The 114997-nt window shown below is 59.6% G+C and carries 102 protein-coding genes, 1 pseudogene and 1 riboswitch (2 of these 104 running past the window's edge); of the genes and pseudogenes, 52 read left to right on the top strand and 51 right to left on the bottom strand.

Features of this window, described 5'->3' with window-relative positions; genetic code table 11:
• Positions 1–6531, top strand: partial view of a type I polyketide synthase gene (locus tag CHH27_RS04190; protein WP_208988544.1) — the 3' portion only. The gene continues 1092 nt to the left of window position 1, outside the view; 6531 of the gene's 7623 nt are visible here — the last part of the coding sequence; the start codon falls outside the window, past its left edge; its stop codon occupies positions 6529–6531.
• A 26-nt stretch (positions 6532–6557) separates the two neighbouring features.
• Entirely contained in the window at positions 6558–7916 is a 1359-nt protein-coding gene (locus CHH27_RS04185; RefSeq protein WP_094070463.1) for an aminotransferase class I/II-fold pyridoxal phosphate-dependent enzyme, read from the top strand.
• Positions 7917–7968: 52 nt separating this feature from the next.
• Here CHH27_RS04185 and CHH27_RS04180 read toward each other — a convergent pair whose 3' ends face one another.
• The 5 genes from CHH27_RS04180 to CHH27_RS04160 form a co-directional block, all read right to left on the bottom strand.
• The gene (locus CHH27_RS04180) at positions 7969–8778 is read right to left on the bottom strand and encodes an SDR family oxidoreductase (protein WP_094070462.1); all 810 of its coding nucleotides are present in this window, start codon (positions 8776–8778) and stop codon (positions 7969–7971) included.
• A gap of 18 nt (positions 8779–8796) precedes the next feature.
• Positions 8797–10437: a hypothetical protein gene (locus CHH27_RS04175; RefSeq protein WP_157738675.1), complete on the bottom strand. Its 1641-nt coding sequence runs from the start codon at positions 10435–10437 to the stop codon at positions 8797–8799.
• Positions 10438–10532: 95 nt separating this feature from the next.
• Positions 10533–11855: a capsule biosynthesis protein gene (locus tag CHH27_RS04170; RefSeq protein ID WP_094070460.1), complete on the bottom strand. Its 1323-nt coding sequence runs from the start codon at positions 11853–11855 to the stop codon at positions 10533–10535.
• Positions 11839–13188, bottom strand: a complete 1350-nt coding sequence (locus CHH27_RS04165) for a capsule biosynthesis protein (RefSeq protein WP_208988542.1) — start codon at positions 13186–13188, stop codon at positions 11839–11841. Before CHH27_RS04165 ends, CHH27_RS04170 begins: the two co-directional genes overlap by 17 nt.
• A gap of 76 nt (positions 13189–13264) precedes the next feature.
• Positions 13265–14395: a polysaccharide biosynthesis/export family protein gene (locus tag CHH27_RS04160; RefSeq protein ID WP_094070458.1), complete on the bottom strand. Its 1131-nt coding sequence runs from the start codon at positions 14393–14395 to the stop codon at positions 13265–13267.
• A 237-nt stretch (positions 14396–14632) separates the two neighbouring features.
• Between CHH27_RS04160 and CHH27_RS04155 the strand changes: the two genes are divergently transcribed.
• From CHH27_RS04155 to CHH27_RS04130, 6 genes are all read left to right on the top strand, one after another.
• The gene (locus tag CHH27_RS04155) at positions 14633–15817 is read left to right on the top strand and encodes an AGE family epimerase/isomerase (protein WP_094070457.1); all 1185 of its coding nucleotides are present in this window, start codon (positions 14633–14635) and stop codon (positions 15815–15817) included.
• Between the two features lie 126 nt (positions 15818–15943).
• Positions 15944–16855: a bifunctional methylenetetrahydrofolate dehydrogenase/methenyltetrahydrofolate cyclohydrolase FolD gene (gene folD / locus CHH27_RS04150; RefSeq protein ID WP_094070456.1), complete on the top strand. Its 912-nt coding sequence runs from the start codon at positions 15944–15946 to the stop codon at positions 16853–16855.
• A 227-nt stretch (positions 16856–17082) separates the two neighbouring features.
• Complete coding sequence (locus CHH27_RS04145; RefSeq protein ID WP_208988540.1) at positions 17083–19065, top strand: autotransporter assembly complex family protein; 1983 nt, start codon at positions 17083–17085, stop codon at positions 19063–19065.
• A gap of 5 nt (positions 19066–19070) precedes the next feature.
• Positions 19071–23417 carry a translocation/assembly module TamB domain-containing protein gene (locus CHH27_RS04140; RefSeq protein ID WP_094070455.1) on the top strand — a complete coding sequence of 1449 codons (4347 nt, stop codon included), beginning with the start codon at positions 19071–19073 and terminating at the stop codon, positions 23415–23417.
• Positions 23418–23647: 230 nt separating this feature from the next.
• Positions 23648–24001: a helix-turn-helix domain-containing protein gene (locus tag CHH27_RS04135; protein ID WP_208988532.1), complete on the top strand. Its 354-nt coding sequence runs from the start codon at positions 23648–23650 to the stop codon at positions 23999–24001.
• Between the two features lie 241 nt (positions 24002–24242).
• On the top strand, positions 24243–25700 hold the full coding sequence (locus CHH27_RS04130; RefSeq protein ID WP_094070454.1) for an NAD-dependent succinate-semialdehyde dehydrogenase: 1458 nt from the start codon (positions 24243–24245) through the stop codon (positions 25698–25700).
• Positions 25701–25827: 127 nt separating this feature from the next.
• Here the strand turns inward: CHH27_RS04130 and CHH27_RS04125 are convergent, their stop codons facing one another.
• From CHH27_RS04125 to CHH27_RS04110, 4 genes are all read right to left on the bottom strand, one after another.
• The gene (locus CHH27_RS04125) at positions 25828–28593 is read right to left on the bottom strand and encodes an EAL domain-containing protein (protein WP_208988530.1); all 2766 of its coding nucleotides are present in this window, start codon (positions 28591–28593) and stop codon (positions 25828–25830) included.
• 74 nt (positions 28594–28667) lie between these two features.
• The gene (locus tag CHH27_RS04120; RefSeq protein ID WP_094070453.1) at positions 28668–29627 is read right to left on the bottom strand and encodes a FecR family protein; all 960 of its coding nucleotides are present in this window, start codon (positions 29625–29627) and stop codon (positions 28668–28670) included.
• 393 nt (positions 29628–30020) lie between these two features.
• Positions 30021–30824, bottom strand: coding sequence for a FecR domain-containing protein (locus CHH27_RS04115; RefSeq protein WP_198338347.1), 804 nt, complete (start codon positions 30822–30824; stop codon positions 30021–30023).
• 597 nt (positions 30825–31421) lie between these two features.
• Positions 31422–32141, bottom strand: a complete 720-nt coding sequence (locus CHH27_RS04110) for a glycerophosphodiester phosphodiesterase family protein (RefSeq protein ID WP_094070451.1) — start codon at positions 32139–32141, stop codon at positions 31422–31424.
• A 426-nt stretch (positions 32142–32567) separates the two neighbouring features.
• Here CHH27_RS04110 and CHH27_RS04105 point away from each other — a divergent pair, with 426 nt between their 5' ends.
• From CHH27_RS04105 to CHH27_RS04085, 5 genes are all read left to right on the top strand, one after another.
• Positions 32568–33152 carry a YceI family protein gene (locus CHH27_RS04105; protein WP_094070450.1) on the top strand — a complete coding sequence of 195 codons (585 nt, stop codon included), beginning with the start codon at positions 32568–32570 and terminating at the stop codon, positions 33150–33152.
• A gap of 50 nt (positions 33153–33202) precedes the next feature.
• Positions 33203–33787 carry a cytochrome b gene (locus CHH27_RS04100; protein ID WP_094070449.1) on the top strand — a complete coding sequence of 195 codons (585 nt, stop codon included), beginning with the start codon at positions 33203–33205 and terminating at the stop codon, positions 33785–33787.
• Positions 33788–33811: 24 nt separating this feature from the next.
• Positions 33812–34369 carry a YceI family protein gene (locus tag CHH27_RS04095; protein ID WP_094070448.1) on the top strand — a complete coding sequence of 186 codons (558 nt, stop codon included), beginning with the start codon at positions 33812–33814 and terminating at the stop codon, positions 34367–34369.
• 140 nt (positions 34370–34509) lie between these two features.
• Positions 34510–36147, top strand: a complete 1638-nt coding sequence (locus tag CHH27_RS04090; RefSeq protein WP_094074511.1) for a fumarate hydratase — start codon at positions 34510–34512, stop codon at positions 36145–36147.
• Between the two features lie 366 nt (positions 36148–36513).
• Positions 36514–37107 (top strand): L,D-transpeptidase, encoded by a 594-nt coding sequence (locus CHH27_RS04085; protein WP_094074510.1) that lies wholly within the window; start codon positions 36514–36516, stop codon positions 37105–37107.
• A 47-nt stretch (positions 37108–37154) separates the two neighbouring features.
• On the opposite strand, the gene CHH27_RS04080 is transcribed toward CHH27_RS04085, so the two are convergent.
• The 6 genes from CHH27_RS04080 to CHH27_RS04055 all read right to left on the bottom strand — a co-directional run bounded on the left by CHH27_RS04080 (position 37155) and on the right by CHH27_RS04055 (position 41258).
• Positions 37155–37877, bottom strand: coding sequence for a DNA helicase (locus CHH27_RS04080; protein ID WP_094070447.1), 723 nt, complete (start codon positions 37875–37877; stop codon positions 37155–37157).
• Between the two features lie 190 nt (positions 37878–38067).
• The gene (locus CHH27_RS04075) at positions 38068–38436 is read right to left on the bottom strand and encodes a gamma-butyrobetaine hydroxylase-like domain-containing protein (RefSeq protein WP_094070446.1); all 369 of its coding nucleotides are present in this window, start codon (positions 38434–38436) and stop codon (positions 38068–38070) included.
• A 70-nt stretch (positions 38437–38506) separates the two neighbouring features.
• Positions 38507–39943, bottom strand: coding sequence for a deoxyribodipyrimidine photo-lyase (locus CHH27_RS04070; protein ID WP_094070445.1), 1437 nt, complete (start codon positions 39941–39943; stop codon positions 38507–38509).
• A gap of 99 nt (positions 39944–40042) precedes the next feature.
• A complete protein-coding gene (locus CHH27_RS04065; protein ID WP_094070444.1) occupies positions 40043–40477 on the bottom strand; it encodes an SRPBCC domain-containing protein in 435 nt (144 codons plus the stop codon).
• Positions 40474–40815, bottom strand: coding sequence for a helix-turn-helix transcriptional regulator (locus tag CHH27_RS04060; RefSeq protein ID WP_094070443.1), 342 nt, complete (start codon positions 40813–40815; stop codon positions 40474–40476). The genes CHH27_RS04065 and CHH27_RS04060 overlap by 4 nt, the downstream gene beginning before the upstream one ends.
• Complete coding sequence (locus CHH27_RS04055; RefSeq protein ID WP_094070442.1) at positions 40812–41258, bottom strand: cupin domain-containing protein; 447 nt, start codon at positions 41256–41258, stop codon at positions 40812–40814. The genes CHH27_RS04060 and CHH27_RS04055 overlap by 4 nt, the downstream gene beginning before the upstream one ends.
• 148 nt (positions 41259–41406) lie before the next feature.
• Here CHH27_RS04055 and CHH27_RS04050 point away from each other — a divergent pair, with 148 nt between their 5' ends.
• The 3 genes from CHH27_RS04050 to moaA all read left to right on the top strand — a co-directional run bounded on the left by CHH27_RS04050 (position 41407) and on the right by moaA (position 44183).
• A complete protein-coding gene (locus tag CHH27_RS04050; protein WP_094070441.1) occupies positions 41407–42513 on the top strand; it encodes a twin-arginine translocation pathway signal protein in 1107 nt (368 codons plus the stop codon).
• Positions 42506–42952 (top strand): MarR family winged helix-turn-helix transcriptional regulator, encoded by a 447-nt coding sequence (locus CHH27_RS04045; RefSeq protein ID WP_094070440.1) that lies wholly within the window; start codon positions 42506–42508, stop codon positions 42950–42952. The genes CHH27_RS04050 and CHH27_RS04045 overlap by 8 nt, the downstream gene beginning before the upstream one ends.
• A 241-nt stretch (positions 42953–43193) precedes the next feature.
• A complete protein-coding gene (moaA, locus tag CHH27_RS04040) occupies positions 43194–44183 on the top strand; it encodes a GTP 3',8-cyclase MoaA (RefSeq protein ID WP_208988889.1) in 990 nt (329 codons plus the stop codon).
• Between the two features lie 62 nt (positions 44184–44245).
• Here moaA and CHH27_RS04035 read toward each other — a convergent pair whose 3' ends face one another.
• Positions 44246–45484: a multidrug effflux MFS transporter gene (locus tag CHH27_RS04035; protein ID WP_094070439.1), complete on the bottom strand. Its 1239-nt coding sequence runs from the start codon at positions 45482–45484 to the stop codon at positions 44246–44248.
• 471 nt (positions 45485–45955) lie between these two features.
• On the bottom strand, positions 45956–47098 hold the full coding sequence (locus CHH27_RS04030; protein ID WP_094070438.1) for an Mrp/NBP35 family ATP-binding protein: 1143 nt from the start codon (positions 47096–47098) through the stop codon (positions 45956–45958).
• A 322-nt stretch (positions 47099–47420) separates the two neighbouring features.
• Between CHH27_RS04030 and CHH27_RS04020 the strand changes: the two genes are divergently transcribed.
• The 7 genes from CHH27_RS04020 (at position 47421) to glp (ending at position 53532) form a co-directional block, all read left to right on the top strand.
• Positions 47421–48101, top strand: coding sequence for an SDR family oxidoreductase (locus CHH27_RS04020; protein ID WP_094074508.1), 681 nt, complete (start codon positions 47421–47423; stop codon positions 48099–48101).
• Between the two features lie 284 nt (positions 48102–48385).
• Positions 48386–48844, top strand: a complete 459-nt coding sequence (locus tag CHH27_RS04015) for a BLUF domain-containing protein (RefSeq protein WP_094074507.1) — start codon at positions 48386–48388, stop codon at positions 48842–48844.
• Between the two features lie 130 nt (positions 48845–48974).
• On the top strand, positions 48975–50144 hold the full coding sequence (locus tag CHH27_RS04010) for a benzoate/H(+) symporter BenE family transporter (protein WP_198338346.1): 1170 nt from the start codon (positions 48975–48977) through the stop codon (positions 50142–50144).
• Between the two features lie 67 nt (positions 50145–50211).
• Complete coding sequence (gene fdhD, locus CHH27_RS04005) at positions 50212–51090, top strand: formate dehydrogenase accessory sulfurtransferase FdhD (RefSeq protein ID WP_094070435.1); 879 nt, start codon at positions 50212–50214, stop codon at positions 51088–51090.
• Positions 51087–51740 (top strand): molybdenum cofactor guanylyltransferase MobA, encoded by a 654-nt coding sequence (gene mobA, locus CHH27_RS04000; RefSeq protein ID WP_094070434.1) that lies wholly within the window; start codon positions 51087–51089, stop codon positions 51738–51740. The genes fdhD and mobA overlap by 4 nt, the downstream gene beginning before the upstream one ends.
• On the top strand, positions 51737–52258 hold the full coding sequence (gene mobB, locus CHH27_RS03995) for a molybdopterin-guanine dinucleotide biosynthesis protein B (RefSeq protein WP_094070433.1): 522 nt from the start codon (positions 51737–51739) through the stop codon (positions 52256–52258). Before mobA ends, mobB begins: the two co-directional genes overlap by 4 nt.
• A complete protein-coding gene (glp, locus tag CHH27_RS03990) occupies positions 52255–53532 on the top strand; it encodes a gephyrin-like molybdotransferase Glp (RefSeq protein ID WP_094070432.1) in 1278 nt (425 codons plus the stop codon). Before mobB ends, glp begins: the two co-directional genes overlap by 4 nt.
• Before the next feature lie 37 nt (positions 53533–53569).
• Here the strand turns inward: glp and CHH27_RS03985 are convergent, their stop codons facing one another.
• A complete protein-coding gene (locus tag CHH27_RS03985) occupies positions 53570–54565 on the bottom strand; it encodes an MBL fold metallo-hydrolase (RefSeq protein WP_094070431.1) in 996 nt (331 codons plus the stop codon).
• Between the two features lie 183 nt (positions 54566–54748).
• Here CHH27_RS03985 and CHH27_RS03980 point away from each other — a divergent pair, with 183 nt between their 5' ends.
• Positions 54749–55654, top strand: a complete 906-nt coding sequence (locus tag CHH27_RS03980; RefSeq protein ID WP_094070430.1) for a LysR family transcriptional regulator — start codon at positions 54749–54751, stop codon at positions 55652–55654.
• A gap of 62 nt (positions 55655–55716) precedes the next feature.
• On the opposite strand, the gene CHH27_RS03975 is transcribed toward CHH27_RS03980, so the two are convergent.
• Positions 55717–56364: a glutathione S-transferase family protein gene (locus CHH27_RS03975; protein ID WP_094070429.1), complete on the bottom strand. Its 648-nt coding sequence runs from the start codon at positions 56362–56364 to the stop codon at positions 55717–55719.
• Between the two features lie 188 nt (positions 56365–56552).
• Here CHH27_RS03975 and CHH27_RS03970 point away from each other — a divergent pair, with 188 nt between their 5' ends.
• From CHH27_RS03970 to CHH27_RS03950, 5 genes are all read left to right on the top strand, one after another.
• Complete coding sequence (locus tag CHH27_RS03970; RefSeq protein ID WP_157738674.1) at positions 56553–56960, top strand: hypothetical protein; 408 nt, start codon at positions 56553–56555, stop codon at positions 56958–56960.
• A 227-nt stretch (positions 56961–57187) separates the two neighbouring features.
• Positions 57188–57964, top strand: coding sequence for an ABC transporter substrate-binding protein (locus CHH27_RS03965; RefSeq protein WP_094070427.1), 777 nt, complete (start codon positions 57188–57190; stop codon positions 57962–57964).
• 128 nt (positions 57965–58092) lie between these two features.
• Positions 58093–58806: an ABC transporter permease gene (locus CHH27_RS03960; RefSeq protein WP_094074506.1), complete on the top strand. Its 714-nt coding sequence runs from the start codon at positions 58093–58095 to the stop codon at positions 58804–58806.
• On the top strand, positions 58803–59630 hold the full coding sequence (locus CHH27_RS03955) for an ABC transporter permease (RefSeq protein WP_094070426.1): 828 nt from the start codon (positions 58803–58805) through the stop codon (positions 59628–59630). The genes CHH27_RS03960 and CHH27_RS03955 overlap by 4 nt, the downstream gene beginning before the upstream one ends.
• Positions 59631–59685: 55 nt before the next feature.
• Positions 59686–60852 carry a PLP-dependent aspartate aminotransferase family protein gene (locus CHH27_RS03950; RefSeq protein ID WP_094070425.1) on the top strand — a complete coding sequence of 389 codons (1167 nt, stop codon included), beginning with the start codon at positions 59686–59688 and terminating at the stop codon, positions 60850–60852.
• A gap of 33 nt (positions 60853–60885) precedes the next feature.
• Here the strand turns inward: CHH27_RS03950 and CHH27_RS03945 are convergent, their stop codons facing one another.
• Positions 60886–61773 (bottom strand): LysR substrate-binding domain-containing protein, encoded by an 888-nt coding sequence (locus CHH27_RS03945; RefSeq protein ID WP_094070424.1) that lies wholly within the window; start codon positions 61771–61773, stop codon positions 60886–60888.
• Between the two features lie 100 nt (positions 61774–61873).
• On the opposite strand from CHH27_RS03945, the gene CHH27_RS27535 reads away from it, so the two are divergent.
• From CHH27_RS27535 to CHH27_RS03935, 3 genes are all read left to right on the top strand, one after another.
• Positions 61874–62026: a hypothetical protein gene (locus CHH27_RS27535; protein WP_157738673.1), complete on the top strand. Its 153-nt coding sequence runs from the start codon at positions 61874–61876 to the stop codon at positions 62024–62026.
• Between the two features lie 123 nt (positions 62027–62149).
• Positions 62150–63028, top strand: coding sequence for an NAD(P)-dependent oxidoreductase (locus CHH27_RS03940; protein WP_094070423.1), 879 nt, complete (start codon positions 62150–62152; stop codon positions 63026–63028).
• Positions 63029–63043: 15 nt separating this feature from the next.
• Positions 63044–63748, top strand: coding sequence for a DNA alkylation repair protein (locus CHH27_RS03935; protein ID WP_094070422.1), 705 nt, complete (start codon positions 63044–63046; stop codon positions 63746–63748).
• A 9-nt stretch (positions 63749–63757) separates the two neighbouring features.
• Here the strand turns inward: CHH27_RS03935 and CHH27_RS03930 are convergent, their stop codons facing one another.
• From CHH27_RS03930 to CHH27_RS03910, 5 genes are all read right to left on the bottom strand, one after another.
• Positions 63758–64258: a DUF302 domain-containing protein gene (locus tag CHH27_RS03930; RefSeq protein ID WP_094074505.1), complete on the bottom strand. Its 501-nt coding sequence runs from the start codon at positions 64256–64258 to the stop codon at positions 63758–63760.
• A gap of 95 nt (positions 64259–64353) precedes the next feature.
• Positions 64354–66351 carry a bifunctional diguanylate cyclase/phosphodiesterase gene (locus tag CHH27_RS03925; RefSeq protein ID WP_094070421.1) on the bottom strand — a complete coding sequence of 666 codons (1998 nt, stop codon included), beginning with the start codon at positions 66349–66351 and terminating at the stop codon, positions 64354–64356.
• Positions 66352–66533: 182 nt separating this feature from the next.
• Complete coding sequence (locus CHH27_RS03920; RefSeq protein WP_094070420.1) at positions 66534–67607, bottom strand: hybrid-cluster NAD(P)-dependent oxidoreductase; 1074 nt, start codon at positions 67605–67607, stop codon at positions 66534–66536.
• Between the two features lie 4 nt (positions 67608–67611).
• Complete coding sequence (locus tag CHH27_RS03915; protein WP_094070419.1) at positions 67612–68847, bottom strand: aromatic ring-hydroxylating dioxygenase subunit alpha; 1236 nt, start codon at positions 68845–68847, stop codon at positions 67612–67614.
• A gap of 148 nt (positions 68848–68995) precedes the next feature.
• On the bottom strand, positions 68996–71032 hold the full coding sequence (locus CHH27_RS03910) for an NADH:flavin oxidoreductase (protein WP_094070418.1): 2037 nt from the start codon (positions 71030–71032) through the stop codon (positions 68996–68998).
• Positions 71033–71200: 168 nt separating this feature from the next.
• Between CHH27_RS03910 and CHH27_RS03905 the strand changes: the two genes are divergently transcribed.
• Together CHH27_RS03905 and CHH27_RS03900 are read left to right on the top strand one after the other, a co-directional pair.
• Positions 71201–71851: a TetR/AcrR family transcriptional regulator gene (locus CHH27_RS03905; protein WP_094070417.1), complete on the top strand. Its 651-nt coding sequence runs from the start codon at positions 71201–71203 to the stop codon at positions 71849–71851.
• Positions 71733–72005, top strand: coding sequence for a VOC family protein (locus CHH27_RS03900; protein WP_247646188.1), 273 nt, complete (start codon positions 71733–71735; stop codon positions 72003–72005). Before CHH27_RS03905 ends, CHH27_RS03900 begins: the two co-directional genes overlap by 119 nt.
• A 21-nt stretch (positions 72006–72026) precedes the next feature.
• On the opposite strand, the gene CHH27_RS03895 is transcribed toward CHH27_RS03900, so the two are convergent.
• Positions 72027–72515: an Lrp/AsnC family transcriptional regulator gene (locus tag CHH27_RS03895; protein WP_208988887.1), complete on the bottom strand. Its 489-nt coding sequence runs from the start codon at positions 72513–72515 to the stop codon at positions 72027–72029.
• Between the two features lie 116 nt (positions 72516–72631).
• A complete protein-coding gene (locus tag CHH27_RS03890) occupies positions 72632–73306 on the bottom strand; it encodes a uracil-DNA glycosylase family protein (RefSeq protein ID WP_094070415.1) in 675 nt (224 codons plus the stop codon).
• Between the two features lie 143 nt (positions 73307–73449).
• Between CHH27_RS03890 and CHH27_RS03885 the strand changes: the two genes are divergently transcribed.
• Positions 73450–74994, top strand: a complete 1545-nt coding sequence (locus tag CHH27_RS03885; RefSeq protein WP_094070414.1) for a HAMP domain-containing sensor histidine kinase — start codon at positions 73450–73452, stop codon at positions 74992–74994.
• Between the two features lie 17 nt (positions 74995–75011).
• Here CHH27_RS03885 and cobT read toward each other — a convergent pair whose 3' ends face one another.
• A complete protein-coding gene (gene cobT / locus CHH27_RS03880) occupies positions 75012–76037 on the bottom strand; it encodes a nicotinate-nucleotide--dimethylbenzimidazole phosphoribosyltransferase (RefSeq protein WP_094070413.1) in 1026 nt (341 codons plus the stop codon).
• 104 nt (positions 76038–76141) lie between these two features.
• Between cobT and CHH27_RS03875 the strand changes: the two genes are divergently transcribed.
• The 4 genes from CHH27_RS03875 (at position 76142) to CHH27_RS03860 (ending at position 79221) form a co-directional block, all read left to right on the top strand.
• Positions 76142–77017 carry an adenosylcobinamide-GDP ribazoletransferase gene (locus CHH27_RS03875; protein ID WP_094070412.1) on the top strand — a complete coding sequence of 292 codons (876 nt, stop codon included), beginning with the start codon at positions 76142–76144 and terminating at the stop codon, positions 77015–77017.
• Positions 77018–77047: 30 nt separating this feature from the next.
• Positions 77048–78253 (top strand): alpha/beta hydrolase, encoded by a 1206-nt coding sequence (locus CHH27_RS03870; RefSeq protein ID WP_208988526.1) that lies wholly within the window; start codon positions 77048–77050, stop codon positions 78251–78253.
• Between the two features lie 75 nt (positions 78254–78328).
• Positions 78329–78511 carry a DUF1289 domain-containing protein gene (locus CHH27_RS03865; protein ID WP_198338345.1) on the top strand — a complete coding sequence of 61 codons (183 nt, stop codon included), beginning with the start codon at positions 78329–78331 and terminating at the stop codon, positions 78509–78511.
• The gene (locus CHH27_RS03860; RefSeq protein WP_094070409.1) at positions 78508–79221 is read left to right on the top strand and encodes a TIGR02281 family clan AA aspartic protease; all 714 of its coding nucleotides are present in this window, start codon (positions 78508–78510) and stop codon (positions 79219–79221) included. Before CHH27_RS03865 ends, CHH27_RS03860 begins: the two co-directional genes overlap by 4 nt.
• A gap of 57 nt (positions 79222–79278) precedes the next feature.
• Here the strand turns inward: CHH27_RS03860 and dusA are convergent, their stop codons facing one another.
• Both dusA and CHH27_RS03850 read right to left on the bottom strand, forming a co-directional pair.
• The gene (gene dusA, locus CHH27_RS03855) at positions 79279–80298 is read right to left on the bottom strand and encodes a tRNA dihydrouridine(20/20a) synthase DusA (RefSeq protein WP_094074503.1); all 1020 of its coding nucleotides are present in this window, start codon (positions 80296–80298) and stop codon (positions 79279–79281) included.
• Positions 80299–80373: 75 nt separating this feature from the next.
• A complete protein-coding gene (locus CHH27_RS03850) occupies positions 80374–81132 on the bottom strand; it encodes an ABC transporter substrate-binding protein (protein ID WP_157738672.1) in 759 nt (252 codons plus the stop codon).
• Between the two features lie 156 nt (positions 81133–81288).
• On the opposite strand from CHH27_RS03850, the gene CHH27_RS03845 reads away from it, so the two are divergent.
• Positions 81289–82170, top strand: coding sequence for a DMT family transporter (locus tag CHH27_RS03845; protein ID WP_094070407.1), 882 nt, complete (start codon positions 81289–81291; stop codon positions 82168–82170).
• 49 nt (positions 82171–82219) lie between these two features.
• On the opposite strand, the gene CHH27_RS27530 is transcribed toward CHH27_RS03845, so the two are convergent.
• The 4 genes from CHH27_RS27530 to CHH27_RS03825 form a co-directional block, all read right to left on the bottom strand.
• Positions 82220–83035 (bottom strand): hypothetical protein, encoded by an 816-nt coding sequence (locus CHH27_RS27530; protein WP_157738671.1) that lies wholly within the window; start codon positions 83033–83035, stop codon positions 82220–82222.
• A gap of 135 nt (positions 83036–83170) precedes the next feature.
• Positions 83171–84235: a TRAP transporter substrate-binding protein gene (locus CHH27_RS03835; protein ID WP_094070405.1), complete on the bottom strand. Its 1065-nt coding sequence runs from the start codon at positions 84233–84235 to the stop codon at positions 83171–83173.
• A 19-nt stretch (positions 84236–84254) separates the two neighbouring features.
• Positions 84255–85811, bottom strand: a complete 1557-nt coding sequence (locus CHH27_RS03830) for a TRAP transporter large permease subunit (protein WP_094070404.1) — start codon at positions 85809–85811, stop codon at positions 84255–84257.
• Positions 85808–86281, bottom strand: coding sequence for a TRAP transporter small permease subunit (locus CHH27_RS03825; RefSeq protein WP_208988524.1), 474 nt, complete (start codon positions 86279–86281; stop codon positions 85808–85810). The genes CHH27_RS03830 and CHH27_RS03825 overlap by 4 nt, the downstream gene beginning before the upstream one ends.
• A 381-nt stretch (positions 86282–86662) precedes the next feature.
• Between CHH27_RS03825 and CHH27_RS03820 the strand changes: the two genes are divergently transcribed.
• Positions 86663–87205, top strand: a complete 543-nt coding sequence (locus CHH27_RS03820) for a peroxiredoxin (protein WP_094070402.1) — start codon at positions 86663–86665, stop codon at positions 87203–87205.
• A 61-nt stretch (positions 87206–87266) separates the two neighbouring features.
• Here CHH27_RS03820 and CHH27_RS03815 read toward each other — a convergent pair whose 3' ends face one another.
• On the bottom strand, positions 87267–88274 hold the full coding sequence (locus CHH27_RS03815; protein ID WP_157738670.1) for a BMP family protein: 1008 nt from the start codon (positions 88272–88274) through the stop codon (positions 87267–87269).
• A gap of 305 nt (positions 88275–88579) precedes the next feature.
• On the opposite strand from CHH27_RS03815, the gene guaD reads away from it, so the two are divergent.
• A complete protein-coding gene (guaD, locus tag CHH27_RS03810; RefSeq protein WP_094074502.1) occupies positions 88580–89938 on the top strand; it encodes a guanine deaminase in 1359 nt (452 codons plus the stop codon).
• Positions 89939–89950: 12 nt separating this feature from the next.
• On the top strand, positions 89951–90895 hold the full coding sequence (locus CHH27_RS03805) for an antibiotic biosynthesis monooxygenase (protein WP_094070400.1): 945 nt from the start codon (positions 89951–89953) through the stop codon (positions 90893–90895).
• Between the two features lie 118 nt (positions 90896–91013).
• Here the strand turns inward: CHH27_RS03805 and cydX are convergent, their stop codons facing one another.
• The 5 genes from cydX to cydD all read right to left on the bottom strand — a co-directional run bounded on the left by cydX (position 91014) and on the right by cydD (position 97653).
• The gene (gene cydX / locus CHH27_RS03800; RefSeq protein WP_094070399.1) at positions 91014–91130 is read right to left on the bottom strand and encodes a cytochrome bd-I oxidase subunit CydX; all 117 of its coding nucleotides are present in this window, start codon (positions 91128–91130) and stop codon (positions 91014–91016) included.
• 12 nt (positions 91131–91142) lie between these two features.
• Positions 91143–92300 (bottom strand): cytochrome d ubiquinol oxidase subunit II, encoded by a 1158-nt coding sequence (cydB, locus tag CHH27_RS03795; RefSeq protein WP_094070398.1) that lies wholly within the window; start codon positions 92298–92300, stop codon positions 91143–91145.
• 6 nt (positions 92301–92306) lie between these two features.
• Positions 92307–93914: a cytochrome ubiquinol oxidase subunit I gene (locus CHH27_RS03790; RefSeq protein ID WP_094070397.1), complete on the bottom strand. Its 1608-nt coding sequence runs from the start codon at positions 93912–93914 to the stop codon at positions 92307–92309.
• 284 nt (positions 93915–94198) lie between these two features.
• On the bottom strand, positions 94199–95857 hold the full coding sequence (gene cydC, locus CHH27_RS03785; RefSeq protein ID WP_094070396.1) for a thiol reductant ABC exporter subunit CydC: 1659 nt from the start codon (positions 95855–95857) through the stop codon (positions 94199–94201).
• Positions 95854–97653, bottom strand: a complete 1800-nt coding sequence (gene cydD, locus CHH27_RS03780) for a thiol reductant ABC exporter subunit CydD (RefSeq protein WP_094070395.1) — start codon at positions 97651–97653, stop codon at positions 95854–95856. The genes cydC and cydD overlap by 4 nt, the downstream gene beginning before the upstream one ends.
• 164 nt (positions 97654–97817) lie before the next feature.
• Between cydD and CHH27_RS03775 the strand changes: the two genes are divergently transcribed.
• Entirely contained in the window at positions 97818–98135 is a 318-nt protein-coding gene (locus CHH27_RS03775; RefSeq protein ID WP_094070394.1) for a hypothetical protein, read from the top strand.
• A gap of 129 nt (positions 98136–98264) precedes the next feature.
• A complete protein-coding gene (locus CHH27_RS03770) occupies positions 98265–98600 on the top strand; it encodes a hypothetical protein (protein WP_157738669.1) in 336 nt (111 codons plus the stop codon).
• 101 nt (positions 98601–98701) lie between these two features.
• Here CHH27_RS03770 and CHH27_RS03765 read toward each other — a convergent pair whose 3' ends face one another.
• Positions 98702–100201, bottom strand: a complete 1500-nt coding sequence (locus CHH27_RS03765; RefSeq protein ID WP_094074501.1) for a CoA-acylating methylmalonate-semialdehyde dehydrogenase — start codon at positions 100199–100201, stop codon at positions 98702–98704.
• Positions 100202–100532: 331 nt separating this feature from the next.
• Between CHH27_RS03765 and CHH27_RS03760 the strand changes: the two genes are divergently transcribed.
• Positions 100533–101414, top strand: coding sequence for a LysR family transcriptional regulator (locus CHH27_RS03760; protein ID WP_094070392.1), 882 nt, complete (start codon positions 100533–100535; stop codon positions 101412–101414).
• Positions 101415–101438: 24 nt separating this feature from the next.
• On the opposite strand, the gene CHH27_RS03755 is transcribed toward CHH27_RS03760, so the two are convergent.
• The 5 genes from CHH27_RS03755 to CHH27_RS03735 form a co-directional block, all read right to left on the bottom strand.
• A complete protein-coding gene (locus CHH27_RS03755) occupies positions 101439–102044 on the bottom strand; it encodes a thiamine phosphate synthase (RefSeq protein WP_094070391.1) in 606 nt (201 codons plus the stop codon).
• A complete protein-coding gene (locus tag CHH27_RS03750; RefSeq protein ID WP_094070390.1) occupies positions 102041–102814 on the bottom strand; it encodes a thiazole synthase in 774 nt (257 codons plus the stop codon). The genes CHH27_RS03755 and CHH27_RS03750 overlap by 4 nt, the downstream gene beginning before the upstream one ends.
• A gap of 5 nt (positions 102815–102819) precedes the next feature.
• Positions 102820–103017, bottom strand: coding sequence for a sulfur carrier protein ThiS (gene thiS, locus CHH27_RS03745; RefSeq protein WP_094070389.1), 198 nt, complete (start codon positions 103015–103017; stop codon positions 102820–102822).
• A complete protein-coding gene (thiO, locus tag CHH27_RS03740) occupies positions 103001–103978 on the bottom strand; it encodes a glycine oxidase ThiO (protein WP_094070388.1) in 978 nt (325 codons plus the stop codon). Before thiO ends, thiS begins: the two co-directional genes overlap by 17 nt.
• 155 nt (positions 103979–104133) lie before the next feature.
• Positions 104134–104253, bottom strand: a riboswitch (TPP riboswitch).
• Positions 104254–104294: 41 nt separating this feature from the next.
• Positions 104295–104822, bottom strand: coding sequence for an AAA family ATPase (locus CHH27_RS03735; RefSeq protein WP_094070387.1), 528 nt, complete (start codon positions 104820–104822; stop codon positions 104295–104297).
• A 146-nt stretch (positions 104823–104968) separates the two neighbouring features.
• Between CHH27_RS03735 and CHH27_RS03730 the strand changes: the two genes are divergently transcribed.
• On the top strand, positions 104969–105904 hold the full coding sequence (locus tag CHH27_RS03730) for a pirin family protein (protein ID WP_094070386.1): 936 nt from the start codon (positions 104969–104971) through the stop codon (positions 105902–105904).
• Here the strand turns inward: CHH27_RS03730 and CHH27_RS03725 are convergent.
• On the bottom strand, positions 105873–106775 hold the full coding sequence (locus CHH27_RS03725) for a DUF6030 family protein (RefSeq protein WP_094070385.1): 903 nt from the start codon (positions 106773–106775) through the stop codon (positions 105873–105875). The two genes, CHH27_RS03730 and CHH27_RS03725, sit on opposite strands and share 32 nt — an antisense overlap.
• A 252-nt stretch (positions 106776–107027) precedes the next feature.
• On the opposite strand from CHH27_RS03725, the pseudogene CHH27_RS03720 reads away from it, so the two are divergent.
• Both CHH27_RS03720 and CHH27_RS03715 read left to right on the top strand, forming a co-directional pair.
• Positions 107028–107734 (top strand): annotated as a pseudogene (locus tag CHH27_RS03720) (class II aldolase/adducin family protein).
• Between the two features lies 1 nt (position 107735).
• The gene (locus CHH27_RS03715) at positions 107736–108629 is read left to right on the top strand and encodes an ROK family protein (RefSeq protein WP_094070384.1); all 894 of its coding nucleotides are present in this window, start codon (positions 107736–107738) and stop codon (positions 108627–108629) included.
• On the opposite strand, the gene CHH27_RS03710 is transcribed toward CHH27_RS03715, so the two are convergent.
• Complete coding sequence (locus CHH27_RS03710) at positions 108581–109525, bottom strand: class I SAM-dependent methyltransferase (RefSeq protein WP_094070383.1); 945 nt, start codon at positions 109523–109525, stop codon at positions 108581–108583. The two genes, CHH27_RS03715 and CHH27_RS03710, sit on opposite strands and share 49 nt — an antisense overlap.
• Positions 109526–109664: 139 nt before the next feature.
• Positions 109665–110654 (bottom strand): DMT family transporter, encoded by a 990-nt coding sequence (locus tag CHH27_RS03705; RefSeq protein ID WP_208988522.1) that lies wholly within the window; start codon positions 110652–110654, stop codon positions 109665–109667.
• 229 nt (positions 110655–110883) lie between these two features.
• Between CHH27_RS03705 and CHH27_RS03700 the strand changes: the two genes are divergently transcribed.
• Positions 110884–111459: a MarR family winged helix-turn-helix transcriptional regulator gene (locus CHH27_RS03700; RefSeq protein WP_094070382.1), complete on the top strand. Its 576-nt coding sequence runs from the start codon at positions 110884–110886 to the stop codon at positions 111457–111459.
• Positions 111460–111509: 50 nt separating this feature from the next.
• Here CHH27_RS03700 and CHH27_RS03695 read toward each other — a convergent pair whose 3' ends face one another.
• On the bottom strand, positions 111510–112376 hold the full coding sequence (locus tag CHH27_RS03695) for a LysR family transcriptional regulator (RefSeq protein ID WP_094070381.1): 867 nt from the start codon (positions 112374–112376) through the stop codon (positions 111510–111512).
• A gap of 96 nt (positions 112377–112472) precedes the next feature.
• Here CHH27_RS03695 and CHH27_RS03690 point away from each other — a divergent pair, with 96 nt between their 5' ends.
• Both CHH27_RS03690 and CHH27_RS03685 read left to right on the top strand, forming a co-directional pair.
• Complete coding sequence (locus CHH27_RS03690) at positions 112473–113615, top strand: TauD/TfdA family dioxygenase (RefSeq protein WP_094070380.1); 1143 nt, start codon at positions 112473–112475, stop codon at positions 113613–113615.
• Positions 113612–114202, top strand: a complete 591-nt coding sequence (locus CHH27_RS03685) for an HD domain-containing protein (protein ID WP_094070379.1) — start codon at positions 113612–113614, stop codon at positions 114200–114202. The genes CHH27_RS03690 and CHH27_RS03685 overlap by 4 nt, the downstream gene beginning before the upstream one ends.
• An 83-nt stretch (positions 114203–114285) precedes the next feature.
• Here CHH27_RS03685 and CHH27_RS03680 read toward each other — a convergent pair whose 3' ends face one another.
• Positions 114286–114997 carry the 3' portion of a M23 family metallopeptidase gene (locus tag CHH27_RS03680; protein WP_094070378.1) on the bottom strand. 308 nt of this gene lie beyond the right edge of the window, so only the last 712 of its 1020 coding nucleotides appear in the window; the start codon falls outside the window, past its right edge; it ends in the stop codon at positions 114286–114288.

Raw genomic sequence — 114997 nt, 5'->3', positions numbered from 1 at the left:
GCATTGCGTGAGGACCTGCTGCCAGAATCGCTGCATTTCCGGACACCCAATCCGGACATTCCCTTTGAGGACCTCAACCTGAAGGTCGCAGGTGAGGCGATGCCGCTTCAGCGCGACGACAAACGCCGTCTGGCCGGCATCAACTCCTTCGGCTTTGGCGGCACCAACGCACACGCCGTTATCGGCGATCCTGATCCGGTAACCACACCCGCCTCAAATGCACGGGACTCGGCACCCCTTGTCCTGAGCGCTCGATCTGCCGAAGCCCTCAAGGACCTCGCAGCGCGCTTCGCCAACCGGCTGGACAGCGCTTCCGACGAGGAAGCCGGCGCCGTGATTGCCTCGAGCGCGCACAGCCGGGACCTTCTGTCCGAACGCCTTGTGGTGCTCGGCAAGACCAGGGAAGAGAAACTGGAAGCCCTGCGCGGCTTCTCCGAGGATGGTGAAGACCGGTCGGACCTTGTCTCCGGAAGCATCATCAAGCCGGACGCGAAGGTCGGGTTTGTGTTTTCCGGCAACGGGTCGCAATGGGCGGGCATGGGTCAGGAGGCCTATCAGGCCGACACTGTGTTCCGCACAGCTTTCGACAAGGTCGACAAGATTTTCATGGGCCTGAGTGGCTGGTCGTTGGTAACCACGCTGTTTGCCGACGACCTGGAAGCGGACCTGGAACGCTCCGAAGTCGCACAACCGCTGCTCTTTGCCATTCAGGTCGGCATTGTTGAATCCCTGCGCGAGCGCGGCATCACAGCAGATGGAACCGCTGGACACTCTGTCGGCGAAGTTGCTGCCGCCTGGTGCGCAGGCGCTCTCGATCTGGAACAGGCTGTCCGCGTTATCCGCGCGCGCTCCAGCGAGCAGGAAGTTGTCCGCGATCTCGGTTCCATGGCCGCACTCCTGCTACCCGCCGAGCAAGCTGTTGCCGCCATCGAGGAAAGCGGGTTGCCGCGGCTTGAACTGGCCGCTGACAACAGCCCGCGCAGCGTGACCATTTCTGGCGACAGTGACAGCCTGGATGCCTTTGCAAAATTTGCGCGCAAGAAAAAGTGGGCAATGCGCAGGCTCAACCTCGCATACCCGTATCACAGCGCACTGGTGGATCTCATCGAGGAACCGCTTCTTGACGCTCTGAAAGGGCTTTCGCCCAAAACCGCCAGCCTTCCGTTCTATTCGACGGTTACGCCGGATGAAACCGACGTTCAGGTCTCTGCCGACTACTGGTGGCGCAACGTGCGCCGGCCTGTCCGGTTCGCAGCCGCCATGGAAAACATGGCCGCAGACGATTTTGCGGTTCTTGTTGAAATCGGCCCCAAACCGGTACTCGGGACCTATATCAACGATGTTCTTCGCGCGAAGGGCAAGAAGGCCAAGGTTCTGGAAACGCTGAAGGAACCGCCGAAGAAGCAAACGGCGGCCCCGAAAGGGAACCCGCTTGAGCGTATTGCCGCATCGGTGCTTGCCAATGGCGGTGTTACGGATCTGACCCAATATGTCGGGCCGAAACCTGCGAGCCTCGTTTCGCTGCCGTCCTACCCCTGGCAAAATACCGCCTACAAGCCGGAAAGCAGCCCGGAACGAGTGGACTTCATGTTCGGCCAGACCTGGCCCCTGCTGGGCCACAGGCTGCGCCAGGACGCCGCGGAGTGGTTCAACCACATCGACAGCGGCTCGTTGCCTTTCCTGCAGGACCACAAGGTCGAAGACAGCGTCGTTTTCCCGGCCGCGGGCTACATTGAAATGTGCCTGAGGGCGGCTTTGCGCTGGACACGGGCCGATCAGATCGAATTGTGCGACCTGGACATTATCCGCCCCCTCGTTATCGAAGGGGACGAAGTCTGGGAGACACAGGTCCGTATCTCGTCCGACGACCATGTCGTGGAGGTGCTGTCGCGTCCGCGCCTGTCCGACAATGACTGGTCACTGAATGCAAGAGGCACTTTCCAGACGCCGTCCACTCCGTCGCGTTCGCCGTGGTTGCGGGGCAGCGAAGAAATGGTGTCGGAACTGGATCACCAGGCGCTTTACGAGCTCACAAAAACCTTTGGCTTGAACTACGGACCGGCATTCCGGAGAGCCGACCGCGTGATCAAGCACTCGCAGACGAGCGCAACAGTAACGCTTCTCGAACGCGACGAATCCGTCAGTTCCCATTCGTTTGCGCTCTGTCCAACGCTGGTTGATTCCGGATTCCACGGTCTCTTTGCCCTTCTTGATGAAGTTGAGGACGTGCCGCAAAACACGTCCTTCCTGCCGATCCGCCTGGGCACTCTCCGCTTGCTCGCGCCGGAAATTCATCCGACATCGGTCAGAATTGAGGTCACCAAGGCGTCTCCCCGCTCGATCGAGGCCGGTTTCGAGTTTCTGGACGGTGACGGACAGGTGGTCGCCCGGTTGAGCAAGACACGTTTCAAGGCGGTTACGCTTGGACAAGAGACGCGGCCGGACGATCTGGTCTATCGCCAGATCGCGACGATCCTGCCGGAACGCAATCGCGTTTCACCGCTTGAGGCAATTTTCCCCGGGCTTGACGAGCTTGCACAAAAGCTCGACCTGGCGGGATCGGAAGACCAGGAGCTGGAAGACAGCAGGGTTTTGATTGAGGCTCTGGGCCGCTCCGTGGTTCATCAGACCCTCTTTGATCTTTATGGCGCACGAACCGTCGCCCTGGCTGACCTTGTTGCAGCTGAAGAACTTCATGAAACAGCAGCCCCCTTGGCAGCCAGCATGTTTGCCTGGCTGGTGGAAAGCGAACTCTGCGTCGAGAGCGACGAAGGATATGCCCTGACGGATCCGGCCGGACTTCCTTCGGCCGGAGATCTGCTGCAAGCCCTCACCGACGGCGGCGGCGAACATATCGCGGAGGCCGCTCTGCTGGCGCGGCTCTGGACCGGACTGAAGGAAATCCTTCAGGACGGTCTTCTTGAGACCGCTGGCCAGGAGTATTCATCCAGCCTGTTCGACGCCTACCGGTCCTCGGCACCTGCGCGCACGGAGCTTTCCGCCTCCTTGCGCAAGATTTGCCAGGACCTCGTCACTCAGTGGCCGTCGGACCAGGCCTTGCGCATTCTTCTCGTCGGGGCCAATGGCGGTTTGGCGTCGTGGATCGACAAGAAACTCGACCCAACCAACATGGCTCTCGTCGTAACGGACGCAACCGCTGCTGCGGTCGGTCGTGGCGAACGCCTCTGGCAAGGCAGCGCTGCTACGGAGTTTGTCGAGCCGACAGACGCAGAATTCACATTCGAGCGACACTTCGACCTCCTGCTGTTCGATACGTCGCTGTCGGAATTCGATGCTGAAACGCTGAAGCGTCTTGTGCAGGCTCTTGTCCCTGGCGGGATGGCTGTAAGCGCCGAAGCCCTGCCAAATCCGCTTGCCGACCTGATCATGGGTGTCGGGTCGGACTGGTGGCAAGAAAGCGCAAGTGTCGAATTCCCGGTGTCCAGACAACAGTCGGACTGGACCAAGGCTCTGGAAGCCGCCGGTTTGCGTTCCGTGGAAACGCTGCCGCTGAAAAGTTCGCTTGTTGAGGCTGATCTCGTCTGCGCGCGTGCTGTCGAGGTGCAGGAGGATGCCCCCACCGTTGAGGAAGCCGAGGCTTCCGATGCAGACCAGTCGGTTGCCGAGCAGAAATCCTATTTGCTCCTGACCGATGCCGACGGCCCCTCGCATCGTCTGGCCGAGGGGTTAAAAGCGTGCCTGGAACGCAACGGTCACGCTGCGACCCTGCTCGTGCCAGGTGGTGTCACCGAACAACTCGACGACAACACCTGGAGCGCCGCGCTGGAGGCCGAACAGGAGGCCGACACGCCGGATCAGGCTCTGTCCGACCTTCTGACCAGCCACGATGGGCGCGTCGTTCATCTTCTGGGTGCCTATGCGAAATCGGACGATGCCCTGGCCTCGGTCGACACGAGAGCCCACAGCCTGATGGTGATCCTGAAGGCCCTTGGCGCCAATACCGGCGACATCGCCCTGCTCGCTCCAGCTGGCGCACAGGATATCGCGGGAGGGCGCTCTGCCGCTCCGGACCAGGCAGGCTTCTGGGCCTTTGGCCGGGTCGTGATGAACGAATATCCCGACGCCAACCTCAAGCTGATCGACGTCTCTCCCGACCTGGAGCCGGGGATCGCCGCTGCGCGTGTCGCCGATGAAATCCTGGTCTCGAACGGGGAACGGGAAATTGTTCTGGACAGCGAAACCCGCTCCGGCATACGCCTGCTCAAGGGCGGTGTCCTGTCCGACACGCGTCTTGCCGAGGATGCCGATCCGGCAATGCGGCTGGACATCCTGCGTCAGGGGTCGCTCGACCAGCTCTCGTGGCAAACCGTTGAACGCAAACAGCTGACTGGCAAAGATGTCGAAATCGCGGTTGAAGCCAGCGGCCTGAACTTCCGGGATGTCATGTGGGCCCTCGGTCTCTTGCCGGAAGAAGCGCTGGAAGACGGTTTTGCCGGCCCGACCCTGGGCATGGAGTGCTGCGGGCGTGTTGTCAATGTCGGACCGGATGTGACCCGCTTCCAGCCAGGTGACAAGGTCATAACCTTTGCGCCGGCCTGTTTTGCGACGCATGTCACCGTTGACGAGAGCGGCTGCGCGCCGATGCCGTCAACTGTCTCGGCCGAGGAAGCGGCAACCATTCCGGTGACCTTCCTGACCGCCTATTACGCGCTGGTGCATCTCGCCGCCCTGTCGGAAGGCGAAACGGTTCTGATCCACGGTGGCGCTGGTGGTGTCGGTCTGGCCGCTCTCCAGATCGCCAAGTGGCGCGGCGCGAAGATCATCGCAACGGCCGGCTCGGAAGACAAGCGCAACACGCTGAGCCTGCTCGGCGCCGATGTCGTCCTCGATTCCAGAAGCCTTGCCTTCGTCGATGCCGTGATGGAGGAGACTGCAGGCGAAGGCGTTGATGTAGTCCTGAACTCGCTCTTTGGCGAGGCCATGGAGCGCAGCATTGATGTCCTGAAGCCATTTGGCCGTTTCCTGGAGCTCGGTAAGCGCGACTATTACGGCAACACACGCATCGGCTTGCGTCCGTTCCGTCAGAACCTGACCTATTTCGGCATTGATGCCGATCAGCTGCTGACCCGGCAGCCCAAGCTGGCCGTGGATCTCTTCGTCAAGCTGGTCGAACTCTTCGAGAACGGTACACTTCGTCCGCTTCCGCACCGGGTCTTCGAGGCGGCCGACGTCGTGGACGCGTTCCGCCTGATGCAGCAGGCGGGTCACATCGGCAAGATCGTCATTCGTCCTCCAGAGGTTCCCGCTGCGCAACCGGCTGTCAGGGACATCGCGTTTGACGGCGACGCCGTATATCTCGTGGCCGGCGGGTTTGGCGGGTTTGGCGCTGCGCTGCTGCATCGCCTTGCAGATCATGGTGCCAGGTCTCTTGCGGTTCTCAGCCGGCGCGGCGACGCCAGCGAAGAAGCTCAGGAGGTCATCTCCCAACTGGCCGAGCGTGGTGTCGACGTCAAGGGATACGCCTGCGACATCACCGACGAAGACGCGGTAAAGAGGGTCCTGACCGACATCCGCGCCGATGGAAAACCGCTCAAGGGCATCTTCCATACGGCGATGGTTCTCAATGACGTGCTGATCGCAAACATGGATCATGAGGGGCTGACCAGGGTCCTGGCACCCAAGGTGCGCGGCGCGGAGTTGCTTGATCGTCTGACCCTCGACGACCCTCTTGATCATTTCGTGCTCTACTCGTCGGCGACCACGCTGGTCGGCAATCCTGGACAGGCAAACTATGTCGCGGCCAACGGCTACCTGGAAGGTCTTGCGCGCAAACGGCGCCTGGAAGGACGTCCGGGTCTGGCTGTCGCATGGGGTGCGATTTCCGATGCCGGCTATCTTGCCCGCAACGAAGACGTCAACGAAATGCTGTCGCGCAAACTCGGACGCCATGCCCTCACGGCAAAAGAGGCTCTCGACGGCCTGATGAGCCTGATGGCGCAGGACAACGGGCAAGACGCAAGACTTGCATCTCTCGGTTATGCCCGTATCGACTGGCAGGCAGCCCGCAAGGATCTCGCGCTTGTCGGCACGCCGCTTGTCTCGCTGCTCGGCCTCGGTGACGAGGATGACGCCGGCGGTGACGGGATGATCGATCTAGCCGCCATGCTGGAGGGGATGGACCAGGTGACGGCTGCCCAAACGGTTGCCAAGCTCCTGGCCGCGGAGATCGGAAAGATCCTGCGCATTGCTCCTGAAGAAATTGATCCACACAAGCCCTTGTCCGATATCGGCATGGATTCACTGATGGCCCTGGAGCTGCGCATGAGTGCAGAACGGCAGCTCGGCATCGACATTCCATTGATGTCACTTGCAAATGGCGCCACTTTGATCGATCTTTCAGGGCGTGTTGCCAATCGCGTGCTCGGAGAGGAAAATGCCTCTGGTATCTCCGACGAGACGCAGCAGCTTGCAAGCCTTCACATGGACGACAAACGGCCCGAAGACGAAGACCTTTCGGATGTGGCGGCCGAAGTTGAAAACAAGAGCCGGGAACTCGGATCCTTCCTGTAACCGGCACCAGGTAAGGAATATTGGGAATGGGCGCAGATGATCGCGCCAAGCTGATGGACAGCTTGAAAGCCAATCGTCGCTCCGCGCGTGGACGGACCGCCTCGGCGGCTTCCCGTCCCGCGGCTGCAGCGCCGAAGCGCAAGGTTTATGACTTCAAGGAGTTGCCCCAGGTCAAACAGCTGCAGATGCACCGCGCTGCAGCTGACATGATGGGCATCGAGAACCCGTTTTTCAGGCCCCATGACGGCCTGGCTGCGGGAACAAGCGTGATCGAAGGCAACAACTACGACAATTTCGCTTCATACAACTACCTTGGCCTGAACGGTCATCCGCAAGTCAGCGCGGCTGCAAAGGCCTTTGTCGACCGCTACGGCACCAGTGTTTCGGCGAGCCGCATCGTGGCAGGGGAACGCCCCTTCCATGGTGAACTGGAAGCGGCGCTGGCGAAAATTCATGGCGTTGAATCTTCCATCGTCATGGTCTCGGGCCACGCGACGAACGTCACCACGATCGGCCACTTGATGCATAAAGGCGATCTGGTTCTCACCGATTCCTTCGTGCACAATTCCATCGCCGAAGGTGTCAGGCTGTCTGGCGCCACGCGCATGAATTTTCCGCATGACGATCTGGACGCCCTGGAAAAAATGCTTGCGGACCATCGGCATAAGTTCGAGCGGGTGCTGGTGATTGTCGAGGGCCTCTATTCCATGGACGGCGACTTTCCGGACCTGCGCCGGATCGTCAAGCTGAAACAGGCCTATGATGCCTGGCTGATGGTCGACGAGGCCCACTCGATCGGTGTACTTGGCAAAACCGGACGCGGAATTGCGGAACATTTCGATGTCGATCCAAACGAGGTCGAGATCTGGATGGGTACGCTCAGCAAGACTTTCTCCTCCTGTGGCGGCTACATCGCGGGATCCAAGGTTCTGTGTGATTACCTGAGGGTCACAGCGCCAGGATTCGTGTTTTCCGTTGGCCTGTCTGCGGCGCTGGCGGGAGCGGCAATCGCCTCCGCTGAGCTTCTCGAACAGGAACCGGAGCGGGTCGAACGCCTGCAGAAAAACGGTGCCCTTTTCCTGAAGCTGGCGAAGGAAGCCGGGTTGGATACAGGGCCGAGTGCAGGCTATGCGGTGGTTCCAGTGATCGTCGGCGATTCCGCCGGTGCGGCAACCCTGTCCAACCGACTGCTTGCAAAAGGCATCAATGCGCTGCCGATTATTTTTCCTGCCGTTCCGGAAAAATCGGCAAGGATCCGTTTTTTCATTACCAGCGAGCATACGGAAGAACAGATTGCCAATGCGGTCGCTGTCACCGCGGCAGAGCTGGACGACATGCGCACCGAAGGCAACGCGGTCGATCGTCTGATCAAGGCAGCCAGGTAGTTCGTGAAATGTCTCTGACAAGGAACCGGGCCAGGCGCCCGGTTTTTTTTCGTCAGGATTTGTCCTGATCCCGGTATCGCGGGTCCTGTTCGATCTCCGCGTCGAATCCCCCCATGAACAGGTCCCCGATGCTTGGTGGCAGCAGGTTCTGCAGGCGGATGCCGGTGGCCAGCAGGAACGGGAACGCGTAGAACGCCTTCTTCTTCATGATTGCGCGGTGCATCCAGCGCGCAGCGCGTTCTGCCGACACTTCGAACGGTTTTGCTCCCTTGTGGCGGGCGGACATGGGAGAGGTGACGAAGCCTGGACAAATGATGGTCACGGAGACCCCAAAAGGTTTCAGCCAGCCACGGAGCGAATGGCCATATGCAATCACTGCCGCCTTGCTGGCGCTGTAACTTGGCATGTCAGGCAGGGCTCGCATTCCGGCCAGAGAGGAAATCAAAACTATCTGACCATGGCGGCGCTGCTGCATGAAGTCGACGGCACCGGTCACCGTATTCACGACGCCGCGGTAATTCACGTCAATCTGCCGATCGCTGTCGGCGTCGGCTTCGCGGCTCCTGTTCGGACCGAGTCCCGCCGTCACGCCTGCATTGGCAATGACCAGATCAATCGCCTGGCGATGATCGAGATCCTTCAGATAGGCATGCAAAGGTGCGCGGTCGCGAAGGTCGATCGCGCGGATCTCGCCGTCGGCCCCTTTTTGCCTGAGTTCGTCAAGCAACGGGCGCAGGCGGTCTTCGTCCCTCGCAATCAGTGCAAAATAGACACCCTCCCGGGCGATTTCCCGCACCAGTGCCTGACCGATCCCGCCGCTGGCACCTGTCAGAACGATGACTTTCCTTGTTTCGCCCGCCATTCTCAGTCCTGCGCTCCGTTACAGTCCCAACTTCCTGCCAAGCCAGGAAGCATGCCGTTTTGCAGCTGTTACCAAAAGGTGCTTCCGGTCGTTTCGCTGTTCAGTCAGCCTCGATATCAGAAATTCCGGCGTACACGGTAGCAGTGTCACCGGATCTATGGTCCGGGCATAGACGACCAGAGACAGATAGACCAGCTCCGCCAGGCTGCGCCGACGTCCCCTGCCCTCCAGAGGTGTCAGATCTTCACAAAGCCCCCACCCGGCGTAGAAGGGGGCGCCGTGCACGGCGACGGACTTGCCCCGAAGCAAAGCCTCATAACCAGACAAGGAGGAAAAAGTCTCTACAGCGTCAACGGCCTCGATCAGATCGATGATGTTTGCGTCTTCCGCGACAGCATCCACGAAACCGAGCGCTGTTTCTCTTGCAACCTTGCCTTTGCGCAGGCCCGTCTCCACGTCCGGATGGGGCTTGAACACCAGGAAGGCATCCGGATGGCGTTCGCGTGCCAGCCGCAAGAGATCCAGGTTTACATTGGGCGTGTTGGCACAATCGATGGTCGCTGATCGCGATTTGCGGATTGCGGCATCATCGGCAACCTGCCCGGGGACGAGAATCTTCTTTCGACCAGTGGGAAAGTCATAGGTCCGGGACTTGCCGAAATTGTATTTCGAAACCCTGGCTCTCTGCAGCCGGTCAACCAGGTACTCACCGCGCTTCCGCTCGTCAGGCAACAGGTCGCGATCCCGCAGCAGTACCTCAAGCCGGCTGGGGCGTGAAGGGTCGTAATAGATCCCTAGATCATCGACGGCCAGCATTGCGCCGCGGGCCAGGCCGGCCCCCAAACCGACAGACCGCAAGAAGCCGTCCTCAATGCGTAGCAGCGGCGTGCCGGTCTTGCTGCATTCCGCCTCGAGCTCTCTGCTTGTGCGGCCGGCCCAGGACAGAACCCGGCCACGGCTTGCGCTCGCAGCCGCCAGCGTTTCTGCCTCGGTTTCGTGAAACTGCACACTGCCCCCCCGGCCAGAAAAAGTGGCTCTGATCGAAGGATGGTTCCAATACTGCGCCCCGAAACAATGGGCAGGCTGATCGTTCTCCTGCCAGTGCTCATGCATGATCGCAAAGATGGCGGCAGCGTCAGCCGGCAATATGGGCTCACCGTTATAGGGCGAAAACCAGAGCGTGTGCTTCGACAAAATGTGGTTGACCAAACGCGTTTGGTCGAGGGCTTGTGTCTCACATTGCCGATGAACGGCCCCCCAGAAGGGATCCATCGACGACATGTCCGGATGTCCGGTCAGAAGGCGTTCAAGGGAATTGCTCGACGCTTCCCCGGGAACCTGTTCGCCGGACGCGGCGCAATTCATGTCTCTGGTTCGCCAGAGGCCGGCGAAATCCGTGTCCGTGCCGGCCGGCCTTTCCTTCGCCGATTGAACCAGCCACCGCGCGACCTCTTCCGGACCAAGACAGTCAGCTGTCTGAGGCAGAGGAACCGGCATTGCGACAAAACTTGCCGGCACGCGCTTCGCATCGACCGGAGACGGTCCGTCGAGAATGAGAAGCGGGATTGTGTCGCCGTTTCCCGGACGCGGTCCAGCCGCCATCAACGTCGATGCTCCGATAACCAGATAGTGATGACCACCGGTCGGCTGTCGAATCAAACCCGTCTTCAGGGCAGCCAAAATACGTGGACGCAGCGATCGCAGATCGGGATCTGCAAACCGTATCGGGCGAGACCATGGCCGAAGAGCAGCCGTCATAGCGGCACACCGAGCTTGCGTGCCCGCTCCAGTCTGGGCGGAGGCTCGACAAACGCGCCATGCGCGTTGAGCGTTCTTGTTGCGATACGCTCGGCGATGTTTCTGGCCGCAACGCCGACCCCGTCCCGGTTATGAATCGAACCTCTGACCTGGGTGGTGCCTGCGAGTGCCCGGACATAGGCATCCAACAGTTTCTCGTCGGGCACCTCAGGCTGCGACCAGAAGGTGTCAAGACTGCCCTGGTGCGTCAGACCGGCTATGTCGAAATGCGCCGGCACCAGTGTCTTGACGGGGACCCCAGCCTGCAAGGCTTCCAGTCCGGCTGTCGAGTTCAGCGTGACAACTCCGGCCGCTTTTTCGAACGGTTTGGCAAGCCCGCCACCATCCAGATAATGGACCCTGTCGCTCACGCCGTGTTCGGTTGCTAGGGCCCTGGCGACGCCTTCCCAGTTTTCAATTCCGACGTCGAGCGGGTGACTTTTCAAGACAAGCTCCGTGCCCTTGCCAGCGGACGAAGCAAGCGATCCAAAGACCAGCGCCAGAACGTCTTTGAAGCTGCTGAAGGGCGAATGACGCCGCAGTTGAAAGTCGCCCTCCAACTGGATGGGCAAGACAAAGTAGCGGGTGCCCTTTTCCTGCAATTGCGCCATCACCGCGTTGGCGTGTGCGTCGCGCCTGCGCTGCCGCAGCAAGCGCACGGCGCCGCGCAAATACTCCTCAACCGGCGGATAGATCGTGTGACGTTCATATCGAGGGAAAAACGGCATCAAGACCACATTTGCCAGGTTGTAGCCTACGTCAGGAGCTGTCTGAAGCCAGAAGGATGACGGGAACCGGGGTGACAGATCGATCGGTCCGACACGCTCCGCGATCTCGCAAACGCGCGCCGGATCGTCCGGAAAATGGCTCACGGTGGAAAGGCCGTTTCTTTCCAGGGTCATCCAGCCGGGCCGCAGGGCTCCCAGTTCGGTCACCGCCACATAGAGCCCCCGCCTGCGCGCGCACTCGATCGCAAGGCGGTGGTAGATCCGCTGGTCCCCGTGCAGAACCAGGTCGGTTATGCCGTAAGTGTCCAGAAAACGGTCGATGAACGCCTGCCAGTCGCCAACAGACCCTTTGTAGCTGGTGCAACCGTCCCCATGCCAATGCAGCCAGTCACCGGCACAGAAGTTGATCCGGTACACGCCCAGACCCCGGGACTTCAGGATCCCGCCCGTTTGTTTGTAAAGGGGAGAAAGCGGTCCTTGCAGGAACAGGATATTTCGCTCGCTGCGGACCGCCTCATCAACAGGACGCCCGGTCTCAACCGCGCCAGACATGCGTCCACCGCTCCGTCTTGCCCCTTGCCTTCAGCTGGTCGGCAAAAGTCGTGGTAATTCCGCGCGACACGGCCTTCTCAAGACGCGGAGGTTGATCACACAGGGCTCCTGGCAGGTTGACCGTGTTGTTCACGATGCGCTCAGCCATCCGGTCGGCAGCCGCCTCCCGCCCTTCCTTGGTGTAAAAGCAGCCCTTGACCTGGATGGACGCAGCCAGAAGCCGTTCCAGAGCATCCAGCAGATCCGGATCGGGGGCTGTTGCAAGGCGCCAGAATTCATCCAGTGTCTTCTGGCACGTCAGTCCTGGAATGTCGTAAAGCGCGATTCCCAGCACCTTGGTTGGACACCCTGCGCGCAAGGCGTGGAGACCGGTCGTGCTGTTGATGGTCAAAGACCCGGCAGCATGGCTGAGCAACTGGTTCAAATTGCCGCCATCCACCAGCAACACGCGTTTCTTGACGTCGTGTTTCTTCGCAAGCGTCCGCAAGATCCTGGACCAGGGTTCCATGCCGTTGTCGAGTGGATGGACCTTGAAAACAAGACGCGCAGCAGAAGGCGCGTGGCGCGCGAACGAAGCAATCACCTCCTCTGCGGCGTCCGCGATATGGTCGTATTGCGAGTTGAAGCGAAGCTGATAGTCGCTTTGCAGCTGCAACGGAAAGACGTAATAGGGCAGATCGGTCGAAATGATGTCGTCGATGACATGATTGGCCTTCCGCTTGCGGCCCTTGGCCAACGCAAATCGCGGAATATTGCTCAAGTAGTCGATCAATGGGTGATAGAGCTTGTCCCTTACAAATCCAGGGAACGCCAGTGCAAAAATCACATTGGCCATGTTCCAGCTGACTTCATTCACCGCTTCATTGATGAACGGATAGCCATAACGCGGCTGGCGGTCGATATCGGGAAGCGCCTGCCCCAGTTTCAGGATCAGGTCCGGATCATCCGGAAAGCGGGAATGGGCAGACATTCCGAAATGTTCCAGCGTGATCCAGTCCGGCCGAAGGTATCCATTCTCGTAGGTGAGACAGGCAAGTCCCAACTCGGAGGCAATCTCCGCCGCGGCAACGTGGTAAGGCACCCGATCCGCGTAAAAGACGATGTGCGTGACCTGGCACTCCCTGCAAAAGCGTCTCAGCCAGTCAGGCCAGTCCTCAAGCCGTCCACGATAGGATGTACACCGGCTGTCGTGCCAGTTGAGCCAGTCCCCTGCACACAGGTTGACCCGACACGTCTGAGCGCCTGCCGCTTCCAGACTGTCGGCAATCGTGCGCGCAAACACGCCAGGCGGTCCCTGTAGAAAAAGCACCACCATGGGACTGTCTGACTTCATACCACCTGGCCGATCCGCTGATCCTGGCGCCCCGCCAGCGAACGGCCGGGGCGCGTCTCGATTTGATCCTCACCAATTAATCGGTAATTCTTTGAACAGTCGAGTAATTGCTGATGAGCGGCGCAATAATCTGCAGGAACTTGCCGAGTTCCGCGGTGGGATGGTTCGAGACATACAGAATGTCCTTGTCCCGCATTTCGAAATGCTGGGAAAGGAAGAACCCGCGCGGATCCCTCAAGCTGATCTTGTAAACCAGCGGGACAGGCTGCGTGCCAACAATCTTGCTGGCGAGCTCCGGCTTGAGACTGCGCACAAGGTCAGCGTCCTCGAACCGGAACAGGAAAACGCCATTGGCATCAGCGCGTTCGTCACGCAAGCCACCAACCGTCGCAAGGGCTTCCGCCATTGTGACGCTCTTTGTCTTGAACGGGACCAACTGATTTGTTTTGACGGCGCCGAAAGCGGAGAATGTTCGCGGCCGATGCGACAACAGGATATTGTCGCTGGGCGAAATCAGGACATTGTTTTCAGGGTAGTCAATAAGGTCTTCTAGACGGGTCGTTCCGGCACGCTTGCCGCGCTTGAGCGTGACAACCGTTTCATAGGTCGCCTCCCGGGCCCCACCTGCCTGGGCGACCAGATCAAGAAGCCGGGTTGCACGCAGCGGCAGCGGATAGACACCAGGCTTTGCAACATCACCCACGACAACCGCGGTCGAGCTCAACTTGTCCCGAAGCGAGATCAGCACCTGAGGCTCGACGGCCTTACCGACAAGCTTTTGCTGCACCGACTGACGCAGGCCTTCAATGCTGAGGCCCGCTGCCCGGACCCGGCCTGCATAGGGCACGAAAATATAGCCATTTTCATCGACCACGGACGGTATCTGGCTTGATCCGCCATCGCCGCTTGAAAACAGTCCGTCCGGCGAAGCTTCCCAGATGGAGACAGTCAGAGTGTCGCCAACGCCCAGCAAGGTTGACGAGCCGCCGCCTCCAACACCACGAAACTGGTTGGCAAAGGCCAGCGGGCGATAGGAGCGAATGGTCTTGATATTGTCCGGATCAACGGTGACGACCGTGTAGTCACCCGCCTGCGCACTCGTTTCCACGTCCTGCGTGGTAATGTTGATGGCAGCTGGCCCATCACCGGGAAGAGCAGCGCATCCGAACAAAGCTGCCGCAGCCATCAATACAAACAAAATCCGCATCAGTACCCGTTCCACCCCATTTGCTGCCAGTCTGGTAGCACCCTCTTACCGTGTTGTCCAAGTCGCAACACCGCTATCCCCCGGATAAACATCGCGGCTGTGACTTTGCTGTAACACTAGACCCGCTTTTCCTAGTGAATTGATTAATTTCCGATTTGTCGCCTTCCTCGCACTGCAAACTCGGATCTAATCTGTCAATGTGAGCATTTGATCGAGCCGAAGACCGCGAGACGTTCCATGACCGCCCCAACATCCTCCATTTCAAACAATTACCTTAAAAATCTATCGTTAGATTTAACAGGCTGGCTCGTCAATCAGGCGCTCCCCGTCTGGGCGAAAGGCGGTATCGATGCCGATGGTGGAAGCTGCTACGAAGCCATTGAACTCGGCAGCTTGCTGGGGCAGTCCGTGCCGACCCGTGCCCGCGTTGTGCCGCGCCAGGTCTACTCGTTCCTCGAGGGCAAAAAGCTGGGCTGGGACGGGCCGGCAAACCGCATTGCCACTGGTCTCAACGACTGGTTCCAAAGCGCCTTCCTGCTGGAAGAGGGCTATTTTGCGGGCGCCATGGACACCCGTGGCAAGGTAAGCGACCCGACTTTCGATCTCTATAATCAGGCATTTGCGCTTTTCGGCTTTGCAAATATTGCCTCAGCGATACCGGAGCGCCGGGACGAGGCCATCGCTTCGGCCAACCGTTTACGCGGCCTGCTGCAACAATCGTACCGTCACCCTGAAGCCGGCTTTCTGGAGTCCACCGATGGTCGTCAACCGCTGCGGTCAAATCCGCATATGCATCTGTTTGAGGCCTGCCTGGCCTGGGAAAGCGTTTCCGAAGACCCTGTCTGGAGCGATATCGCCGATGAGATTGCAGAGCTTGCCCTGATGCGGTTCATTGATCCGGTTTCCGGCGGTTTGCGCGAGTTTTTCGATCTGGAATGGCAACCGTTTCCGGGAGAGGACGGCCGCATCATGGAGCCTGGCCATCAATTTGAGTGGGCCTGGCTTCTCGCCCGGTGGGGACGCAAGCGTGGTGATGCCGGCGCCCTGATTGCAGCACGTCGCCTTTACGACATCGGCTGGACCTATGGCATCGATGAAAGCCGAGGCGCAGCCTTTATGGCCCTGAACGACGATTTCACCGTCAAGGACCCACTCGCCCGCCTCTGGGCGCAGACCGAGTGGCTCAAGGCCGCCGTTGCCCTGACCGAGCTTTCCAGCGGCCCGGAACGCAACGCTTACGCATCAGACATTCCAGACGCGGTTGCCGCACTCAAGATCTACCTGAACGATGTGCCGGCGGGGCTTTGGCGCGACAAGATGTCCCCAGACGGAACGTTCGTCGAAGAACCGGCCCCGGCCAGCTCCCTTTATCACATCGTTTGCGCCATCTCCGAACTGGACCGGTTCACCCGGACGCTTTGATTACAGTTGCGGAAATGGCGAAACCAGAGCAGGAAACGACGCAAACGGCCTTTTTCAAACCGGGGCAGCATTCTATAGCTTGTCGCCAAACATACCTTGATACCGCATGACATTTCGGGAGGCCGCATGCCCCAGGCAAAAATCATAGATGGCAAAGCCGTTGCAGACTCTGTCCGGCAGGAAATTACCAACCGGGCCGCCAAACTGCTTGCGGACAGCGGGACGCGTCCCGGCCTTGCGGTCGTGCTTGTTGGTGAAGACCCGGCCAGCCAGGTGTATGTGCGCAACAAGGACCGGGCCGCGGAAGCGTGCGGGTTTCATTCCGTCAAACACACGCTTGATGCCGAAACAAGCGAAGCGGATGTGCTCGCGCTGGTCGATCAGCTGAACAATGATCCGGACATTCACGGCATCCTGGTCCAATTGCCCCTGCCCGGCCACATCGACGAAAGCAAGGTGCTGCGACTGATCCGTCCGGAAAAGGACGTCGATGGGTTTCACCCGGTCAATGTCGGCCTGCTGACCGCCGGAGAACGCAACAGCGCGCTGGTGCCCTGCACCCCGGCCGGCAGCCTTGTGCTGCTGAAGCGCACGCTCGGCGACACCTTGTCCGGACAGAACGCCGTTGTTGTCGGCCGCTCCAATATTGTCGGCAAACCCATGGCCAGCCTGCTGCTCCAGGAAAGCTGCACCGTAACCATTGCCCACAGCCGCACCCGCGACCTGCCGGATGTGGTCCGTGCGGCCGACATCGTCGTGGCTGCCGTCGGTCGCCCGGAAATGATCAAGGGCGACTGGATCAAGCCTGGCGCCACAGTGATCGATGTTGGCATCAACCGTATTCCGGCTCCTGATCTCGGCGAAGGCAAGAGCCGGTTGGTTGGCGACGTCGCGTTCAAGGAAGCGCTCGAACATGCCGGCGCCATCACGCCGGTGCCGGGTGGTGTTGGCCCGATGACCATCGCGATGCTGATGGTCAACACGCTGACCGCAGCCCGGCGCCTGCTTGGCTTGCCGGAAGAAGAGCCGCTTTTCTGACCGCCCCGCGCAACTTGCCCAGGTTCTCGCTTGCAAATTGCCCTGCCGGAGCAAACTCACGCCGGGGCTTCACCCTTGCGCTTGCCTGCGGGGCATGATCTATCGTGTTGGCATTGTCTTAACCATGGCCCCGGTAAACTTGATTACGTAGGGGCTGCAAAGCAGTGGGCCGATTTGTGACAGGGATCTGTGACAGGCGGCCCTGCCAATCCGTCAGGCGGCAGTGAGTGAAGGGTCTACCGTCCTGTGATACCGACCTTGGGGTCGAACCGCGGTCTACCGCGCATCCTTTGCTGGCAACCCGACGGGCTGCCGGCACCCTTTTGTATGTCAGAAAACCCTTCGTTCTTGGCCTCGCCTGCCTCCTTCTTGCCTCGACGACAACGACCAGCTCCGCTTTTGAGATTTTCGGCTGGAAATTCTTTGAATCCGGCGCCGAAGAAGCAGAAGCGATTCCGGATCCCACGCCCTACGAAGCCAGTCTGACAACAACCGGCGGATCGGAAGACCTGACCAAGGATCTGAAGTCCGCTTCCCTGCTGATCCAGCAACAGGACAAACCGCCGTCCGGGGAAGCCGGACTGATTGCCCGTGCCCTGTCGGACCGCGAGCGCCTGATTGCCAAGCTCTATGCCGACGGCCGGTATGGCGGCACGGTCGAGATTGTGCTTGCAGGACTGCCTCTTGACACGGCGCTGGAGCGCGCGGACCTGCCGGACACCCGTCCGCTCAAGGTGGCGATCATCGTCAACCCGGGTCCGGTCTTCAGCTTTAGCAAGGTAAGCGTTTCCACAATTGGCAGCGACCTCTCCTCCGACCCGTCCTTCTGGGGCCTGAACAGCGGTGAAGTAGCCGCCTCCGGCAAGGTCCTCGCGGCGGAGCGCCGCATTGTCAGCGTGCTGCGTGGCCGCGGATATCCGAAGGCCCGGATCGCAGAACGCCGGATCACGGCGGATCACGCAACGAACACGCTGGATGTCGCACTCGTCGCAGACACAGGCCCGCAAGCCCGGTTCGGCCAGGTTACCGTCAGTGGGACGGACGTGACCGATCCGGATTTCGTTGTCCAGCAGGCCATGCTTCCCGTGGGCGGCATCTATTCGCCTGAAGACCTGGCTCGGGCACGGAAACGGCTGAATGAACTCGGTATTTTTTCGTCTATCCGGCTTGTGGAAGGCGACATCTCCGGGCCGGACGGGTCATTACCCATCCAGATCGAGGTCAGTGAACGCAAGCGCCATGTCATCGGTGCGGGCGCTTCCTGGTCGAGCACCGAAGGTTTCGGGGTAGAGTCCTACTGGCGCAGACGCAACCTGTTCGGCCGCGGCGAACTTCTTTCGGTTGAAGGCTCCGTCGGCCGTATCGGAAACGAAAGCCTGACGGATCTGGAATACTCCGCCCGTGTTGCGTTCGAAAAACCCGGGGTCTTCGGGCCCCTGACGAGTTTTTCCACCAGCCTGGAGGCCCGCCAGGAAAACCCGGACGCCTACAAGAGCCGGACGATTACCTATGATGCCTATCTCAACCGCGAGTTTTCAGAGCAGCTGAAAGGCCGCGCTGGCGCGGAGGTCTTCTATGCGAACGAGGAAGACGCCTTTGGCGACGGCGACTATCTGCTGGTGGGCCTTCCCGCCGGCCTGACCTTTGACAATCGCGACGACAAGCTGAACCCTTCCAAGGGCGTCTTTGCGGCGCTGTTTGCCGAACCTGCCTATGACACGCTGAACTCGAATGCCATGGGATTCGTCAAGGGCACCGTGTCAAGCTACTACGCCCTGGACGAGGCCAAGCGCTTCATTCTCGCCGGACGGGTTTCGGCGGGCTCCATCCTGGCCCCGTCGGTCGAAGCCGTGCCCGCAAGCCGACGCTTTATTGCAGGTGGCGGCGGCTCGATCCGTGGCTATGCTTATCGCAATGTCGGTCCCAGGGTAAATGGTGAGGTAACCGGTGGCCGGTCGCTGGTGGAACTGTCCGGTGAAATCCGGGTCAAGGTGACGGATACCATTGGTGTGGTCGGGTTCGTTGATGCCGGCAACGCCTATGAAGACAGCCTCCCGGACTTTTCAGAAAGCCTGAAGGTGGGCGTCGGCGCTGGCCTGCGCTATTTTACTCCCATAGGCCCGCTTCGAATCGATGCGGCGGTGCCTCTGGATCCGGGACAGGATGACCCGGATTTTGCCCTTTATGTCGGTTTGAGCCAGGCGTTTTAACGCAGATGCGTTTTATCAATCTGTCCTTGCGGATCTTCGGATTCCTGATCGCAATTGCGATTGCCGTGCCGTTGCTTGTCATCGGCGCGCTGCAGGTGCAGTCCGGACGCGATCTGGTATCCGGAATTGCCAGTTCACTTGCCTCCACACCAGAGCAGTCGGTCAGGATTGAGGGGCTCTATGTCAGCTTTGGTCTCGACGCCTCGATTGAAAGCCTGGACATTTCGGACAAAAAGGGCATCTGGCTGTCCGCACAGACGATCGCGTTCGACTGGAGGCCGCTGCGGCTCCTGTCCGGTGACCTGGACATAACCGTTCTCAGCGCCCGCCAGATCGACCTGGCGCGGCCTCCCCAGCTGCCCGAGAACACCGACACGTCCGCGACGCCGGGTGCAGAAGGAACGAGCGGAGTGTCCCTGCCGGTCAACGTGTCGCTTGAGCGGCTGTCGCTTCAAGAAATCAACCTTGGCGAGGACTTGTTGGGCGCGCCCGTCTCCCTGACAGCCTCCGGCTCAGGGGCGTTTGCGCTCGACCCGGCACTTGTCACAGCGGATCTCGATGTTCGCCGGGTGGACGGGATCGACGCAGGATTGACCGCCAAGGCCCGGTTCGAACCGTCGGCCGAAACCCTGCAATTCGATGTTTCCATCTCCGAACCACGTGGCGGGTTGGCCGCACGCCTGCTTGATGTGCCGGATTTGCCTGCCCTGGACCTCCTATTGAAGGGCAGCGGGCCGCTCACCGACTGGGCTGCCGACCTGAGCGTCGCGCTTGATGGCAAATCCACGGTTACAGGCTCCGCCAGCCTGCAGGAAACCGCTTCGGAGCGCCATCTCAGCTTCGATCTTGATGGCCTTCTTGCCGACCTGGCCCCACCCGCCGCCCAGGCCTTCGTGCTCGGCACGACGGACCTCACCGGCACAGCGCGGTTTTCGTCGGATTTTGCGCCGCTTGCGGCCAATCTTTCCGCCCGGACCCAGACGCTCGCCCTCGATGCAAAGGCTGATCTCGCGAATGACAAGATGGATGTCACCGCCGGTCTGTCCGTCAATGCGGGTGGCGGGGCACTGATTGCGCTTGACGTCGGCGATCGCCGCATTGCCTTTGGACCGGTGACCAGCCAGATCAACGTCTCCGGCACACAAGGTGCCGCCGACTGGGCAGCCGATCTAGAACTTGCCTCTTTTCAGACGACAGAACTGCGCACGGACAGGGTCCAGCTGAAGGTCTCCGGCAATGGCGCGGATTTCAGCTCCGGAGCATTGACGTCCCCTTTTGCCCTGACGCTCGACGTCACGGGACTGGATGGACTAACGCAGCAGACAGCAGCGCTGTCCGGTCCGCTTTCCGTTACCGGCAGCGGATCAATCAGCTCTGGAACGCAGGACGTTCACCTGTCGGAACTCGCAGTCACGTCTTCGGCCACGACCCTCACCTTGACCGACACGACCCTGTCGCCTGACAAATTCAGCGGCAAGGGACGCATTTCTGTTCCTGACCTGGCGATCTTGTCCGAACTGGCAGGAAGAGACCTTGGCGGCGGCATCGCCGGACAATTCACAGCCGACTTGGATCCCAGCCAATTGACGGGAACAGCCACCGCGTCCCTGATCAGCAAGGATGTCTCTGTTGCCGTTCCGCAGGCGGATGCCTTGCTGGCCGGTGAAACCCGCACGGACCTGACGCTGGACCTGAGTGGCACAAGCGATATCAATCTGGAAAATCTCGCAATTGGCAACGATCAGCTGAACGTTTCCGGGAAGGCTCACTTTGCCGATGGCAACCTGACCTCCGCGCTGACGGCAAGCCTCGCCGACCTGTCAAAGGCAGACAGCCAACTTGCCGGCAGTCTGGAACTTGACGCGACAACCTCAGGGCCCATCGAGGCTCTTGAGGTAAAGGCGACCGCCGCCTCCAAACAGATCCTCCTGGCAGGAACGCCCCTCGACAATCTGACATTCTCGGCCGATGCCGTTGCAAATCGCTCGACCCCCTCGGCTAGGCTCAAGGGGGCAGCCGCGCTGAACGAGCAAGCGATAGCGGTTGATGTGGAACTGGTCAGCAAGGACGGTGGCGCGGAGCTCAGCCCCCTGTCAGTGAAACTTGCCGGAAACACGGTCTCCGGCGCATTGACCTTCGCTGACCTCAACCGCCCGGTCGAGACGCTCAAGGGCGATCTGAAGATCGACGCGCCGGACCTGGCTTCGCTCTCCCCGCTCCTGTTGACGGACATCAGCGGCCGCTTGAATGGAACTATCTCGGCAGATCCTGAGCGCAAGCAACTTGCACTCGACATCACAGGCAGCGGAATTGATGTGCCTTCGCTGAGCCTGGGCAGCCTGAAAATGAAGGCTAATCTGGCGGCGCCCTATGCCCCCGAAACAGTGTCGGCCGATATCGAAATCAACGATCTGCTGACCGACGCCACGCCCGTACACAGTGTCAACCTGCAAGCCCGGCCGGACAATGGCGGCACGTCAATCGGCGCCAGGATAGATCTTGATAGCAGCGGCAAGGACGGGCTCGCGCTACAAGCAAGGGTCAGCCAACCGGATGACGGCGGCTATCTGCTCGCGCTTTCAGAACTTGCCATGCGCTACCAGGGCCTGGCCAGCAAACTGACGGCACCAACCACGATTGCCTATACCGAGGGCACCGCCACGATCGCGCCGCTCGACCTTCAACTCGGTGACGGTTCCCTGTCCCTCTCCGGCCAGGCCGGCGAACAACTGGACCTGAAAGCCGAGTTGAAATCAGTACCACTGAACCTTGCCAACGCCTTTGCGCCGTCGCTCGGGCTCGGCGGCTCTCTCTCTGGCAATATCACGGCAACCGGCAGCGCCTCCGCACCGCAGGCAACCTGGTCGATCACCGGTACGGGGCTCACGGCAAGCGAATTGCGGAACAATGGCCTGGCAGCGCTCAGCCTGACCAGTTCCGGAGATCTGAAGGACAACCAGATTTCCCAGACAAGCAAGGTCAGCGACCCGAACGGGCTGAACCTCTCCGCCTCCGGCACTGTCGGGCTGCAACAGCCCAATGCCCTGGCCCTGACACTGGACGGCACGATCCCGACGGCGGCCCTTCGGCGGCCTCTTCTGGAGGCGGGCATTCGGGCGGAGGGCGCGATTGCCCTGAAAGGAACCGTTGGCGGATCCGCAAAAGCACCCGCCTACCAGATCACCGCGACACCGGCCGGCCTCAGGGTCACCAGCCTGTCGACCGGACTGACCGTTCAGAACATCGGCGGTACGGCTGCTGTCACACAGGATCAGGCCTCGCTCAACGGGATCACCGGCGAGTTGGCAACCGGCGGAACCCTGTCGGCCGGTGGTACAGTCGGCATGAAAAACGGTTTTCCGACGGATCTCTCGATCAAGCTGAACAAGGGCCGCTACATCGACCCCGGGCTGGTGAGCGCGGAAGTGGATGCCGATCTGAAAATCTCTGGACCGCTCGCGTCGACCTCTTCATCGGCCCTGATCGGCGGCACGGTTACCATCAACAAGGCAGATGTCTCCATTCCGGAGTATTTGCCCGGCGCAATCCCGCCTGTCGAAGTTCGGCACGTCAACGCGTCCAAGGCGGTGCGTCAGCAGGTTGCCGAGCTTGGAGGCGATACCCAGCAACGGCAGACGCAGCAGAAAACGATCCCGCCACGCCTGGACATCCTGTTGTCGGCCCCGGGCCGCATCTTCATTCGCGGCCGTGGTCTTGACGCCGAACTGCAAGGCAATCTGAAGATCGTCGGCACCACGGCTTCCCCCCAGGCGGTTGGCGCTTTCAGCCTGAAGCGGGGTCAGCTCGATATTCTAACCCGTCGTCTGGTGTTCTCGCGCGGCAGCGCCACGTTTGAAGGCTCACTGACACCGCTCCTCGATTTTGCCGCTTCCACGACGGTCAGCGACACCACCATCACGGTCACGGTGAGCGGCGAGGCCGACGACCCGCAGATCGCCTTCACTTCCTCTCCCGAATTGCCTCAGGACGAGGTGCTCGCGCTGCTCCTGTTCGGCAAGAGCGTCGGCAATCTGTCGGCAACGCAGGTTGCCCGGCTCGCGGCCGCAATCGCCACCCTGACCGGCGGCAGCGACAGTGGCCCCCTCGCCTCGATCCGGAAGTCGCTCGGGCTCGATGCGATCGACATCAATACCGACGGTGAGGATGGTCCGTCTGTCGCCGTCGGCAAATACATCAATGACAACATCTATGTCGGGGTCGAACAGGGAACCGGCAGTGGCTCCAGCCGTGTGAAGGTGGATATCGATCTTGATCGCGGTCTGAAAGTGCGCGGTGAAGTGGGGGCCGACGGGTCCTCAAAAGCAGGCATCTTTTTCGAGCGCGAATACTAGAATCGCCTGCTGCCCTCGACTGCAGCACGGCAATTTTGACAGGCAATTTGCGAGAACACGCCGCAGGCCTGCGTCATTGCGACAAATTCGCCTTGGACGGTTGCGGTGCACACATGAGACGTGCCAGTGTGCGCGCCATGAACCAAATATTCAAAAGAAACTCTCCGTCCCATCCGGAGCAGACCGTTTATCTGGCGGCGGAGTCGGCCGGAAAAAACGGGAGTGACATCATGTCCACCAGCAGCAGCGACTACACACTGGGTGAGCGGATCTGCAAGGCACGCGACGCTTCCGGTCTTTCCACGGCGCAGCTGGCCCGGCGTCTCGGCATCAAGACATCCACGCTTCACAGCTGGGAAAGCGACCGGTCCGAACCGCGCTCCAACAAGCTTGTGCTGCTGGCCGGCGTCCTGAATGTGAGCCCGACCTGGCTGCTCGTCGGTCGCGGCACACCACCGGCTGCCGATGTGCCCGCAGCGTCCGACATTGACAGCATGCGTGTTGCGCTTGACCGCGTTCAGCGGCAGGCCCAGGCGCTCGCGGATGAAATCGCCTCGCTTCAGGAGCGCCTCGAAGGCGCCTGAGCCGACCGGCACCCTTCCGGGAAACGGCCCGACCCAAGTCCGGAACCTTAAGGCTTCAGCCGACGTCGCAAGACGCCGGCTTTTGCGGTTTGAGCGCATTGATCTCTTGAGCGCGGTGCGCCCGCACAAGCCCTGACACATATCAGGGCCTTCGGAACCGTTCCGCTTCAAAAGCGCTTGCCAGAGCCTTTGTCCGCCCCCTATCACTATCCGGTCAAGTCACACGGATCGGGAAGTCTCCATGTCTTTGAATACGTCTTTGTTGAAGGAACAAGTCTTTATCGGTGGCGCCTGGCAGGACGCCGATAGCGGCCAGACGATTGGCGTGTCCAATCCGGCAACGGGCGAGACCATCGGCACGATCCCTTATTGCGGCCGTCCGGAAACGGCCCGGGCAATCGAGGCAGCTTCTGCCGCCCTGCCTGCCTGGAAAGCACTGACCGCCGAGGCCCGCGCCAATCTCATGCACAAGCTGTGCGACGCCATCATGGACCAGATCGACGACCTGGCCGTGTTGCTGACCACGGAGATGGGCAAGCCCCTTGCAGAGGCCAAGGGCGAAATCGCGCTCGGCGTCAAATACATCCGCTTCTTTGCCGAAGAGGGCAAGCGTATCTATGGCGACACCATCCCCTCGCCCTGGGCCGATCGCCGCATCCTGGTGACGAAGGAGCCTGTCGGTGTTGTCGGTTCGATCACACCCTGGAATTTTCCCAATTCCATGATCGCGCGCAAGCTCGGCGCAGCGCTTGCTGCGGGCTGCACGATGGTCCTGAAACCGGCTGAGTTCACGCCCTATTCCGCTCTGATCTATGGCGTGATGGCCGAAAAGGCCGGCCTGCCGGCCGGTGTCATAAACATCCTTACAGGTGACGCGCCTGCCATCGGCGAGGAAATGTGCGAAAACCCGGCCCTGCGCAAGCTCACCTTCACCGGGTCGACCCGTGTCGGCAAGTTGCTGGCAGCCAATGCAGGCAAGAACATGAAAAAGATCTCGATGGAGCTGGGCGGCAACGCACCGTTCATCGTGTTCGACGACGCCGATCTGGACCGTGCGGTGGAAGGTGCGATCGCCAGCAAGTTTCGCAATTCCGGTCAGACCTGTGTCTGCGCCAACCGCCTCTACGTCCAGGCCGGGGTATACGATGCCTTTGCCGACAAGCTGAAGGCCGCCATGGCCGCCCAGCTCAAGGTTGGCGACGGCCTTGCGGCCGGCACCACCCAGGGTCCGCTGATCAACGAAGCCGCGGTCGAAAAGGTTGCAGATCACGTCCAGGATGCCCTTGCCAAGGGCGGTGAGCTGGTGGCAGGCGGCCAGCGTCCGGATGCGCCGGGTTCCTTCTACGAGCCTACCCTGATCACGGGCGCCACCTCCGACATGAAAGTGGCACATGAGGAAACCTTCGGTCCGCTGGCAGCCCTCTTCAAATTCGACACCGAGGAGGAAGCCATCCAGCTGGCCAATGACACGGAATACGGCCTTGCCTGCTATTTCTATGCCCAGGACCTCGGCCGCACATTCCGCGTGATGGAACAGCTGCACTATGGCCTGGTCGGGGTGAATGAAGGCGTCATCACCACTGAAGTCGCCCCTTTTGGTGGCGTCAAAGACAGCGGCATGGGCAATGAAGGTTCGAAATACGGTCTCGACGATTATCTGAACGTCAAATACAGCTGTATCGGCGGCCTGGGGCTCTGATCAACGTCTCCGGCAGCGCGGCTTGACCTGATCGTCTGAGCCGCTGCCGGTGCAAGCAACATCCTCACTTGGTCCAAGCCGACGCGACTGCCGAAAACGTCTGATGGGCGTTACGGAGTGTTTCCAATCAGGCCGCGTTGATCAGCAGCGTTGCCAGGTTGATGGCGCTCATCGGCCTGCCGAACAGGAAGCCCTGACCGTATTCGCAGCCCAGCTCCTGCAGCTTGGACGCCTGGTCAGGCGTTTCAATCCCTTCCACGACCACTGACATCCGGTACCCTTTGGCCAAATGCAGGACGGACTCGATAACGGCAATGTCCTGTTCGCTGGAGATCGATTGGCGCACGAAGGTCCGGTCGAGCTTGATCTTGGAAAACGGATATTTCGGAATATAGCTCAATGACGAATAGCCGGTGCCGAAGTCGTCGAGAGAAAAGCTGCAGCCGAGCGCCTTGAGGGCATTCATGTGGTAGTCGAGGTCGAGACTGTCATCAATGAACAAGGACTCTGTGATTTCCAGATCCAGACGATCCGCCGGAAAACCCGTGCGATCCAGTGCCTCTTTCACGGAAGCCACCAGGTTCCCGCGGCTGAGTTGAATCGCCGAGATGTTGACAGACAGTCTGAGCGGACTTGACCAGGATAACGCTTCTTTCATGCCGCGGTTCAAGGCCCAGGCGCCGAGTTCCACGATATATCCGTTTTCCTCGGCGATCGGGACAAACTCGGCCGGAGAGATCGGCCCGAGTTCCCGGTGGTCCCAGCGCAGCAAGGCCTCCACACCAAAGATGGATTGATCGTCCAGATTAACAAGCGGCTGATAGACCATGTGCAGCTCGTCGCGCACAATCGCCTTGAACAGCTCGGTTTCGAGTGTACGGCGCCGCTGCAGGGCTGCGTCCATTTCTGGCTGAAAGCCGAGCGTTTGACCCTGGTGGTCGCGCCGCACTTTGGCCAGTGCATTGCCAGACTTCCTCAACAGACCTTCCGGTGACATGTCTCCGTCCGAGACGATGTAACCGAATTTCAACTGCACCGAGATTCGAGCGCCCTCAACCTTGTAGTCTTCGCCGACAACGTCCTTGAGCGTCTCGATCATCGCAAGGTCCTGGCCCTGCTGACAGACAAACACGCCCGCAAACACCTCGGGGGACAACGTCGCCCACTCGGCCTTCTGTGCCAGATGGTTCTTCAAGCGTGATGAGATCGCCTTTCGCACCTGATCTCCATAGGAAAAGCCGAGCGATGCAACGATCTGATCCAGATTGGTGACCGCAACCTGAATGACGCAGACTTCATGACCGGATCCGCGCGCCGTCTGCAGTGCCGTGTCGAGTTTCTCCTCAAAACCGTTGCGGTTGCTGAGGCCGGTACTTGGGTCAAAACGAGCCAGAAAGGCAAGCCGTTCCACGGCCTCTCTCTCTTCCGTCACGTCTCTGCATGTCAGGCAGGCGACCGCCTTGGTTGCCACTTTTTTTGAGTTGCCAGGACTGGCAACAGAGCGCTCGGATCGCGTTACGACATATTCAATGTAGCGCCGTGCACCGTCATTATGCAGCAGCGTCAGGACCTTTGGCACCGGCCTCTTTGTGGTCTGGGTAGCCAGCACCGAGAGAGCCTCCTCGACAAGCTCCGGCGGCAGGACATTTCTGGCCTGTTTTCCAAGCAATGCATCGGTCTGGAATAAATCACGCGCCATCTGGCTGGCGGCGGATATCTTGCCGTCGTCCTGTAACACGACGATCGCGTCAAAGCTGTCGTCAAAGACCAGGCCCAGCATGCGCTCGCTGTTCCGGCGTCGGATCGTCGCCAGGTGGGACAGCAGCTTGTAGAAGCCAAGTTCCCGAAAGACGATCCCCGCGGCTGCCACGAGCAACACAAAATGGGCGCTTGCTGTCGGGACCATCAGCGGAGCGGACTTTTGCAGCCCGAAGGCAATCAGCTCGATGGCAAGCGCCGTGAGGGCCAGGATGCTCAGCTTGATAAACCAGCCATCCGCCCTGGTGAGAAACATCAGAAAAACGATAAGAACGGCAACGCCAACGACAAGCGCTTCGCCCCTCTGTTCAAGCGCCCTGCCCTGCAGCAGGGTTTCCCCGCCAAGCGCCTGAATGATACTGCCCGGCAACATGCCGTAGACCGGAACGGGAAAGAGGTCCCGAAGTTCCTGCGCGCTCGCGCCGACGACAACTTTCTTGTCCAGGAATTGTCCTGAGGGAAAGGCGCCCTGCAGCACGTCGATCAGGGAGACACGGTCAAGCTTGTCAATCCCGATACTGTAGTCGAGCCAGAAAGCACCCTCCGTGCTGCCTGTGTGATCGCCGAGATAGGCGGCCGCAGACAGTTCCGCGGTTCCATCGATTTCAAAGCCATAGAGATTGCGCCAGATCCGGCTGTCCCGTTCCATTGGAACCATCACGACTACCGGCCAGGCCGTGTCCAGCAGTTGCTGGATAGGCTGATTGACAACCTCACCGGCATTCAGGTCGACAGATGCGGACTGGCGAAACACGGCAAGACTGACATTGCCTGCGCGCTCAAAGGCAGCGGCCAGCAAAGCATCATCTTCGGGATTGGAATTAGCACTGAAATCGACATCAAAGACGATGTCACGCGCACCGTCGGCCACCAGCTTGTCTGTCATTTCGGCAAACAACCGGCGTGGCAGCGGCCAGACCCCGAGTTCATCCAGGCTCTTGGCATCAATATCAACGACAACGATGTCGCCCGAGACAGAACGTTCGCTGGCGAGAAAACGGGTTTCCCAAAGAAATCTGTCGAGCGTGGTACCCAATCCGGTCAGACGCAGCATTGCCACGACCGCAATCACGCAGATTGAGATCAAGGCAGCGTTGAAGACACGCTTTTCAAAGACCGCCCGCCAGAAAGTCACACCCTCAGCCCATCATTTGCGCTTTCAATTGCCGACCGAAGCATCCCCCTTCGGCCAGCAGAATTCAAGAACGCTCAATTACGACCATTGCCATTGCCGTTTCCATTGGAATTTCCATTGCCGTTGCCGTTGGAATTCCCGTTGCTGTTGCCATTGGAATTGCCATTGCTGTTGCCGTTGGAATTCCCGTTGCTGTTGCCGTTGGAATTCCCGTTGCTGTTGCCGTTGGAATTGCCGTTGCTGTTGCCGTTGGAATTCCCGTTGCTGTTGCCGTTCGAATTCCCGTTGCTGTTGCCGTTCGAATTGCCGTTGCTGTTGCCGTTGGAATTCCCGTTGCTGTTGCCGTTGGAATTGCCATTGCTGTTGCCGTTGGAATTCCCGTTGCTGTTTGAGCCGGCGTTCAGAAAGTTACCCAAGCCACCGCGCCGATTGTTGGTGGGCGTGCTTGTGGGTACATTTTCCACCGGCGGCGCATTGAAGACCGGCGCCCGCTTCCGGCCTGGTCTAACCACCGGCTTCGTGCGGCCACCAACCGTAAGCCCGACCTTTCGAGAGGGCGCACTCGACGCGCTTTGACCGGCTGCAAGATCTACCCTGTCACCAGACGCGAAGTCAGCCACTTCCACCAGACCACGCTGTACCGACACGTCTGCTCGCTTCGACCGCACATCGACGCGAAAGCGCGTGCCTTTTACCACGGCAGCAAAGAACGGCGTTTCGACTGTAAAATGCGGTCGCTGCCGTTTCTGCACGTCGACCTCGATCGACCCCTTCCGCTGCAACAACGTGGTTTTGCCACCCTTGCTGCGATACTGCGAAAGCGCAAAGGTCGTATTCGGCCCCACAGAAATGGTTTCACTGCCACGCGCAATCAAAGCTCGGGCGCCGGATCGCGTTCCCAAGGTAAAGCCCTTCTCGAAGACCATACCACGTTTGACACGAAATGCGTCGACGCCAGGCGCTACAAAATAGACAATCCCAGATACGCGCTTGACGACCCAGTTCTGAGAATTCGCTTCAGCAGAGGCCGCCATGCAGAATATTAGCAAGAAGGCACAAAAAGAGGTTTTCAACCCAACTGTTGATTTCTTCAGAAGTAAATAAATCTCAGACTTGAATACCGCCCCACTAGGGCAAACTGTCTTCGCACACTTCATGTCGGGTCAACCTGTTCAAGTTCCCAGTGGACATCTGAATACTCCCAACCGCTTAACCCAAAGTGAAAATGATCTAATATTGTCATTTTCACCTAGCAGTTTTGACGATTTGCCTGAGCCTTCGATCGGTTTTTGCATTCAAATTTCTTACAAGTACTATCTGTAATCCTGACACTGACGCGCTGTCGGTCGCCAGACAATCCGAGTTGCAAGTATGCAAACGGATGTGGCCGGCGCGTGCGTCGGTATCAATCGCCGGCGGATTTAGTTTCAGCGGCCGTTGCCGTTTGAATTGCCATTGCCGTTGCCATTCGAATTGCCGTTGCTGTTGCCGTTGCCGTTGCCATTCGAATTGCCGTTGCTGTTGCCGTTCGAATTGCCATTGCTGTTGCCATTCGAATTGCCATTGCTGTTGCCGTTCGAATTGCCATTGCTGTTGCCATTCGAATTGCCGTTGCCGTTACCGTTCGAATTGCCGTTGCCGTTCGAATTGCCGTTGCTGTTGCCGTTCGAATTGCCGTTGCTGTTGCCGTTCGAATTGCCGTTGCTGTTGCTTGAAGCGTTGTTTGCGTTCAGGGCTCGCGCTTCTGCCGCCGTTGCCGGCACGTTTCTGACAATACGGGTTGCAAATGCAGGCGCGCGTTTCGGCCCCGGACGCACCACTGGCCGCGTACGTCCTCTGACAGAAAGGCCAACACGGCGCGCGGGATTGGTGAATGCAGACTGCCCGACACCGATGTCGGCACGGTCTCCAGATGCAAAATCATGCACTCCGACGACGCCTTGCCCAACATTGACCGTCGCCGTGTTCTGGGTCACCCGCACTCGGAAATCTGTCCCTTTGACGACAGCTGCCAGGAAGGGGGTTTCGACCTTGAAATGGCGAAACCATCTGCGTGTTACGTTTACGTCGAGCTGGCCCCTGTCTTGATAGACCACCATTCGCTTGATGAAGAACCCACCAGGCTGGAGCGTTACAACAGCGCCCCTGGACACGACAAATTTCTGGTCGCCGCGCCGAATGGCAACCCGGCCCTGGCCGGTCCTGACCTTCCAGCCGCGGCGCACGATCATGCCTTTTTCCGCAGTAAATGACTCTCCGGTCCTCGTCTCCACCAAAACACGGCCGGTGACGCGATCCACCTTCCAATGCCAGTTGTTTTCGGTTGCCTGATTTTCCTGCGCCAAAGCGCCCGTGACCGCGCCGAACAACAGCAGGCAGAAGAATACGGACATCGCCGTTAGCCGGAACGCGCGGTCGAAACCAGTGAGATCGACGGCTGCAACGGTTCTGCACCGGCATTCAGACCAACGTTCCAGCAGAGTGTTTTTCGACACAAGTGCCCCCAAACGCCTAAATTTATTCGAAACCAGAGGCTACGTAAGGGCACTTAACAGGATTTGAAGAAAACTTGGAAATATTGCCGATTTTCAATCCGCTAAAATTGTAATGAAAGGGGAAGGTTCCTGGTCACCATTTCTGGCAACATATCTTCCCGTTTCTGCTACCTTCGATGGAAATGCTGCACCCCTATCTCTTTCTGCCACCCAGAGTAAAGCTTTCCTGACCGTTTACCATATCGACAAATACTGCCGGCAACAGGCCGCTGCCTCTCTCATCGGCCGGCTTGCTCAGGAACGGACATGCCAAATGCAGAAACAGGTGGTGCACTACACGGGGGTGAGCAGGTCATTTTCCACCGACCGAAACACCTCAATCTGATCGATATTCATCTGCTCGACCCCGCAGCGTACGGCCCTTTCAAAGACTGCCCGATCACTACCGGCGTAAAACATCTGGGTGATCAGGCCCGCCCTTTTTGCCGCCGCGACCAGATCAGGGTCCAGATTGTCTTCGTGAAACTCAATGATCTGCGCCTCCTGTGCCACGGCGCGGTCAACCGATCCAACGTGAATGAAGAGAACCATGCGGCGCAGGTCGGGGACCTTGGCACGAGCCTCCGCGCGAATGGCCTGGTCAAAGGAAAAGGTCCAGGCCTCGCTGAGCATGCCGCGCACCGCCAGCATGTCACGAACTTCTCCGGGGTCGCCGTCCTTGATTTCCACATAAGTGGCAATCCGGCCCTTGCAGGCATCCAGGAACCGGTCCAACCGGGGCACCTGCTCGCCGGCGAAGTCCGGGCCGAACCAGATACCGGCGTCGAGCGCATCAATTTCAGCCGATGTCAGGTCCGAAATCCGGCCTGAGCCATTGGTGGTTCGATCCACTGTGGCGTCATGCATGACGTACAGAATGCCATCCCGGGACGGTCGCACGTCAAGCTCAACAGCCTCCGCGCCCATCTCGATGGCTTTCTCCAGGGACGCCAGCGTGTTTTCAGGAGCCCACAGAGACGCGCCTCGGTGACAAACAACCATCGCTTGTTTCACGTCGATTCTCCTGGTGCTCCAGACCGGTGATCTGAAGGCTTTCGGGTTCCGATTTCAGCTATACGTCAGGAAAGATGAGCCAAGAGGTGCCTGAATTTCTTGATGGAATGATGACACTGGAACTTCTTTCGAGTTATCATGCACTTACCGAGCTAAGCAACTCTTGATTGCGCCACCAAAGACACCACATGGGCACTTGCAGGCGATGCTGATTCTGAAAGGTCCGCGGTTTTCGGATAGCGAGCAGTAACAATCGACTCGGAATTTCTTATCAGGCCTTCACCAAAACAGTGTCAGAAATCGGGCTGTGATTGTTCGAAATTTCAGAACAGTCAGTCAAATTGCATGCGCCGATTTCATGCCTATCTTCCGCAATGCAGCGTTCATGGGCGAACGCTCCTGACACCATTCTTACGAGGTTTGAACATGATCCGTCTTGCAGCTCCCGCACTGGCTCTGTCCCTTTTTGCCGGCGCAGCTTCTGCCGAACCAGTCGCTTTCGACTTTGACAAGTCTCACGCCAACCTGTCGTTCACCTATAATCATCTCGGCTATTCCACGACAGACGGTCGTTTCGGCAACTGGGATGGCACACTCCTGATCGACAAGGACAGCCCCGCCAACTCCTCCATCGAATTCACCATCGACATCACCAGCCTCGATACGTTCTGGGCGGATCGTGACAAGCACCTCCTAAGCGCGGACTTCTTCGACGCCGACAAATTCCCGAAAGCGACCTTTGCCAGCACCAAGGTCGAACAGGTTGGTGAAAACCAGCTCGAGGTCACTGGCGACCTGACCATCAAGGGCGTCACCAAGCCGACAACCCTGAACGTCACGGTTACCGCGCTTGGCGAACACCCGATGGCCAAGAAGGAAGCTGCCGGATTTGCCGTTTCCACCGTCATCAAGCGGTCCGACTTTGGCATGGACATGTTTGTTCCCTATGTGGGGGATGAGGTGACCGTCACCTTCCATGCTGAAACGCTGAAGGCCGACGCCACCAACTGATCGAAAGACGCCGGGGGCCGAGCGGCCTCCGGCAACCTGAGGAGCCGGCGATGCTGCGCAACACCAAAACCGGATATGGCAGGGTCGCGATCCTGTTTCACTGGGTGATGGCCCTGATGATTGCCGGCATGCTCGCCTTCGGGCTCTATATGACCAGCCTGCCGAGCGACGATCCCGAGCTGTTCACGCTCTACCAGCTGCACAAATCCATCGGGTTTGTCGTGCTCGCGCTCGCTGCGCTGCGGCTAACCTGGCGCCTTGCCAACCCGTCGCCCAGATTGCCGGATGGCATGCATCCGCTGGAAAGGCTGGGTGCCCATCTTGGTCATATCGGCCTTTACGCCCTGCTGTTCGCGATGCCGCTCACCGGCTGGCTGATGGCCTCCGCGTCGCCATGGGGCATTCCGACAATTGTTTTCAACGTACTGCCGGTGCCGCACCTGCCGGTCCCGGAAGTCCTGGGTACGCAGGCGGAAGCGGAGAGCTTCTTCAAACTGCTCCACGCCTATGGCGCCTATCTGCTGATCGCACTGATCTTCGTGCATATCGCGGCGGCCTTCAAACACCACCTGATCGCGCGCGACGACACACTCAAGCGCATGGTGTCCACAGCTCCGGCCAGAGCCGATAACTAACAAGTTGAATCAGGAAAATCCGACATGGCATTGAAAAACAGCCTTTTTGCATTGGCATTCCTCTTCACTTCGGGACATGCCGGCGCCGCGCTGGCCGACACGTGGACCGTGGCTCAGGACCAGAGCAGCCTGGGTTTCGAAGTGAAACAGGGGGAAAACACCCTGAAGGGTCAATTCACCACCTGGGACGCAACCATCGAGTTTGACCCGGCGGCCCCGGAAAGTGCCAAGATCAAGGCGACAGTAAAACCCGCAAGCGCTTCGACCGGCAATGCTCAGTTTGACGGCACGTTGCCGGGCAAGGACTGGTTCGACGTCAGCGCCTTTCCGGATGCAGTTTTTGCCGCCGACGGCGCAACCCTCGTCGAGGGCAGCAGCTATCGCGCGGACGGCACCTTGACGATCAAGGGCGTGTCCCATCCGGTTGCGCTTGACTTCACGCTCGAGATCGATGGCGACACCGCCAGGGCAACCGGCACGGCAACCGTGGACCGGATCGCCTACAAGCTCGGCACGGGCGTCGGCACCGACACGGTCGGTGACGCGGTTACCGTCACACTGGATCTGACGGCCGCACGATAGTCACATGAGAGTGTGAGACCTTTTGATCAGGCCGCGGCTCTTGGCGCCCGCGGCCTTTTTGCCGTATGAGAACAGCACCAAACATCCAGCGCGTCCGGACAAGCATCGTCCGGAGGCAGCCAGATCAGGAAAGCCGTCCCATGAACGCTCCCGTCACGCCCCCCGCCTACCAGCACAGCGCCCTCTTCCCGCAGGGAGAAGACCAGACGCCCTACCGGAAACTGACCTCGGATTATGTCAAGACGGCCGAGTTCAACGGTGAAGAGGTGCTCATGGTCCAGCCTGAGGGGTTGCGCCTGCTGGCTGAAGAAGCCTTCAAAGACATCAACCACTACCTGCGCCCCGGCCACCTGGAGCAGCTGAAGAAGATCCTGGACGATCCGGAAGCGACCGAGAACGACAAGTTCGTCGCGTTCGATCTCCTGAAGAACGCCAATATTGCCTCTCATGGCGTGCTGCCGATGTGCCAGGACACCGGCACGGCGATCATCATGGGCAAGAAAGGCCGCCGTGTCTGGAGCGACGGCTCGGACGAAGCAGCGCTCGGCGAAGGCGCGCGCGACGCCTATTACAAGAAGAACCTGCGCTACTCGCAGCTCGCGCCGATCTCGATGTTCGAGGAGAAGAACACCAAGAGCAACATGCCGGCCCAGATCGAGCTCTATGCCGAGGGCGAGGATGCCTACAAGTTCCTGTTCATGGCCAAGGGCGGCGGGTCGGCCAACAAGACCTTCCTCTTCCAGGGTACGCCGTCCCTTCTGACGCATGACCGCATGGTGGACTTCCTGAAGGAAAAGATCCTGACGCTCGGCACCGCCGCCTGTCCGCCTTATCACCTGGCCATTGTCATTGGCGGTACGTCTGCGGAAATGAACCTGAAGACCGCGAAACTCGCATCAGCGCGCTATTTGGACGGGCTGCCGACCCAGGGCTCCGAACTTGGCCATGCCTTCCGCGACCTGGAGATGGAAGCCGAGATCCACAAGCTGACCCAGGCGACCGGTGTCGGTGCCCAGTTTGGCGGCAAGTATTTCTGCCATGATGTCCGCGTCATCCGCCTGCCACGTCACGGGGCGTCTCTACCGATCGGCCTGGCCGTTTCGTGTTCTGCTGACCGGCAGGCTGTCGGCAAGATCACCAAGGACGGCATTTTCCTGGAGCAGCTGGAAATGCATCCGGAAAAATATCTGCCGGAAGTCACCGACGACAACCTGTCGGACAACGTGGTCAAAGTCGACCTGACCCGGCCGATGCCTGAAATTCTCGGCGAACTCTCCAAGCATCCGATCAAGACACGCCTGTCGCTGACCGGGCCGCTGATCGTTGCCCGGGACCTGGCGCATTCCAAATTGCGCGACCGGCTGGAAAACGGAGAGCCCCTGCCCGACTATTTCAAGAACCATCCGATCTATTACGCCGGCCCGGCGAAAACCCCGGAAGGCATGCCCTCCGGATCGTTCGGCCCGACCACGGCCGGCCGGATGGATGCCTATGTCGACCAGTTCCAGGCCGCAGGCGGCTCCATGGTGATGCTCGCCAAGGGCAACCGCTCTGCCCAGGTTCGTCGCGCCTGCCAGGCTCATGGCGGCTTCTATCTCGGCTCCATCGGCGGTCCGGCTGCCCGGCTTGCCCAGGACTGCATCAAGAAGGTGGAAGTGGTCGAGTTCGAGGAACTGGGCATGGAAGCGATCTGGAAGATCGAGGTCGAAGATTTCCCGGCCTTCATCGTCATCGACGACAAGGGCAATGACTTCTTCAAGGAATTGAACCTGGGCTGACAATCTGCCGAGGCTTCACTCAAAGAGACCCGCTGTCGAATGCAGCGGGTCTTTTTTGTTTCCCGGTGCGTTCATGGAATCACCTCCCGGCAAATACCAAGGTGAAAATCAGACTACATTTGTGCAACAGGCCGGCCTGACAGCAACCTTGACGGGAAGCGTCAGCAAGATCTCGTAAAAAACGAAAAAACCGTTGCAATTTCGGCACAATTCAAGGAGTTGAGGGCACCTCACATCAACGTGAGATTCCTATTGAGCCCTTTTTGGGACATGATTATTAACAGTGCGGCAAGGACATTTGCGTAACGTCAATTCCTGTGACGAAGCACCCGTGTGGCGTGGGCCCGGTGCGAATGGGGGATCGAAATGAACAAGTTTTACTTCTTGGTGGTAGCGGTGATTGCCAGCGCCTTTGCGCTGACGGCACAGGCCGCGCCGCGATATGGCTTTTTTGACCACAGCACGAACACCTGGGTAACACCGAAATATCATCCGGGCGGCCCGTCTCCGGTCAAGCGCAAGCGCGTCAAGTATGACGGCCCCTACAGCCCGGGCACCATCGTCATCGACACGTCCGAGCGTCGCCTTTATCACGTCCTGCCAGGTGGCAAGGCCATGAAATACGGCGTCGGCGTTGGCAAGGAAGGCTTCCAGTGGGCCGGCACGCACCGGGTCACCCGCAAGGCCGAATGGCCGAGCTGGACCCCGCCCGCACAGATGCGTGCGCGCGAGCGCCGCAAAGGCCGCATCCTGCCGGCCTACATGCCCGGCGGCCCGAACAACCCGATGGGCGCCCGCGCGCTTTATATCGGTTCCACGCTTTACCGCATTCATGGCACGACTGAGCCGTGGACGATCGGCTCCGCCGTTTCTTCCGGCTGCATCCGGCTGGCAAATGAAGACGTCATTCACCTCTATAACAATGTGAGTGTTGGCGCGAAGATCATCGTCAAGCGTTGATCCAAACGACAGATGGGAAAAGCCGGGCAATTTGCCCGGCTTTTTTGTTACGCGGAGGCAGGCATGGGCTGAAGCAGGATTTCACCACCATGCAAAAAACAGCTCTTGGTGAACTGGCCAGGATCAAGCGGATTGGGCATCCGGACATCGTCCATCCCGGGGAGCCTGGTTTGCGCCGGGTCGAACGTCCGGCGGATCTGCGACAGGAAGACCAGAGACACTTCCCGCTCATTGGCAAAGCGCTTCAGTTGCTCGACCTGATGGCCAAGCACCGGCTCAGCCCGGTCCTGATCCATGACCTGGAGATAGTCGATCACCGCGACCGAATCGGGCACCGCGCCTGATAGAGTCGACATCAGATGCCGCGCACAGACGCTGTCTGCGAGATCAATGACCAGCTCCCTGGCCCCTTTCAGATCACCATAGCCGCTGACCGACAGGGTTCGCTGCACCTCGGCTTCGGTGCATTCGGATGAAAAGAACCAGGCGGCCCGCCCGGCCCTCGCCGCTTCGGCGGCAATCTCCAGGCCGAGGACGGTCTTGCCCTCTCCTGGCCGAGCTGCCAGCAGCAGCAGGTCACCGGGCGCAAGCGCTTCCAGAAGAGACCTAGCCGGTCGATTTGGCTGCCAGGCATTTGCCAGATGGCTCCAGCTACGAAATCCCTCCGCAATTGCAACCGCGTCGAGGGCCTGGTGCAAACGGATACGGTTTTCGCGTGAGAGTTTGCGGGCACGACTTTTCAATCGATAGATCGGGGCAGTCAGTTTCATGTGCGACCTCCATGCCACGTGCGACTGACGCAATCCCTCCTAATGCGACCGCACGGGTCTGGTCGAACCATGAAATTGAACCCTGCAGGATGTCTGCTGCTCCAGTTGGAGGGGGACGGCGCGGGTCAAGCCGTGATCAGGCTACCCGATTCGACCACCCCGTTTCCAGCTGGGCAATGCGGGACTGGTTTCAGCGGTCCCGGCTCAGGCCCTTTGCCTCCAGCTCCGCCAGATAGACACCCCAATGATCATCGGGGTTTCGGCCAAGCTGCAAAAAATAGGTCCAGGAATAGATCCCGGAATTGTGCATGTCGTCAAAGTGGATACGGACGGCATAGTTGCCCACCGGCTCTATCTTGATGATCTCGACATTGCGTTTCCCCGGAACTGTCTTTTTCTGAGAAGGCGCATGGCCCTTGACCTCGGCCGAGGGCGAACACACACGCAGATATTCTGCAGACAGTTCGTGCGCTTCACCTGAGTTGAAGGCGATGGCAAGTGACTTCCTGTCCTTGGCAACACGCAGCTCAGTTGGCCAGGGTGCTGACGGATCGGTCATGAAGGCGTCCTTTTATCCGAAGCGGCAGAGATCGATGCGGAGGGGCACGATAGCGGCGGCGGCGGCGCGGTCAAGCCGCGTTTTGTCCCGCCAGCTTGACCGCCTCGTAGCCTTCTAGGGCCGCCTGGCGCGCGGCCGCATGATTGACGACCGGGTGCGGATAGGTTTCACCCAGTTTGACCCCGGCTGCGGCAAGCGCCTCCTTCGGCGCTTCAAAGGGCGCAAAGATATGGGCGGTGTCCAGCCCCGCGAGCTCCGGAACCCAACGACGGATATAAGACGCGTGCGGATCGAATTTCTCGCCCTGCGTGATCGGGTTGAAGATACGGAAATAGGGCGCGGCATCCGCCCCGGACCCGGTTACCCACTGCCAGCTGGCCGAGTTGTTCGCAAGATCAGCGTCGAGCAGCGTGTCGCGGAACCAGGCTTCGCCGTGGTGCCAGTGAAGCCGCAGATGCTTGACCAGGAAACTCGCGACAACCATGCGAACTCGATTGTGCATGTACCCGGTTTGCCAGAGTTCGCGCATGCCGGCATCGACAATCGGATAGCCGGTTTGGCCCTTTTGCCAGCAATCCAGGTCTTCAGAAGACTCGCGCCAGGGATAGGCGTCGAATGCTGGTTTCCAGTTGCCGGAAGGAAGCTTTGGAAAGTGGTAGAGCAGATGATGGGAAAACTCGCGCCAGGCAAGTTCGGACAGAAACTTCTGCCTGTCTTTCGACAGGAAGGCATCGCTCATCATGCGCGTTTGCGTCGCGTGCCAGACCTGCCTTGGCGAGATGTCGCCAAAATGCAGATGAGGCGACAGCCGGGAGACGTTTGGCAAATCCGGCCGGTTGCGCAGATCTCCATAGCCGGCAAGGCCTTCTGCCAGAAAGTTGCTTAAACGCTCCTGCGCTCCAACTGCGCCGGGTCGCCAGAGTTTTTCCCAGCCAGCCGCCCAGTTCGGCTTTCCGGGAAGAAGATCGAGCTCGGCGAGGTCGACGCCTTCCACAGGGCTCACGAAGGTCAATTCTTCCGGAGCAGGCAACGGCGGCGTAACGTCCTGTTGCTGCGCCGTCTTCCAGAAGGGCGAATAGACCTTGAACGGACCGCCGGATTTCGTTTCCAGCTCCCAGGGCTCAAAAAGAAGCGCGGCCTTGAAGCTCCTGACCTCAAACCCGTCTTCCTTCAAGGACACTTTCAGATCCGTGTCCCGCTCGATCGCATGGGGTTCGTAACAGCGGTTCCAGAAGACAGCGTCGACATCATGAGTTCTCGCTAGGTGCGGGATCAGGTGCCGGGCGCTGCCGCGCATCAGCACAAGTCCCGGCATCTCGTCTTTCAGGGCCGCCAGGCTGTGATGCAGCCACCATTTGCTTGCGCCGCCCAGGGGATGCGTCTCTCCGGATTGTTCCGGTGTCTCGAAGATGAAGACAGGCAGAACCGGTCCCCGCCTCGATGCTTCAAGAAGCGCGGGATTGTCCTCAATACGAAGATCCTGACGAAACCAAACTAGCGTTGTCATGTTGCCCCTTTATGCAGCGTCGAGGTGAATACGCCAGGAGCCGGAAAAAAGATCAAAAAATCGGCCGGTGGAGGCACCGGCCGATCACAGGAAAGGTCTTCAAGCCGGGACCAATGCCCTCACCGCTTCGCGCAAGCGGCCGAAATGCTCGTCCCAACCGGCATCCAGCGCACTCAACATCATCAAGGCTGCTTCACCCGCCGCCTGTTCAATACCCTCGTGCTGCAGGGTCAGACGCGTTCCGCCCGCTGCCTCTTCCAGGGTCCAGCGCACCGTCGTCATGACACCGTTCAACGGTTTGACCGTGAACGTATAGACCAGGCTGCTGCAGGGACGCATTTCAAGAACCTTGCCCCAACAGATCTTCGACAGGCCGTTGTTCTGGTCCAGCAACGTGTAGTCGCTGCCTTCCTTGAGATCCTGCTCGGCCGGGTGGAACCAGCGTGCGAGCTTGTCCTTTTCCGTCAGGAACGCCCAGACAACCTCCTGAGGCGCGTTGAGGAAAACAGTCTTGGTGATTGTGGTCGCAGTCATTTTCCGGTCTCCTTGGTTTCTTCCATCTCTTTTTCGATTTCACGCTGCAAATCGGCGAGCTTGACGTCCCAGTAGCGCTCGAAGTGGCCGATCCACTCGAAGGCGGATTTCATCGGTTCCGGTGTCAGGCGGTTGCGCCGTTCGCGTCCGCTCACCTCGCTCTTGATGAGGCCGCCCTCCTCCAGGATTGCCAGGTGCTTGTTGATGGCCGTTCGGGTGATGTCGAAACGGGCCGCAATGTCGGAAATGGCCAGGTTTTCGCTGGCCAGGTGCAACAGGATCTGGCGGCGCGTCGGATCAGCAAGGGCCCGGAACACTGCCTGGGGACCAGTGTTCATTGGCCTGCCTCCGCGACCGGCAGGAAGTCAAAAGGACCATCCTGATAGAGAAAGGTGACACAGTCCTTTTTTGAGACGCACTTGCTCAGATGCGGCAACCCTGCCGGAATTTCATAGTAGTCACCGGCCTTCAGGACCTTTGCGAGCGCAGTGTCCTGCGAGCTCGGCATGTGCACCATCTCGCCCGAAACCACCAGACCATACATGCCTGCGGTCTTCACGTGGACGGGACTGACCAACCCTGCGGGCAGGCGCACCATGGCCATGTAGCTTTCTTCAAACCGGTTGCCCTTGAGAGCCGCAAACGCAACCCCTTCCGGCGTTGTTTCCCAGGTCAGGTCAGGCTGCGGCATCAGGCGGATTTCAGCCACCGTGTCTGCGTTGACGGGCCCGGCAAGAGCCATTGGCACGGCTGCCAGAAGCAGAAAGGTTTTCAACGTCATTGCGATCTCCTCGTAACACCATTTGGTGTCATTTATATATCACCTTTTGGTGTCACTTCAAGGTGTATGACAAAACTTCCTCGCAGGATTGTAACTAGTGCGACTTCGAACTATATAATTCGATATCGTACTACTTGATGAGGATGACATGACCCTGAGCCGACGCAAAACTCTCGCCCTTCTCGGAGGCGGCTTCGTTGTCGCAGCGACTGCCTCCGCCGGCACTTTTCTGGCAACGCGGACGCCGGCCCGGGCGCTGGAGCCCTGGCAGGAGGCCGGTCAATATGACGACCCGCGGCTGTTTTCGCTGTCCTATGCCCTGCTCGCACCGAACCCGCACAATCGCCAGCCATGGCTGATCGAATTGAAGGGTCAGGATTCCTTCCTGCTTCATCGGGACAAGGCGCGGAACCTGCCGCACACGGACCCCTATGACCGTCAGATCTTTGTCGGTCTCGGCTGTTTTCTGGAACTGATGTCGGTTGCCGCCACAGTGCGCGGCAGGTCAGCGCAGATTGATCTCTTTCCGGACGGAACCGATGGGCCAATCGCGCATGTCACCCTGCTGGACGGGGCCACAAGGGATCCGTTGTCCAACTTCATTCTGGAGCGGCGCTCCTGCAAGGAACCGTTCGAGGACAGATCGGTGCCGGAAAGCGCTGCAGCCGAACTTGCTGCCCATGGCACGGTGATCACCGATCCGGAGCTTGTCGCCCAGGTCAAGAAGCTTAGCTGGCAGGCCTGGCTGACGGAAATGCACACCCACAGGGCGCTGAAAGAAAGTGTCGATCTGATGCGGTTCGGCAAGGCGCAGATCAATGCCAATCCGGACGGCATTGATCTTGGAGGCCCGTTTCTGGAGAGCCTGATGCTTGCCGGTGTCCTGACCCGGGAAAGCCAGCTCGACCCGGCTTCAACAGGTTTCAGGGAAGGTGTGAAAATGTATGAAACCATGCTTCATGCAACACCTGCCTATATTGTGCTGACGACACCGCACAACACGCGGGAGGATCAGATTGCCGCCGGGCGTCGGTGGCTTCGGCTCAATCTTGACACAACACGGCTTGGCCTCGCCTTGCACCCCGTCAGCCAGGCGCTGCAGGAATATGAAGAAATGGCCCCGCACTACGAGAGCGCACACAGGATGCTTGCCAAACCGGGTGAAACCGTTCAGATGCTGGGACGCCTGGGTTTTGGACCGACACCGGCGAAGACACCACGCTGGCCGCTGGAAACACGGATCATGAATGGATAACGACACTCGGCATCTTTATTTCAGCTTCTTCAATGAAGTCGGCATCATTGCCCAGCTCAGCCGTGCGGCCATGGAAGCGCGCCTGCCGGACGGGTTGACGTTGCCGCATTTCAGTGTGGTCAATCACCTGACAAGGGTCCGCGACGGTCAAACGCCGCTGACCCTGGCCAGGGCCTTTCAGGTTCCTAAAACAACCATGACCCACACGCTGGCCGGGCTGCTGGAACACGGCCTTGTGGAAATGCGTCCCAATCCGGAAGACGGCCGCAGCAAGACGGTCTGGTTGACCGATCAGGGGCGTCAATTCCGAGAAGATGCCATTCGGTCCATAGATCCGGACATTGCCGATCTGAAGGAGGCCATACCGGCGGACCGCGTTGCCGATCTGCTCCCGCTCCTGTCTGAAATCCGTGCCTTCATGGACGCCTATCGCGATTGAGCGATGACCAACCGGGTCCATCACCAGCCGCATGACCCACCACCTCCGCAATTGACAAATTTACACTCGCCAGTTTACCTCTGACGAAATCTGGACACTCCTGGTCCGGTTTGAATTGATCTTGGCAGGATCGGCGCCATATGATCTGGCTGAGAACACATATGAGGGAGAGCGGTCCGTGACAGACGGCAAGATTGTGGTTCCGGCAGAAACGACAGAGGGCGCAACTCACTCCGCGCCGATGATCGACCCGTTCGGCCGGGCGGTGACCTACTTGCGTGTTTCCGTAACCGACCGCTGCGATTTCCGCTGTGTCTATTGCATGGCCGAGGACATGACGTTTCTGCCCAAGCGCGAAGTGCTCAGCCTTGAGGAACTGGATCGGCTCTGCACCGCCTTTATCGAGAAAGGCGTCAGGAAACTGCGCCTGACCGGCGGTGAACCCCTGGTGCGCAAGAACATCATGAGCCTGATCCGCAGCCTCGGCCGTCATCTGGACAGTGGCGCGCTTGAGGAACTGACCGTGACCACCAACGGTTCACAGCTGGCCCGGTTTGCGGACGAACTCTATGACTGCGGGGTACGCCGGATCAACGTGTCCATAGACACGCTCGATCCGGAGAAATTCAAGGCCGTGACCCGCTGGGGTGATCTCGGCAAGGTCATGGACGGCATCCGGGCCGCAACGGCAGCCGGCCTCAAGATCAAGGTCAACATGGTGGCCCTCAAGGACGTCAACGAGCATGAGATCGATGGCATGCTGGCCTGGTGCCATGATCATGGCCACGACCTGACCCTGATTGAAACCATGCCCCTGGGTGAAATCGACGGCGACCGGACAGATCAGTATCTGCCGCTCTCGACCGTGCGCCAGCGCCTGTCGGAACGGTTCACGCTGACGGAGATCTCCTACAAGACCGGCGGTCCGGCCCGGTATGTCACGATCGAGGAAACCGGCGGCCGTCTCGGCTTCATCACACCTCTGACTCATAATTTCTGCGAAAGCTGCAACCGCGTCCGCGTCACCTGCACCGGTCAGCTGTTCATGTGTCTCGGCCAGGACGACATGTCGGATCTGCGCGCACCGCTCAGGGCTTCGGAAGGCAATGACCTGTTGAATGCGGCAATTGATGAAGCCATCGGCCGAAAACCGAAGGGACATGACTTTGTCATCGACCGGGATCGGAAACAGCCGGCAGTCTCCCGCCACATGAGCGTCACCGGCGGCTGATGCCACCAGACGTATCCGACTGTTCCAGCTGAAAGCGTCGGCCTGCCCTGTTGCGTACCCGGTTATTCCGCCGGGACGAGCTTCAAGCGAGCCTCTTGGCGGCGGATCGAGAATGCCGCCACAAGACTGAGGCTCATTCCGAGCCCCATGATCATGATCATGCCCCAGGGTGTTCCGGCAAAGATGCTGTCTGCATAAAGCCAGGCAACAAGAGAACCGGCAACCGCGCCGGTGCTGACCTGCAAGGATGCGGTCAGCCCGGACGCCGCCCCGGTGAGTTCCGGGCGCACGCTGACCGCACCGGAAAGCGCGCTCGGCAGGCAGACACCATTGCCAAGCCCCAGAAGGAACATGGGCAGGAACAGGCTGGGCGCCGTGAGCGCGTCAAACTTGGCAAAGGTTGCGATGACCAGAACGCTTATCATGCCGATGACGGTGCCGCTGATGATCATGGGATACATGCCGACACGTTCCGCAAAACGGCCCGACAGATAGTTGCCCGCGATGTAACCGAGGGCAACAAACATGAAATAGAAACCCATCTCTGCCGCGCTGAGCTGCAAGAGACCGGCGGCTATGAAGGGCGCACCGCCAAGATAGGCAAAATAGGTCAGCGCACTGAAAGCAGCCGTCAGGGCGTAGCTCCAGTAGAGCGGCTCGCGGAACAGGGTTCTGTAGGAGCGCAGAACCTGTCTTGCGCCTACGGTCGTCCGCTTGTGATGGGTCTCCGGCAGACAATAGATCGACGCCAGCAAGACCCCGACGCCGAATACCAGCATCAGGAAGAACCCGCCCTGCCAGCCATAGAACTGGTCCAGCACCCCGCCCACAGCCGGTGCGATTGTCGGCATGACCGCAAGCCCCATGGTGACATAGCCGATCATGCTGGCAGCCTGCTTGGGACCGTGCAGATCGCGCACGATTGCCCGCCCGAGCACAAGACCGGTGCAGCCACCGGCGGCCTGCAATACCCGCGCGGCGATCAGCATCTCAAGGTTGGGCGCGACCAGACACAGAATGCTGCCGATCACAAAGAGTGCCATGCCGAGGATGATCACCGGGCGCCGCCCGAATTGATCCGACAAGGGCCCCCAGAAAAGTTGGCTTACGGCCACCGCAATGAAAAAGGCCGACATGGTCAGCTGGATCTCACCTGCGGTTGCAGAAAACACAATCATCATGCCAGCCAGCGACGGCAGATAAATCTGCATCGCAAGCGGGCTTATTGTCGAGATTGCGATCAGCACACCCAGCGAAGGTTTGGCTTCATAACCATGTGTTTGAGAGCGGCCAGCGGACATGCCTGGGACGGACCCTTCGTTGATCTCTCCGACTCAGAACGCCGGGTGTGGAGGTTGCAAGATACAAACCCTCCGTGATCCGGGCGTGAAAAGATCAATTGTTACAGTCGCCCGCAATTTCACGGCAATAAAATTACGCGCCTGATGGTCCGGTTTCTGCGCCGTCTCATCGCGCGTCCCCCTGGTGATCCGACGCAATTGCTTCAGAAACTCCCAGGCGTCACCGGAGGTCCTGCAGACCACTGGCCGGTGCATATGCCAGTCGTGACGGTATGCGTTCTGATCACACGAAGCCGCCACAACTTCTGAGCGAACGCCGTCTCTCAATCTGTCACTCTGTGCAAGTCTGTCTCGCGGTTGGACGGAAGCTTCAGCACATGCGGACGAGGAATTCGCCGGTGGCACTCAGATGCCGCCAGCTTCACGCTATGAAATCCGAGGAACTATCTGACCAACGTTGCGACAAGTACCTTATTCAAACACAATGGCCGGCGCTGCCCGCTCCTGACCAGCTTCTGCCGCTTCGATACCTTCAAGAACGCTGGCCGCAATCTTCTTGTAGATGCCGGCAATAGCACCTTCCGGGTCTGAAACGACAACCGGTGTGCCTGCGTCCGAGGTTTCGCGGATCGTCATCGTCAGCGGGATCTCTCCCAGGAACGGGACTCCAAGGCGGTCAGCCTCGTTGCGCGCGCCGCCATGGCCGAAAATGTCGTGACGGCCACCACAATCCGGACAGAGGAAATAGCTCATGTTTTCGACGATGCCGAGAACAGGCACATCCACGCGCCTGAACATGTTGAGACCCTTGCGCGCGTCGATCAGCGCAAGATCCTGAGGCGTCGAGACGATGACGGAGCCGGCCAGCGGAACCTGCTGCGCCATGGTCAGCTGCGCGTCACCGGTTCCCGGAGGCATATCAACGACGAGCACATCAAGATCGCCCCAGGCGACTTCACGCAGCATCTGGGTCAGCGCGGAAATCACCATCGGCCCGCGCCAGATCATCGGAGTTTCCTCCTCGACCATGAACCCCATGGACATGACCTTGACGCCATAGCCTTCAAGCGGCTTCAACATCCGGCCTTCCAGCGCTTCCGGTCTGCCGGAAACATTGAAAAGGCGCGGCACGGACGGGCCGTAGATATCGGCGTCGAGAACACCAACCTTTTTGCCGAGAGCAGCCATGGCAAGCGCAAGATTGGCCGTCGTGGTCGACTTGCCCACACCGCCCTTGCCGGAGGCAACGGCGATGATGTGTTTGATCCCCGGCACACCCGGCTTCTGGGCGCCCTGCTCTTCCGGCGCTTTTCTGGGAGCCTGGGGCGGCGCCTTCGGGGCCGTGTTGCGCGTCCCGCCGGGCCGGCGCTCCGCTGTCAGGGCAACCATAGCGGTTTCAACACCTGGAACTTCCCTCACGACCTTCTCCGCGGCCTGACGCAACGGCTCAAGCTCCTGCGCCCGCTCGGCCGGCACCGTGATGGAAAAGGCCACTCGGCCATCGGAGACGAAAACATCCGAGACCAGGCCCAGAGAAATGATGTTGCCTTTCAGGTCCGGCCCCTTGATCTGGCTGAGCCGCTCCATAACCGCGTTCTTGATGGTGTCGTTCATTACCCCGTCCCGTTGTCTTTCAATTCGGCGCCTGAAATACCGATCTTGTTAGGTCAGTATGTAGATCGCAAAGCGCCGGCCGCAATCTGCCAAACTGAAGCAGACCTGCTCTGTTCCTGTCTTACAGCTGTCATAGTTGCGAAGCAGGTTCCGGACAAGTTGCTTCGCCAGAGAAGACGGACCGTTGACGACCACCGGTCCAGCATTGTCCCCCTGTTTTGGCAGGGACAATATCCGGCTTGCGTCGCCCTTGCGTTCGATTATCGTTCTCGTCTCCCACCACATGCATTCCTTTGTTCAACACAGTTTTCAGGACCAGACCATGCCGGTATGTCTCATCACCGCTGCGAACCGCGGTATCGGATTTGAACTTGCCCGACTTGCCCTTGCCAGGGACTGGACCGTCTACGGCTCGGTTCGCACACAACCGATCGCACAGGAAACCGCAGCCCGGATGACGGGAGACTTTCGGCCGCTTGTCTTTGATGTAACGGATCACGAAGCTGTCCGGGCCGCGGCCGCGCGCCTCGACGGACACCTGGATATTCTCATCAACAACGCCGGCATTATCGGCTTTGAACGCCAGACACCGCTCGATATGGACTTTGACGGTTTTGCCGAGACGCTCAAGATCAACACACTGGCACCGCTGGCCGTGTCCCAGGCCTTTCTTCCGCATCTCAGGAACAGTGACAACGGCCGCATCCTGACCATTTCCAGCCAGATGTCCTGGATGGGCTACCGCAAGTCGGACACGCTCGCCTACCGAGCCTCAAAGGCAGCGGTAAACAAGGTCATGCAGGGACTGGCGACTGACCTGGAAGCGGAGAATATTCCCGTTGCCCTGATTGACCCCGGCTGGGTACGCACGGATATGGGCGGCCCGGAAGCCGACAACAGCCCGGTCGATGTGGCTGAAGGCGTTCTCAAGGTCGCCGAGCGACTTGCGCTTTCCGATACCGGCAAATTCTTCAAATGGTCCGGAGAAGAACGGCCCTTTTGAGCTTCAGGGGCGACCGAGTCAGCTGACGACGGAGCCGACCAAGAGACGGCTCCATTTCAAGTCCCGTTTACAATCAGCCGCACCTTATCCACACAAAGATAAGCGCAGGTTGTTTTGCACAGTTTTCTTGGAACCCGAGACATGGGTGCAAGCACACGTTCCAGGAGAAACTTGCAAGAAGTCGGTAACCATCCACGGTCTTCTTACAAATTGAATCAAATTTTAAGCAAATGTGAGGAATTGAAGCGCAGGCTGGTTTTATCGGCAAAAGGATGGGATACGCCATGGAACTCTATCGCGCTTGCTACCGCAGCAGAATCAAGTGGGACAAGATGCATCTGCCCTTGCCCGACGAGATCGACAAGACCCTCCTGCGTATCCGCCGGATCAATCGCAAGGCAGGCGTGACGGGTGCGCTGCTCCTGGTCGACCAGCACATCATCCAGATCCTGGAAGGTCAGACCGGACAGGTGCTCGATACGGTCTACTGCGTGATGAACGATCCGCGCCTGCACGACATCGAAGGCATTATTCACGAGCCGGCCGATTTCCGGCTGTTCCCCAACTCCCTGATGTTCTTCCGGGATCTGACCGACGGTCTTGCCGCCGCGCGCCACGATGTGCTGCGCCCGCTTCTTGATCATCCGGCAGAGGTCACCCGGGACGAAGCCTATCTTGCCTTCAGCCATTTCGCCAACGAACTGCAGCAGGGCCGTCTGACCAACGATATGCTGATGATCTGAGTCGCTCGCTCGGATCATTGCAGACAAGCGCTGCACGGAAACGTTTATTCGTGAGCGCTGTGACATTCATGTCCTAGTCATTTTGCCGATGGCAACGATAGGTTGCTCCCCGTCGCAGGGGAGCATCTTCGTGTCAGTCAGCCGTCCAAATCTTCAGTCTCTGTCCGCAGGCCTTCTTGCCACCATTGTCGGCTTTGCCAGTTCCTTTGCCATTGTCATTCAGGGCCTTGCCGCATCCGGTGCTTCGCCTGCCGAAGCAACTAGCGGTCTAATGGCCCTTTCCATCTCCATGGGACTGTGCGCCATAGTCGGCTCGCTCTGGACCAGGATCCCCGTCAGCATTGCCTGGTCGACGCCAGGTGCCGCGCTGCTTGTCACCGCCGGTCCTGTCGAAGGTGGTTTCGCCGCGGCCGTCGGTGCTTTCATCATATGCGGCCTGCTGATCGTTCTGGCCGGACTGATCCGCCCCTTCGGCCGGGCTGTTGCAGCCATTCCTTCCCCATTGGCCAATGCGATGCTTGCGGGCGTCTTGTTCGGGCTGTGTCTTGCCCCGGTCAAGGCGGTTGCCGAGTTGCCCGTCAGCGCCTTGATCATCATTGCCGTCTGGGCAATTGCACTGCGGTTTGCACGCCTCTTTGCCGTGCCGCTGGCCATGGCCGTTACCATCGTAATCGCGCTCTGGACCAGTGGCCCGATCGATCTTTCGTCTGCCAGCTGGGTGAGCGAACCGGTGTTGATCAAACCGGTCTTTTCCCTCGAAGCTCTTGTGAGCATCGCGCTGCCACTCTTCATCGTCACCATGGCGTCGCAGAACATCCCCGGCGTGGCCGTTTTGAAAGCCTATGGTTACGCACCGCAAAGTGGCCCGCTCTTTACCCTCTCCGGCATCTTCAGCCTGCTCTCCGCCCCCTTTGGCGGACACGCGGTCAATCTCGCCGCCATCACAGCTGCCATGTGCGCCGGAGAGGATGCTCACAAGAATCCCGGTGAGCGCTATTGGGCCGCTGCTGTTGCCGGTCTGGTCTATGTCATGTTTGGTCTTTTTGCCGGACTGGTCATGGCCTTTGTCGCCGCCACGCCCGCCATCCTGATTGAAGCGGTTGCCGGATTGGCGCTGCTCGGGGCCTTCGCCTTTTCCATCGGCGAGGCCACAAAAGCGACGGAGACACGCGACAGCGCGATCATCACGTTCATGGTGACGGCCTCCGGTGTCAGCTTTCTTGGTGTTTCCGGTGCCTTCTGGGGACTGCTTGCGGGCGGCGCCTTCATGGCACTCGCCCGTACCAAAGCCGCGAAGTAACACCTTGCCCTGCCGCCTTTGGCTCCCATAGTGTTTGGAAACACCTGAACCAAGGAGTCGTGCGGCTGTGACAGGCCCTTACCTTCTGCAACCGGACCCGCTTCATCCGGGACTTTCGACCGCGGTGACCGGCATAGACCAGAACGGCAATGCCGTTGACACCAAGGTGGTCACCGAAAAACCGCTGACGCTGTTTCTGAACGCCCAGGAAGTCGTCACCATGATGACAATCGGCGATCATCCGGACCTTCTTGCCGTCGGCTATCTGAAGAACCAGAACATGCTGGCCGATGACGATGTCATCACCGGGATCGAACATGACGACGATCTTGATGTGGTCATCGTGCGCACCGAGCGGGAAACGAATTTCGAGGAAAAACTCAAGAAGAAGGTGCGTACGTCCGGCTGCGCGCAAGGCACCGTCTTCGGCGATGTCATGGAAGGCTTTGAAACCGTTTCGCTGTCCACTGACGCCCGGCTGAAGACATCCTGGCTCTACAGCCTGACCAAGGCGATCAACACCACCCCGTCGCTTTACCTGGAGGCGGGCGCAATCCATGGCTGCGTGCTGTGCCAGGAAGACCGGCCGCTGGTCTATATGGAAGATGTCGGCCGGCACAATGCGGTCGACAAGATCGCAGGCTGGATGGTCCTGAACGATATCCCCGCACACGACAAGATGTTCTACACCACCGGCCGGCTGACCTCCGAAATGGTGATCAAGACGGTCATGATGGGCATTCCGATCCTCGTCTCGCGCTCCGGGTTCACCGCCTGGGGCGTGGAACTGGCGCGCCAGGCTGGTCTGACACTGATCGGCCGTGCCCGCGGCAAACGCTTTGTCGCACTGTCCGGTCAGGAACGGATCGACTTCGATCTTGATCCCGGATCCGTGGAGGACGAACCGCAGAAGATCCGCCGCAAAGGGAGCCTGGCTGCAAAATGAACACGACGCCGTCGCGCCTGACGAGAAACAAGCTGCTCGGCTGCGTTCTGGCGGGTGGTCAGTCGCGCCGCATGGGCGGCGGTGACAAGCCGCTCATGGACCTGGGCGGCAGGACCATGCTCGACATGATTCTTGCCAGGCTGACCCCTCAACTTGCCGATATTGTCCTCAACGCAAACGGGGACCCGGAGAGATTCGCCCGGTTTGACCTGCCCGTGGTCCCCGATCCACTGGGCGACTATGCCGGGCCGCTGGCGGGTGTCCTGGCGGGCCTTGAGTTTGCGGCCGCCCATCGTCCCGACGTAAGCCACGTGGTTTCGGTCGCAGGTGACACCCCGTTCTTTCCAACCGACCTTGTCGGCAGGTTCTGCGCGGCGGTGCCATCCGACCGGCCGGTGATCGCCCTCGCATCGTCTGCCGACAAGCTGCAGCCCGTTTTCGGTCTCTGGCCCGTGGCCCTCAAATCTGACCTGCATGACTGGCTTGACTCCGGTCAAAGCGGAAAGGTGCTCGCCTTTGTAGACCGCCACGACAGTGTTGAAGTCGCCTTTGACACCGACCCGGTTTCGGGTCTCGACCCCTTCTTCAACGCCAACCGCCCTGACGACCTCGCAACCGTACGCGACGCATTGAGCCTAACCGACAGATGAAACCCACTCCCGTATTCGGCATCACCGGATGGAAGAATTCCGGCAAAACGCAGCTCGTGACCCGTCTGGTGGCCGAGTTCACTCAACGTGGTCTCAAGGTTTCCACCGTGAAACACGCCCACCACAATTTCGACATCGACCGACCGGGGGCCGACAGCTACCGGCACCGGGAGGCAGGCGCATCGGAAGTCGCCCTCGTCTCCGGCCGCAGATGGGCCCTGATGCACGAGTTGCGGGAGGAAGACGAGCCACCTCTGGAAGAGATTCTGGCCCGTCTCGCGCCATGTGACCTGATCCTGATCGAAGGCTACAAACGCGAAGACCATCCCAAGATCGAAGCGCGGCGCACGGAAACCCGGGACCGCGGCCCCCTCGCCCCAACCGACCCGAATATTCTGGCCGTTGCGGCGGACCATCTGCTGCCGGAGGAGACGCTCCCGGTCTTCGATCTCAACGATGTGCCGGCGATGGCGGATTTCATCCAGGCGCGTCTCGACCTTGGGGGTCACGGCGCATGACCGGCAAGCGGCTTCTTGACGACTGTTTTCTGCACGACAAGGACCGGCTGCGCCATCAAGATGCCCTGGATCTGCTCAAAGACCGCGTGTCCACAATTGCCGAAGTGGAGACCATACCGCTCTCAGAGGCATCCGAGCGTGTTCTGGCACAGACCGTCGTCGCGCCGCGAAATGTGCCACTGGCCGACAATTCCGCTGTTGACGGCTATGCCTTCCGCCACTCGGACTTTGAGGAAGCCGGCGGTTTTTTCCGGATGGACCAGAGGGTCGCCGCCGGTCACGCCAGCCTGACCGACCTGGCGCCCTGGGGCGCGGCGCGGATCTTCACGGGTGCGGTCATGCCGCCGGGTGCGGACACGGTCGCCATGCAGGAAGACTGCGAACCGCATCAGCAGGATGGCCAGGACTTCGTGATCGTGCCGCAGGGCCTCAAGAAGGGGGCCAATTGCCGCCTGGCAGGAGAGGATGTTGCCGAGGGAACTCCGATCCTGGAAGCCGGACAGCGTTTGCGGCCTCAGGACGTGGCCGCGATCGCATCGACGGGGCTTGGCGAGATTTCCGTCTATCGCAAACTGAAGGTTGGTTTGCTGTCCACCGGCGACGAGTTGCGCCGGCCCGGAAGCCTGATCACCCTTGGCGATGTCTATGATTCCAATCACTTCCTGCTTCAGGGCCTCTGTTCAACCCTGCCGGTCGACGTCGAGGACCTGGGCATTTTAAAAGACGATGCAGCTCTCGTCGAAACCACCTTGAAGGAAGCAGCTGGCCGGTTTGATGTCCTGTTGACTTCAGGTGGCGCCAGCCGGGGCGAAGAAGACCATTTGCTGGCAGCGCTCGACACGCTCGGGTCACGCCACATGTGGCAACTGGCGATCAAGCCGGGCCGGCCGATGATGTTCGGCTCGATCGGGGACTGCGTGTTCCTCGGCCTGCCGGGCAATCCCGTGGCTGCCATGGTCTGTTTTCTGCTTTATGTTCGCCCGGTTCTGAGCGTGCTGGGCGGCGGCCCGTTTCTGCGTGCCAGGGGCTTCCAGGTTCCGGCCGCCTTCGAAGTGCCCAAGAAGAAACCGGACCGACGCGAATTCTATCGCGCCTATCTTGAAGAAGGACCGGATGGTGCCCCCGTTGCACAGAAATTCATGCGTGACGGGTCAGGGTTGATAACGGGCCTCAGAGAGGCCGATGGTCTGATTGAAATCCCGGAAGACGTAACATCGATCGCCAAGGGGGACCTTGTGACCTACCTGCCCTTTTCCGGCTTTGGGCTGCGCTGACCCGGCAGACTGAAGCCGCCGGGTCAGTCCGTAAATCCTAGTAGGCGTAGGGCCAGTTGGCCGCAACGAAGCGATAGCCATCGCCTTCCTTGACAACGCGTCCCATGCCCGGGAACGGAATATGGGCACCGGCAAAAAACAGCTTGTCGCCAGCGGCCTGGTCCAGGAACGCCTTGCGCGTTTCAACGGCCTTTGGGCTGTCGATGTCAAAGCCGATGCCCCAGTCCGGACGGTCGAACTGATAGGCGGTCATGTGAATGATGTCACCTGCAATTGCCAGGGTTTCCCCATTGCTGTCGAAGAGATAACCGGTGTGACCCGGCGTATGTCCGGGCAGCGCCATGGACCGGATGCCCGGGAGGACCTCCTGGTCACCTGAGATCAGCGTCTGGTTGCCCTTATAGGCCTCTGCGGCCTTGCGCGCGCCCAGGAAAAACGGCTTGAACTGTTCCGGCGCGCCGTTCATGGCCGCGTCGTCATACCAGAACGCGTTGTCGACTTCCGGAAGGATCAGCTCCGCATTGGCAAAGACCCGCTTGCCCTCGCCATCGACGACACCGAAAAGATGATCCGGGTGCATGTGGGTGATCAGGATGGCATCAACCTGATCGGCGGAAACACCCGCCGCTTCCAGAGCGGACGGCAAACGTCCCATGGTCGGGCCAAGTGCGTCTGAGGTGCCCGCATCCACCAGCACCAGACGATCGCCCGTGTTGACCAGATAGGCGTTGACCGGAATGCGCAGCGCATTGCCTTCGATCAGGGACTTGTCGCGCAGGCGCTGGCCTTCAGCCTCGTCATAGCCGACGACGACTTCAGGCGTCACGTCCAGATACCCGTCCAGCAGTGCCGTGACTTCAAAGTCACCGACCTTGTACCGCAGGGCGCCGGCCATCGGAGCGCCTGCCTTGGGAGCCGCCGCCTGGGCGGAGGATGCGATCAGCGACACACTGCCGGCTGCGGCAACCGCCCCTGCCCCGGCCGCCAGGCCAAAGAGGGATCGTCTGGAGAGTGAAAGATTTGGTTCGGTCATGAAAAGCCTCCCGGCTCAGTCAGAATAGACACTAAAGAAGGACCCGGACCGGCGAGCTCCGGTGGGCTGCCTCTAAAGTGTTTCATTCGAAAAAATTTTGAAGTGCGAGCTTCCTTATAAAACTCATTAGGTTCACTTATATATCAAGCACACAGGTCACAAATCTTGCAACCCAGGTGTGTCATGGACAAGCTCAGCGCCCTTTCCAGTTTTGTTCAATCGGTGAACCTGGGCAGTTTCTCAGCCGCCGCCAAACATCTGGGCGTGTCGCAACCGGCGGTCAGCCAGCAGATCCGCAGCCTCGAGGATGAACTTGGCACAAGGCTGCTCAACCGGACGACGCGGCAGTTGCAGCTGACCGAAGCCGGTGAGCGGTATCTTACCTATGCGCGAGATGTGCTGGAGCGGCTTGCGGAAGCCGACCGTTCGGTCCAGAGCGAGGAAGCGCAGATGACGGGGCCTCTGTCCGTCGGCCTGCCGCTGGGATTTGCCGAAACCGTGCTGTCCGACTTTCTGGTCGGTTTCAAGAAGAGCCATCCGCATATTCTTTTGGATATCTCCCTGTCGGACCAGTTTGTCGACGTCATTCAGGAAAGGCTCGACGTTGCCATTCGCATGGGAGAAATCAGGGACGACCGGCTGATCGTACGCCGGCTGGGTCATGCCAGCAGGTGCCTGGTGGCGTCACCGGACTATCTGGACAGAATGGGCCGCCCGCAACACCCGGCCGAATTGCCGGATCACGACTACCTTCTTTACAAGAACATCACCACGGGGGATCGCGTCCCGTTCCTGAGCACGATTGGGGAGAAACTTTCCATCCGGATCAACCCGACGATGATCGTCAACAATTCCGCGACCCTGCGCCGCGCCGCGCTGGCAGGGCTCGGCATCAGCCTGTCAAACCGCTGGCTGATCGATCCTTATCTGCAGTCGGGCGAGCTTGAGCTTGTGTTACCGGACTGGAAATATCCGGACCACCCGGTTCATGCGGTCTACCCGTCGAACCGATTCATCCCCCTGAAGGTTCGCCGTTTCGTCGACAGCCTGCATGCTTTCTTCGAAACGGAAGGGGCTTTTGTCTGCTGATGTGGACCTGGTGTTCTGCTGCATCCGAAGACAATCGTCTCCGGATGCCGCTTTGAACGCCCTCAGATTTCGTCGACGGCCACCGTCCAGGGCTCCTTGACCGCTTCTTCCTGCCACGCCTGCCAGGCTGACGTGCCTGTCATTACAGCGCTGTAAGCTGCAACGACCGGCGCGTCCGACAGCTGATATGTCGCAAACCGGCTGACAACAGGTGCATACATGGCGTCGGCAATCGTGAAGTCACCAAACAGGAAGGGTCCGCCGGAGCGGCCCAGGCACTCCTGCCAGATGTCAACGATCCGGGCGACATCCGCCTTGACCGCCGCGTTGACTTGAAGCGTTTCTGAAGGCCGGCGCATGTTCATCGGGCAGGCGCCCCGCAGGTCGGGAAACCCGGAATGCATTTCCGCCGAAATCGCGCGCGCCCGGGCCCGGTCAGATTGCTCCTTCGGCCAGAAGCCTGCCTCCGGAAAAAGCTCGGCTACATATTCCAGGATTGCAAGACTGTCCCAAACGGTCAGGTCGCCATCCTTGAGAACCGGCACCTTCCGGCTTGGTGAAAAGGCCTGGAATTTCGGATTGCCATTGTCAAAGTCGAACGGCACCAGGGTTTCACGAAACGGAACCTCTTTATGTGTCAACGCGATCCACGGCCGGAACGACCAGGAGGAATAGTTCTTGTTGCCGATAAAGAGTTCAAGATCTGCCATGTTGGGTCCCTTTGCTGTCGACCGGCAAACATGAACCGCATTGCCGGGCAACTCTTACCTACGTCCCAGATCGACCGGCTACAAATTGAAGGAATTCATGGGAATGATCAGGATTTTGAATGAACGGCAACTGGCGCAAGTTTTGCTTGCAAGACATAATCTTTCACCAAAGCCATTTCGAGCCCTCCATGACAACCATCTCAACGCCGACGTTTCCACCGACCGGGCCACAAACAGCCACCGCTCAGCCCCAGTCGCCGGAAAAGTCCTTCCTCGAATTTCGCAACATCCTTGCAGAGCAGTACCAGGCCTGGCGGGAACTGCCCGAAGACGAGCGTATTCGGCATCAGTATCTTGAAAAGCATGGTCTTTCGGAGATTGACCTCGACAATCTGCCGGCTCAGGATCGGGCAGACCACGAGGAAAAGATCGCCAGTCTGAACAAGGTGCCGGTTTTCGCAAAGTCCCCTTATGCGGGCACCAAGGCAGGTGATGCACTGACGCGGGCGGTGGTTACGCTGCAGTCGGTGCTCGAGACCCCGGGCCCGGAAGCAGAGGTTGCAAGCGAGCGGACGGCCCCGACCGGACGTAACTGACCCGTTGCCCGGCTCCGGACGCAGCCTTTGCAACAGGCAGGTGTGTCCGGTCCCGCGGCTTCTTCCCCAACGACACCCTTCAAAATCTGAAAATAAGCATCCTTCGCCCTGTGTTTTTTTCGCGGCCCTGCTTGAAATTTAAAGCGAAGTGTATGGAATAGGGCCCTCGGGCAAGAAGGCGGGAAGAACCCGCCTGCGCTGCGAAGATAATATATGGGGAACTTAATATGCGTGTTTTGCGTATGGCTGCGGCCGCTGTTGCAGTTCTGGCTGCTGTGGGTGGCGCTGAGGCGAAAGACTGGTCAAAGGTGCGCATCGGCACCGAAGGCGCTTACCCTCCGTTCAACTCCCTGACCGCTGACGGTCAGCTGGTCGGCTTCGACATCGACATTGCCAATGCTCTTTGCGAAGAGATGAAGGTCGAGTGCGAATTCGTCACCCAGGACTGGGACGGCATGATCCCGGCTCTGCAGGCCGGCAAGTTCGATGCCGTGATCGCGTCCATGTCGATCACCGAAGAGCGCCTGCAGAAGGTCGACTTCACCAACAAGTACTACAACACCCCGCCGGCAATTGCCGTGCCGAAGGATTCCAAGATCGCCGGTACATCCGATGCGGATCTGAAAGGTGTTGCGCTTGGAGCCCAGTCTTCCACGACCCACTCCAACTATGCCGAAGAAAAACTGCCGTCGGCTGACCTGAAGCTCTACCCGACCCCGGACGAGTACAAGCTCGACGTTGCCAGCGGCCGTGTTGACGCCGTGATCGACGACGTTGTCGTTCTGTCCGACTGGCTGGCCACCGACGACGGTGCCTGCTGCAAGCTGCTCGGCACGCTGACCCCGGATCCGGTCATCAACGGTGAAGGCGCCGGCATCGCGATCCGCAAGGACGATGGTGAACTGAAAGAGAAGTTCAACAAGGCCATCGAAGCCATCCTGGCGAACGGCAAGTACAAGGAAATCAACGACAAGTACTTCACGTTCGACGTTTACGGCGGCTAATCGCCAGCCTACGATGACACGGAATGCGGCATGCTCTGCGTGCCGCATTCGCCTGCAGGGAAAAATCCCGCAGTACGGCCGGAGGGGCGGCCGGACCAACAACAACAAACAGAAAGAAGCGCCGGCTTATGGAAGAAGCTCTGACGCTACTCTCCTTCGGGGAACAGGGCTGGGGCGACACGATCGCACTTGGGGTCCTGGTTACGGTTTCACTGGCGATCGCCACCTTGCCATTCGGACTTGTTCTCGGGTTCCTGATTGCGCTGGCAAAAAACTCAAGCGAACCCAGTCTCAAGCTCGCCGCCAACATCTACACGACAATCTTTCGTGGCTTGCCGGAACTGCTGACGCTGTTCCTTGTCTATTTCGGTGTCCAGATCGGTATCCAGCAGGGACTGAAACTGCTGGGCTTCGACACCTATATCGAAGTGAATTCCTTCGTCGCCGGCATGGTGGCGCTGGCGCTGGTTTTTTCGTCCTACGCGTCGGAAGCCTTCCTGTCCGCGTTCCGCGGCATTCCGCAGGGCCAGTATGAAGGCGGCCACGCGCTTGGCCTGTCGCGTTACCAGACCATGACCCTGATCATCCTGCCGCAGCTGATCAGGCTCGCCCTGCCCGCGCTCGGCAATCTCTGGCTGATCCTGCTGAAAGAAACCTCGCTTGTCTCCGTGATCGGCCTGGCTGACCTCGTGCGCGAAGCCGGTATCGCGGCCCGCGTGACCAAGGAACCGTTCCTGTTCTTCGGTGTCGCCTGCCTGATCTATCTGGTCCTGGCAATGATTTCGTCGACCGGCCTCGCCCGGATTGAAAAATGGTCCAAACGGGGAGAAGCCGCGCGATGACTGCCGCCAACCCCGCCACGGGCATGGCCCGCCCGCCTGCACCGCCGCGACGCTGGTCGAACACCAGGATCCTCGGCCATGTACTGATGGCCCTCTGGATCATCTCCGGCGTGTCGCTGGTCTTCTACCTCGGCTCCAACATCGCCAGTCCGTTTGTCGACAAGTACTGGTTCAACTACGTCAAGGGGTTCATCGTCACGCTGCAGATCGTCGGCGTGTCCCTCTTGATCGGCGCCCTGCTCAGTATTCCGATTGCCGTTGCACGCGCGTCCAGCTGGAAGATCTTCTCCGCACCGGCTTATGGCTATGTCTATTTTTTCCGGGGCACCCCGCTGCTCGCACAGACCTTCCTGATCTATTACGGCGCGGGAACCTTCAGGCCCGAACTGGAAGCTGTCGGACTTTGGGCCTTCTTCCGGGAAGCCTGGTATTGCGTCGTCTTTGCCTTCTCGCTGAACACGGCGGCCTATCAGGCGGAAATCCTGCGCGGAGCAATCCTGAACGTGCCGAAGGGGCAATGGGAGGGCGCCGCAGCGCTCGGCATCAGCAAACCGGTCGCCTTCTTCAAGATCATTCTGCCCCAGGCCCTGATGGTGGCGCTGCGACCGTATGGCAACGAGATCATCCTGATGATCAAAGGCTCGGCCATTGCGTCCATCGTGACCATCTACGACCTCATGGGCGAGACGCGCCGCGCCTACTCGCGGTCCTACGACTTCCAGGCCTATATCTGGGCGGCCGTTGCCTATCTCATGATTGTCGAAACCCTGCGCCGCGTCTGGGACAAGATCGAAGCACGCCTCACCCGCCATCTGAAACGGTGATCCCTCACCGTTTCATTTCTGTCCTGAATTGTGTCCCTTAACCGGATATTTCCTCATGTCCAGCGAATTGCCCAAAGCCTCCGGCCTCCATCCTGACAGTCTGCTGGCCCATGGTGGCGGTGGCCATGATGCAGCAACCGGCGCCGTTGTGCCACCGATCCCGACTGCGACGACCTTTGTGCGCGACGAGGACTATGAACCGGTCAGTCCGGGTCACATCTACAGCCGCGACGACAACGCGCTCTACAGGAGGACCGAGAACCTGATCGCTTCCCTGGAAGCTGGCGAGGACAGCCGCCTCTTTGCGTCCGGCATGGCGGCCGTTGCAGCCGTTGCCCGGCTGGTCCGGCCAGGCGGGACACTCCTGGTTCAATCGGGCATCTACTGGGGCACAACCCTGTTTCTGCGCAAGCTCTGCGCCCGCAACAACGTTGCCCTGATCGAAGCCGACGCCACGGATCTCCAGGCGTTTCTCGACGAGATTTCCGTCACGAAGCCCGCTCTTGTCTGGCTGGAGGTGCCGAGCAATCCGTTTTTGCAAGTGGCAGACATCCAGAAGATTTCTGCCCGGTGCAAACAGGCCGGCGCCGTCCTTTGCGTTGACGCAACGGCGGCGACACCCCTGATTATCAAGCCGCTTGCACTCGGCGCCGATCTGGTGATGCATTCCGCCACCAAGGCCCTCAACGGCCACTCAGACCTTCTCGGCGGTGTCGTTTCCACCGGAGATGCCGCAAGCGAGGCCTGGCAGGCAATCATCGAAGAGCGCAAACTCGCCGGCGCCGTACTCGGCTCCTTCGAGACCTGGCTTCTGCTGCGGGGTTTGAGAACACTGGCCCTTCGTGTGGAACGCATGAATACCAACGCCCAGGCCGTCGCGGACTTCCTGGACGCGCATCCGAAAGTCGAGACCGTGCTCTATCCAGGCATCGCCAGCCATCCGCAGCACGCCCTTGCCAGATCCCAGATGCAAGGCGGATTTGGATCCTTGATGTCCGTTCAGATCAAGGGTGGAAGGGATGCCGCTCTGAAGGTTGCCGGTGCGCTGGACCTGTTTCAGCGGGCAACCTCGCTTGGCGGCACCGAGAGCCTTGTCGAGCATCGCTACACCATTGAAGGCGAAGGCTCCGGCATCCCGGAAAACCTGTTGCGGCTGTCCATCGGTATTGAGCACTCGGCTGACTTGATCGGCGATCTCGACCAGGCGCTTGCCGGGATCTGAACGCACCCCTAGCAGGAATCCAGGCTCCAGACCCTAGTCGGTGTCTTCCGGCCGCATGAACCGCATCCAGTTCAAGAAGGCTTTCAGCGGCGGCCGCTTGATGCCCGGTCGGGTCACCAGGTGATAGCCCGTCCCCGGGTTGACGCCTTCTTCGAACAGCACCTGCATGCTGCCGGCAGCAACATCTGCCTCGATGAAGGTCTTTGCGGTTGCAGAGATGCCCTCACCGCGCCGCACACCTTCCAGCACCATGTATCCCGGCAAATGGGTGATGCTGAGCTTGCCCTTCGGAACCACGCCCTGCCGCTCCATCCAGATGGCCAGTTCATTGGTGCCGTATTCCTGAAGCCAGGGGAACTGAAGCAGGTCTTCCGGCTTTTCGATATTCCGGTCCCCGATCAGGCAGCTGGCGCCGACAACCGCAAAATTTGTCGCCAGAAAGAGCTCGGAATCGAAACCGGGCCAGTCACCGCTGCCAAAGCGGATGGCGAGATCCACGCCGCCGGGCCGGAGCTCGACCACCTGCGCCGTCGGATTGAGCATCAGCTCGATTTCCGGATGCTTGAGGCGGAAATCGTTGATCCGCGGCATCAGCCAGCTGATCGCAAAGGACGGCGTCATGGTGATGTTCAGCGGCCGGGCGACATCTTCCTGCAGGAGTTCGTCGACCGTGTCGCGAATGATGTCGAAGCCGCTGCTTAACCCGTCAAACAGGCGGTCGCCTTCCGGAGTAAGGGCAACACCTCTGCCCTCGCGCACGACCAGCTGAAACCCGAGAAAGGTCTCCAGACCTCGTATCTGCTGACTGACGGCAGCATGCGTGACGTTCAGTTCGCGGCCGGCCGCTGAGAAGCTCCTGGTTTCCGCAACCACGGCAAAGGCTCTCAGTGCGTTCAGAGACGGAAGTGCACGCCAGTCCATATGTAACTTCACCTTACATTTTGAAAATCTTCTTAACTGGCACTTTTCTTACTAAATCGCCATCTTCAGGCTACACCAACCGGCAAGAGGATGTAAGCCAATGTTTGATATCTATGCCCGCAGCTTTCTTGAAGCAAGCCGTTTCACACCCAACACACGCCCGGGTCCGCAGACGCAGGAGCGGCTTGAGGTGACTGACCGGAAACGCCAGCGGCATTTCTGGTTGTGGCAACGGCGTCCCTATTGGGCCTGATGGTTTGACGGAGATCTTTCCTGAGCTGACAGGCTGATGGAAATGCCCTAAAACCATGACCACTACATTTTACGAAAGGCCCGGTTCAAGACCGGGCCTTTGTCTGAGCAAGGGAGCCTCGTCATGGCAAAGGTTGCGTTCATCGGTCTGGGTGTCATGGGATACCCGATGGCGGGGTACTTGAAGACCAAGGGCGGTCACGACGTCACCGTCTATAACCGGACCACCGCCAAGGCCGAAAAATGGGCCAAGGAATATGGCGGCAGCTTCGCCACAACGCCGAAGGAAGCCGCCGAAGGCTGCGATTTCGTTTTTGCCTGCGTCGGCAATGACGACGATCTGCGCTCCGTCACGACGGGCACGGACGGTGCCTTTCACGGACTGAAGGAAGGCGCCATCTTCGTCGACAACACCACCGCTTCGGCAGAAGTTGCCCGCGAGCTTCATGCGGCCGCCAGGGACAAGGGCTGCGGCTTCATCGATGCTCCGGTTTCCGGTGGCCAGGCCGGTGCGGAAAACGGCGTTCTGACCGTCATGTGCGGCGGCGACCAGGATGTTTTCGACAAGGCCAAGCCGGTCATTGAGTGTTTCGCCAAGTTTGTCGGCCTGATGGGCGAAAGTGGCGCCGGCCAGCTGACCAAGATGGTCAACCAGATCTGCATTGCCGGCCTGGTCCAGGGCCTTTCGGAAGCCATTCACTTTGCCAAGAAGGCAGACCTCGACGTGGAGAAGGTCATCTCGGCCATTCGCGGTGGCGCCGCCCAGTCCTGGCAGATGGAAAACCGCTGGGAAACCATGAATGCCGGCAAGTTCGACTATGGTTTTGCCGTCGACTGGATGCGCAAAGATCTCGACATCTGCCTGCAGACCGCACGCGACACAGGTGCCCGGCTGCCGGTGACTGCGCTGGTCGACCAGTTCTACGCCGAAGTTCAGGCCATGGGCGGCAATCGCTGGGATACGTCCAGCCTGATCGCCCGGCTAGAGAATGCGGACAAGTAAAGCCCCGTCGCACCAATGACTTCTGCCCAGGATTGGACAGTTCACAGTGTGCTTGCCGAGTTGCGTGCAGCCGGCTCGGAAGAGAACCGGGCCGGCATGGCCCGGTTCGGTATCGACAGTTCGCGGGCCTTCGGCGTGCCGCTGTCGGTTCTACGTCCCCTCGCCCGCAAGATCGGCCGATCACCGGACCTCGTGCCATCGCTTTGGCAAAGCGGCTGGCATGAGGCGCGTCTGCTCGCCATTCTCCTGACGCCGCCCAAAGCCCTGACACCGGACCTGGCGCTGTCATGGCTGGAGGAGATCCAGTCCTGGGATCTGTGCGACCAGCTGACAAACGTACTCGCCCGGCGCGAGGGATCGGACGAACTGGTCATCATGCTGGCGGCCGATGAGCGGGAATTCGTCCGCCGGGCAGCCTTCGCCCTGATCGCGTGGCGCGCGGTCCACGCCAAGAATGCACCGGATGCCGAGTTTACGGCCTATCTGGAGCTGATCGAGCGCTATGCAGTCGATGACCGAAATTTCGTCTGGAAAGCGGTAAACTGGTCCCTGCGCCAGATCGGCAAACGATCGCTGACGCTGCACGAACCTGCCCTCGCTCTGGCCGAACGCCTTGGCGCTTCCGACGACAAGACAGCACGGAAAGTCGGCCGCACGGCCGCGAAAGAGCTGTCCTCCGAGAAGGTGCTGCTCCGCCTCAACGAACGAGCCGTTGGCTGAGACCTTGCCCTATTGGCCGGCAGCTTCCCGTGCGAGGCTATCAAGCAGCGCGTTGACGCTGGCGATTGCCGCTTTTGAGGCGTCGGACCCCGTTTCTGCAAGGTTCCGGTAGCCGACGGTGACCGTTCCGGGTTTGTCGGGCTGCTCGAACACAAAGACCGAATAGGGACAATAGGCGATGTTGATCGCATCGGCCTCCATCGCCTTGCGCGACAGGTCAGCGGAACAGAACAGCATCGACTGTGCCTGCATGTAGATCTGCTTCCCGCCGCCGACATCCTTCGCTGTCCGGTTCAGCATGTCACCGATGTGGGAAACGTAGTCGATGACGAGCCCGCGATTGACAATGGCGTTTTCCAGATCGAAGCGCACATCCTCAAATTCCGCCTCGACCTGATAGGCCGTCACGCCCTCCGGAATGGATTGCGCCGATGTAGTCGCGCTCGTTGCAATGAAAAGTGCGGTTCCCATAAAGAAAGGTGCAAACCACTTCATAGACAATTTCAACATATGCTGACCTCCCATGCTCTGCTCTACACTACCCGGTCCAGCCACAACCTCCCTTGACACATATCAATTTTTGAATGTGTCTGGCAGGACGTCGGTCAACCCGCATTCGCGTCCGAAAGAGGGCCCTTAAAGGGCCGGTTAAAGTGGAATTCCGGCTTCCCGAAGTAGTAGCCCTGCAAGTGGTCAACACCAAGTTTGGCGAGCGCCCGCGCCTGCTCCAGCGTTTCAACGCCTTCTGCCACCGTTTTCAGACCACTTTTCTTCGCAATCACCAAACTTCCTTCAATGATTGCGAGTCCACCGGAAGACATTTGCTGAACAAAAGACCTATCAATTTTAAGAGCAGTCACCGGGTATTGATGCAGGCGCTCAAGCGATGAATAACCTGTACCGAAGTCATCAATATGAACCTCAACTCCTAGCTGCCTACATGCGCGCAGCACGCTTTGCACGAGATTGTCGTCAGCCGCATCAAAGGCGGTTTCCGTCACTTCAAGAATGAGTTGTTCGGCGGAAATGCCGTGTTTTGTCAACGTTGACTCGACGATTTGCGGCCATCTGTTGTCCACCAGCTGTGTCGCGGAAACATTAATCGCAAGCTTGACACCGGTCTTACCGAATTCGGATGCAGCAAGTTCTTCCAATCCACGGTCGAGAACGTATTTCCCGATTGGTATGATTTCTCCAAGATCTTCCGCAATTGGAATAAATTCATCCGGCCTGACGTCACCCAAAAACGGTGACTTCCATCGAAGAAGTGCTTCATAAGCTACAAGCTGGTGAGTTTCGGCACTCACGACCGGTTGATACGCGACCTTCAATTCCTCTTTTGAAAGTGCACTCCTCAAGCTCTGAGAAATCAGAAGCTGACGCTCGAACCGCTTGCCCAGGTCGTCGGAGAACACGCGTGTCGCCCCTCGTCGCTGACGTTTCACTTCGCCAAGCGCAAGATCGGCCGATCGAATTGCTTCATACAAACTGGACTGGTCCATCGCCGAAATTGAAACACCAGCACTGAAACCTACGCGCAATTCATGTGACATAGCGCGAATTGGCGCCTCGACAGCACCGCGCAAAGTATCTGCCAGCGCCCGCCCCTCTTCCAGCGCATTTGACCCATCTACCGGATACAAGATCAGAAACTCATCCCCACCCCAGCGACAGACAGCTGCACCAGAGGGAGAGTTTTCCCGAAGCCTTGCGGCTACCGTTCGCAGCACCTCATCGCCAACGGCGTGACCAAGGCCATCATTCATTTCCTTGAATCTGTCCAGATCAATGAAGAGCACCACGGTCTTCTTGTTCGAGCCTCCGTGTTCGGCAAGAGTCGCCAAGTAGTTCGACGCGCCGGTTCGGTTCAAGATGCCAGTTAACAGGTCGTGTTCAGCGAGGAAGAGAAGATCTTCCGTCCTTTCCTTGACCCGTCGCTCGAGACCCTCGTTTAGACTTTTCAACTCTGCCTGTTCACGAGATAGCGCAGAAGCGAGCTTGCCGTTGGCCAGGCGCAATTGTTCGCTCTTAAGAAGCGTTTGATGATTGGCCTTGTGGAAAACGACGTTAAGCAGAAAGAAGAGCAATCCGACCACGGCGAGCGTGACTTCCGGCATCGGTCGAGCCAGGAACGCGGCAACTATTGGCCCAACCATCAAAAGAAAGTAAAACTTTGCAGGCCAGTTGAGAGGCGCCAACGTTCCTGTCGCACCAGTCGACATGGAGAACACGACCAAGACCAGCACAAATGCGCTTTCCATGGGCATCGTCGCGATGGTGTGCATTGATAGCACGGCCCACATGATGCCTGCGCACTGTAACCCGGTGACGTTCTGCCATCGCCAACGGCTCGCCAGTTCAAGGTTCAGAGCGCTGGTTGAGCCATTTTCTCCGTTTCGTAAATGCGCGATGATCCGCAATGCTGATAGTGCAAACAAGGCAATGACCCAGTACAGCAGGAAACCTTGATCCCCGCCTTGCAACCATAAATAGCCGCAGGTGCCTATTCCCGCTGTAAAACTAACCGCAATCGCAGAAAGATCCGCCTTGAACGCCAGCTCGAGCAGACGCTGTGCCAGCACCCTTTCGTTGCCTTGTTCCAAACTCCCCCCTTCGTCAACCGACCTTCAATGCAAGACCGGAACACGATTACTGTCGACGTCAATCAGACTGGAACCGACAGTAGACAGGAAAGAATTTTAAAATACTGCAAAATCCCGCAATTTTAACCTAAAGTATCATTCTTTTATACTTATGCGGTTACGCTTTGGGGATACGTTCTTCCTCAGACTTCCACTTCCACGGTGCCGATCGGATTGGAACAGCACGCTAGGATGTACCCGGCCTCGACATCTTCCTCACTGATACCGCCGGAATGGACCATGTGAACCTCGCCGGAGACCTTCTTGACCTTGCAGGTGCCGCAGACACCGAATGTGCAGCCGGAGGGGATGTTGAGGCCCGCATCCTTGGCGACTGCCAGGACCGTGTCGGTTTCCGAGCACCAGGCCGAGACCTGCGAATTGGAAAAAACGATCTGGGCCTGAACATCGTCCTGCGGCACGACATCGTCGAATTCGGTGAGCTCTTCCTTGGTTTCGGCCGGTGCCTGGAAGCTCTCCTGGTGGTAACGATCCATGTCGTAGCCAAGGGCATTCAGGATCTCGCGCACCGAGTCCATGAAGCCTTCCGGGCCACAGCAAAAGACATCCCGCTCCAGATAGTCATTGCACATCAGGCCGAGCATCAGCTGGTTGAAATGACCCCGGTAGCCGGTCCAGACTTCGTAAGGATCGCTCTTTGACACGACAAAATGGAGCTGCAGGCCGGTCACGCGGCTGGCCATATACTCCAGCTTCTGGCGGAAAATCAGCTCAACCGGCCGATTGGCGCATTGAATGAAGCAGATGTCCGGGTCTTCACCGCGCTCAAACAGGGTCTGCGCCATCGACATCATCGGCGTGACGCCGGATCCAGCGGAGATGAACAGGTACTTGCCATCGGGACTGGGCGGCAGATGAAACAGGCCGGCCGGCCCATAGGCCTTGATCCGCATGCCCGGCTTCAAGTGGTCCAACATCCAGCGCGTGCCGATGCTGTCGGCATGGGCCTTCACGGTCACCGAGACATAGGCGTTGGATACAGGTGAAGACGACAGCGTGTAGGTCCGCTGCACGTTGCCGCCGGGAACCGGCAGGTCCAGGGTTATGAACTGCCCGGCCTTGTAGACAAAGGTCGCGCCGGAGGGCGGGCGGAAGGAGAATGTTTTCACATCCGGTGCTTCCGGCACCACCATCACGCATTCCAGGACTTCGCTGTCGGTCCAGACGGGCGTGTCGCGCCCGGGCATCGGGATCATGGGCCTACTCCGCTGCCACGCGGAACCGGCCCATCAGGCCGTTTTCCAGGGTTTGAGCGTACCAGTCGATGAACTGGATGACACCGCTTTCCTGCAGCGGAGAATAGGGCCCGGGCTCATAGGCCGGCGACTTGATGCCGATCTGGTTTTCCTCGACGATCTGCCGGTCCTCGTCATTGGTGTGGATCCAGACTTCGGTCAGACGCTCCAGGTCATAATCGACGCCTTCTTCTGCATCCTTGTGCACCAGCCAGGTGGTCGTGACTTCCGTTTCCATCGGTCCGATCGGAAGCACGCGGAAGGTCAGCACGGAATCGGACAGGAAATGGTTCCAGGTGTTCGGATAGTGGAAGAACAGGCAGGAGCCGGCATTGTCGAACGGCACCGAGCCGATGCGCTTGGAAACGGCCGCCTTGCCGTCCATCGTGTAACTGACCGCATCACCCAGGAACGGAATGCGCACGAAGCGCCAGCGCTCGTCGGGGGAGATCACGTATTTTGCCGGAAACCCAGCATTTTCGCAGCGTTCGACATGCGCCAGCCCCGCATTGGAGCTGGTGGAATCATCCCCGCCCACCAGATTTGGGTCATCCGGGAAGGTGCGGCACAGGGAGGGGTGTGAACCGGAGCAGTGATAACATTCGCGGTTGTTTTCCAGCACCAGCTTCCAGTTGCCCTCTTCGATGATCGACGACTGGTGGGCAACCTTCAGATTGGAAAGATCATGCGGTCCAAGATACCGCTTGGCCTGCCTGACGAGCTCGGTGGTATCAGGCGCAACGGCGGCCAGGCAAATGAAGACCATGCCGGAAACGTCGACGCAATGCACCGTCTTCAGCCCATGGTCATCGGGCTTGAAATCCGGCCCCATCTCGCGCGCCCAGAGCAGCTTGCCGTCCAGCTCGTAGGTCCACTGGTGATAGGGACAGACCAGTTTCGGCGCGGAGCCCTTGGAGGCCGCACAAATCCGGCTGCCACGATGGCGGCAGGAATTGTGGAAGGCCCGGATGACGCCGTCTGAACCGCGCACAACAATGACCGAATAGTCACCGATCTGCAGCGTCACATAGTTGCCAGCCTTCGGCAGCTCTGCTGACGGAAGCGCAAAGATCCAGTCTTTCTGCCAGATGTTCCTCAGGTCGGCCTGATAGACATCGGCATCGGTGTAGAAGGCCTGCGGCAGGGAATAACCTGCGCGGCGGCCCATCAAGAGAGAGAGAATTTCTGCATCGCTGAGCATGGTGACACGTCCTTTCCGGCCGAGTCATCCGGCCGATCCCAGAGCGAGAAATTAGGCGCACACCCGGCCCGGGCCGTAGCGCAAAAGCGGCATCCGGTTATCCATGTAAGACGCGCCGAAAATTTCCGCAGGCGTGGTGAATGTTTCGTCAGATATCCTTGACCAGACGTAAGGCGTCATAGATGGCTGCATGGGTGTTGCGGGCCGACACCGCATCGCCGATCCGAAACAGCGCAAAGCGCCCTTCCGGATTGGCCTCCATGGGCTGCGCCCGTCCGAATATCAGCGCTTCCTGATTGACGGCGCCCAGATTTTTGGACAGCGGCTTCAGGTCGAAATAAAGCTCATCCATCGGGATGGTGCCGTGGTTGACCACGATCTGATCAAACTCCCGTTCCTGCGTATGGCTGGAATAGTCCGTGCCGATCACCCCGGTGATCATGTTGCCCGACCGCTTGGCCGCCTTCAGCCGGTAGGTCACCGTGAAGCGCACATCCTCGTCCTGAAGGGCACGCATATAGGGCACCAGGTTCATGGCCATGACATCCGGCGCAAAGGACCGGTCCGGGGTCATGATCTCGACATGGGCGCCGGACCTGGCAATGATCTCGGCCGCCTGCAAGGCGGCATGATCGCCGGCATCGTCATAGACAAGCACTCGCCTGCCCGGTTTCACATCGCCGGCAATGATATCCCACGACGACACGACAAGGTCATTGCCTTCCGACAGGACGTCCGTGTGGGGCAGACCACCTGTGGCAATAATAACTGAATCCGGGTTTTCGGACGTAACATCAGTTGCTTCTGCAAATGTATTGAAGCGAAACTTCACATCTTTTGCCACACATTGGTCCATGCGCCATTCAATGATCGAAATCATCTCCCGACGGCGTTCGGACTGGGCGGTCAGACGGATCTGACCACCAGCGTCGGGAGCGGCTTCGAACACAGTCACGTCGTGACCGCGCTCGGCCGCCACGCGGGCCGCCTCCATGCCTGCCGGTCCGGCACCGACAATCACGACCTTCTTCCGGCTCTCCGCAGGCGGGATCTCATGTGGCATCGTGAGTTCCCGTCCGGTGGCCGCATTGTGAATGCACAGCGCATCGCCGGCCTGATAGATGCGGTCCAGACAATAGGTGGCGCCGACGCAAGGTCGAATATCGTCTTCCCGCCTTTCTGCAATCTTCTTTACCAGCAAGGGGTCGGCCATGTGTGCACGGGTCATGCCGACCATATCGAGCAGGCCTTCGGCGATCGCGTGCCGGGCGGTCGCCACATCGGGGATCTTGGCAGCGTGGAAGGTCGGCAGGCCAATCTCTTTCTTGATCTGGCCGGCGAAGTCGAGATGGGGCGCGTTGCGCATGCCCTGGACCGGAATGACATCGGTCAGACCCGGATCCGTATCGATATGACCGCGGATGACATTCAGGAAATCGATCTTGCCGGTGTCCCTGAGGCACCGGGCGATGTCCAGACCCTCGTCTGCCGTGATGCCCCCTTCCATGTCCTCGTCGGCCGTGAACCGGATCCCGAGAATAAAGTCATCCCCGACCCGCTCACGAACCGCATCGATCACGTCCAGCGAAAAGCGCATGCGGTTCTCCAGGGAGCCTCCATAAGGTCCGTCGAGCGTGTTGGTGGCCGGTGACCAGAACTGGTCCATCAGGTGGCCATAGGCCTGCAGCTCGATGCCGTCCATGCCGCCTTCCTTCATGCGCTCCGCGGCATCGGCATAGTCCTGGATGATCCGGGCAATGTCCCAGTCTTCGACCTGCTTCGGAAAGGCCCTGTGGGCAGCTTCACGCTCATGGCTCGACGAGACAGCCGGCAGCCAGTCCCCCTTGTTCCAGTGCGTGCGGCGGCCAAGATGTGTCAGCTGGATCATGACGGCGCAGCCATGCTCATGACAGGCATCCGTCAGCTTCCGGACCCAGGGCACCACCTCGTCCTTGTAGGCAAGGATGTTGTTGAAGACCGGCGGCGAATTGCGGGACACGGCTGCGGACCCGGCTGTCATGGTCATGGCGACACCGGCTTTGGCCCGCACTTCATGATAGGCCCGGTACCGGTCCTTGGGCATGCCGTCTTCCGGATAGGCCGGTTCGTGCGACGTGATCATGATCCGGTTTTTCAATGTCAGGTGCTTCAGCTGATAGGGCTGCAACAGCGGATCCTTGGACATCAGTTTCCCTCTTCGAACCTCTTCCGGCAACTCGGAACTCCTCATTTGGTCCAGAGTGAGCCAGTCCATTTGCTTTGAAAAGACGCAAAAACGACATTCATGTCGCTTTTGGTGACATAGGTGTCAATTTTGGTTGCTGTGGCGGAAATTCGCTGCTATCGGAGATTTATGACCGAGCCCTTGATCGAAAAAACATCCGGCTGGCGGGGCACCCGCGAGATCTGGATCGAAGCGGCCTACCAGGCGCTTCTGGAAAACGGCATTGATGGAGTGAAGGTGATGCCGCTTGCGCAGCGGCTCGGCCTGTCGCGCACCAGCTTCTACGGCCACTTTTCAGATCGCGACGATCTGCTGAACGCCCTGATCACCCTGTGGCAGTCCAAGAACACCGGCAATCTGGTGAGGCGCACCGAAGACTACGCGGAGACGATCACCGAAGCGATCCTGAATCTCTTCGATCTCTGGCTCATGCCGGACCTGTTCGATTCAAAACTGGAGTTTGCCGTGCGCAACTGGGCGCATACCGACGCATCGCTGGCGGTCCTTCTGGACGAGGCCGACCGGGTACGCGCTGGCGCGCTGCAGGCCATGTTCGAGCGATTTGGGTATGACGCGGCCTATGCCCGCGTGCGCGCCGACACGATCTATCTCACGCAGATCGGCTATATCTCGATGATCAAGGATGGCCCGAGCGAACCTCTTGGCCCACGGCTTCAGCGCATGCCCTATTTTGTCGAGATCTTTTGCGGCAAGGCCGTGTCCGAGGCCGAAACCGCCCGATTTTTTGCCCGGCATCCTCTTGCTGACAAGGGCAATTGACGACGCCGACCAGGCCTTTGCCAGGGCCAAGGCGGCGGGCGCCACAATCCTGCAGGAACCGGAAGATCGGGACTATGGCAGCCGGGAGTTCATCTGCCAGGACCCCGAGGGCAACCTGTGGTGCCTCGGCACCTATTGGCCGAAAGTGGCCTGAGCCGCCACGCCGGAGCGGGGCTCAGCCCTTCTCCGGCTTCGGCTTTTCCGCGGCGACATAACCAAGGGGCAGCGCCGTGGTGTTCTTGATCTGCTCCATGGCAAAGGTTGTCGAGACGTCGGAGATGTCGATCTTGGCGATCAGCTTCTTGTAAAAGGCGTCGTAGGCCTCAATGTCCGGCACGGCGACCCGAAGCAGATAGTCGACCTGCCCGGCCATCCTGTAGAACTCGACCACTTCTGGAAACTCCCGGATCACGTCGGCGAATTTCTTGAGCCAGTCCTCGGAATGCTGACTTGTCGTGATCGCGACAAAGGCCGTCACCTTGGCGTTGACCTTGGTGGGATCCAGCAACGCAACACGGCCCGTGATCACGCCGTCTTCTTCCATTTTCTGAATGCGCCTCCAGCAAGGTGTCGTCGACAGTCCGACCCGGCGGCCGATTTCGGCAACGGGAACGGTGCAGTCTTCCTGCAGGATTGACAGAATACGGCGGTCGATGCGGTCGATCATGAAAGGATCCGGTTTTGTCGACTGATTGCCCTCGCGGCCGCATTGGCCGCATTGGGAAATCATTTTAACTGAACGGAAAAAGGCGTAACTGAATTTCAAGTGGAAAGTCAAATTCAGCCATTTTGAGAATTTTTTTCGATCTCGGGCGAATTGCTCTCGCTCCCCGTCAATCGTTTCACTTCCCGGCGCAACACCGGCACCAGGTCCGTCTCGAACCAGGGATTTTTCTTCAGCCAGGCATTGTTGCGCCAGGAGGGATGTGGCAGCGGCAAAACCCGCCTGCCGCCTTCAATGACATCCTCACCGAAGTAGTTCCGCCAGTCGGTCACTGTCGCCGTCAGGGATTTGTGCCGTCTGTCGCCGAGGTGATAGGCCTGCGCATATTGGCCGACGATCAGGATCAGCTCGATTTGCGGCATCTCGGCGAACAGCCGGTCGTGCCAGGCCTTGCGACACTCACGACGCGGTGGCAGATCCCCTCCCTTGGCGTCGAGCCCGGGAAAGCAGAACCCCATGGGGACGATCGCGAGTTGGTCCGGGTCGTAAAAGGTCTCCTCGCCTATTCCCATCCAGTCGCGCAAGCGGTCACCGCTCGGATCGGTGAACGGTCTGCCGCTCTTGTGAACGCGTGTCCCCGGCGCCTGGCCGCAAATGCAAAGCCTTGCCGTCGAGGAGACCTGGAGGACGGGTCTCGGTGAATGCGGCAGAGGTGCGGCCTCGGGCTGGTCGGCGCAGATCCGGCAGGCGCGAATCTCCTTCGCAAGCTGCTGAAGGTCATTCGATTTCATCTTATCCGGCAATTGGTTGCATCCCGACACATCCCGTTAAGACTCCCCTAACCACGATCTTGAGGACGATCTTAAGGAATGGTGAGTCAGAGTGAATAAACAGACACTATCAGAATAACAAAATCACAACTCTTGGGCGGCAAATGGGAACCCTTGCGTCAGAAACAGGCGCCGACAAGGACGCCATCAACGAGCAGCGGGCACAGCGCCGGCGCGAGATGGCGCGTTCGGCCCAGGATGTCCGCAGCCGTCTGGGTGCGCCCGACAGCCGTCACACTACCTTTGATCTGGAACGCCAGCACCTTTTTGCCGACACCCGTATCAACGCGGCCTATGCCGTGCCGCTGCTGGCGCTGATCGTCGCGGCAATTTCGGTCTTGTGGATCGATCCCCTGTTCATCGGCGCCTGGTTCACGGTCACGCTCTGCACCCACTTCCTGATGGTTGTGACCAGCCACACCTATGAAAAAGCGCCCTCTGACCAGAAGGCACGGATCTACTGGCGCCGGCGTTTCACGCTCGGCGACTTCATCTACGGCTGCAGCTGGGCGCTGTTTTTCCTGATGCCGAAGACAAGCGATGCCGGTGAAGGCTTCGTCATCTTTCATTTTGCGACGCTCCTGATCGTTGTCGCCATGAACACGATGCAGTCGGCGACCTTGCCGAGATGCCTCCTGGCCAGCACGCTGCCGATGACGCTGGTCGTGACCGTCAGTTTCCTGAAGGAAGTCGATCCGATCCATTACACGCTTGCAGCGATGGCGATCGGCGCTCAGGGTTTCTTTTTCATCCTTGGCAACCAGCTCCTGAAAAACGCCAACACGATGCTGGAGTACCGGGCGGACAAGGATCACCTGATTGCAGAGCTTGAGACTGCCAATGCCATGTCGGACGAAGCCCGGCGGCGTGCAGAAGCCGCCAACCTTGCAAAGTCCCGTTTCCTGGCCACCATGAGCCACGAGTTGCGTACGCCGCTCAACGCCATCCTGGGCTTCTCGGAGATCATGAAGGACGAAGTGCTCGGCCCGATGGAGAACAAGAATTACCGCTCCTACGCCGAGGACATTCACGGGTCCGGCCAGCACCTTTTGAACCTGATCAACGAGATTCTCGATCTCTCGCGCATCGAGGCCGGCCGCCACGAATTGCACGAAGAACCGCTTTATCTTGACGACGTTGTCGAGGAATGCGGCACCATGATGAAGGTCCGGGCGAAGGCCAAGTCGATTTCCCTGCACCACACCCATGAACCCGACCTGCCCCGGGTTTGGGCCGATGAACGGGCTTTGCGCCAGGTGGTGCTCAATCTTCTGTCCAACGCGGTCAAGTTCACACCTGTCGGCGGTGAGGTCCGGATCATGGTCGGTCCGACCTCCGATGGCGGCCAGTATGTGTCGATCAAGGACAGCGGCCCGGGCATCCCGGAAGAAGAGGTTCCAACCGTTCTGGAAGCCTTCGGTCAGGGCTCACACGCCATCAAGACGGCGGAACCCGGCACCGGCCTCGGCCTGTCGATTGTTCAGGCGCTGGTCAACATGCATGAAGGCAAGTTCGCCCTGAAATCGAAACTGGGCGAAGGCACGGAAGTCACCGTGACCCTGCCCCGGGCGCGAATCATGAATTTCTCACCGGATGTGATCTGGGTCGACCCGGAAGACGCCGAACCGGCCTTCAATCGATCCGCCTGAGGCGGCCGTCCAGGACCTTATTCGGACTTTTCGGCAACGCCCGCATCGGCGAATGTGGCCATGCCGGAATGCATTTCAGCCGCCGCTTTCGCAATACCTGCGGCCAGCGCCGCTCCGGAGCCTTCCCCAAGACGCATGCCGAAATCGAACAGGGCTTCCTTGCCCATATGGTCCAGTGCCCGTGCATGGGCCTGCTCCGCGCTCACATGGGCGAAAAGACAGTGATCAAGCCCTTCCGGGTCCATGGCATAGACGACGGCTGCGGCAGCTGTGGTAACAAAGCCGTCGACAATCACCGGGACACGCTGCAGGCGTGCGGCGATGATGAGGCCGGCCATGGCCGAGATTTCCCGTCCGCCGATCTTGCGCAGGACCTCCAGAGGGTCCTTTTCTCCATTGAGACGTTCGACAGCCGCGGTTACCGCATCGCGCTTGCGCGCCAGTCCCTCGTCATCGACGCCGGTGCCGCGTCCGATCCAGTCCTCGGCCTTGCCTCCGAAGAGGCCGTTCAGCACGGCGGCAGCAACGGTGGTGTTGCCGATGCCCATTTCGCCGAGACAGATCAAGTCAACACCGCCTGCCAGGGCCTCCATGCCATAGGCCATGGTGGCGGCGCAGTTGGCCTCGTCCATGGCATCTTCCCTGGTAATGCTCGGTGTCGGCATGTCCACCGCCAGATCGAACACTTTCAGGCCAATGTCGTAGGCCCGGCAGAGCTGGTTGATGGCCGCGCCACCGGCAGCAAAATTCTCGACCATCTGACGGTTGACCGCACTCGGGAAGGCAGACACCCCTTCATCGGCCACCCCATGAGCGGTCGCGAAGATCGCCACCAGCGGACGGGTGATTTTCGGCGGCGCCTTGCCTGACCAGGCGGCGAGCCATTCAGCGATTTCTTCCAGTCTGCCGAGCGACCCGGCCGGTTTGGTCAGTTCCGCATCGCGCGCCCTCACCTTGCCGAGCGCTTCCTCATCCGGTCCGGGCATGGATTTCACCAGATTGCGGATATCGTCGAAAGGCAGCGCGGTCTCGGACAGGGACATTTTCAAGCTTCCGGATTGTTCAGCCGGCCCAGCCGGCACTTGGTATCGCTAAGGCGCTGATCTATAACCGTGCCCTTGAAAAACTCAAGCGCGGGACCGGCCTGATGAGCTCTGAATCCGACCAACTTCCTGATTCCGGAGCCGATTCAAGCTCTGACAAACCTTGGGATCACGCGGCCCCCTTTCTGATCCGCTGTCAGCGCCTGGTGGCCGATGCCGCCGCGTGCGTGCGATTCTTCTCCCGCCTACCTCTCTCCAAACCCCTCAATGCGTTTGACGATCCGGCCGCCCTTCCCGACTTCAGGCGCATTGCCCGTGCTGCTCCGCTGGCTGGCCTAATGGTCGCCCTGCCGGCGGCGGCCCTCGGAACGGCCCTCGGCTACACACATCTGCCAAGCCTTGCGGTGGCAACGCTGATGATCGGTCTTCTGGCGGCCACCACCGGCGCCCTGCATGAGGACGGTCTCAGCGACCTGGCGGACGGTTTTTTTGGCGGCGCCACCCGTGACAGGCGCCTTGAGATCATGAAAGACAGCCGTATCGGGGCGTTTGGCGCTCTAGCCCTGATTGTCAGCGTGATCTTGAGAGTGACCTTGCTGGCCGCTCTCTGGCAGAGATTTTCACCCGCAGATGCTGCCTTGCTGTTTCTTTCGGGCGAGGCCCTCAGCCGTGCGCTTCTTGTCTGGCAATGGCGGGCTCTCCCGCAGGCCCGTCCGGATGGGCTTGCCGTGCGGTTTGGCAAACCGGGTGCCGCGACCCTGAAAGGCGCATTTCTGGTGACCCTTCCGTTGCTTCTGCCTGCCTTCTGGCTGCTGTCCCTGCCCGCGTTTCTGCTGGCTCTCTTGTTGGCGGCGGTCACCGCCTTCGCAGTCGGTGCGCTGGCCCGCGACAAGATCGGCGGCGTGACTGGCGACGTACTTGGCGCGATTCAGCAAACAAGCGGGCTTGGTTTTCTCGCGGGTATGCTTATGGTGCCCTGAAACAACCTTGAGCTGGGACTGGTCGCCCGAATGATCACACGCGTTTGGCAAAGTGGTGAAGCAAATCCGCGAATGCAGCCCGTCTGGGTCGCGGCCACGCTGGTTTTTGCGCTTCTGGTTCTGACTGCCTGTGGCGGACGGCCTGACTCGGGCGCGCTGGTGATCAACACCGAACCAGCACCGGATGCCAAGATCAGCGACATCATGATCGTGACCACGCGTGAGCGGGACAGTCGCCCGGACACCTATTTCGGCGGTGAACGCTCCTCGGCTGTCAGCTATGCCGAAGCCTCGATTTCCGTTCCGCCCAGTCACGAGCCGGGCCAGATCGAATGGCCGGAAAGCCTGCCGGGCAACCCGGAGAAGGACTTTGTTGCCCGCAGCGCCGGCTACATAGCAGACAAGGCAGCCTTCAAACGGCAGATCAATGAGCGTCTTGCAGCCCTGCCGCCCAACAAGCGCGAGATCTTCGTCTTTATTCACGGCTATAACACGCGCTTTCCCGAAGGCCTTTATCGGTTCGCCCAGATCGTTCACGATGCCAAGTTCGAAGGCGTTCCGGTCTTTTTCACCTGGGCGTCCCGCGGCACGCTCAAGGACTATGTCTATGACCTCAACAGCGCTGCCATTGCGCGCAGTGCGCTGGAAGAAACCCTGGTCGAACTGACCAACACCAGGGCCACCAACATCACCATCCTGGCGCATTCCATGGGGAACTGGCTGCTGATGGAAACTGCGGTTCAGGCCAAACCGGAAAACCGCAGGCGCATAGCCACCAAGATCGACGATATCGTGCTGGCCGCGCCGGATATCGATATCGACCTCTTCAAGGCGCAGCTGCGCAAACTCGGCAAGCCGCCCAAACCCTATACGGTGATTGTCTCCAAGGACGATCGCGCGCTGCGCCTGTCCAGGACAATTGCCGGCGGCAAGGAACGGGTCGGAGCCTATTCGGACGACCAGGATCTGGCTGAACTCGGTGCGATCGTGATCGATGTGACGGAACTGGAATCGCTTGACGGAGCCCATCACTCAAAATTCGCGCAGCTTGCTCAACTGAGGCCGGAAATGCGCAAGACACTGAGCAATTCCGTTGTTTCGTCGTCAGCGGATCAAAATCGTGGCGCCAATCTCGGCAATGATCTGGGCAGTTTTGTCGGCAATGCCGCAGGGACAGCCGTCGCTCTGCCGATCCGGGTCATCACAGCGCCCTTCACCTATGGTGGCGGTTCCTGATCAAAGCAGCTGACGCCTGTCACTTCCGCCACATTTTGTCTTGGCAAAGCCACAATCCGCCGCCATATCCCACTCATGAAGTCGCCCTGTATCAAAACCTGTCAGATCGACCGGCAAACCGGCCTTTGCCTTGGCTGTTACCGGACCCTCGATGAAATCGCCTCCTGGACACAGTTCAGTGACCGGCAGAGGTCTGACATTCTTGCAGACCTCCCGGCAAGACAGCGTCCCACCCGCGGCGCCGGAGGCCAGGGATGAACGGACCCAAGCGTTTTCGCGGCCTGATGGTTGTCGTGCTGGTGGTCGTCCTGGCGGCAGGCGCATTTTATGCCTTTTTCGGAGATCCGACCGATCCGGCCAATGCCAATTTCGATGACAGGGGCCCGCGCATCGTTGCCTTGTCCGCGCTGGCCTTTGTCTTTCTCGCCAGCTTCATTTTCGGCCAGCCGAAAGTACGCGAAGTGATTCAGGGGACGTTGTTCTGGGGCGGCCTCTGCGCCCTGCTCGTTGTCGGCTACACCTATCGCACCGACCTGGTTCAGGCGGGATACAGGGTTCTGGGCGCACTCGCGCCCGGAATGGCAGTCACACAGCAGGACGGCACGATCCTGATCGTGCGCGATGCAGGTGGCCATTTTGTTGTCAGCGGGCGCGCCAATGGTGCGCGAACGGAGTTTCTTCTGGACACCGGCGCAAGCGCGGTTGTCCTGAACTATGCCGATGCCCGCCGGGCCGGTTACCGGGACGAGGACCTTTTGTTCACTGTGCCGGTTTCAACCGCCAATGGCCGCACGCTGGTTGCGCCCGTGCGGATCGACGATATCACCATCGGCGATCACACCTTGCGAAATGTGCGCGGCTTTGTCGCCCGTGACGGTTCCCTGGAAGCCAGTCTTCTGGGCATGAGTGCGCTTGACAGGCTGCGCAGCTGGCGCATCGAAGGCGACCGGCTGATCATAACGCCGTGACGGCTTCCCTGGCGGTTGAACCGGCGCCCGCGCATTGGCCAAAATCGTATTTCTGACTTACTCCGCCGCGGCGAGATCGCCTCCTGCCGGACTGACAGCGGCGAGCGCATGGTCGACCACGTCCAGACCGGCGCCGGGCTTGATCGCTTCCACAGTCAGGATGCGCCGCCAGGACCGCGCGCCGGGACGGCCGTGAAACAACCCGAGCATGTGCCGGGTCATATGCGCCAGCTTCACACCCCGTTCGAGCTGCTCCGCCAGATAGGCCTTGTGCGCCTTCACGGCCTGCCAGGGAGAAACATTGTCCGCGTTTTCTCCATAAAGGCGGCGATCGACCTCGCCCAGAATTTCGGGCGTGTGATAGGCGGCCCGGCCGAACATCAGACCGTCCAGCGTTTCAAGATAAGGCTCGGCCTGGTCGAGCGATTGCAGGCCGCCATTCAGACCGATGAACTTCTCCGGAAAGCGCTGCTTCAGGCGCAGCACCCGGTCATAATCCAGCGGCGGAATGTCCCTGTTTTCCTTCGGGCTGAGACCCTGGAGCCAGGCCTTTCGCGCATGCACCCAGAGCGCATCGCTGCCAGCGGCAAAGACCGCATCGGCCATGGCATCAAGCGCCACTTCCGGATCCTGATCATCGATGCCAATCCGGCATTTGACGGTAACCGGGATGTCGACCGCCGCCTTCATCGCCTCGACACAGGCCGCCACCAGCGCCGGTTCTTCCATCAGGCAGGCGCCAAAGCGACCGGACTGCACCCTGTCGGACGGGCAGCCGACATTGATGTTGACCTCGTCATAGCCGAAATCGGCGACAATCCGGGCCGCTTCCGCCATGTCCTGCGGGTCCGACCCGCCCAGCTGACAGGCAATCGGGTGCTCGCTGTCGGAAAAGCCGAGCAGATGCTGCCTGTCACCGTGAATGACCGCGCCGGTGGTCACCATCTCGGTATAAAGCAGCGCATGCCGCGACAGCTGCCGGTGAAAGGCCCGGCAATGTCGGTCTGTCCACTCCATCATGGGGGCCACGGAGAAACGTGGCAGGTGGGCGGAATAGAGGCGGTTTGTTGCAGTCATGGGCGGCTCAATATCATTTGCGGACAAAAGACGCAAAGGCAGCCGCATCCGTAGCTGAAAAGACGCTCTTTGAAATCAGTTGAGGACCTTCGGCCGGATATAGGGTCCAATGATGCGTTCGAATTCGCCGTTTTCCCGGATGATCTCCATGCCGCGATTAAAGGCATCGACGAAATAGGGACCGTCGTCGATGTGCCGGGAGATCAGCAGGTGGTAGGACCAGGGATAGGTCATCGTCTCAAGATGGCCGATGCGATTTCTCTGCTCTTCCGTCAGGTGTTCCAGAACAGCATCATAGCCGCTGGTTTTCAGCTCGGGCACAAAGTCCACCCGCTCCCGGGCCAGCATCTCGAACAACTGCTGATTGTTGCGAACCCGCGCGACATAAATCGAGCCGTCCTCCACCAGCGGTGCAAATTGCCTTCCGAAAGCGCTGGAATCGAGCGCGCCCATGACCCTGCCCTTCAGGTCGGATGGCTCATTGGCTTCGATCGGATTGTTCTTGTTGTAAAAAACAACTTCATCGAGGGTGAAGAGCGGATCGCTCGGCAGGTAGATCCGTTGCCTCTCAGGTGTCAGCACCCACATGAAGGTCCCGTCCCAAGCGCCGCGCTCGACTTCGATCATGGCCCGGTTCCAAGGGAAAAATCCATATTCCACCTCAATGCCGACAGCATCGAAGGCGGCGGTGACCAACGCAGACGCTGCGCCGTATTCGGGCAGGTTCTGAGACTGATAGGGCGCCCATTCCCCGTTGGTCAGGCGAATCTTGGTCGGTTTGTCAGCAAAAGCAGCGTTGCCGAAAAACGTCAGCACCAGAAGCGAAACCAGCATTAGTCTTTTGAAGAGCATGCTTGAGTGTAGCAAACATCCAACCGAACCACACCCATAAATTGAATTGTCGATCTTACCGAGGCCATTTCCTGCGAGAAATGACCTTGCGCGACCCGAGTTTCAAGATTACCTGAAATGCGCGCAGGAGATCAGCAAATGCAAAATGTGGCGACGGCCCCGTCCTCCAAGGCAACCACGGGCATCCTGCTGATGTCCGTCGGGGTCGCGAGCCTGTGTGTCAACGACGCCATCGCCAAAACGCTGACGGAAGGTTATTCGCCGATCCAGATCCTGTTTTTGCGCAACATCATCGCCCTGCCCTTTGCCATGCTGATAGCCCTCAAGATGGGCGGACGCGGGGCGCTGGTAACACACCGACCAGCCGCCCATCTTCTGCGCGGTGTCCTGTGGCTCGTTGCAGCCACGCTGTTCTTCACCAGCTTCATCTATCTCGGCCTTGCCGAAGCAACCGCGCTGATCTTCGTGATGCCGGTCTTCGTGACGGCGATCTCCGCGCTGGTCCTGCGCGAACCAACCGGCTGGCGGCGCTGGTCGGCGGTTCTGATCGGATTTGCCGGCGTTCTGGTCATCGTACGCCCCGGCGGTGACACGTTCCAGGCAGCGTCGCTGCTGCCTGTGGTCACGGCGTTTTTCTACGCACTTTTGATGCTCAGCGCCCGGTGGGTCGATCCGCGCGAAAGTGTCTGGACCATGATGCTTTACCTGGTCGGCGCCGGTGCGCTGCTAAGCACGCTGGTGATGCCGTTTGTCTGGGTGACGCCACACATGGAGGACGCATGGCTTTTCCTGGGCCTTGCCTTTTTCGGCACCGCCGGCATCACGCTGATGACCCAGGCCTTCCGGTTTGCACCAGCGGCCGTGGTGGCACCTTTCGATTACACCGCCCTCCTCTGGGCGACGTTGCTCGGTTATCTTCTCTGGGGTGAGATCCCGGATACGGCGACCTATCTTGGGGCAGCCATCATCATCGCCAGCGGGATCTATATCGTCTGGCGCGAACGCAAGCTGGAAAGCTGAACCACTGCCGGATGGTCTGTCCCGGCAGCCACGTCCGGTCCGGAACCGCTTATTGACCTTGTGGCTTTATGTGGTTGGCCGCAGACCAGACCCTCGGCGAGATGTCGCAGCCAAGGTCCAGTTCCTTCAACCGCATCTCGCGCTGACCGATCTGAAATGGGCCCGTGTAGGTGGGGCACTGGCAGGTGGTCAGCCCTCTTTCATCCTCGGCGGTGCAAGGTGCGGTCATGCAGCCTGCATAAAGGCCGCTTTCGCAACTGGTTGATCCGAAACTGTGTTCCGAGATATGCGCGAAACTGAAGGTCGAGATCAGATCGACGTCCGGCATATCAGGATATAGTGTTTGTTTTTCACCAGTATGGGCGTTTCCAAGCTTGGAGCAGACTTGGGCCTGTTTGCATTGGTCCGGCCGGAACTGCCACTCGGAACACAAATCCATATTGACGAGATTGAGGCACTCCTTGCCGAGCGGGCCGCATTCGGTCCGCGTTTCCTCAAGCGCCTGTTCGTTGAGTATGCTGGTCATGAGCACGTAGTTGAAACGGTAGCGTAGCCCGAGCAATTCTCTTTTCGGCACCACCGGCTCTCCTTCAACCGCATAGCAGGTACACTTGGCGGCTCCAGGATTGTCAGGATCCAGCTCACACGGCAAAAAGGGCGGATCGGAATACCGATGGCTTGGCGTCCGTTTTTCAGGACCGGAGTAATAACAAAGCGCGTAGGCATTGCCGTGACACGCCAGAAACTGTGTCGGCGCGATCCAGCTATCGGACCTGGGTGGCGGCATTTCCTGCTGGGCTGAAGCAGTCGTTGCCGACACGCCTAAGCCAACCACCAAAAGCACTGCAGTCAAAAGCCGTTTCATGATGTCCCCCCGGAAAACCCAACCCCTCAAAATTGCTTTTCCAGGAAAACACTATCATCAGTTGAAATTCTGACAAACTTCTTTCGTGCACGAGTGTCCTGCCACCGGACGGCATCCGATGGCAGGATTTTCGGCTCACACCCTTTGGGTGAAGGTCGCTGCCTTGACCTCGGTCGCATAATCCTTTGCGAGCTCCAGAAACGCATCGTAGCTCTTCTGGACTTCAGCAAATTTCGGATTGGCGGCGGCATTTTCGGCCAGAACCTCGGCGACGGCCGGTTTCAGGGCGGCAATCACGTCCTCCGGGAACGCGCCGAAGGTGACGCCATCGTCCTTGAGCTTCTTCATGGCAACAACGTTGTAATAGTCGAACTGGGCTGTCGTTTCGACCGATGCAGCTTCGGCGGCATTGGCAATGATCGCCTGAAGGTGTGCCGGCAGCCCCTCATAGGCCTCCTTGTTGACCACGATCTCCAGTGCAGCGGAGGGCTCGTGGAAGGCCGGCACATAACAATATTTGGCGACCTTCTGCAGACCGAATGCCTGGTCCAGCATCGGCCCGACCCATTCAGCGGCGTCAATGGCGCCGGACTGGAAGGACGGGAAGATTTCCGGAGGCGGCAGCAGAACGGCATTGACGCCGAGCTTGCGCATGGCCTCACCGCCGAGGCCGGCGATACGCATGTTGAGACCGGCAAGGTCATTGAGGCTTTCAACCGGCTTCTTGAACCAACCGGCGGCCTGAACTCCGGAGCTGCCGGAATAGAACGGCTTCAGCCCGCGCTCGGCATAAATGCCGTCCCAGAGGTCCTGACCGCCGCCATAGCGCAGCCACGCCGTCGTCTCGACAGCGGTCATGCCAAACGGCACGGCGGAAAAGAAATGCAACGCGGAGTTCTTGGACGCGGCGTAGTAAGGCGTCGAATGACCGATTTCGGCCGTGCCCTGCTCCACTGCATCCTCAACACCGAAAGGCGGCACCAGCTCTCCTCCGGAAAAGACCTTGAAGGTCAGCTGTCCGTCGGACATGGCCGCAACGCGATCGGCAAAGGTGGTGACATTGGTCCCAACGCCCGGCGCCTTGGCCGGAAAAGATGTCGGCAGTTTCCATTCGATCTTGCCCTGGGCAATGGCCGGGGCCGCCAACAGGCTGGCGGGCGCAGCAACCGCTCCTGCTTTCAGAAAATCGCGTCTTTTCATCTGATACCTCCTTCAAACATCAAAACAGAACTTCAGGCAGAAAGGTTGCCAGTGCCGGAAAGGCGGCAACCAGGCCAAGTGCCAGGAGCTGGATGGCGACAAACGGGATCACCGACACATAGATGTCGGTGGTGCGGATGTCCGCCGGTGCTACGGACCGGAAATAGAAGAGCGCAAATCCGAAGGGCGGCGTCAAGAACGATGTCTGCAGATTGAGCGCGATCAGAACCGCGAACCAGACCGGGCTGATGTCGGACTGAAGAATGATCGGGCCAACGATCGGAACGACGATGAAGATGATTTCCACGAATTCCAGGATGAAACCGAGCAGGAAAATCACCAGCATCGTCAGCAGAAGCATGCCCCAGGCCCCTCCGGGAAGCGCGTTCAAGAGTTCCGCAACGTGTTCATCGCCATTAAAGCCCCGGAACACCAGCGACAGGATACTGGCGGCGATCACGATGCCAAAGATCATGCCGGTGATGGTCACCGTCTCCTTCAGGGCCGGCAGCAAGACACCGCTGCGCAACAAGGACGTTGAAGCCGTCAGCAAAAGCCCGAAGGCCAGCGTGGTCAAGGACAGGGAAAAGACCGTCAAGGCAGACCAGCTAACTTGCCCCTCGTGGAAATCCAGGCCGAACAATCCGGCGCGACGCAGCAACAAAAGCAGCACCGCGAGCCCTGCACAAAACATCGCCAGGCGCGCGCTGGTCCCGGTTCGGCTCGATGCCGCGATCAGGATGGCGCCGGCAACACCGACACTGGCAGCTTCTGTCGGCGTTGCAATGCCGATCAGGATACTGCCCAGAACCGCCACGATCAGCCCAAGCGTGGGTGCAATGCTGCCAACGAGTTCGGAGATCGAGGCTTTCGGCTGGTCTACGGGTTTTTCGGACCGTTCGCCCCCACCGCGCAGTCGGAACAGAACGTAAGCACCGTAAAGCGTGACCAGCAAAAGCCCAGGCAACAATGCGCCGGCGAAGAGATCGCCAACGGTGACGGGATCCGGTGCGAAGTTCCCGGCTTCCTGCTGGGCTTCGAAATAGGCATTCGAGACCTGGTCTCCGAGCAGGATCAGCACGATGGAGGGCGGGATGATCTGACCCAGGGTTCCGCTTGCACAGATCAGACCGCTGCTCATGTGCTTGTTGACCCCTGCCTTGAGCAGCGCCGGCAACGTGATCGTCCCGAGCATCACGATGGTGGCGCCGATGATCCCGGTCGACGCAGCGATCAGGGCGCTGACGAGCACCACGGCCAGCGCCAGGGACGCCTGGTGTCCGCCAAGGGCCGCCGTCAGGCTCTTGAGCATGCGCTCCGCCTGATCGGATTTCTCCAGGATCAACCCCATGAAGACAAAGAGCGGCACCGCCAACAGCAGCGGGTTGGTCATGATCCCGAAAACGCGCTGCGGCACCGCCTGAAAATAAAGCAGATCAAACTGGCCTGACAGTGCTGCCAGCAGCGCGACCAGCGTCGGCGCACCGGCAATCGCCAGCAACACAGGAACACCGCTCAGGATGAAACCGAAGACGGCAAGAGCCATCACCAGCAGCCAGAGAATATCCGCACTCATGAGACAGGTCGCCGCCAAAGCGTGACAAGCCGCCGGACCGCGAAGAGCAGGACCAGGACCGGCAAGACCAGCAGGCAGGTCTTGACCACAAACAGCCCCGGCAAACCGCCGGTCTCGGGCGACCCTTCCAGGATTACCCAGGAGCTGCGCACCAGCGGAAAGGCCGTCCAGGCCATCAGTGCAAACACGGGGATCGCCAGGACGAGATAGCCCAGCATATCAATCCGGCGGTTGAAAAGGTCTGACCAGTTCTGGCGGAAGACATCGACACGCACATGCTTTTCCGCGTCAAAGGCCACGATGACGGACAGGGCCACGAGCGACGCGAAGGCATAGTTTACCGCGTCCTGCACTTCCAGGAAGCCAATGCCGAGAAGATAGCGCATCAGCACCATCGCCAATTGGCCGAGAAAAACGACGGTGGCCAATCCCATGCAGAACCAGCGCACCCACTGAAACAGTTTTTGCATCCGACGCCCATTTCACGATTTCCCTGCTCTCCGCCGCCGGTGCAGACGGTGACCAGGAAAAACGAAGACTCTCAAGATGCGAAATTATCCGGTCTTACAAGCATTTGCCAGAAATCTTGTCGGGAAACCTGTGAAGCATTCCGGACGCAGGGCACGCTGACGAATGGATGCAGGTGATTGTCATTTCTGACAGATCCACAGCTTCAGTGTTGAAGCTGACCTTTCAGGTGATTTTGCGGAGCAAAACGGATTGCGGCAACGCAACAAATGCGCTAGGCGATGTGTCTCTTCTTCGGTCCACTTCCAGCCGTGTGCGGTCTCTTCTTGCGATCGAACACCTTATGGACTGACCAGACAATTTCAGAATTTTCGGAGTCAATCATGCTCGGCAAACACGTGCCTTCCGTTACCTTCCGCACCCGCGTCCGCGATGAATCCATCGACGGTCCGAACCCGTTCCGTTGGGAAGACAAGACCAGCGACGACTACTTCAAGGGCAAGAAGGTCGTTCTGTTCTCCCTGCCGGGTGCGTTCACGCCGACCTGCTCCACCTACCAGCTGCCGGATTTCGAGAAACTGTTCGACGCCTTCAAGGCTGAAGGCATCGACGAGATCTACTGCATCTCCGTCAACGATGCTTTTGTCATGAATGCCTGGGCCAAGGCGCAGGGCATCGACAAGGTCAAGGTCATCCCGGACGGATCGGGCGAATTCACCCGCAAGATGGGCATGCTGGTCGCCAAGGACAATCTCGGTTTCGGCATGCGTTCCTGGCGCTATGGCGCGGTGGTGAACGATGGTGTTGTCGACCAGTGGTTCGAGGAAGAAGGTTTCTCCGACAACTGCGACAGCGACCCTTACGGCGTTTCCTCGCCGCAGAACATTCTGGAAAAACTGCAGGCCGCCAAGACGCAGGCCGCCTGATACATCACTTGATTGCTGAAAACGAATTGCCCCGGTCCTTTGGCCGGGGCTTTTTTACAGGTCACAGGATTTCGGAGCAGCCGGCCACGTTGTCCACGGGCTCAATCACAAGTGTGCCGTCGGCAAGCGCTCGCTTGACCTCCGATACCGATCGCTCGATATCGACAACCAGAGCCTTGTTGTGCTCATCAACCGCCCAGTCCACGCCATTTTCCCGGACAGTCATGATCTCGACCCCTGCCGTCCAGGTTCCGTTTGAGACCGATTTCCACGTTGCGAAGGCTGCTTCGTCGACCCGTTTCAGCGCACTCGTCAAAACCGTTCCCGGGATGAAGGCGTTCCTGTTTGCGTCGACCATGATGACATGAGCTCCGGCACCTTCCGCCGCCTTCGCGACCCCTTCCGCGGCCAGGCCTGCTGGCGCAAAAATGACATCCACACCACTGGTCAGCATCTGCTCGGCTGCGAGCTTGCCGCCGCGGATGTCGCGGAAGGCGCCACTGTTGGGCCCTACGTAACTCGCCTGAATTTCAACGGAGCCGTCAGCGTGCTTCGCCCCCGCTGCAAAACCACACATGAACCTGCGCACCGGAGGAATGTCCGTCCCGCCAATCGTGCCGACCTTGGCGGACTTTGATTTCAGTCCGGCGACATAACCGGCGACAAAGCCGCTCTCCTGTTCGGAAAACAAGATGGACCTGACATTGGGCATGTCAGCGATCAATCCGTCGATATGTGTAAACATGACATCGGGATATTCCGTGGCGACCGTGCGAACGGCCTCGGTGTTTGTAAAGCCGAGGGTCACAAGGTGATCTGCACCGTGTTTTGCCAGCGAGCGCAGCACACCAAAGACCTCTTGCTCGTCTGTCGCAACCCATTCCTGGATATCAAGATCCAACTGCTCGATCGCGCGCTTTGTACCTTCATGCGCCAGTTCATTGAAGGAACCGTCATTCTTGAGACCGCTAAAGACAATCGCGCCAGTGGTTTGCGCGTGGGCCTGCTGAGCCAGGCAGAAAAGGAGCGCAATCAGGCACACGGCATGTGCCGGCCAAACGCGCCGCAAACGATCGTCCGACAAACTGCAGGGCAGTCGCCGCGAAAGACCGGACAGTAAGTTGGAAACACACATTTGCGTTTTCCATGTAATCAAGCCGCATTTCCCGGCAACATCGTTTCACCAGCCTAGAGCGACCTGCAGAACCTCACAATTGTCACTACAGGCAGGATGGCACCTTGCCGCTTCATTTCAGCAAAGGACCGTTAATTATTTGCCTTTGTTCGAACATATGCGTCAACATCTGAAAATCTCTACACTTTTCCAATACTTCTAGTTCAATATCGTGGCCTCTATGGACGATGGAGGCGGAAATGAAGGCAATCAGAGGCGCTTTTCTGGATTTTTTGCACGACCCTTTCTACAGGGACGAACAAGAAGCAATCCGATACCTGCCTGACGGCCTCCTGGTAATGGACGGCGAAAAGATTGCGGACTTCGGGCGTTTCGATGAACTCGCGGAGAAATACGCCGACGTCAGCACGCATCACTATGCCAACAGACTGATCATGCCGGGCTTCGTCGACACGCACGTTCACTATCCGCAGACCGAGATGATCGCGGCCTATGGGGAACAGTTGCTGGAGTGGCTTGAGAAATACACGTTTCCAACGGAGCTCAAGTTCCAGGACAAAACATATGCGCGCTCCGTGGCGGACCGTTTCCTGAACATGCTTCTGATGAATGGCACGACCACGGCGCAGGTGTTCACGACGACGTTTCCGCAATCCGTTGACGCGTTTTTCGAAGCCTGCAGCGAGCGCAACATCTGCATGATCGCGGGATTGACTGGGATCGACCGGGAGGGACTTGCCCCGGCGGAGTATCGCGACACTGCGGACAGTTTTTACGCAAACAGCAAGGATCTGATCGAGCGCTGGCACATGAAGGGGCGCAACAAATATGCGATCACGCCACGTTTCGCGCTTGGTTCAACGAGAGAACAGCTCGACCGATGCGGTCAGCTGAAGGGGGAATACCCGACTGCGTGGGTCAACACACACATGTCGGAGAACCACAAGGAGATCGCCCAGGTCGCTGAAGCCTTTCCCGAAGCAAGTGACTATCTGAACGTCTATGAACGAGCCGGCATCGTCGGTCCGAAATTCACGGCCGGACATGCCATTCACCTGAGCGACGACGCGTTTCAACGCATGTCGGCGTCCAAGTGCTCAATCTCCTTCTGTCCGTCTTCCAACCTCTATCTCGGCAGCGGCCTCTTCATGATCCACAAGGCGAAGTCCCTGGAAACGCCGGTCCTCGTCGGTCTTGGGACCGACATGGGGGCCGGTGACTGTTTCTCGATCCTGAGAGTGCTCAACGACGCCTACAAGGTGGCGGCGCTCCAGTCGCAAAAGCTGTCGGTCTTCAAGGGGCTCTACCTGGCGACGCTCGGCGGCGCCAAGTCCCTGATGCTTGAAGATGAAATCGGCAGCCTGGATCCGGGCAAATATGCCGACCTGGTTGTGCTGGACCTCAGCCCGACGCCTGCCCTCGCCTTTCGAGCACAAAACAACCCGTTCGGGAAAGATCAGACCAGCGAAGAACACCAGTGCGCGCGGATGGAACATGATGCCTTCGGCACGATGATGCTGGGTGACGAACGCTCGGTCGAGGCAACCTATGTGAGCGGACAGTTGCTCTACCGGAAAACCGGCACTCCTGTTCATTGAGGTCCACAGAGCATGCAGGACACACCCAAAACCGGCGTTCTCATCCTGTCACGGGCCCAGGGCGCGTTTGATGAGCCGGCCTACAAGGACTGGCACCGGGAGCTTGTCGTACTGGCTCGGCAGCATGAGGGGTTGCTCGACGTCGACCTACAGACACCCATTGACGGTGTTCAGGACGAATGGGTGCAAGTGATCACCTTTGATACGATCGACGGTCTGAAGTCGCTGCTCGATGATGAGAGGTTCAAGACCGCCCTGACCGCATCCGACAAGACCTTCGGTAAACCGGTAACAAGACAGGTCGTCGCCAATAGCAAACCCTCTTCGCTGCCCGTGACTGTCGTGATTTCCCAACAGGTGAAACCGGGCTGTGAAGCGGCCTATCAGAAATGGCAACAGGAAATCGATAGCGCCGCCAGAAAGTTTCCCGGCTTTCAGGCCACCGAACTCATCAGTCCGCTGCCGGGTGTGCAAAACGAGTGGGTGGTCATCTTTCGCTTCGATTCAAGCCAGAACCTGGATGACTGGTTCGCGTCCGAAACACATCAACGGCTCATGAAACAGGCGGAACCGTTTTTTGAAAACGTGCAGGTCAGACGGATCGGCCGCGGATTTGAAGACTGGTTTGCAAATGCTTCCGGTGATCGCGACGGCGGCCCATCGCAGATCAGGATGGCGATGGTGGTGTTGCTGGCCCTTTACCCGACGGTGATGCTGCTGACGCTCTACGTTTCGCCGCTCATGTCGTCCCTGGGACTGCCGCTTTCCATCTTTGTTTCAAACATCCTGAGCGTGATCCTGTTGACCTGGGCCGTCATGCCGATAACGACACGAGCCCTGCGTTTCTGGCTGGATCCGGAGACCGGCGCCTCGACAAAACGGACGGTTCTGGGGACAACACTTGTTCTTGGTCTATATGCGATCAGCATCCTTGTCTTCAGTCAGCTGACCGCCTAGCGAACGCCCGCGCCCCAACGGGCGAGAACAGATATCATCCGGCAAGAAGTTGAGCGTTTCAGCAAGCACATCGATGTCCGGACGCTCTGTCCCGAGCGTTCAACAAGGATCAGGCCAATCAGCGTCCTTCGCGCCGGCGGCGCTCATCCTCCGAGCGCAGTTCCAGCCACATGGCGTTCAGGATGGCCAGGCAACATGCCAGCGGCATTCCGAGGACCCAGGCAAAATACCACATTCTTCTGTCTCCTCAGTAAGCCGTATGGTTGTCGCGCTCAATCGTTTCCTCATCCACCTTGCCCCAAAGGACCTTGTAGACCCAGGCGGTATAAGCGAGCACGATCGGCAGGAAAATCACCGTTGCCACCAGCATGTTGAACAAGGTCCTGTGAGAGGATGACGCATCCCAGACTGTCAGGCTTGCCTCCGGCTGAACGGAGGATGGCAGAATGAACGGGAACATGGAGACGCCGACTGTCGAGATGATGCCGAACAGCGCCATTTTCGAGACCGGAAAGATCAGCAGTTCAAGGCGCGTCTGCAACAGGACCAGCGTTCCGAACAGGCCCAGAAAACCAAACGCCGGAGCCAGCCAGAGGATCGGATGGACCGTGTAGTTGTAGAGCCAGGCCCCACCTTCGGAAATGGCCTGCTTGGCAAGCGGATTGGCCTGCATGTTGGGATCGATCTCGGAGGTGATGCGGTAACCCTCGACATAGCCGGAGGCAACGAGGTAGCCACCGAGCGCGAAGAGCATCAGTCCGAACATGGCGGCAAAGGTGCCATAACGGCGCGCACGCATGGCGATATCGCCACTCGCCCGCATCACCAGCCAGACGGAACCGTGCATGACCAGCATGGACACCGAGAGCAGTCCGCAAAGCACCGAATAGGGCGAGAACAAAGCGAAGAACGAGCCTTCGTAGGTCATGCGCAAGTCGTTATCAAGGGTGAAGGGAACGCCAAGCATGACGTTGCCGACGGCGACACCGAAAACGAGTGCAGGCACGAAGGAACCTGTGAAAAGCGCCCAGTCCCAGGCGTTGCGCCAGGCTGGATCCGGCCGCTTGGAGCGATACTTGAACGCAACCGGCCTGAGGATCATGGCGGCCAGCACCACGAACATTGCCAGATAGAAGCCGGAGAAGCTGATCGCGTAAAGCGGCGGCCAGGCAGCGAAGATCGCGCCGCCGCCCAGGATGAACCAGACCTGATTGCCTTCCCAGGTCGGGCCGATCGTGTTGATGACCACGCGGCGTTCGACGTCGGTGTCGGCCACAAAGGGCAGCAGCGCACCGACGCCCATGTCGAACCCGTCCATCACGGCAAAGCCGATCAAAAGCACCCCCAGAAGCAGCCACCAGATCATCTTCAGCACCGAGTAGTCGATCATTTCATAAAGAACCATGACGTCTTACTCCGCAGGAACCGAGGCTGAATTGGGAACGGCGGGCCGCATGGTCGGCGGCGGCAATGTTTCCGCGGCCTCGCCATCGTCCGGTCCGATCTTGATGTACTTGATCATCAAGGTGATCTCGATCACCAGAAGCGTGCTGTAGAGCGCGATGAAGCCGGCCAGCGTCAGGAGAACTTCGGTGACGCTCAGACTGGAGACGGCGGCAGCCGTCGGCAGCATGCTCTCGATGATCCAGGGTTGCCGGCCGTATTCGGCAACAAACCAGCCCATTTCGCAGGCAATCCACGGCAACGGGATGGCCCAGACAGCGATATGAAGCAGCCAGCGGCGTTTCTCGCGCAAGACATCAAGCTGCCCGGACGAGGAATAGTAGAAAAAGATCGCCGTCAGCAGGATGAAGAAGAAGCCGCAGGCGACCATGATGCGGAATGCATAAAACATGGGCCAGACTTCCGGCACCGTCGACCAGGCTGCCGCGTCCACCTGCTCCGTCGTGGCGTTCAGCGGGTCGTCGGTAAAGGGCAGCAACAGGTATGCGTATCCAAGAGAACTCTCGTTCTGCATGAAAGTCTCGCGCAGTTCCTGGCTTGCCTTGGACGGGTCTTCGCGGATCTGCTGCAACGCGTCCCACGCGATCGCGCCCTGACGGATCCGGTCCTTGGTGCGGTCCACCAGTTCATGAATGCCCGGAATCTCGGTGTCGAGAGAGCGCGTCGCGATCAGGCCCATGACATATGGCACTTCAATGGCAAAAACGTTCTCGCGCTTTTCCATGTCCGGCCAGGCAACGACATTGAAGGCGGCAGGGGCCGGCTCCGTGTGCCACATGGCCTCGATGGTCGCGAGTTTCATCTTCTGGTTCAGATTTGCCTCGTAGCCGCTTTCGTCGCCGAGCACGACGACGGACAGCGCGGAGGCAAAGCCGAAGGCGGATGCTATCGCCATGGAGCGTTTGGCAATCGCGATATGGCGGCCGCGCAGCATGTACCAGGCCGAGATACCGAGCATGAACATGGCGGCGGTGACATAGCCCGCCGACACCGTGTGTACAAACTTGGCCTGGGCGACCGGATTGAACAGGACGTCAAAGAAGCTGGTCACTTCCATGCGCATTGTATCCGGGTTGAATGCCGCTCCGACCGGGTGCTGCATCCAGCCGTTGGCTATCAGGATCCAGAGCGCTGAAAAATTGGTACCGAGCGCAACCGCCCAGGTGGCAGCAAGGTGCTGGCGCTTGGACAACCTGTCCCAGCCGAAGAAGAACAGACCGACAAAGGTTGCTTCGAGGAAGAAGGCCATCAGGCCCTCAATCGCCAGCGGCGCACCGAAGACATCGCCTACATACTGGCTGAAATAGGCCCAGTTCATGCCGAACTGGAACTCCATCGTCAGGCCTGTTGCCACCCCGAGCACGAAGTTGATCCCGAACAGCGTGCCCCAGAACTTCACCATGCGCTTCCAGATCTCGCGACCCGTCATCACATAGACCGTTTCCATGGTGGCGAGCAGGATCGACAGGCCGATGGTCAAGGGCACAAACAGGAAGTGGTAGAGCGCTGTCATGGCAAATTGCAGCCGGGACAGGTCAACGACGTTGAGTTCCATCGCATTCCCCCTTTTCAGGCCGAGAGCCTGAGCAAAAAGCTTTGGTGAAGACCCTGCTCCGTTGCACCGGCAACCGAAAGACCGTCCCTTTTGGCTGCCAGCCCTTGCGCCGCCCCTTCTTCAAGGGCGGCACCTAAACCGAGTCTTCGAATGTGTCGATGGTGACCCAGCCCCTTGGCAAGGTCAATGCGACACTTGCAGTACAACAACTTTAAGGCGAGAAAAACTGAGCAGGAACTGTTTGAAAAACGAGGGGTTTGCCGAACGCGGGTCCGGCGCCTCATTCATTGGGCGCCCAGATGCAACACGTGGTCGGCCCTGTCCAGTTCACGCTGTTTGTGGGCAATCATCAGCACCGCAGCGTCCCCGCGGGCGGCAAAGAAACGGCCAAGTACATCTGAGGCGGTCTCCTCGTCGAGCCCCTCCGTCATCTCGTCAAGAATGAAGAGGCCCGGGCGCGTCAAAAAGGCACGCGCCAACGCCAGCCGGCGAAGCTCCCCTCCGGACAAACCGATCCCCCCCTCTCCCAGGATTGTCTCCAGTCCGGCGGGGCCGACGGCAATCCGGTCCGCCAAAGCGGCCTTTTCAAGGGCAGACCAGAGTTCACCATCGCTCGCGCCCGCACCGGCGATGCGCAAATTGGCAGCCACCGTATCGTTGAAGAAGGAGGGCTTCTGCCCCAGGACCGTGATCCGGGACCGCAACCGCTGTTCCGCGATCTGGCGCAAGGGCTCACCATCCAGGAAGATGTTTCCACTCTCGGGGTCGAGGAGCCGGGCGGCGAGCGCCACAAGGGTGCTCTTGCCGCAGCCGCTTCTACCTGCGACCGCCATGACTTCGCCAGGCCTGACTTGAAAGCTGAGCCCCTCAACGGCCTCCCGAAGCGCGCCGGGATAGCGGAACGAAACAGCTTCAAAGCAAAGCACATCCGTGTCTGGTCCAGGCAATGGCTGCCCGCCGGCCTCAGCGCCGTCCTCTCCGGGTCGCTCCGCACCGGCAAATAGACCGCCAACCCGCCTTGCAGCCAAATTCACCCGTGGTAACCGAATGAGGCCCGGCAGCACCAGGTTGACGATCTCGGGCATGGCCATCACCACCAGCACGAGACCTGCGGCAAAGGCAACGCCAAATTCCCCTTGTGCCACGCCAAGGATCGCGACCATTAAAAACGCGGCCAGAAACAGCTGCCCGATCAACCCGGACAGGACCGTCAGACGCAGGGCGCGCTCTTCTTCTGCGTCTTCCGCCTTGTGCAGGCGGTCTTCGGCAGCCAGCACGCTGCTGGCGGCACGGTCCAGCCCCCCATAGATGCTCAGATCCCGCCGTCCGGCCACAAGATCCGCCGATCTCAGCCGCATGGCCTCCAATGCGGCATCTGCCCGCCTTGCCGTATTGAGATCCGGCCGAAAAACCGGCATCAGCAGAACGGCAGACCAAAGACAAAACAGCAAAAAACCGCATGTCAGTACAGGTATCGAAACGGACGCCCACCAGGCAACAAGCGCAACCGCTGCGACAATGGCAACCGTGCCCGGAACGACCAGGCGCAAATAGACAAGATCCAGAGCGGCAATGTCGACTGTCAGCCTGTTGAGCGAGACAGCCGAGCGTGCGCCTCGCCTTCGGGTATGGATGTATCCGGCGAACACCTGGTTGCGGAGCTGGAGTAGAAACCTGAACGTTGCCTCGTGGGTCAGCAGCCGTTCACCATAACGGCCACCGGTACGCATGATGGCCAGGGCACGAATGATGGCGCTCGGCGCAAAAATGTTCAAGAACGCTCCGCTCAGGCCCGCAAGGGCGGCAGCGGTTATGAACCAGCCGGACACGCCGAGCAGAAGCAGCCCGGCCGCGGCGGGAACGAGCGAAACAAGAATGCCGAGCGTGAAAGAAAGCCGGTCGTGTTGATACTGAGACCGGATGATCCGCCAAACAGATGTCATGAGACCTCTTCTCCAACGGCCCGCACGTCCTGTTTCTCCAGTTCGACCACGCGGCCCGGCAAAGCTAGCACCGCAGGATCATGCGTCGCGATGATGGTCGTGCGCCCGGCTGCAAGCGTCTCAAGTCCCCTGATCACCAGACCCGCAGTTTCCCTGTCCAAAGCGGCCGTCGGTTCATCTGCAAGAAACAGTCCGGCGTCTTTGCGCATGGCGGCCCGGGCAAGCGCGACCCGCCTGATTTCTCCGACGGAAAGACCGAAGCCGTCTTCTCCCAGTTGCGTTGAAAGCCCCTGTGGCAAACGCTCGACAAGCGCCTTCGCCCCGGCCAGCTGCAACGCGCGCCAAAGATCCGCATCCGTGACAGATTGGGTATCTACGGCTCCCATCAGCAGATTCGATTTCAGACTTCCATGAAACAGACGCGGAGCCTGGTCCAGCCAAGACACGTTCTGCAACAGGCTGCGTCCCAGTTGGCTTGGTGCAGACCCGTTGATCTGGACAATCCCTGACCGGGGCACATGAAAACCCAACAGGCAATCGAGAAGGCTCGTTTTGCCGCTTCCGCTGCGCCCTGTCAGAAACACCGTCTCCCCGGGTGCGATGTCGAGATTGAAGTTCTCAAAAACGAGCGTTCCGGCCAGCTCCAGCTTCAAATCCTTCACATGGATGGCAGGCGCAGCTGGTGCCTCCGATGGATTGCGATTTACCTTGCCGCACCTGGAAGGCCCCTCGGCGCGATTCCTCTGCAGCAGGCCAGCCAGTTTTTCCTGCGCGGCAAGCCCTGCGGCCCGGTCATGGTAGGCCGCAGCATATGCTCTGAGCGGGGCGAAAAATTCAGGCGCCAGCAGCAGGACGAACAGCCCGGCAGAATAGCCGAGCGGCTGTCCCCAGGTGCCGACGGAGAGATCGCCCAGCAGCGTGAAACCAATAAAGACCGCCAAAAAGGCGATCCCTAGTGCGGAGAAGAGTTCCAGAACAGTGGACGACAAAAAGGCGATCTTGAGAACGCTCATGGTGCCCTTCCGGAAGCGCTCCCCTGCCTCGGCGACATCGTTGCGGGTCCGCTCCAGGGCCCCGAACAGTTCCAGTGTTTCCAGCCCCTTGATACGGTCGAGCAAAACCCCGCTCAGCCGTGTCAGTTCCTCCTGCTGACCGGCGCTTGCCGCCTGAGCGCGCATACCGATCAAGGCCATGAAGAGCGGAATGACCGGACCGCACACAAGCAGGATCAGGGCGGCCAGCCAGCTGTGCCAGAGCGTTACGAGAACAATCGCCAAGGGCACGATCTTCAGTCTCGGAAGCTGCGGCACGTAGTTGCGGTAGTAGGGACCGAGCAGATCCACCTGTTCGCTGATATGGGCGGCAAACGCCCCGGAAGACGGAAACGGTGCGGCGGGTGACGTTTTGGAAGCCACAGCAAGCAACTCCGCCCGCGTCCTGCTTTGCAGCTCCCGCGCGGCCTGTCTTGCAAGACGTGCCCCCAGATACTGTAGACCAGCCCGCACCAGCGCAAGGCCGGCAAAACACGCAGCAAAGACAATCGTCTGAGGAAGCAGACCTGCAGGAAAACCGGCTGGCCTCGACACTTCCGGCAATGAGGAAAAAACGGCTCCAAGCGCAAGGGCGATCAATCCGGCCTGTGGAATCCAGAAAAGATCGGATGCCGCGACAAGCAGGCCTGCCCTTTTCAGGCGCTTCCTGTCAGCCGGTAAAGGTTTCCCGATCTCAGCAATCCCTTCGCGCCGCGCCGAAGCATGGTTCGCATAATGATCTGGTTCGCGCCCGTGTTTTCCCATCGATTAGTTGATGTCGCGCTCGACTGTGAATTTCAAGGGGCGACTTGCCACGCTCGCGGATTGCTCCGGACAAAAAAGCCAAACTCTCCTGACAGGAGGCTGTCAGGACGGCTGTGCCATGAAGGGGCAAGGGAATATCCCCTTTCAAATTCATGGAGATACCAATGACCGAACCCTGCCTCGAACTCGTCGTTTTCAAAGTCAAGGATGCCGACAAGGCGCGTCTAGCCCGGCGCGCTGCACAGGACACCGTCAGCACCTATGACGGTTTTCTCTCCTGGACCGCCTATGAAGCCTGCGAGGACAAGGGCCTGTTCGCCGACGTTGTGTTATGGCGTGACCTGAACGCGGCCAAGGCCGCTGCGGACAAGGTCATGAAGGATCCCGGCTTCAAAGCCATCATGGCGGAAATCGACGGTCTGGTGACCATGTCGCACTATCAAGCCGATCGGACGGTCACCGCTGACGCCGTCGCAGCCTGACCCTTCCAGAGGCTCCGTGAACGCGGGTTCGCGGAGCCGAAATCAGAAAGCATGCCTTGTGGGCCGGTTTCCATGGCAGTATCGCTGAAGAGACTTGTGGCTTCAGGGTCAACGGAAACGGAGAGCGGCATGAAGGACAGAAAACCAGGGCTTGGCGACTTCGGCTATATCATCGCCGGCCGGCTGTTCGCGTCCCTGATCGCCGCCCTTGCCGTGAGCATTTCGTTTGTGCTTGTTCTGGCTGGCTACTACCTGCAGGCCGCCGGCGGCCTGCTGTCTCTTCTCATTCTTGCCTTCGCCGCCCAGCAACTGGTCCTGACCCTCGATCCGGTCAGGCCCTCCAATTTGCTCGGAATGGCCAACCGGTCGCGGCAACCGGGGGTGTTCTGGCCGCTTTTCCTGCTTTGCGCTCTGGCAATTACAGCACTGGTTGTCGCCATCACCTGGTATCTGCTCGTTTTTTGAGCTGCGGCCTCAGCGACGCAACGACCAAGTTTGTTTCCAAGTCAAAAAAGAAGGGCGCCCGACCATTGGTGGGGCGCCCTGCTCGTTCAGCCTTCAAAGGCTTATTTCATGGTCGGGATCACGAATTCCGCACCATCCTTGAGGCCGGACGGCCAACGGGACGTGACGGTCTTGGTGCGGGTGTAGAACTTGAACCCGTCCGGACCGTGCTGGTTGAGATCGCCGAAGCCGGACTTTTTCCAGCCGCCAAACGTGTGATAGGCGAGCGGCACAGGGATCGGCACGTTGATGCCGACCATGCCGATATTGATGCGGGACGCAAAATCGCGCGCCGTGTCGCCGTCACGGGTAAAGATGGCCGTGCCGTTGCCGTATTCGTGGCTCAGCGGCAGATCGAGGGCCTCTTCGTAGCTTTCGGCGCGAACAACCGACAGGACCGGACCGAAGATCTCGGTCTTGTAGATTTCCATGTCCTTGGTGACGTTGTCGAACAGGCAGCCGCCCATGAAGAAGCCGTCTTCATAGCCCTGCATGGAGAAACCGCGGCCATCGACCACCAGGTTGGCGCCTTCCTTGACACCCTGATCGACTAGGCCCTTGACGCGGGTCAGGGCTTCCTTGGTGACAAGCGGACCGAAGTCGACATCGTTGCCGGCGGTGTACGGCCCGATCTTCAGCGCTTCGACCTTCGGCGCCAGCTTTTCGATCAGCGCGTTTGCGGTGCTCTCGCCAACCGGAACGGCAACGGAAACAGCCATGCAGCGCTCGCCCGCTGCGCCGTAACCGGCACCGACCAGGGCGTCGGCCGCCTGATCGAGATCAGCGTCCGGCATGATGATCATGTGGTTCTTGGCACCACCGAAACACTGGGCGCGTTTGCCGGAAGCCGTTGCGCGGGCATAGACATATTGTGCGATCGGCGTGGAGCCGACAAAGCCGACCGCCTGGATGGTCTCATCGTCCAGGATCGCATCGACCGCGCTCTTGTCGCCGTTGACAACGTTCAGCACACCTTCCGGCAGACCGGCTTCGATCATCAGTTCGGCCAGCATGATCGGCACGGACGGATCGCGCTCGGACGGCTTCAGGATGAAGCTGTTGCCGCAGGCAATTGCCGGGCAGAATTTCCACATCGGGATCATGGCCGGGAAGTTGAACGGCGTGATGCCGGCAACAACGCCGAGCGGCTGGCGCATGGAATACATGTCGATGCCCGGGCCGGCGCCTTCGGTGAACTCACCCTTGAGCATATGCGGTGCGCCGATGCAGAATTCGGCCACTTCCAGACCGCGAATGACGTCGCCCTTGGCATCCGGCAAGGTCTTGCCGTGTTCGCGCGACAGGGCCTCGGCCAGCTTGTCCATGTCACGGTTCAGAAGATCAACGAACTTCATCATCACGCGTGCGCGGCGCTGCGGGTTGGTGGCCGCCCAGGCCGGCTGCGCGGCAGCAGCATTGGCAATGGCCGCGTCCATCTCCGCCTGGCTGGCGAGCGCGACCTGCGCCTGCACTTCACCCGTGGCCGGATTGTAGACATCTGCATAACGGCCGGACGTGCCTTCCACACGCTTGCCGCCGATGAAATGACCGATCTTTTCCATGTCGCATTTCTCCCAAACTGCCGGACGGTCCAGCGCCGTTAGGGCACCCGCCGGATCTGGCATTGTTTTGACTTTATTTTTTGCGACAAACAAGACCCAGTATTCCGGACCTGTTGTGCATTTTTTATAGTTATGGCAAGAACGATGCGATGACGCTTCGTTGTTGTGACGATAAATCCAATCCCTGTTCATTGTCATCCCGGCCGAAGCGAAGCAGAGAGCCGGGATCCAGTACGCCGCAGCGGCTGCTCGCGCCAACTGATGCCTTAGTTTACCGGTTCCCTGCTTTCGCGGGGACGACACCTGCGAGGAAACAGGAGAGTGCCACGCCATGAACTGGGACGACATTCGAATTTTCCTGTCGATTGCCCGCACCGGCCAGATCCTGGCAGCGGCGCGGCGGCTGGGGTTGAACCACGCAACGGTCGCCCGGCGGCTGACAGCGCTTGAGGACAGTGTCGGCACACGACTGTTCGACCGTTCGACTTCGGGCTGTGTCCTGACGGATGCCGGCACAAGATTCTTTGACCGGGCTGAAAGGATCGAGGCGGAAGCGCTCGCAGCGGAAGCGGATTTTGGTGGCGACACGCCCGGCATTACCGGCACCGTGCGCATCGGCGCTCCGGACGGCTTCGGGGTCGCCTACCTCGCCCCGCGCCTTGGCCAGCTGACGGCACGCCATCCGGGCCTGACGGTGCAGCTCGTGCCCGTACCCCGCTCCTTTTCCCTCTCGCGGCGCGAAGCGGATATCGCGGTCACGATCGACCGGCCGGATACAGGACGGCTGGTTGCCGGCAAACTGGTCGATTATTCGCTCGGCCTTTACGCGTCGAAGACCTATCTGAAGGAACACGGCACGCCAAACTCACCAAGCGATCTCAGCGCACACGATCTGATCGGCTATGTGGAAGATCTGCTCTATTCCCCGTCCCTCAATTATGGCGCGGAAATCTCGCGGGACTGGACAGCACGGTTCGAGATTGCATCCGCCCTGGGACAGACGGAGGCTGTGCGCGGCGGCGCCGGCATCGGCATCCTTCACGACTTCATCGCGCGCGATGACAGCACGCTCGTCGCCGTTCTGCCCGAGCTCAAGTTGAAACGCGCCTACTGGATGGTCACACATGAAAGCTCCCGCCCACTGCGCCATGTGGCGGCCGTGCAGGACTTCTTGCGCGACCAGGTCGCGCGCGACAAAGCCATATTCGGGTAGCACTCCTTTACACAGCGATGAATGCTATCGCCACTGCGCGGTTGCCGAGATCCATTCCCGCGTCCGGGCCTCCGGGTCCGAATTGCGGGTGATGTCGGTGACCACCGCCGCACTGTCGGCCCCGTTTTCAAAGACACCGGGCAAGCGTTCCGGATTGAGACCACCAATCGCGACCAGTGGCAGACCGCCGATCTGATCTTTCCACCTGCCGATCTTCTCAAGGCCTTGCGGTGCCCATTTCATCTTCTTCAGGACGGTCGGGTAGACAGGCCCCAATGCAACATATTCAGGCGCAACGGCGAGAGCTGTTTCCAGTTCCGCGCCGTCATGGGTGGAAACCCCGAGTTTGAGACCCGCCGAGCGGATGGCATCGACATCAGCGTCAGCCAGGTCTTCCTGACCCAGATGAATGAAATCACAGCCTTCATCGATGGCCAGCTGCCAATAGTCATTGACGATGAGCTGGCAGCTATGCTCGGCGCAGATCTCTTTCGACGCCGCGATTTCTTCGCGCAAAACGCGCTCGGGCTGGTCCTTGATGCGCAGCTGCACAAGCTTCACGCCAAGCGGCACCAGGCGCCTGATCCAGTCGGAGCTGTCGACAATCAGGTAGAAGGGATCGAGTTTCATTCAAACACCGCCATTCCGATAACCGGGGTTGAGGGAACCGCCATGTCGCGCGGTTCCAGAGGTACTGCTTCATAGGCCAATCGACCGGCCTCGACTGCTCCGGAAAAAGCCCGGGCCATGGCCACCGGATCGCCGGCCTTGGCAACGGCCGTGTTCAACAGGACGGCATCGAAGCCCAGTTCGAGGACCTCAGCCGCATGCGAAGGCCGGCCGAGGCCAGCATCGACTACAAGCGGTATGTCCCTGAAATGCGCGCGGTAGCTTTTCAGGGCATCCGGATTGACCGGCCCCCTGGCAGAGCCGATCGGCGCACACCAGGGCATCAGGACCTGGCAACCTGCCTCCAGCAGCCGCTCGCCGACGATCACGTCCTCGGTTGTATAGGGAAACACCTTGAAGCCGTCCTCGCTCAGGATCCGGGCGGCTTCAACGAGGCCGAAGACATCGGGCTGCAGACTGTCGTGATGACCGATCACTTCCAGCTTGATCCAGTCCGTTCCGAAGAGTTCGCGCGCCATCTGCGCCGTGGTCACCGCTTCGCGAACCGTATGGCAGCCTGCGGTGTTGGGAAGAACACGCACCTTCAGATCACGGATCAGATCCCAGAACTTGCCACCTGCGCCGCTGCCCGCGCTCTCCCGTCGCAGCGATACGGTCAGGATTTCCGTACCGGAGGATTTGATCGCATCCGCCAGGATCCTGGGCGATGGATATTGTGCCGTGCCCAGCAGCAGCCGCGATGAAATGCTCTCCCCGTAAAAGTCCGGCATCGCTCTCAGCCTCCCTGCATCGGCGACAGGATCTCGATCCGGTCGCCCTCCCGCAGTGTGCAGGCATTGCGGACTTCCGAACTGACAAGTTCGCCGTTCCGCGCTGTTGCCAGGAAAGCGTGCTCATAGTCCAGCTCCTCAAGGAGCAGGTCCAGGGTGGCGCTTTTAACGTCGCGCGCTTCGCCGTTAATGAAGAGCTTCAAGACGAGTCTCCTGATGTTGCGTGGTGATCATGTGTGCCGCAAGGCCCGCAAAATGCGGTGCCAGCAGGAAGCCGTGGCGGTAAAACCCATTGACGAAGATGGTGTCTCCCGCACGCCGGATACGCGGCAGATTGTCGGCATAGGCCGGCCGAAGCCCGGCACCGGTCTCGACAATCCTGGCTTCGGCGAAGCCCGGATGCAGGCTGTAGGCGGCATTGAGCAATTCCATGGTGGACCGCACGGTGACCGGCCCGTCGTCGCCGCTTTCAATCATGGTCGCGCCGATCATGAAGTGTTGGTCCTCGCGCGGAACGACATAGACCGGAAAACGCGGATGCAGCAGGCGCACGGGCCGTGCCAGATGAACGTCCGGTGCGTGCAGGATCAGCATCTCGCCGCGAACCGGGCGCAGGTCCGGATCGCGGGCAGCCATGCCGGTGCAATCCGCTGTCAAACCCGATACGTTTCGAGGGCAGTCGCTCCCGACATGAAAATCGACACCATCGGCGATCAGGTCATCAAGGAGTTTTTGAAGCGCCGCACGCGGATCGAGATGGGCTTCGCCTTCGAAAAAGAGACCTTTTGCGAAACGGCCCTCCAGCTCCGGTTCTAGAACTGTCACCCCGCTGCGGTCGAGCAGCCGGTAGCCGGATGTTCTTCGGGCAAACCGGTCGAGTTCCCGGGTATCTCTGGCAGGTGCCACCACCAGTGTTCCCCTTCTCTGTAACAAGCCGGGTACGGCGCGATCCCACCAGTCGATGGCACCCTTGCCAAAGCGCAGCACCGGCTCTTCTGCGTTCTCCCGTTCGCACCAGGGCGCCAGCATGCCGCCGGCAAGCCAGGAGGCGCTGCCGCTCCAATCCGAACGCCTGTCCACCAAATGGACCTTAACCTTGCGCCGAAGAAGCTCCCGCGCCAGCGCAAGACCAGCGACACCGGCACCGCGAACCAGGACTTCCATCACCAAGTCCCCTTTGTGCAGGAGTATGCGTCTCTACGGTCTCCAACGACTGCCAAGTGTTTTCCTTCCGGCAAAGACCCACAAACGGTCTCGGGCAGATAGACGGTCAGCCTGGTGACAAGAGAGGAGCCAGCATCCTGCGGAATTGTGATCCGGACGGATCGCAGGCACCTTCCCTTCGCCAGCATGACCTGGATCAGGTTCGTCGGGTCCCTGCGCTGCGCATTGCGCTCTGCAGCATCTCAGCCCCTCGTGGGGCACCCCGGGTGTGGTTTCCTTGTGCAACCCGGTATTCGAACTGTCAAGAAGCCAGCCTTCAAACAGCAGTCGTCCCCACGCGAGAAAGAAAGTCTCTGACCTCCCCCAGATCGGTCAGCCGGTGAACGCTCAGATGGGCGGGCGGATTGTCCTGGATCCGCACCAGCTTGTCGCGGGCGGAGTGACGCGTGCGCCAGATGAAACGCAGGAATTCCAAGGTCTGGAGGTTGAAGCGCTCCGGACAGCCCTCCGGCAGATCCGGTCGGCTGCGCCCGTAATATTTCACCGACCGCTTCAGGACACGAAACAGTCTCAGACCGACCGGCACATCCAGCCAGATGAAGGTATCCGCCCGCGCGACCCGTTCGGCATACGTGCTCGAATGACCACCTTCGAAGATCCAGTGCTCTTTTTGGTGCACTTCGTGCGTCAGCCGGTCTTTCTCTTCCCGGGAACGCTCAACCCAGCCCGGCCGGTAGTGGATCTTGTCCATGTGAAAGACCGGCAAACCGGTTTTTTCGCCAAGTGCGGACGCAAGCATGCTCTTGCCCGAGCCGGGACCGCCGACAATCATGACACGTTTCATTTTATACCTTCCAGGGTCAGGAGGGCCGGCGGTTATACACGCATTGCAAGACATTGAAACCGGGAAACAGACTGTTCAATGGACACTTTTGCAATCGTCACCCTATCTAGGTGGCAATGACATGACAGCGATTGAAGGAGAGGCCCATGAGCTGGCTGAACTGCCCCGATCCCACCCCTGGCGATGCAGCAAGCTGCGATCCGATCGACACGATCATTGTTCCGCGCACCTCCGATCTCGGCGGTTTTTCCGTGCGCCGCGCCCTGCCCTCCGCCAAACGGCGCATGGTTGGTCCGTTCATCTTTTTCGATCAGATGGGGCCGGCTGAACTGCTGGTCGGCGGCGGCATCGACGTGCGCCCGCACCCGCATATCGGCCTTGCCACGGTGACCTATCTCTTCGAAGGCGAGATGTATCACCGGGACAGTCTCGGCACTGAAATTGCCATCGCACCGGGCGCCCTTAACTGGATGAGTGCCGGCAAGGGCATCGTGCATTCCGAACGTGAACGACCGGAGCGGCTGCAGCAGACACGGCCGCTCTTTGGGCTGCAAAGCTGGGTGGCTCTACCCAAACATCTGGAAGAAGGCGACCCGAGCTTTCAGCATCACGGGGTCGAGGACCAGCCGGAATTCGCCGACAAGGGCGCGTCGGTCAAATTGATTGCCGGCGAGCTCTACGGTCACAAGGCTCCTGTGAAAACCGCCTCCGACATGTTCTATGCCGATATCAGCCTGGAGCCGGGCGCCAGAATCCCGCTGGACGCCGGATGGGAAGAACGTGGCCTTTATACCGTGTCAGGTCAGATCACGATCGCCGGCCAGAGTTTCGACCCGGCTCAATTGCTTGTGTTCAAGCCTGGCGACCACCTGGTGATCGAAAACAACTCTCCGGCCCCCGCGCGGTTTGTTGTGCTTGGCGGCGAGCCGATGGACGGCAAACGCTACATCTGGTGGAACTTCGTTTCCTCCTCCAGGGAGCGGATCGAACAGGCCAAGGAAGACTGGAGACAGGGCCGCTTCGACACGGTCCCCGGTGATGCGGAGGAATTCATTCCCCTGCCCGATCGTCCGGGCCCCTGACGCTCCAGCCGCTTTCGAGCGGTGGCGCCTGTTCAAATCTGTCGGCGGGCCGGATCAGGTCCGGCTCGCCGAAATCCATGATGATATTCATGCGTCGGCTCGCGCGCGGGTCGCCGGTCAGGTTCGGGTCTTCCGGAGCGACCGAAAGCTGCACGCCGCGATGGTTTGTTTCCAGCTTCGAAAACCCTGAGACGGCCTTTCTGAAAGTGTCGGGCACCGTCCAGCCGTAGCGCCCGGCCAGTGCATCAATCACCAGCCAGACGGCTTCCAGGCCGATCTCCTTCTGACGCGGATCTTCCACGACCAGTTTCAGCCGCAGATAGTCAATCTTGTCTTCGTCCGGGCCGCGCAACAAGAGAAACAGTGTCGTTGCGCCATAATCGACACTCGGTGTGGTCAGCGGCACCAGATCGGAGGCGCATTGCCAGCGGTCCTTGTGAAATGGCGCCTTGCGCCAGCCCCGATTGGTCAGACCGAGCTGCTGAAGCTCGGCACACAGCGCGTCCGGCTTGCCCAGAAAACTGCGTTTCAGCTCCGCGGCGAGTTCCGGCGCCGGCCGCAGCAGCGCTTCGCGCGCGGTCTCCTGCAAGGGCAGCAATGGATCGGGCAACCCCGGGCCGGTCGAGACGGGCTGGCTGATCCAGTCCTTCAGGACATTTAAAGTCACTCCACCGACGGCAAATCCGGCCGTCAGCAAGGCCAGCGTTCCCCAGAAATAGTAAGGCGTTACGAACGGTCGCCTGACGTTGCCCTCACCTGTCGACCGGTGCACCGCTGCGCCCCGATCCTGCAGCCTCTCTTCCGGTTGCTGGAACGGATCGTCTTCCTGATCCGCCCAGCGAGGGCCGGCATTGCGTTTGCCGGAGCGCATCGCACCAGGTTCCTTTGGCGATTGCTCGGGCCGTGCTGTGCGCGCCGCCGTCAATAACTGCCTGATCCTGTCCGCTAGTCCTGACATCGTCACCTAAACCGGCATCCTTTCTGACCGGATGGTCAAGGGTTCGGGATTTATCAATACAAACTCTTGAAAACGCAACCGGATACCTGTCATCTATGGCCGCCGCTGCGGCCTGCCCGCAATTCCGTCTCATCTGACAGTCCCAAAGCACTGAAGAGGTTCAGGATGTCCTCCTTTCCAGGCGATTCAGCCACGCTGCGCCAAGACATTATCGAGACAGCCCGATCGCTGCCACGGCTGGGACTGACCAAAGGCACATCGGGGAATGTAAGTGCACGCACTGATTCTGGTTTTTTGGTGACGCCTTCCGGAACACCCTATGAAACTTTGACGGAAGACAAGATAGTCGCGCTCGATCTTGACGGCTGTTACCGCGGTGACGTGCTGCCCTCCTCCGAATGGCGCATGCATCTGGATTTCTACCTCGCCAAGCCGGATTGCGGCGCGGTGGTGCATTGTCACAGCCCGCGCGCGACGGCCCTGTCCTGCCACCGGCGCGGCATCCCGGCCTTCCACTACATGGTGGCTCTCGCCGGGGGGACCGGATCGACTGCGCCGACTATGCGAGTTTCGGCACAAGAGCCTTGTCCGAGGCAATGATCCGCGCACTGGGCGAGCGCAACGCCTGCCTGCTCGCCAATCACGGCCAGATTGCCGGCGGCCCGACCCTTTCAAAGGCGCTCGCTGTGGCCGAGGGCGTCGAAGACCTGGCAGATCAATATCTGTCCGCGCTCACATTGGGTGACCCGGTCATACTCGATGACGCGGAAATGACCGGAATTCTGAACAAATTCAAAAGCTACGGCAAGCAGACAGCGGAACTGGCGGACGGCCAGGCCGCCGCGTTCGAACTGCCGAAACGGGTGGACTGACATGCGACTTGGAATTGACTGGGGTGGAACGAAGATCGAGATCATCGCTCTGTCCGGAACAGGTGACGAAATCTTCCGCAAGCGCGTGGACACGCCGCGCGACGACTATGACGGCTGCCTCCAGGCCGTCAAATATCTGGTCGACGCCGCCGAGCAAGCCACAGGTGAAAGCGGAACCCTCGGTCTCGGTATCCCGGGCTCCCTGTCCCCAAAGACCGGTCTGGTGAAAAACGCGAACTCGACCTGGATGAACGGCAAGCCACTGGACAAGGACCTGCAGGCCGTTCTCGGCCGGCCGGTGCGCATCCAGAACGACGCCAACTGCCTGGCCGTCTCGGAGGCCACCGACGGGGCCGGCGCGGGTGCTCATATCGTGCACGCGATCATCATTGGCACCGGCAGTGGTTCGGGCATTGCCATCGACGCGAAGGCCCACCTTGGAGCCAACGGCATTGGCGGCGAATGGGGAGGCATTACGGTGCCCTGGCTCAAGCCAGAGGAGTTTCCGGGCCCGGACAGCTGGATCGGCCACAAGGGCGTCATCGACCGCTGGTGTTCCGGCACCGGGTTCCAGCTCGACTATCAGGACAAGACAGGAACACTGCTGAAGGGCCACGAAATCATGGAGCTGAAACGGTCGGGCGATGCCACCGCAACAGCCGTCTATGAAGCTTATGTCAGCCGGCTTGCGCGGTCGCTTGCCATGTCCGCCAACCTGCTTGACCCGGATGTCTTCGTGCTGGGCGGCGGGATGTCGAACATCGACGAGCTCTATGAAGACCTGCCGCCGGCAATGGCGCCCTACATCTTCTCAGACACGTTCGACACACCGATCCGCAAGGCGGTTCACGGGGACAGTTCGGGTGTGCGCGGTGCGGCCTGGTTGTGGGGCTGAGGTCGCCAGAATTTCAATGAACTCAGGACCTTTTTCAGCCCCGGCTTGAGCTCTCTCATGATGGCCGCGCGCGTCTTTGCCGCGCCGGCCCGATAGTGCCTGGCCACTTTTTCCTGATCGACCGTGCCACCGACACGGAACAGGAACGAGTCGGCATTGTTCTGTTTCACCAGTGTGCAACCGAGGCCCGCCATCATTCCGATCAGGGCATCCTCGGTGAAATAGTATTTGTGCGAAATGTGGAAATGCTGCAGCCATTGGCGCGCCCGTTGACGGTCGATGATCGGCGTTGCCACCAGCAAAAGCCCATCCGGAGCGCAGCAGCTGTCAATAATCTCCCCCATCTCCTTGACGGGATCAATCATGTGCTCGATCACATGTGAAACAACGACCAGGTCATACCGTTTGGACGGTGCATGCGGCTTGATGCCGTTTTCATAGGCATACTGGCTGTAGTTGTTTTCCACCTCGTGGAGTGACAGCTCCTTGCCGGCCTCGATAAAGTCAGCTGTCTTGCCGCCGGCACCGCCGCCATAATCGAGCACGGTCTGAAACTGCTCCATCACGTCGCTGAAGAACGGCACGATGGACAAGGCACGCTGCTCGCGAAACAGCTGCTGCGGCGACCGGTCGGTCCGTTTCACGTTACCATAGACATTGCGGTAGTAATAGGCCGCTGTCTCGTCGGTGAAATACGGATTGGCGCGCAGTGTACCGCAGGTCTCGCAAGCGACGATCGGCAGAAAATTGCGGTGCCGTGACACGGTCGAAACCACTGTGGCCTCCGTGCCGCCGCAGGTACATTTCGTGAATTCGAATGTGTGCTTCTCGATGTCCGGAAATTCGTCAAACTCTTCCCGGTATTTGTAGTTCGTCTTGTTGATATCGAAAAGCATGCGGAAATGGCTCTGACGCGGTTGAGAGTGCTTCGCTGGTATCCGACAGCCGGAGCCCCGTCAACACGTTCCGGCAAATGCAGGACCCCGGCGCACCGTCTTTTTGACGCGGCTTCACCGCCGGGGGTTTGGTAGCCGTTCAGCCGAATCGGCGGCCGAGCGTGACCAGAACGATACCTGCCCCGACGGAGGCCACCGCTGCCAGTTTCGCCGCGTTCGGGATCTCGCCAAAGACCAGATACCCCAGGCCGAGGCCGACAACGGCAGCGACGGACCCGATCTGGCTGAGATAAACGGGGCCAGCCGTCTGCTGCAGCCGAAAGTAAAGGCCATACTGAACCGCAAAGATTGCAATCTGAGCCACCAGCAGGCCAACAGCTGCCGTTGACCAGTCCTGCGGCACAACGGGGACGCCGATGGCGAGATTGAAGGCGCCCAGCGCCAGAAAACCGGTGGCCATCATGCCCAGCGCAAGGTTGACCGGTTTTGCCCCTTCCGGCCATTTCAGCGTGCGATAGATATTGCCGACGGCCAGAAACACCGGGATGGAAAGCGCAACCATCGACCACCAGGAGGCTTCAACGGAAAGCTCTGCGCCCGACACGGCCAGAAGCACCCCGCCTGCCAGTCCGAACAACACCCCTGCTCCGCGCAGGACCTGCAGCCGCTCAAGCCGGAGCAAGACGGCCAGGGCGTAAGTCAGGACCAGCGGAAAGGCAAAACTGAGAGAGACGAACCCGGCCCCGACCCTGGGAGCGGCGACCACCGCAATCATGTTGGGGGCGATGAACAACAACCCGCTCAGGGTGAGGTATATGACGAGCCGCCTGTCCAGACCAATCACGGCTCCGCCTTGCCGCACGCCTTTGCCGAGACTGGCCAGCCTGGTGATCAAGTAAAGGCCGGTGGCTCCTCCGAGAATGGACCATTGCAACAGAGCAAGCGGGTGCCAGCCAACCTGGGGGGCTGCCTTGGCAATCACCGTGGAAACAGCAAGAAAACTGCCGACCACCAGCAATAGGACCAGCGGCTGATCCAGCAGTTTTTCCCTCTGCTTCATTGAGGCCACCTCTTGGCCATGCAGGAAAGCCGCTTCCTGCCTCTCCTCCCGGCTGATTGTGTCCGACATCGGAACATCCTTTCAAAATCAGGCAAAGGCACCTCGCCCCCGCTGTCGGAGAGATAACATTATTTATCTTGATTTCAAGATACTTTATTTCAAGATTCTTGATTTTGATTGACACCTCGCACCCCTTTTGAAATGATCTGAATTGAAAAGAAGATATTTTTCAGCGCGTTAGAGAGGCGCCTCTTGTCAGGCGCGCCTTGAGACAAGATAGAATTCCGGACCAGAGACCATGAGCAAACCTTCTTCCATACAGACACCGCCAAAAGACAATCTGTTTGGGGACCCGGAGGATCTGCTCATCGACAGGGCCGAGCGCGCACGGCGGCAATGGCAAAAGGAAATGCCTGATTACAAGGACCAGCTGTCGCCGATGGTGCTGCTGGGGCGGCTGAACGAGGCGTCACAGGTCATGAGCAGGGATTATCTGGCCCCCGCCTACGCAGACATTGGTTTGAAGACAGGCGAATTTGACGTTCTGGCCACGCTCGTCCGCTCCGGTCCACCTTACAAGCTGACACCAACCGAGCTCTACAGGACAACCATGATGAGTTCGGGCGGCATGACGGCGCGGGTCGACAAGCTGGAGAAGGCCGGACTTGTGGAGCGCTGCCCGCACCCTGAGGACCGCCGTGCGCTTACCGTGTGCCTGACGGAAAAGGGTCTGAACCTGATCAAGTCAAAGATCCCGGACTATATCGCGACACAGCACGCCGCCATTGACGGGCTAAGCGGCGAAGAACAGCAGCAATTGTCGGGTCTTCTGGAGAAGCTGATCCGCTCGGCCAACGAAAAGAAGACACCTTGAAACGCCAAAAACACGATCTGACCGCTGCCTGCCCGCCGCGCGGTGGCCGACTAGGCCGGACGATCGCGCAGCACGGCTTCAAGCTGGCTCCATTGGCGGCGCGTGACTGCGTCTCTGGAGGCCAGCAACCAGTAGGTTTCGTGATGCGGCAACGTTTCGGTCGTCACCTGTTCTAGCGTTCCCGAAGTCAGCTCGTCCCGGCAAAGCGGCAGGGACGCCAGCAATACACCGTGCCCGGCGCGCGCCGCGGCCAATGCAGACACCAGCGTATCGAAGCGTAGCGACGGCAATGGGGTTGTCGGCACACCAAAGCGCGCGCTCCAGTCTGTCCACCCAGGGCGCGGTCCGGACAGGGCAATGCGCGGCAACTCCGTCCAGGGCATTATCGACTTGAGGAGTGCGGGCGAAGCCACTGGCGCAATGCGCTCCTCAAAAAGGGCCATCTTGTAGGCCTGCGGCCAGTTGCCCGCGCCATAGCGGATCCTGACCAGATCGTCTTCCTGGGCGGCATCGGTCGCCAGGACCATGGTCTGCAGGGAGAACTGGGTGTCGATCCCGGAAGTCAGTTGCACCAGCCGCGGCACGATCCAGCGGTCAATGACGGTTGAACTGGCCGAGATCGTCAATCGCTTGCGCGCTCCTCCGAAGAGCCCTTCGGAGCTTTCCCGCAAACTGTCGAAGGCGGAGCGGACATGAGGCAGCCAGGCCTCTCCTTCAACCGTCAACGCGATGTTGCGTGCCTGGCGCAGGAACAATTGCGTGCCGAGATGTTTTTCCAGCTTGTCGATCCGTTGGCTGACAGCAGACTGGGTCACCCCCGTTTCGTCTGCTGCTGCAGTGAAACTGCCGCACCGCGCCGCAGCCTCGAAGGCCCGGATCCATTCCAGCGGGATATTGTCAAACCTGGATCGAACCATTAGCAAATCGCACCCTCAGACCGGTAATTCCTAATTTGATTTTATGGATAGATGCTTTGATCCTAGCCTTCAACCAAGGATCAACAGGACCGGACCATGTCTGACGTTTCAATTCACGAGGATGGAAAATATCTTGTCCTCAACACCGCAAGTGGCAGCCACCGTTTTCATGCCGTCTGGTTGCGCGACAATGCGGTGGACCCGGAAACACGCTCCCCGGGCAACGGCCAGCGCCTGATTGCCTTGCGCGACATTGCCCCTGACATCCGCATCAGCGCGGCGAAAGTCCATGCGGGAACACTTGTGGTTACCTTTGTCCCGGAAGACAAGACGATCGCCTACGACCTTTCATGGCTGCATGTTCATTCCTACGACAGACCGGCGGCAGACACCCTTGGCTGGACGACGCCTGATATCGAGACCTGGGACAGTCAGCTGAGCGACCGGGTCCCCTCAGCAGACTTTACCGCCGTACAGTCCAACGCAGCTGCAAAACGTGACTGGCTGGAAGAGGTCGCCCGCTTCGGCTTCGGCAAACTGACGGGTGGTCCGGTCGAGGACAAGGCCCTAATGCAGGTCGTGAAATTGTTCGGTTTTGTGCGCGAGACCAATTACGGCCGGCACTTTGAAGTGCGCACCGAGGTCAATCCGACCAATCTTGCCTATACCGGACTTGGGCTTCAGGCCCATACCGACAATCCATACCGTGATCCCGTCCCGACCATTCAGGTGCTCTATTGCCTTGAGAGTTCGGCGGCCGGGGGCGAGAACATGGTCGTGGACGGTTTTGCGGCCGCGCTGCGCCTCAAACAGGAAAACCCGGACTGGTTCGACGTGCTCAGCAGCCATTGCGCCAGGTTCGAATATGCCGGAGAAGCCGGTGTCAGGCTGCGATCCCGCAAGCCGATGATCGAGTTGGCACCGGACGGCGAACTGATCGCTGTGCGGTTCAACAACCGCTCCTCCGCGGCGATCACCGATGTTCCGTTCGAGAAGATGGAAACCTACTACGCGGCGTACCGGCGGCTGGGTGAGATCATCGACGATCCTGCGATGGAGGTCTGTTTCCGCCTGGAACCCGGCGAGTGCTTCCTTGTCGACAACACCCGCGTCCTGCACGCACGCAAGGCCTATTCCGGCACGGGAACCCGCTGGCTACAGGGCTGTTATGCCGACAAGGACGGCCTCATGTCGACCCTGGCGGCGCTGCAAACCTGCGTTCAGGAGGCTGCGGAATGAGCCAGCAGAACGGAAATGAACTGACCCGCGAGACAATCGTTGCCTTCCTCGGAGACATTTTCGAGCGGTGCGGCGATGAAGAATATCTCGGCGAGCCCGTTACCATGGCGCAGCATATGCTTCAGGGGGCGACACTTGCCGAGCGGAACGGGCTTGAGGAAGACATCATCGTCGGCGCCCTCCTCCATGATATCGGCCATTTCACGTCCGAGTTCGGCACCTTTTCGATGGATGATACGGAAGACAGGCACCACGAAGAGGCCGGGGCCGACGTGCTGAGCCGTTTCTTCCCTGATGTCATTACCGACTGCGTACGCTACCACGTCGCCGCCAAGCGCTATCTTTGCGCGACCAAACCGGACTACTTCAAGCGCCTCTCGGATGCTTCCATTCATTCGCTCAACCTTCAGGGCGGGCCGATGAATGACGAGGAAGTCCGCGAATTCGAGAAGAACCCGAACCTGAAACAGATCATTCAGGTGCGCTATCTCGACGAGGCCGGCAAGCAGCCAGACATGGAGACGCCGGACTTCTGGCACTTCGCTCCGATGGTGCAACGGATCGTTGACCGGCATCTCGGGGTCTAGAGCCAGCCTCCAGCCTTACTCAATCTGCCCGGCATACGACGCCTGACATGCCATCCGGTCCCCGCGCCCGGGCGGTTGCTGGTCTAATCGGTCAGATCAAGTTCGGTTGTCTCGCTCAGCACTTCCTTGCCGTCCCGCACCAAGGCAACTTCGCCAACATAAGTACCCGCGTCCCAGCCAGACGGTTTGGTCTTGCGGCCGGTAAAAGCGACCCATTGGGCCTTGTTCTTTTCCAGTGGCTGCCCATCCGATTGTGCAATGAGGCCATTGGGACCCGTCAGCTTCAAGACAACGCGGTCTCCCTTTTTCAGGTTGATCAGCCTGGCGAAAAAAACGAGGGCCGGCGCTCTTGCTGAAGCCGGAGGCGCCGAGGCCGTTTCCAACTCAAGCGTCCCGACCGGACCGCCGGCCAACCCGGTCTCGATGAGAGTTCCGTTTGCATGGTCCAGAAGCTCCAGCGCCGGATCCAGCCACAGGCTTGTCGCCATGGGCACTCTGGTATCCGCTCCTGCCTTGCAGGCCTGTGCGCGCCGTCGGGTTTCAGACACGGTGCCCAGAAACGGATCGACCGTTTCGCCATTGTGCCGGAGCGTCAGATGCACATGTGGAAAGGCCGCCAAGCCGGAATAACCGACTTGTCCGATCGGCTGTCCACGCTCGATCCGGTCGCCTACCGAGACAGTCACTGTGCCCTTGCGGAGGTGGCAATATTGCGTCTCCCAGCCATCGCCGTGTGAGACGACAACTCCGTTGCCGCATTCCCTGTTCTGAACAGCCTGTCGATCTTCCTTCGTG

This window comes from Labrenzia sp. VG12, assembly GCF_002237595.1.
Classification (GTDB): Bacteria; Pseudomonadota; Alphaproteobacteria; order Rhizobiales; family Stappiaceae; genus Roseibium.
Note: the sequence above shows the minus strand (reverse complement) of the source record. Positions and strands in the feature narration are given on the sequence as shown.

What these genes read in the sequence shown, in the direction of transcription:
- CHH27_RS04185 (WP_094070463.1), top strand. Translation starts at nt 6,558, where the DNA reads ATGGGCGCAGATGATCGCGCCAAGCTGATGGACAGCTTGAAAGCCAAT.
- CHH27_RS04180 (WP_094070462.1), bottom strand. Translation starts at nt 8,778, where the DNA reads ATGGCGGGCGAAACAAGGAAAGTCATCGTTCTGACAGGTGCCAGCGGC.
- CHH27_RS04170 (WP_094070460.1), bottom strand. Translation starts at nt 11,855, where the DNA reads ATGTCTGGCGCGGTTGAGACCGGGCGTCCTGTTGATGAGGCGGTCCGC.
- CHH27_RS04165 (WP_208988542.1), bottom strand. Translation starts at nt 13,188, where the DNA reads ATGAAGTCAGACAGTCCCATGGTGGTGCTTTTTCTACAGGGACCGCCT.
- CHH27_RS04160 (WP_094070458.1), bottom strand. Translation starts at nt 14,395, where the DNA reads ATGCGGATTTTGTTTGTATTGATGGCTGCGGCAGCTTTGTTCGGATGC.
- CHH27_RS04155 (WP_094070457.1), top strand. Translation starts at nt 14,633, where the DNA reads ATGACCGCCCCAACATCCTCCATTTCAAACAATTACCTTAAAAATCTA.
- folD (WP_094070456.1), top strand. Translation starts at nt 15,944, where the DNA reads ATGCCCCAGGCAAAAATCATAGATGGCAAAGCCGTTGCAGACTCTGTC.
- CHH27_RS04140 (WP_094070455.1), top strand. Translation starts at nt 19,071, where the DNA reads ATGCGTTTTATCAATCTGTCCTTGCGGATCTTCGGATTCCTGATCGCA.
- CHH27_RS04135 (WP_208988532.1), top strand. Translation starts at nt 23,648, where the DNA reads ATGTCCACCAGCAGCAGCGACTACACACTGGGTGAGCGGATCTGCAAG.
- CHH27_RS04130 (WP_094070454.1), top strand. Translation starts at nt 24,243, where the DNA reads ATGTCTTTGAATACGTCTTTGTTGAAGGAACAAGTCTTTATCGGTGGC.
- CHH27_RS04120 (WP_094070453.1), bottom strand. Translation starts at nt 29,627, where the DNA reads ATGGCGGCCTCTGCTGAAGCGAATTCTCAGAACTGGGTCGTCAAGCGC.
- CHH27_RS04115 (WP_198338347.1), bottom strand. Translation starts at nt 30,824, where the DNA reads ATGATCGTGCGCCGCGGCTGGAAGGTCAGGACCGGCCAGGGCCGGGTT.
- CHH27_RS04105 (WP_094070450.1), top strand. Translation starts at nt 32,568, where the DNA reads ATGATCCGTCTTGCAGCTCCCGCACTGGCTCTGTCCCTTTTTGCCGGC.
- CHH27_RS04100 (WP_094070449.1), top strand. Translation starts at nt 33,203, where the DNA reads ATGCTGCGCAACACCAAAACCGGATATGGCAGGGTCGCGATCCTGTTT.
- CHH27_RS04095 (WP_094070448.1), top strand. Translation starts at nt 33,812, where the DNA reads ATGGCATTGAAAAACAGCCTTTTTGCATTGGCATTCCTCTTCACTTCG.
- CHH27_RS04090 (WP_094074511.1), top strand. Translation starts at nt 34,510, where the DNA reads ATGAACGCTCCCGTCACGCCCCCCGCCTACCAGCACAGCGCCCTCTTC.
- CHH27_RS04085 (WP_094074510.1), top strand. Translation starts at nt 36,514, where the DNA reads ATGAACAAGTTTTACTTCTTGGTGGTAGCGGTGATTGCCAGCGCCTTT.
- CHH27_RS04080 (WP_094070447.1), bottom strand. Translation starts at nt 37,877, where the DNA reads ATGAAACTGACTGCCCCGATCTATCGATTGAAAAGTCGTGCCCGCAAA.
- CHH27_RS04075 (WP_094070446.1), bottom strand. Translation starts at nt 38,436, where the DNA reads ATGACCGATCCGTCAGCACCCTGGCCAACTGAGCTGCGTGTTGCCAAG.
- CHH27_RS04070 (WP_094070445.1), bottom strand. Translation starts at nt 39,943, where the DNA reads ATGACAACGCTAGTTTGGTTTCGTCAGGATCTTCGTATTGAGGACAAT.
- CHH27_RS04065 (WP_094070444.1), bottom strand. Translation starts at nt 40,477, where the DNA reads ATGACTGCGACCACAATCACCAAGACTGTTTTCCTCAACGCGCCTCAG.
- CHH27_RS04060 (WP_094070443.1), bottom strand. Translation starts at nt 40,815, where the DNA reads ATGAACACTGGTCCCCAGGCAGTGTTCCGGGCCCTTGCTGATCCGACG.
- CHH27_RS04055 (WP_094070442.1), bottom strand. Translation starts at nt 41,258, where the DNA reads ATGACGTTGAAAACCTTTCTGCTTCTGGCAGCCGTGCCAATGGCTCTT.
- CHH27_RS04050 (WP_094070441.1), top strand. Translation starts at nt 41,407, where the DNA reads ATGACCCTGAGCCGACGCAAAACTCTCGCCCTTCTCGGAGGCGGCTTC.
- CHH27_RS04045 (WP_094070440.1), top strand. Translation starts at nt 42,506, where the DNA reads ATGGATAACGACACTCGGCATCTTTATTTCAGCTTCTTCAATGAAGTC.
- moaA (WP_208988889.1), top strand. Translation starts at nt 43,194, where the DNA reads ATGATCGACCCGTTCGGCCGGGCGGTGACCTACTTGCGTGTTTCCGTA.
- CHH27_RS04035 (WP_094070439.1), bottom strand. Translation starts at nt 45,484, where the DNA reads ATGTCCGCTGGCCGCTCTCAAACACATGGTTATGAAGCCAAACCTTCG.
- CHH27_RS04030 (WP_094070438.1), bottom strand. Translation starts at nt 47,098, where the DNA reads ATGAACGACACCATCAAGAACGCGGTTATGGAGCGGCTCAGCCAGATC.
- CHH27_RS04020 (WP_094074508.1), top strand. Translation starts at nt 47,421, where the DNA reads ATGCCGGTATGTCTCATCACCGCTGCGAACCGCGGTATCGGATTTGAA.
- CHH27_RS04015 (WP_094074507.1), top strand. Translation starts at nt 48,386, where the DNA reads ATGGAACTCTATCGCGCTTGCTACCGCAGCAGAATCAAGTGGGACAAG.
- mobA (WP_094070434.1), top strand. Translation starts at nt 51,087, where the DNA reads ATGAACACGACGCCGTCGCGCCTGACGAGAAACAAGCTGCTCGGCTGC.
- mobB (WP_094070433.1), top strand. Translation starts at nt 51,737, where the DNA reads ATGAAACCCACTCCCGTATTCGGCATCACCGGATGGAAGAATTCCGGC.
- glp (WP_094070432.1), top strand. Translation starts at nt 52,255, where the DNA reads ATGACCGGCAAGCGGCTTCTTGACGACTGTTTTCTGCACGACAAGGAC.
- CHH27_RS03985 (WP_094070431.1), bottom strand. Translation starts at nt 54,565, where the DNA reads ATGACCGAACCAAATCTTTCACTCTCCAGACGATCCCTCTTTGGCCTG.
- CHH27_RS03980 (WP_094070430.1), top strand. Translation starts at nt 54,749, where the DNA reads ATGGACAAGCTCAGCGCCCTTTCCAGTTTTGTTCAATCGGTGAACCTG.
- CHH27_RS03975 (WP_094070429.1), bottom strand. Translation starts at nt 56,364, where the DNA reads ATGGCAGATCTTGAACTCTTTATCGGCAACAAGAACTATTCCTCCTGG.
- CHH27_RS03970 (WP_157738674.1), top strand. Translation starts at nt 56,553, where the DNA reads ATGACAACCATCTCAACGCCGACGTTTCCACCGACCGGGCCACAAACA.
- CHH27_RS03965 (WP_094070427.1), top strand. Translation starts at nt 57,188, where the DNA reads ATGCGTGTTTTGCGTATGGCTGCGGCCGCTGTTGCAGTTCTGGCTGCT.
- CHH27_RS03960 (WP_094074506.1), top strand. Translation starts at nt 58,093, where the DNA reads ATGGAAGAAGCTCTGACGCTACTCTCCTTCGGGGAACAGGGCTGGGGC.
- CHH27_RS03955 (WP_094070426.1), top strand. Translation starts at nt 58,803, where the DNA reads ATGACTGCCGCCAACCCCGCCACGGGCATGGCCCGCCCGCCTGCACCG.
- CHH27_RS03950 (WP_094070425.1), top strand. Translation starts at nt 59,686, where the DNA reads ATGTCCAGCGAATTGCCCAAAGCCTCCGGCCTCCATCCTGACAGTCTG.
- CHH27_RS03945 (WP_094070424.1), bottom strand. Translation starts at nt 61,773, where the DNA reads ATGGACTGGCGTGCACTTCCGTCTCTGAACGCACTGAGAGCCTTTGCC.
- CHH27_RS27535 (WP_157738673.1), top strand. Translation starts at nt 61,874, where the DNA reads ATGTTTGATATCTATGCCCGCAGCTTTCTTGAAGCAAGCCGTTTCACA.
- CHH27_RS03940 (WP_094070423.1), top strand. Translation starts at nt 62,150, where the DNA reads ATGGCAAAGGTTGCGTTCATCGGTCTGGGTGTCATGGGATACCCGATG.
- CHH27_RS03935 (WP_094070422.1), top strand. Translation starts at nt 63,044, where the DNA reads ATGACTTCTGCCCAGGATTGGACAGTTCACAGTGTGCTTGCCGAGTTG.
- CHH27_RS03930 (WP_094074505.1), bottom strand. Translation starts at nt 64,258, where the DNA reads ATGTTGAAATTGTCTATGAAGTGGTTTGCACCTTTCTTTATGGGAACC.
- CHH27_RS03920 (WP_094070420.1), bottom strand. Translation starts at nt 67,607, where the DNA reads ATGATCCCGATGCCCGGGCGCGACACGCCCGTCTGGACCGACAGCGAA.
- CHH27_RS03915 (WP_094070419.1), bottom strand. Translation starts at nt 68,847, where the DNA reads ATGCTCAGCGATGCAGAAATTCTCTCTCTCTTGATGGGCCGCCGCGCA.
- CHH27_RS03910 (WP_094070418.1), bottom strand. Translation starts at nt 71,032, where the DNA reads ATGTCCAAGGATCCGCTGTTGCAGCCCTATCAGCTGAAGCACCTGACA.
- CHH27_RS03905 (WP_094070417.1), top strand. Translation starts at nt 71,201, where the DNA reads ATGACCGAGCCCTTGATCGAAAAAACATCCGGCTGGCGGGGCACCCGC.
- CHH27_RS03890 (WP_094070415.1), bottom strand. Translation starts at nt 73,306, where the DNA reads ATGAAATCGAATGACCTTCAGCAGCTTGCGAAGGAGATTCGCGCCTGC.
- CHH27_RS03885 (WP_094070414.1), top strand. Translation starts at nt 73,450, where the DNA reads ATGGGAACCCTTGCGTCAGAAACAGGCGCCGACAAGGACGCCATCAAC.
- cobT (WP_094070413.1), bottom strand. Translation starts at nt 76,037, where the DNA reads ATGTCCCTGTCCGAGACCGCGCTGCCTTTCGACGATATCCGCAATCTG.
- CHH27_RS03875 (WP_094070412.1), top strand. Translation starts at nt 76,142, where the DNA reads ATGAGCTCTGAATCCGACCAACTTCCTGATTCCGGAGCCGATTCAAGC.
- CHH27_RS03870 (WP_208988526.1), top strand. Translation starts at nt 77,048, where the DNA reads ATGATCACACGCGTTTGGCAAAGTGGTGAAGCAAATCCGCGAATGCAG.
- CHH27_RS03865 (WP_198338345.1), top strand. Translation starts at nt 78,329, where the DNA reads ATGAAGTCGCCCTGTATCAAAACCTGTCAGATCGACCGGCAAACCGGC.
- CHH27_RS03860 (WP_094070409.1), top strand. Translation starts at nt 78,508, where the DNA reads ATGAACGGACCCAAGCGTTTTCGCGGCCTGATGGTTGTCGTGCTGGTG.
- dusA (WP_094074503.1), bottom strand. Translation starts at nt 80,298, where the DNA reads ATGACTGCAACAAACCGCCTCTATTCCGCCCACCTGCCACGTTTCTCC.
- CHH27_RS03850 (WP_157738672.1), bottom strand. Translation starts at nt 81,132, where the DNA reads ATGCTGGTTTCGCTTCTGGTGCTGACGTTTTTCGGCAACGCTGCTTTT.
- CHH27_RS03845 (WP_094070407.1), top strand. Translation starts at nt 81,289, where the DNA reads ATGCAAAATGTGGCGACGGCCCCGTCCTCCAAGGCAACCACGGGCATC.
- CHH27_RS27530 (WP_157738671.1), bottom strand. Translation starts at nt 83,035, where the DNA reads ATGAAACGGCTTTTGACTGCAGTGCTTTTGGTGGTTGGCTTAGGCGTG.
- CHH27_RS03835 (WP_094070405.1), bottom strand. Translation starts at nt 84,235, where the DNA reads ATGAAAAGACGCGATTTTCTGAAAGCAGGAGCGGTTGCTGCGCCCGCC.
- CHH27_RS03830 (WP_094070404.1), bottom strand. Translation starts at nt 85,811, where the DNA reads ATGAGTGCGGATATTCTCTGGCTGCTGGTGATGGCTCTTGCCGTCTTC.
- CHH27_RS03825 (WP_208988524.1), bottom strand. Translation starts at nt 86,281, where the DNA reads ATGCAAAAACTGTTTCAGTGGGTGCGCTGGTTCTGCATGGGATTGGCC.
- CHH27_RS03820 (WP_094070402.1), top strand. Translation starts at nt 86,663, where the DNA reads ATGCTCGGCAAACACGTGCCTTCCGTTACCTTCCGCACCCGCGTCCGC.
- guaD (WP_094074502.1), top strand. Translation starts at nt 88,580, where the DNA reads ATGAAGGCAATCAGAGGCGCTTTTCTGGATTTTTTGCACGACCCTTTC.
- CHH27_RS03805 (WP_094070400.1), top strand. Translation starts at nt 89,951, where the DNA reads ATGCAGGACACACCCAAAACCGGCGTTCTCATCCTGTCACGGGCCCAG.
- cydX (WP_094070399.1), bottom strand. Translation starts at nt 91,130, where the DNA reads ATGTGGTATTTTGCCTGGGTCCTCGGAATGCCGCTGGCATGTTGCCTG.
- cydB (WP_094070398.1), bottom strand. Translation starts at nt 92,300, where the DNA reads ATGGTTCTTTATGAAATGATCGACTACTCGGTGCTGAAGATGATCTGG.
- CHH27_RS03790 (WP_094070397.1), bottom strand. Translation starts at nt 93,914, where the DNA reads ATGGAACTCAACGTCGTTGACCTGTCCCGGCTGCAATTTGCCATGACA.
- cydC (WP_094070396.1), bottom strand. Translation starts at nt 95,857, where the DNA reads ATGACATCTGTTTGGCGGATCATCCGGTCTCAGTATCAACACGACCGG.
- cydD (WP_094070395.1), bottom strand. Translation starts at nt 97,653, where the DNA reads ATGGGAAAACACGGGCGCGAACCAGATCATTATGCGAACCATGCTTCG.
- CHH27_RS03775 (WP_094070394.1), top strand. Translation starts at nt 97,818, where the DNA reads ATGACCGAACCCTGCCTCGAACTCGTCGTTTTCAAAGTCAAGGATGCC.
- CHH27_RS03770 (WP_157738669.1), top strand. Translation starts at nt 98,265, where the DNA reads ATGAAGGACAGAAAACCAGGGCTTGGCGACTTCGGCTATATCATCGCC.
- CHH27_RS03765 (WP_094074501.1), bottom strand. Translation starts at nt 100,201, where the DNA reads ATGGAAAAGATCGGTCATTTCATCGGCGGCAAGCGTGTGGAAGGCACG.
- CHH27_RS03760 (WP_094070392.1), top strand. Translation starts at nt 100,533, where the DNA reads ATGAACTGGGACGACATTCGAATTTTCCTGTCGATTGCCCGCACCGGC.
- CHH27_RS03755 (WP_094070391.1), bottom strand. Translation starts at nt 102,044, where the DNA reads ATGAAACTCGATCCCTTCTACCTGATTGTCGACAGCTCCGACTGGATC.
- CHH27_RS03750 (WP_094070390.1), bottom strand. Translation starts at nt 102,814, where the DNA reads ATGCCGGACTTTTACGGGGAGAGCATTTCATCGCGGCTGCTGCTGGGC.
- thiO (WP_094070388.1), bottom strand. Translation starts at nt 103,978, where the DNA reads ATGGAAGTCCTGGTTCGCGGTGCCGGTGTCGCTGGTCTTGCGCTGGCG.
- CHH27_RS03735 (WP_094070387.1), bottom strand. Translation starts at nt 104,822, where the DNA reads ATGAAACGTGTCATGATTGTCGGCGGTCCCGGCTCGGGCAAGAGCATG.
- CHH27_RS03730 (WP_094070386.1), top strand. Translation starts at nt 104,969, where the DNA reads ATGAGCTGGCTGAACTGCCCCGATCCCACCCCTGGCGATGCAGCAAGC.
- CHH27_RS03725 (WP_094070385.1), bottom strand. Translation starts at nt 106,775, where the DNA reads ATGCGCTCCGGCAAACGCAATGCCGGCCCTCGCTGGGCGGATCAGGAA.
- CHH27_RS03715 (WP_094070384.1), top strand. Translation starts at nt 107,736, where the DNA reads ATGCGACTTGGAATTGACTGGGGTGGAACGAAGATCGAGATCATCGCT.
- CHH27_RS03710 (WP_094070383.1), bottom strand. Translation starts at nt 109,525, where the DNA reads ATGCTTTTCGATATCAACAAGACGAACTACAAATACCGGGAAGAGTTT.
- CHH27_RS03705 (WP_208988522.1), bottom strand. Translation starts at nt 110,654, where the DNA reads ATGTCGGACACAATCAGCCGGGAGGAGAGGCAGGAAGCGGCTTTCCTG.
- CHH27_RS03700 (WP_094070382.1), top strand. Translation starts at nt 110,884, where the DNA reads ATGAGCAAACCTTCTTCCATACAGACACCGCCAAAAGACAATCTGTTT.
- CHH27_RS03695 (WP_094070381.1), bottom strand. Translation starts at nt 112,376, where the DNA reads ATGGTTCGATCCAGGTTTGACAATATCCCGCTGGAATGGATCCGGGCC.
- CHH27_RS03690 (WP_094070380.1), top strand. Translation starts at nt 112,473, where the DNA reads ATGTCTGACGTTTCAATTCACGAGGATGGAAAATATCTTGTCCTCAAC.
- CHH27_RS03685 (WP_094070379.1), top strand. Translation starts at nt 113,612, where the DNA reads ATGAGCCAGCAGAACGGAAATGAACTGACCCGCGAGACAATCGTTGCC.